We start from the raw sequence: 115,343 nt of genomic DNA, 5'->3' as shown, positions 1-115,343 counted from the left end.
ATATTGTTAGTTTGGTTCAAGTACTAAATTCATTTGAAAGCGTTCTGACGATTGGAAGTTGTGGTGGACATAATAACCCAACGGACGGTCAGTGGGAAAAAGGAACATGGTATGTAAAGTTTGAAATCGACGAATCACCAGTGGGTTGGCGTACAATTGAGTTTATAGCCTGGGCCATTAACCATGAATATGATGATGATTTAACAGTTTTCTTTATGCCGAAGTCAAATCCACCTTGGCTTAATAAACCTCATAAGGCACTTTGCTGGACAATCGAAGGATATAATGATCAAGATCCGAATGCATTGGCCGATTTTCTTGCAATGGCCAAGAGTGATTTTTTTTCATTCAATTAACGGGTAACGATATTTACATTACTATCAAGTCGAGGGGTGCCGGGAAAACCGGCAGCCTTTTCTCAACTAAAGGGCAGTTATCTTCAATAAAATACCTCATATTGAAGAAGTCATAGGTACAATATTAATATAATGGTACAATATTCCATGCTAATAATATTTACCATGGGATGTGATATGAGATGGAAAAGATACGACTTCGTGCTTGTGCATTAATTATTGAAAGAGGTTCTATTTTACTTGTTGAGTTCAAAAACGATAATGATGATGGCGTACATTACAACCTTCCAGCAGGAGGACTTGAGCCAGGTGAAACACTGACTGAAGCTGTAGTACGGGAAGCAAAAGAAGAAGCATGTGTCGAAGTAGAAGTCGGTCCAGTTGCATTTGTGTACGAATATCAACCCATGAAAAGTAATTACATCTACGGTGACACTCACTCTGTAGGAGTTACATTTGAATGTAAACTCAAAACAGGTTCATGCCCCAAAATACCTGATAATCCTGATCCTCAGCAAATTGGTGTAAAGTGGATTCCTATTTCAGAATTATGTTCTATTCAACTATATCCAGAAATTAATGAGGACATTATTAATTATTACAACGGCGATAAGTACCGAAATTACGTTGAAGAACAGGAAATTCAACAGAGTAAGTCGTTAATCTAACGAAGAACGAGAGTTGAGGGGCTTGCTTCGCGGCGGCTCCTCTTTTGCTTATTGAAGTAAAGGGCAGGATTCTTCAATCGTTTCTCGAATATTTTCTGAGTTGGATAATTTCCTGAACTTTGTGATCGGTTTCCGGTATCCGGATCGAACCATAAAGGCATTCATTAATGCGCCAGTGTTAAACAGAGAATTCCCAGTCTTTAGGTAGTCAGGATTAAAAGTCACACTTAGATTGCTTCCTGGGCCCCCATTAGCTGCAATAATGCGGTAGTCCATTCCGGATTTCGGTCGGGCAAATTTGATTTTTGGTACGCTCGTTTTCCCGAAACCGTTCTCTACAAATTTCTCTGTTAAAACGTTCAAAAGGACTTCGACGGCGGCGCTACCATTTGACAATCTTTCATCAAACCCGATAGGCTCTAAATCTCGAACGGCTGCATCACCAACTCTCTTTTGGAAAAAATTTGGGACAACTCCATTATTGTTTTCTTCATGGCTGTTACTCCAAATACCTACAATTGTAGATATCAATTGTTTGATAAGGTTCACTTGCTCTTGAGTAAACCTAGTATCAACATCAAAGACCAGGTATTCAGGTATCGCTCCCAAATAGTTGAGTTTCGGTAAAGAAGAGCGTATCTGTTGATACGAAGCCATACTGTATCACCCCTGTAATTCTAATATGGAAATGTATTCCAGTTGCACAGGATCTGTTACATTTCTATTCGTAAGTGGACATAACTACCCTGCTGCTCGAACGTACGTGCGATATGATGATTTTGCATATTTATCCATCATAGAGTTGGGATTACATTGAGTGAGCCTTATTTGGGGAGGTCGTCGGCATGGACAAGAATTCTGTTTATGGGAAAGCATAGGCGGTAGTGAGGTTGGTGTCATCTCGGTCGATGACATGGATACGAGTGTTATTCATGAAACAAACAGCTTATTTTGGGATACAAAAGGAAATGATGTTTTAGGAGCAATCGCACTTCCTCTTTATGGAGCATTTGTCTCAGAAGAAAAATGCCAGCTTTTTGGCGATGTCTCAGGAAAAAAGATACTGGAAATAGGCTGTGGAAGCGGTCAATCTTTGCAATATCTGGGGGAACGCAAAGCATCTGAACTATGGAGTATGGATATATCAGAAAACCAACTCGAAAAGACAAAGCAACATCTGACGGAGTTCGGTCTTTCAGCAAAATTATTCTTTTCTCCCATGGAAGAAGAATGTGGCATACCAGAGAATTATTTTGACTTTGCTTATTCGGTTTATGCAATAGGCTGGACAACTGACCTTGAGGGTACTTTTCGCCGGATTGCTTCTTACCTAAAAAAAGACGGCGTATTTATTTTCAGCTGGTCTCACCCTATACACAAATGTGTTGCTGCAGAAGATAATATGCTTGGTTTCAAAAAAACTTATTTCGATGAATCTTGGTATTCGTTATCTCTTGACGGAAGTACGCTAACATTATCGGACCGTAAACTATCAACCTATGTGAATGCGTTGGCAAAAGCGGGATTTATCATTAAGCAAATGATTGAGGAATCTGATGATGAAATTATGCAATCGGGGGCTAACAGCGCTTTTGCAAAAAAAGCGGAGATGCTTCCAGTAACTTTTGTATTCAAGGCAAGAAAACTATAGAAAGACTATAGTTGAGGAGTTTGCTTCGCGGCAGCTCCTCTTTTCTTTATTAAAGTAACGGGCAGAATTGTTGAATAAGTTAGTATTTCTGAAGGAATAATACTGGGAAAACATGGGCGGTCTTTAGGGTTATGTGAATAGATTTTTTTCATGAGACAATGATACTAAAGGAGAGATACCACATTGAAACGAGTAGTTTTCTTTTTAGCGGTACTTGCCATTGTCCTAACAGGGTGTTTTGATAATAAAATCAGCGAAGGTGAAGCTATTAAGATTGTCAAACAGAAAGATCCATCGGTTACATATGAAAGAAAATTTGATGCTACATATATTAAGAATTTCAACGAAGGGCATCGTCCTAGAGAGATTCAAGCACGATGCGATAAAAAGGAACTACTTTGCGATATGCACGGAGCAGTTTGGATTGTGACAGAGTTTCTTCCTGATCACAAACGTCACTATTACCTAGAAGCTAAAACAGGTAAGATGTTTTACGAGTACGATGAATTAAATGAAGGTGTAGTTCCTGGGAAGGATTAAATAAATTGGACGCCGCGACGGCATCTTTTTTAGTTGATTCTCCTGTCGCCTAATCGCCCCCCACTGAATACATCTGAAGTATATGATGATTCAGGAGAGGATGTTGGCCGTGCAAGCTGTTCCTCATGATCCCGTTCAAGGATGGATCGCCTACACGTCGGACCGTTGCGGAACGTTCGACATTTGGCTGTACCGACCGCAGGACGGTCTTGATTTTCAACTTACAAAGGGGCTTGGTGCGGAACTTTCCGTTCCCTATTGGTCTCCGGACAGCAGGAGAATCGCTTTCATCGGCATTGACAAAGTGGTCCACCTTCTGGACACCGTCACGCTCGCCGTCGCCAGGATCGACCAAATTGAACCCAACACGCTGCTGGACTGGTCCCCGGACAGCCGGTTTCTCGCGTATGTCAAAAACGGGCTAATCGTCATCTATGATACTTTCTCACATAACAGCTATGCCATCCCGGAGGCGGGCGCCAGCGATGTCCAGTGGTTCCCTTCGGGTACGGAGCTTCTGTTCGCGGCTCCGGATTCCACCGGCATCACCCAACTCTTTCGCATCCAGACCGATGGCACAGACCGCAGTCAAATCACGCAAAATACGGACGGACCTCTCCATGACGTTCGGCTTTCCCCGAACGGAACTTTTGTGCTTTATACGTTCCCCGGTGTCAGCATCTCCATCATTTCGACCGTGGATCTGGCCACCGGCACCATCTACACGCTGGAAGGCGGACCGCTCGCCAAAAACTATTTTCCGGCATGGTCCCCGGACTCCAGGAGCATCGCCTACAGCGCAACCGCCTATAAGGAGCCGAATTATTATTCTCTCATTCAAATCGACAGCCGTACGGGTCAGAATCAAAGGACGTTGGCGGCCTCCGACTGTTTCGCCACTCATGTCGGCTGGTCGCCGGACGGAGGAAAAGTCGCGTATTTATCGGGATGCGCAGGTGTAGAAAGCGCAAGTCAGATCTGGATTGTCGATATCAGGGAGCCGATGCCGGTGAACGTCCTCAGCGGCGGCAGGATTACCGCCCTGCAGTGGTCTCCTCCCGTCAGAAGGGTTCCGGAAAACATCTACACAAGCTTCGTGTACCGAGTATCCTTTCCGTATCCCGTAAACTGGCTACGAGTTAGCGAAGAGAGGTATGATGGGCCCAGCGGTTTTTTCCAGGTATCAGCGATTTCAGCGGGCGACCGGGTTGTCGATGTATGCGGCTCCGAAGCTTTTCATCCATTGATGCCTTACGGTTCTTCTCCTCGGATTGTCATGATGACGATACAAAACCGAGAGGCTTGCTTCATTTTTCCGTCGGCCGACCAACCAGCGGAGATGAACAAACAGGCCGCCCTTATCGTGAGATACCCCCGTCCTGTCCAAATTGGGGAAACGTTCTACAATTATTTTATCTTGTGGGCCGACGACAACCACATCCGCCAAATTGGCGGGCGGCTGTCGTTCCTTTAGCCAATCATGAGCAGACCTTCGTGTCTAATCAAACGAATTGGGAGAGAATTATTGATTTTGAGCAAGAAAAATTCTTTATGCCGATTGACACTATGTTATGTTTCAGGTTCATCAAAAACGTATCGAACTTTCACCCAAACAGTTACAATCATATGAACAGTTCGCACGCTATTTGTTGTGGTATGGACCTGACTGGGGAATCGAAGCAACTCAAATTTTGAAATGCGTCGAAATTAAAGATTTTAATCAAGCTCAACACATCTCCAAAGGCATTACTTATTAGACTAACGAGGAACTATAGCGAAATAAACGATAGCACAATAATAGAACAGGCTGCCGGCAATTCGGCAGCCTGTTCAAGTAACGGGCAGGATAGTTGAGCAATACTAACGAAATAATTAAGTAATAAAGAGTTAGGAGAAGTTCAGCTTTTAATCACGTAAAAGGAGGTTTACGGCGGTATGACGATAATGATTGGCTTCGTTCAAAATCTAAACGATAAGAAATGGCTCCGTGCAAAGTCTAAACTATGAACAACGGCGGTTGTTTGTATGGAGCTGGAAATAATTTGCCGCCATAGTGAAATGATTCTCATTTGTTTATAGTATAGACTTTGCCCCTTAAAACCAAAATTTTTAAGGAGCAGAGCTAAAATGAAATATGCGAATGCAGTTACCGTCTTTCCAGAAGAATTACTAAAGGAAATACAGAAGTATGTAAAAGGTGGAATAATATATATCCCCTCCCCCGAGGAAACGCATAAGAAGTGGGGGCAAAATTCAGGGAGCAGAAAATACTTGGATGATCGAAATGAAGAAATCCGCGAAGGGTATTTAAACGGTTCTTCCATTGATGAATTATCAGATACATTCTGTCTTTCTTGCCATAGTATAAGAAAAATCATTTACTCTAAAAAATAATGGATACTAGAAGTCGCATCGGATACGGGTGCGACTTTTTGTGTAAAATTTATTTTCTAGTTGATTATTAAACATTCAAAAAGATCCGACCTTGCTATAATCTTATTAACAAATTATTGAAGGTGGGTACCTAAATGGATAATGTAAAAGGAATATGGAATGAATGGTCCGAAACATGGTATCAAAGGTATAGAACAGATAAGGCGATAGCAAAAATCATACAAACCCCTGAATCGGCATTTCATCGTACAACATATTCAATGATTAATAAGGCCTTGCCGAATTTGGATGGAAAGAAAGTATGCGTTCCTTCAAGTGGAGATAACCATGCAGTCTTCGCTTTTCATTTAATGGGGGCAAGGGTTACATCGTGCGACATATCGGAAAGACAAATAGAAAACAACTCGAACTTGGCTCGAAAAAATGGATGGGACATTGAATTTATATGCGATGATACAATGCAACTAAGTAACATTAAAAGTGATGAATATGATTTTGTGTATACATCGAATGGAGTCCATGTATGGATTAATGATTTAAACTCCATGTACAACAATATAAGAAGAATTCTTAAAAGCAATGGTGCGTATATCATGTTTGATATTCACCCATTTAGTCGCCCTTTTGCTATAGAAAAAGAGAAAATAACTGTAGTAAAGCCATATGACTCAATTGGACCTTTTCTTATAGATGAGGTTCCAAGACTTCATTGGCGTATGCAGGATATAGCGAATGCTATTATTTCATCAGGTCTATGTGTTAAGCAAATCGAAGAAATGTATGCAGAGGATGGCTCATTTTGGATCGATGAGTCAAAAGATGAAGGGAAATCGCTCTCAAAACAAGAACTAGATGACTTGTGTAACTGGAAATTAAATCCCATGGCAGCCCTTCCTCAATGGTTTTCGATACATGCAGTTAAGTAAACCGGTTCAGGTAACTCATTAACCTAACGAAGAACGAGAGCATAAAAATAGGCTGCCAGCTTAATTGGCAGCCTGTTGAACTAATGGGCAGTTTAGTTCCAATATGTGTTAACATATGAGAGAAGTATTATCATTTTAGGGGGATATGTTGAAATGAGCATTAAAGGTGATTTTATTGAATTTATGGTTAAATCAAATGTTCTCATATTCGGTGACTTTGTAGCCAAGAGCGGTAGAAAGACACCATACATGATAAACACAGGGAACTTTCAAACTGCGAAGCAAATCGCTACTTTAGGCGAATACTATGCTGATTGTATACAATCTCAATTGGATCTATCAGTAAATGTTCTGTTTGGTCCTGCCTACAAGGGGATTCCTTTGGCAGTAGCTTCTGCTGCTGCTCTATATAATAAATACAATAGAGATATTTCAGTAACATTTAACCGAAAAGAGAAAAAAGATCATGGTGAAGGAGGGCAGTTCATTGGGTATATACCTCAAAATAACGATCGTATTGCAATCATTGAAGATGTAATAACCGCGGGTACAGCTGTAAGAGAAAGTATAACATTACTTAACAACACAGCGGACGTAAAGATCACAAATTTAATCGTTTCAGTCGATCGATTGGAGAGAGGTTTGGGCAATAAATCAACGATTCATGAATTAAATGATGATTATGGTATACACACCAGTGCCATTGTAACCATAGAGGATGTCCTCACATATCTACATAATCGCGAAATTGATGGAAAAATTGTAATTGATGGATTAATGAAAAATAAAATGGAAGATTATCTTAATCTTTATGGAGTTAGATAGCTTACACACGTTCTCAGTTTCAATTTCACTAACGGAAACGATAGATGGAGAAGAACGATTTAAAATAGTATTTTTTGTACTACACATCGAGAGGAGTTAACGAATGGCACCTAGGGCAATTCTTTTTGACCTTGATGAAACCTTGACAGATAGAAGCCAATCTCTCATGAAGTATAGTTATGCATTTATGGAGAGTTTTCGCAATTATTTAAGCAACATATCTCCTGAAGAGGTCTATCAATTATTGAAAACTGCGGACGGAAATGGATATCGCTCAAGGGAAGAGGTTTTTGCTCTCCTAACAAAGGAACTACCTTGGGCACAAAAACCTCCTGAATCTTTCCGAATTAGTGAGCATTGGGCTTCAACATTTCCTCATTGTAGTGTAGCAACGGCAGGCATGTACGAAGTGTTGGAGAACCTAAAATTACATGGCATAATACTTGGAATTATAACGAACGGTGGCTCATTCTCACAGAACAAAAAAATAGATACATTAGGTATTCGTGAGTATCTAAGTACCATTATTATTTCTGAATCAGTGAACGTAAAGAAGCCAGATAAGAAAATTTATGCTATTGCACTTGAAGAAATAAATATAAGTGCTTCTGACACTTGGTACATCGGTGACCATCCTGTAAATGATATCCTTGGTTCATCTTCTGCTGGATTAACTCCAGTCTGGATACGTGGCATCCATCCGTGGACTGAAGGACATGATGAACCATCGTACCAAATAGATTCAATAAATCAATTGTTATCATTATTGTAAGTCTGACTAATCATGAATCAAGGCAAGTATACAACAACGATTACTAGAATCGTGCCTTGTTCATTGAACTAACTGGGAACGATAGCGCAATAACCAAAGAGCAGCTCGCCACTCGGCAGCTGCTCCTTGGTTTCTGTGAAGTAACGGGAAGGAATATTGAATGTTAGTTTTTGAATTAATTATTAAATGAAATAGTTCAGGGGGATTTCAATTTGAATTTAATAAAATGGTTGGAAGATTGGTATTTATCACAGTGTGATGGAGATTGGGAACATGGTTATGGAATTAAAATCGTTACGCTTGATAATCCCGGTTGGAGTGTCAGCATTAATTTGCAAGAAACTACATTAGAAAATAAACCATTTGAAAGTTGGGTCAAAGAAAGAACCGAACATGATTGGATACATTGTAGGTTGAAAGAAGGGTACTTTGAAGCGCGTTGTGGTCCTCAAAACTTAGGAGAAATTCTTTTAATCTTCAAAGATTGGGTAGAGCATGGTGAACTTTAGTTCAAAAACGGGAGCAGATCGCAGTGGACGGCATCTGTTCCCGTTTTCATTGAAGTATAGGGCAGTTTAGCGCAACATATTCTCGCCGTTTTCGTAAAAGAATGTAAATAAAACTTTGAAGGAGGTAAAAATATTAAATCCAAAAAAACTTTAATTATAACTCAGACATTCATAATTATTGCTTTGATTGTCTTCATTTTTGTGTTTGTAAATCAATCAAATAAAGTGAACGATACTGCTACCAACTCAGTTATTTTTCATCTTGACAGAGCTGACCTTGAACGAGTTGATAAAATGGTAACAAGATTTAATGAGGGCCAAGGAGACAATCTAATGATTATAGAACCAGGAATGGATAGCGGGCCAGCCATTCATGACGTAATTTCAAATGGTAAAGAAATAAATTGGATAGTTGATAACTCACGAGATGCATGGAGTACATACAAAGGCAAGACGGAATATGTCTGTAAATTAATTCGAATACACGAAAGAGATAGTGATTTTATAGATGTTGAATTATCAAAATGTAAAAATTACAAGGATGATGACCAACTTAGAATTCTGTCTTTTAGAAAAGAAAAGTTGTAACTGGAAATGGATTAAACTAACGAAAAACTATAGTTTATTATCGAAGGGGCTGCCGCGTTGCAGCCCTTTTCCCAACTAACGAGCAGATTTGCCCAATAATTGGGCAGGATAATTTACCCAATTTATTAAACACTTCAAAAATAGTTATTTTGTGATGTTCTTAAATTATGAAATCCCTGCCTATAAAAATCGAGGTGTTTTTGTGAGCGACCTGATAAATCCACATTTCGGTACTCAAACAGAGTCACAATTAAAGGTGTTAAACGAAATCAGTGCAATATGTGCATCGATCGAATGTAAGTTCTGGTTGCGTGGCGGATGGGCAATCGATTTTTTACTTGGCAAGGTCACCCGTCCACATGACGATATAGACTTGATAACATGGATACAGAACCGAGAGCAGTTAGAACAGGCTCTTACCGAAGCTGGCTTTGAACAAACACCTGTGCATGAGCAGTTTCGTGGTAGGCAGTCCGATTTCCGTAAGGATGTTGTAGACATTACTTTTGGCTATATAACCAGTACCAATGATGGAAGTCTTATTATGAATGGCTTACCCGAGTGGGTATGGCGGTCTGATTCCTTGTTACTACAAAGTCTTATGTTGAACATAACGGCTCTTGTATTAAACCCAAGACAACTTTTAGAAGAAAAAAAGGTCTACGAACAAATTGGTAGGAAGCCTAGACCAAAAGACGAAGATAGCAAAAAGATATTGCATCGAATAATAGCGGAGTTAAATTGATAGTTGTAATAAGAGATTCAGTGTGTTGACAATGATGATAGGTCAGGTCATCACGCTCCCTCTGAATGATTTGATTTCCTCACGCAAGCTCGTCTATTCGCAGGATCTCATTCTTTAGATATTGATGATGAACGAAAGAAAGCGAGATATTTTAGGATTTGTCGTTAAAAAGGCATGCGGGAACAGAGGTGGAGTTGATTCACCCAATTCATTCCAAATGCTGCACGTATTCTCCACGGTGCCCTTAGCGATTTTCACTCCCATGTCTCAACGGGTCATAAGCCCTCTCATTCCTTCGTCACATCTATCTAAGGGGTGGAGGTCGGTCTTTCTAACGGAACGGGTCAGAGCCCTTTTGCGTAATGTATCCCGATACTCCGTGCTTTCTTTGTCTCCTGCGAATACGCCAACTTACGTGAGATAAGGTATATTTTAAGCTGCTACTGCAAAGATTTTATCGGGGTTGTAGGCTTCATCACTACGGGCCATTCCTACTAAGAGTCGAGCTAGCTTTCCACATAACTTCATAATAGATTTCATCTTTTTAAGCTTCTTTACTTCAACATTATGGCGATGTAAGGCTTTAAATTCTTGGTTACTCATGACCATACACATCGTAATTAAATAGAGAAAGTGACGCAGTCGTGGACGACCTCGTTTGCTGAGCTTCAGTTGTCCCTTCCATTTCCCAGAGCTTGCTTCGGTTATATTAAGCCCTGCGTGACGGAGCAGAGCGTTCCCGTGCGCATAACCTCTAAGATCTCCAGACTCTCCTAGAATACCAGCTAGTGCAATTGCACTTATTCCAGTAATGGCAAGGATTTTGCCTGAATAGGGGATTCGTTTAACAACGTCTTTAGCTTCTTTTTCAATCCTCTGCAGTTGTTTAGTAGCTAAGTCATGCTCCTCTAGGAGCTGTTCTAGATGGAGTTTGTAAGCATGTGATGCCTGCTTGGAACCAACAGTTTGTTTGGCAAGATCGATGAGTAGATGAGCTCTACGCACACCAGAATGCCTCTTCATTGATTTCTGCCATCCTTTAATTACATCGTCAGGACTTAGTTTACATAGCTCAGCCGGGAGCGGAAAAAGCCGAAGGTTTAGCAATGCCCCCTTACAAGTTAAGATCTTGAAGACTTGTCTGAGTTCAGGAAAAACAATGTCGACCCAGCGGTGGATCTGGTTGACGGTACTTACGAGTCTTTTAACGACTGTTTCGCGGTTAGCCATAAGTATTCGCAGCTCTTCATACTCAGACGAGTGGAAACGGACAGGGGAGTAGTAGCCGTTTTTCACCATGTCGGCAATAACTAATGCATCTTTTTTGTCACTTTTAGAACGTGTATTGTCGCGGTTTTCTTTGTTCTTTTTGACTAGGTGAGGATTAACAAGTACGGCTTCAATGGTTTTGTTTTTGAGCCATCCGGCAAGATTTAGCCAGTAATGACCAGTCGGTTCCATACCAACGATAACTTCGGTTAGTTTAAATGAAACTAACAAGTCGCGAATCCAACGGTCGAGGGATTTGAAACCATCTTCGTCATTACTGAACTCTAAAGGATTACCGAGAGCGACACCACGGAAGTTAACGGCTCTAGCTACATGAGCCTCCTGAGCAATGTCTACACCTACAACAATATGATTAACGGTAATGTTTTCAATGAGTTGATTTTGCTTATCTTGTGATTTAAACTTCATAGTAGAGCGTCCTCCTGGATGATGGAATTAAAGGGCTTTTGACCCGTAGCGTACTTCCATCGTACAGAGGCGCTCCTTTTTTTACAAAGCTGGAATTTATCCATCTACAGGAATCTAACGGATAACGATAGTTCCATAAATAAGATCAAGCAGGCTGCCGATTATAATCTCGGTGGCCTGCTGTGCTAACGGGCAGTATAGTGGGAAAATTCCCCTCATAAGTAGAAGGAAGTGGTAAAATTAAGACTGATTAATTGGCTGATTAATTTATCTTGAAGGGGATATCCGAATGAGCGAATACTATTGGGATAGTAAAATCGATTATTTAAGTAAGACCAGGTGGTTATATTACAATGATGATTATTTTGAATTCCTAGTAAAGAATGTTTGGAAAATTACATCTCCTGTTCGAGTCATCGATTTTGGGTGTGGTTATGGATATATGGGAACCAAGCTCTTACCATTGCTTCCAGAAGAATCAACGTACACGGGGGGCGATGTTGGTAACAAATTAATTGATCATGCAAAGGATATTTATAAGGAGGCTCCATATAAAACCCAATTTGTCCTCGGTGATATTCAGAAGGTAGATTTTGAACAAGAGTATGATATAGCAGTTTGTCATGCGTTTTTACTGCATGTGGAAAATCAGAAGGAAATTCTTCAAAAAATGATAGGCTGTTTGGTGGATCGAGGCAGAATTATATGTTTCGAGCCTCACTGGATCTCAGGCATGTCAAGCTATTACCTTGATGGGCACAATTCATCGGATGTTGTACAGTTGGGATTTCTGCAGAAGTTATATGAAAGAGACGCGCAACGCAGTGGCAAAGATGGTAATGTTGGTATAAAGATACCTGTTTATCTGAGCCAACTAGGGGTTAGGCAAATAGAGTGCAGGGTCAGCGATAAAGTGAATTTTTTAGATCCCAATTCGGAGGCTTGGAAAACGGAAGCTCTTTACAGCTCGTTAAAGGAAGATGGATTTGGAGCTGATCCTGGAGAAGAAGAACCGTTTATTGCAAACTTAGTTAACCGTGGTGCTACATATGAAGAGGCGCAGAATGAGTACAAACTGGAATCATTTTTGTCGAAAATGTTTAAGAACGACGCATTTCTGACCTATTCTGCAAATATGAAGATTACCACTGGGGTTATCGAGCGATAATACCAATCTAAACAAGTGGAATCCTCATTAAGCTATCGGCACAGTTTAATCCACTTCGCGAATACCTTAATATTGGAAAGTTTGCAAGGGGGATATTAGATGGTTTTTACAGTGTTTTTGGGCATTGTTGGAGCAGTTTATTCGGTACTTTATGTTGCTGGATTCCCAACTGCTAATTGATATTTTCTCTAAAGACTGGACAGGAAGAAAGTAATTGATAAAAATTAGATTTTTCAATAAGGCGAAAATTACATAAGAAACATAATAAACTCAAGATTTTTTGGGAAAGGATTTTGATTAATGAGACCTTGTATAAACTGTGGTGGAACTAATTTTGGTGAAGGTGAAACAAGAGGCGAAGGTAATGTTCATCCTAAAAATAAGCTCTTTAGCCTAGGTGTTCCGCTTCTTCTTACCATTTGCTTAGATTGCGGAGAGGTAAATTCAATGAAGGTTAAAAACCCAGAAAAATTCAAGAAGTGATTACGCTAACATGAGACGATAGTTCAATCCCAAACATCGAGGCTGCTGCGTGCAGCCTATTGTGTCTAACTGGCAGGATACTGGGATTAGATTCTAGAATAATAAAGGGGTGGTATAATCTCTGTGCGGGGTGTTTTTATTGAACGAAAATGAAAAATGGCATCGGCATTTAGGTGCGTACGGGATTTGCATGATTGAAGAAAAGCTATTAGTCATTCAAAAAGGGAATGGTCCATACATTAGGCGATATGACCTTCCTGGAGGAACAGTTGAAGCAAATGAATCGTTAGTTGAAGCTGTGAAAAGAGAATTTATTGAGGAATCAGGAATCAACATCAACATTAAAAGTAACATAGGTGTCTGTGACTTTTTGATCCCTTATGAACTTCCCAAACGAGGTACTACGCACATTCATCATATAGCTGTATTTTATTCTGTTCAATACATATCTGGAATGCTGAAAAAGAATCCAGAAAAATTTGAAGGGCAAGATTCTTTAGGGGCTTTTTTGGTACCTATTAAAGAAATCAATTCTGCTAATTCCTCACCACTTGTTCTTCAAGCAAAAGAATGGATTGGGACTGATAAATTTCCATTTGAATCTCAGCGATTGGATGATTGGGTCGTACTCGGGAAATAACGCATTCATCTAACTGGGAATGATAATTCAAGCACAACACAACGGCAGCCCGTATACGATCGGCTGCCGTTGTCCGTTAAAGTAACGGGCAGTAATGTAGAGTAAACCGTTTTACAAAAAAAGGTAATATTCTGTTTTTGGCGAATAGTTTATTTAACGATTAATTTAGTATTGTGTAAGTTCGTTACTTAGACAAGTCAAGGTGGGACAAGTATGAGTAATAAAATACAAAAACAATTTACAAAAGAAATGAAAAAAATCTCAAGACAAGAGTCACGAAGAAAGAATAGATTTTATAGTTTTTTGGAAAGAGATATTATTAATGGATATTACGCTATTAAGAAGAGGGAAACCAATAAGTTTGTTTTGTTTTTCATTAAGATAATGCAATTAATTATGAGTGCAATTATTCTTGTTTTCGGCATGTTGTTGGCATTTGCGATAACAAAACTTGAAATAACAGCGGCATTCTTTTTAACATCTTTAATATCATTAACATTATTAATTTTTGGATTTATTCAACCTAATACTATTTGGGCTGCTCACAGGAGAATTCCCAGAAAAAAGGTATTAAAATTATTTGGCTTAACAACAATATCTAGTTTATTTGTTGGTATAGTATTAACAGTTATAACTTAATAAAGTGCTTTATAACACTATCACTGAAAGAAAGCATAACGAGAACAGAACATCAACGAATTTCTAAGAGGTCATTCAACTAACGGATAACGTTAACGCGGCGATGGAACCGATCCATCGCTTGTTTTCGTTTCTAGCGCTCCACTCAACTATCGGGCAGATATGTTAAATATTGAATAGTAGTTGCTTCAACAGGGGATGTTGTTATTGTATAACAGACCCATTTTTGGCTGGAGGAACAGTATGAGAAAAACTGGATTTTGTGTTACGGTATTGGTTTGTCTAACATTGTTAAATCCATTTCCACCGCAGTTAAGAGCGAAAATGTCCGTATTCTCTCCACAAGATATGATCCGTATCTCTGATTATATTGAAGTTGGAGAAATTAAAAAGGACGTTACTTCAAAAAAACGAAATGCTGAATATACAGCTACACGCAAGGAGGTAACGATTTCAATTGAGTCCGTTCTAAAGGGCGATTTGGCTCAAAAGGAAATTGTATTAAAGCGAGATATTCGAACAGATATCATGCGTACAAATGGTGTTGACTTTAATTTCCCCAAAAAAGGTAAGAAAGTTATGCTGTTGTTACGGAATTATGAAAGTAGTGGAATATCACTAACGTATGCAAATAGTATTTGTGTAATTAAAAAAGGCAAAGTTCAACTATATGATGGTATGGGATTTGGCAGCAATGATGTAAACTTTGACCCAAATGATTATGAAAAAGCTTACCAAACCTTTTACGACAAACGGAAACGAGAGATTAGCGGCGAGACATTTCAGCCTCTTTCAGTGAATCCAGAATATATAATTATAATTAAAAAGCAAACTCCAAATAAGGTTCTTGGAAGTATAGTTCTTCAAGGAGATCAAGTTAATCCGATTGTAAATGATATCAACACATCTCATAAATTGATTGAAACAAAAAGTTGTGATCCTTCAAATGATTCGTTTGATGTGGTTGTTCATTATAAAAAGGGATTTAAAGACCGTGCTTTTACTGATTTTGACTGCCCAGGAACGATAGACCAAACAAGTGGGATAATGATTGAACCAGGAATATCAATTCAAAACTTTGACGCACTATTTAAACATTAATGAATCGCATAACTAACTATCGGCGAACTTTAGTGGAAGAGGAGCTGCTACTTTGAAGCGGCTTCTTTTTGGTGTTCATTCAAGTAACTGGCAGGTTACTGGGAATATCTTCTAGAATAATAGAGAGGTGGTATAATCTCTGTGCGGGGTGTTTTTATTGAACGAAAATGAAAAATGGCATCGGCATTTAGGTGCGTATGGGATTTGCATGATTGAAGAAAAGCTATTAGTCATTCATAAGGGGAATGGTCCATACATTGGGAGATATGACCTTCCTGGAGGAACAGTTGAAGCAAATGAATCGTTAGTTGAAGCTGTGAAAAGAGAATTTATTGAGGAATCAGGAATCAACATTAACATTAAAAGGAACTTAGGTGTCTGTGACTTTTTAATCCCTTATGAACTTCCCAAACGAGGTACTACGCACATTCATCATGTAGCTGTAATTTATTTTGTTCAATACATAACTGGAATGCTGAAAAAGAATCCAGAAAAATTTGAAGGGCAAGATTCTTTAGGGGCTTTTTTGGTACCTATTAAAGAAATCAATTCTGCTAATTCCTCACCACTTGTTCTTCAAGCAAAAGATTGGATAGGGACTGAGAAATTTCCATTTGAATCTCAGCGATTGGATGATTGGGTCGTACTCGAGAAATAACGCATTCATCTAACGGCAAACGATAGCTCAATCGACGCTTGAAGATAGCTGTCCTAAAGAAGGTAGTAGAGGAGTAATTACATGGATATTAATGAAAACGTTATTACCGCAGGGGTTTATGTTAATATAACTGGTTTATTTCCTTTTCAAGTTGGTCCCACAAAATCTGGAACAACATTAGGTGTTGTTAGATTGGGTGGTCACAAAGAAATCGGTGAGACAGGTTGGGAGTGTGCTTCACGAGAAGCATATGAGGAGGCAACACTTCGTTTAACCCCGATTAAACCCCCAGCTACATACTGGTATGATGCTTCTGATAATCCCAAATTGATTCCTGGAGGCTGGCAAGAAGGTGACATTGAACCGATACTGGTTGGGAAACGAATGGATAACGATCAAATAACTCCAATATATTTAGCCATTTCACAAGATGTCCCTGTACCTGCTGCTGAAACGAAGGGTATCTTGTTACTTAATCAATCCGATATTGTCAAAATTGTAGCGAATCAAATAACACTCGGACAATATCTTGAATCGGGCGGAAAAGCTGTGTTCAATGAAACCCTCCCGCTGCATTTTTTCTTGGAACCATTTCCTCACCTCCGACTACTCAAAACGTTAATTAGTAAACATCCAGAAATAGTATAAAGTGTGACCACTTAACTAACGGATAACGATAGCATCATGGAGATTGATTCAGGTAAATGGAGGTTCTCAATGGACGATCGTGGTTTTGGGGAAATTCAGAAGGATATCATCAATCCAAATAATTCGGGATTTCATTGGCGTAGTCATGGTCGTGGTGTAAACATATACTTCGTGGAAGGTCAGTCTATTGTAGTTATTTACGGTGAGATACCAGCAGTAAAAGAATATGATGTTCTCGTTTTTGGAGAAACAGAACACATCAACAAGCGTTACTTTCTTAGTGAGCGTAGGAGCGAAATCATTCCTTTAGATGAACGATTTAGGATTCAGAAGTTATTAGTCGAATGGTTGGCAAGCAGGGGGATGCGTCATGACATTAGCGTGGGCAAGTAATTTGGGATTGAACTAACGGAGAACTATAGTTAAACAGTGAAGGGGCAGAATTGTTTAATAAATCCTATCCCTTGAATCCAAAACATCAATTAACTATCATTGGCATAATGGAACTTATAGCTAACATGGGAGGTTTTTAAAATGGAAAGAAAAAATACTTTTGATGAAATTGCAGGAGAATACGATAAGTATAGACCAAGTTATCCAGCACAGTTATTTACTGACATATTGGAACTTGCTGCTATAAATGAGAGCGATTCAATCCTTGAGATTGGATGTGGAACAGGTCAGGCAACGAAAGGTTTTGTTGATTTTGGGTTTGATAATTTGACTTGCATTGAATTAGGTCAAAACCTAGCAGATTTTACTCGTGAAAAATTAAGAAACAGCCCAAATGTTAACATAATCAATTCCCCATTTGAAACTTGGAAAGGTGAAAAAAGCAGCTTTGACTTGGCTATATCAGGTACAGCCTTTCACTTTATTCAGCCACAAGAAGATGGCTATCGCAAGGTCTTCGACTTGCTCAGTGATAAAGGTTCCATTGCTTTTTTTTGGACCATCCATATTCCGTCTTTTGATGATGTCTCTAATCGAATTAGAGAAAGTTATAAGCGAAATGCACCTCAATTAGATGATTCCCAAAATCCAACCATTGAAAAAATTATTGATGAAAGGTCAGTTTTAACTCTAAAGGATGGGTTGTTTAAGGAATTGAAAGTTAAGCAATACATTTGTAACCACAGCTATACTGCAAATGAATATATCTCGTTATTAAACACCAATTCTAGACATAGATTAATTCCCGAAGATGTGCGATTTGAACTATTCGGTGAAATCATAACAGCGATTGAAGAACATGGTGGAACACTTATTAAACCTCAAGCAGTTGTTTTGTTCCATGCAAAGAAAAATATTAAGTGAAACAAAATCAACAAGGTGGATTCAAAAGGAATGAATTAATTCTATTTGAAAATGACCAATTACTTCACGAAGGTCAATCATATAGAAAAGAGACACAGCACGTTGAAAAACATAGCAACCAGGATGGAGTTCCGCTCCGCTTCATCATGCCAGACTGAGTTAAGAGGAGCGAAATGCAAATCTCTCCCAAAGGGTACGCAAGATTGAGGCGTCCGTACACTCACGTACGGATCCCAACGAGCAAGAAATCGTAGTTCTGCTTCCAGAACTTGATGACAGTGTTGAATAATGAAAAAAACCACTGGATTCTGGATTCCAGTGGTCATTTTGAAGAGATCTGTCCCTTAATTAGGCTATTATGCTGTAATAAAGACTATTATTTAAGCGGAAAAACAAACTGAATCCGATGTCGGCTTCAAATTCCGGAGAAGGCTGCTCGCGGGTAATCTCGACACGAACGAGCTGCGGTGCTGTTACTGTTTCGCGGACTGCCTTCGAGAGAACTGCCGCATTATTCATGTTGATCGCCCGGACAAGCCTTGCTGCGTAGACGCGATCTAAAGAGATTCTTCGATACAACGGGATTACTGCTTGAGCGATGATTCTAAGCTGTCCCGCATTGGGAGCCGGTGTTCTGATCGCAAATGAAAACGCTCCGAAACAATTGGTCGGACTCGGCGACGCAAAGCAGACAAAGAATCCGCCAAGTCCTGTTACAACAATCCGCCTGGCATACAAGGTTTGGATCAGCTTTTCCACTTCGATGGGTGAAACTTTGAGCAGCGCTGCCAATCGTGCAGTGAAAGCCCGGTCCGTTGCGATTCTCCGATATAGACGCAAAGCCCTGATGGATGTGATCCTGAGAGAGTTCACATTTGCAAGGGGCAGCGTCTGACCCGGCCTTACTCTCCTACATTTCCTATTCCGATGAAAAAAACTCATCAAGCACCTCCTCTGATTACTTAAAATCTCCACAATACGAGTTGTGGTAACGGATTATTTGTATGCATCGGAGGCAACAGGTGCTTGGACGACGTTTTCGTTAGCCATCACATTAATTATTATGCGATGGTTGTTTTATCATCGAGATCTCAGTCTGGCATGAGGAAGGGCCTTCGCACATCTCACACTTGTAAAAAAATGGTGCTAAGAAGATATAGCTTATGCCGATTATTTGGACAAGAACATATAACTATTACCGTAAATATAGTCAAGAACTTATACCTATAACTGAATTTTTGGACAAGAACAAAGTACATTGCCACTATACAAAATGAATCAACAAGAAGCAATTGTTAAAAATGTTATCTGAGTTGGTTGATGGCAAGTTGGTAGCCTATTGAGCTAACGGGCAGGATAGTTCAGTTAAAGTAGAGAATAATCATTTAGGTTTTTGTCTTCATGAGGGGGAACCAACATATCATGAATATGAGCGAATCAATTGTGCTATATGGAAAAATAGATACAAGTCCAAGTTCTCTAATCAGACTATACAGTTTCGGAAAGGACATATTTCATGCAAGTGGACTTGAATTAACCCACCTTGGAATAGTGGGCGGCTCTTTTAATGGTGGTAAAATAACCACTTATAAAAGAACGGAGAAAAGACTTGTTGAATCTATAAAGAATCAAGAAATCATTTCAGCAATTATGCTTTATTCATTACCTGATAATTTTAATCAGGCTGCTTTTGACTACGAAATGACTTTTTCCATAAATACGCGAAAAGACGAACATTTCATTCATCTGTGCTTTTTATCAAGAGTTTCTGAAAAGGTTAATAGGAGCGAGGTTATCTCCAAACTCAAAGAATTTATCGAAATTACTTCGGGGGTAGTATTTCAAATGGGCGTAACAGATGCTCCATATTTTTATGCTGCAAAGGTGAATCCGCCATCTTCATTCCCTTCATTAAAGATTATTCAAAAGTTGGAGCATTAAGCTCCCTCGGAATGATTTGATTTCCTCACGCAAGCTCGTCTATTCGCAGGATTTCATCTCTTAGATGTTAATAATGAATGAAAGAGAGCGGGAAATATTAGGACGTGTCGTTAAAAAGGCATGCGGGAACAGAGGTGAAGCTAACTCACCCAATTCATTCCAAATGCTGCACGTATTCTCCACGATGCCCTTAGTGATTTTCACTCCCATGTCTCGACGGGTCAATAGCCCTCTCATTCCTTCGTCACATCTATCTAAGGGGTGGAGGTCGGTCTTTCTAACGGAACGGGTCAGAGCCCTTTTGCGTAATGTATCCCGATACTCCGTGCTTTCTTTGTCTCCTGCGAATGCGAATACGCCAACTTACGTGAGATAAGGTATATTTTAAGCTGCTACTGCAAAGATTTTATCAGGGTTGTAGGCTTCATCACTACGGGCCATTCCTACTAAGAGTCGAGCTAGCTTTCCACATAATTTCATAATAGATTTCATCTTTTTGAGTTTTTTTACTTGAACATTATGGTGATGTAAGGCTTTAAATTCTTGGTTACTCATGACCATGCACATCGTAATTAAATAGAGAAAGTGACGCAGGCGTGGACGGCCTCGTTTACTGAGCTTCAGTTGACCCTTCCATTTACCTGAGCTTGCTTCGGTCACATTGAGGCCTGCGTGACGGAGTAGAGCATTCCCGTGCGCATAACCTCTAAGATCTCCAGACTCTCCTAAAATACCAGCTAGAGCAATTGCACTTATTCCAGTAATGGCAAGGATTTTGCCTGAATAGGGGATACGTTCAACAACGTCTTTGGCTTCTTTTTCGATTCTCTGCAGTTGTTTAGTGGCTAAGTCATGCTCCTCAAGGAGCTGCTCTAGATGGAGTTTGTAAGCATGTGTTGCCTGCCTAGATCCAACAGTTTTCTTGGCAAGATCGATGAGTAGATGAGCTCTACGCACACCTGAATGCCGTTTCATTGATTTCTGCCATCCTTTAATTACATCGTCAGGACTTAGTTTACATAGCTCAGCCGGGAGCGGAAATAGCCGAAGGGTTAACAGTGCACCTTTACAAGTTAAGATCTTAAAGACTTGTTTCAGTTCAGGGAAGACAATGTCGACCCAGCGGTGGATCTGGTTAACGGCACTTACGAGTCGTTTAACGACCGTTTCTCGGTTAGCCATGAGCACGCGCAACTCTTCGTACTCAGAGGAGTGGAAACGGACAGGGGAGTAGTAGCCGTTTTTCACCATGTCTGCAATAACTAATGCATCTTTTTTGTCGCTTTTAGAGCGTGTATTGTCGCGGTTTTCTTTATTCTTTTTAACTAAATGCGGATTAACAAGTACGGCTTCAATGGCTTTGTTTTGGAGCCACCCGGCAAGGCTTAGCCAGTAATGGCCAGTCGGTTCCATACCAACGATAACTTGAGATAATTTAAATGAAGCTAACAAGTCGCGAATCCAACGGTCGAGGGACTTGAAACCATCCTCGTCATTACTAAACACTAAAGGATTACCGAGAGCGACACCTCGAAAGTTAACCGCTCTGGCAACATGTGACTCCTGAGCAATGTCTACACCAACAACAATATGATTAAAGGTAATGTTTTCAATGAGTTGATTTTGCTTATCTTGTGATTTAAACTTCATAGTAGAGCGTCCTCCTGGATGATGGAATTAAAGGGCTTTTGACCCGTAGCGTACTTCCATCGTACAGAGGCGCTCCTTTTTTTACAAAGCTGAAATTTATCCATCTACAGGAATCTAACGGAGAACGAGAGTTCAATAACAAGATGAGAAGGCGGTAGACCCAATTGGATCTGCTGCCTTTTCTCAAACCGGCAGCCTTTTCTCGACGAAAGGGAGCGTAGTAGTGGTCTGATTTTGTTGTGGTAAAATAAGTAAATATTTATAGTGATGGGGGAGAAGCCTTGGTAGATAACGAAATTTATAAGAAAAATATGTCTCTAGGACAGGTGATAAACTTTGATGACAGTCAAAAAAATGCCCTGTATCACTTCTTTTTTGAGAAGGAACGTTTATGAAAGTGGCCTGCACGGTGTGGCGGAGGGGAACAGGTAGCGATAATATCGAAGCCTTACCTATTCCTATCTTATGATTTAGTAAATTCAGTTAGAGGGAACGCCGGATGCCGGGGTAAGCCCAATTGGGAGGGTGTGTATGATGTGGAAGATTTGGCTACAGCATTGATCAAAATGGAAGATGGCAGCACTTTATCGCTCGATGTGAGTTGGGCCGCACATTTGGAGACGGATAACGAGCCATTCATTCATCTAATGGATACAGAAGGTGGAGCAAGCTACAGAGAACCACATGGAATGTTGTTTACAGAGAAGTTTAACCGATCAATCGATTTGGACCTAAATACACCAGATAACGATGAAGGTGATCGGATTCGGATGTGCCATCACTTCTTGTCATGCATAAGGGGAAGAAAAAGAGCCAATTACTTTTGCACTGAGTGGTTTTACGAATAACTTGGTACTGGATGCGATCTATGAATCTTCCAATACAGGACATGAAGTCAAGCTTAATTGGAGTTAAGGTAGATCCTCCGATCATTCTGGGAGATGAACCTACGGGCGCACTAGATTCGAATATGGGTGTGGAGATCATAGATATTTTCAGGCAGTTGTATTAAAACTGATTTGTGCCTTACGATAAATCGTAGGGCTTTTTTAATTGCCTGAGATTGGTGTTGAGGGAACTAAAGTTTACTAGTTGAAAATAGAGTTCGTTAGTAAATGTGTACATGACACCTCTGGCGTATGGATAGCCTGAAAAAGTCAAAAAAAATAGAATGAAATGTCATATATTTAGAACCATCGTGAAAGAAAAATAACTATAATATAATTAACCCTTAGAAAGCGCTTTCTTTTGCGACATCCGGAGACAAGTGGGAGCCTGCCAACCGAGCTGGGGGCTGCGAGGCTCTGTAGACACGAATGGGCACGGGCATCCGACTTCTTCACTGGATGCCATATTCGCATTAGTGGATTCGGGAAATTACCGTGCAGTCCGAGTGGACGGGCAACGATGGAACTCATGCTGATCGATCGCGTGAACGGTCGAAACGGTTGTTGTCACGAAGCAATCAAGCTTACGGATTATATTGTAGGGTACTGCTACACGCAATTACCGACGGCCAGCAAGAGGTGAACAGGCCCTTGACTGAGGAGCGCAAGCCGAAGGTGCCGCTTGACAAAATTAGGGAGATCAATCTTTCCTAATGAGGGGGATCGCTCCACGGTACATCGTTCGTTCACGAGCGTCTAGCGGCGGATTATTAAACTATGAATAGGAGCTGATAGTAAATGAAAAAATGGTTGACGGGACTGCTCGCTTTTGTCTTGATCATGTCTTTTCCAGCATCAGGACTCGCTTACAGCAATCCGCAAATTGTACCGGACTCATGGCGTTGGGATACTGGGGTTTTTTATGGGGAAGGCGATCCGTTCATCTTGAAATTTAACGGAGTCTACTACCTGTACACCAGTACGGTGGACGATAAGCCAGGTGTGAAGGTTTGGTCGTCGGAAGACCTAGTGCATTGGGAATATCGCGGTTTGTGCGCTACGGAACCAGTTACGAAAGGAGCCTATGCTCCGGAAGTTGTTTACTGGAATGGTGATTTTTACATGTATACGGCTCTGCTTCGGGATGAACCTGGCACCACGCAGCGCGGCCATCGCGTTCTGAAGAGCTCCAGTCCTACAGGTCCTTTCACGGCCCAAACGGGCAATAAAGTAAATGGCATTGACGGAGACGTATTTATTGGCGATGACGGACAATGGTACTTCTACAGCACGGGCAACGGCAATATCGACGTTCGTCTGATGTCTGATCCTTATACGTTCGGAGAGAAATTGAATACCGGAGCGGTAATGAATGGTTGGACCGAGGGTCCGACGGTAATCAAACGCAATGGTAAGTACTATATGACGTATACCGGAAACCACGTGTGGAGCGATGCTTATAGGGTGGATTACGCGAGCAGCTCGAGTCCAGTTACTGGTTATGTGCCTGCTACTTCCCAGAACTCGATTCTTCTCGACGCGGAAGGAGATCATGTCGGGCTTGGGCATAACTCCATCGTTCGTGGTCCCGATTTGGATTCCGATTATATGGTATACCACAGCCATGCTAAACCGGGGCGAAATCTGAACTTGGACCGGATCGTATGGAATGGGGACAAGATGCTCGTGCTGGGTCCTACGACATCCGAGCAGCCCGACCCGGCAATGCCTGAGTTCAGCGACCGGTTCCAAAGGAATGGATTAGGTGATGATTGGAAGGCTGTCGGCGGAGGGAATTGGGGAATCCAGGACGGCAGCACGTTGTATCAAGATGCCATGGGTGGACCGGAACAATCTCATATGCTCCTTTCCCAGAGAGCGACGGATGACAATTTCACGGCGGAGTTCAACCTGAAGCAAGTTGAGCAGGGGACCAGCGCTAATCCGTTGATGGGTGCAGTATTCTCCTTCAAGAATGAGAAAAATTACGGAGTTGCCGTACTTAACCGCAATCAAAATCGTTTGGAAACCGTTTTCCGCGTAGACGGCAAGGATACAGAACGGGTAACGACCCCTCTACCGGTTGGTTACGATTATACGAAATGGCATCAGATCCGTGTTGAGAATGAAGGCTCCGACTATCGCATTTATGTAGATGGCATGTTGAAGCAATCCCGTTCTGTCGAACGTCTTGGCAAGGGCAAGATCGGTTACACGACAACGGATTCGCATGCAGATTTCGGATATGTCGCGTTTAGCAACAAGGTGGGCGGTAACAGCGGTAATGCTGCTTACAAACCGATTCCCGGCGAGATCCAGGCAGTCCATTTCAACCCAAAAGGTAATGACAAGTCAGAAGGCAATGCCGATCATATCACTATCTCCGAAGCTACATATGGCGATTATTACGTCTCATCGTTCAAAAAGGGGAATTTGACATATAACGTAAATGTATCCGAAGCGGGAACCTATGATGTGTTGATCAGGTATGCTGCAGCAACCGATGCACGAGTAAAGCTTGAACTCGATGATTCGACCGAACTGACGGACAACGTGCGGCTCCCTTCGACAGGTGGCGCGGATCAATGGAATAATTACCGGAGGCTGGAATAACTGGCAGACAACGGTCTCCCAAAACGTTTATTTGCCTGGAGGCCTGCATACGATTACCTTCGAAACGCTTAAAGGCGAGTATGACTTCGCGAGGTTGAAGTTCGTATCGTTCGACGTTCCCAAATCACTCCCGGGCATTGTTGAAGCCGTTCATTATAACACGGGTGGCGACGGTGTCGGTTACCATGACAATACGCCCGCGAATATTGGCGGCCTATATCGCAATGATAGGGTTGACATTCGCGTCAATCCGCAAGGAGGCTGGAACGTCGGTTGGGGCCAGACTGGAGAGTGGTTGAAGTATAACGTCAACGTTACCAAGCCAGCTGTCTATAACGCCAGTGTCAGGGTCGCAACAGCGCTTAACGGAGGGAAAATCCGTTTGTGGCTTGATGATACGACCGATTTGACCGGTGTCGTGGATATCCCCAATACCGGGGGCTGGAATAGCTGGAAAAATGTCAAGGTTGGTGACTTAACACTGCCGGAAGGTGATCATACAATCAAGGTCGAAATCGTCCAAGGCGAATATGATTTTACAAGCCTTTCGTTCAATACATCTAATGAAGCAGCAATGCTTCCCGGGACCGTTCATGCCGTGGATTACATGAATGGAGGGGAAGGTATCGCGTATCATGACAACACGCCGGGTAACATCCGTGGTCTATACCGTACCGATGACGTCGATATCCGTTTGCTCCCGGAAGGATACACGACGGGTTGGAACCAGACCGGCGAATGGTTGAAATACAATGTGAATGTTGCCGAAGCCGGTACATACAAACTGGATTTCAAACTGGCTACGGGCTTGGATAGCAGTCAAATCAGATTTTGGCTTGATGATACTACCGACCTTACCGGTATCATCAATGTTCCAAACACTGGCGGTTTCCACGAGTGGATGACGGTAACGAAAGAAGGGTTGGTTACCCTTCCCGCGGGCAATCACACCATCAAAGTGGAAATTGTAACCGGCGAATTCGACTTTTACAGCTTCCGTTTCCATAATGACCCGATCGTTCCCAAACAAGGCGTATATAAATCTCAACCGAAAGGGTATCCGAAATCGGTCATCGGCGACAGCAACTGGTCAGACTATACCGTTGAGACGGATATCAAGTTGGGCGCAAATACGCAAGCTGGAGGTAACACAGGTATCATTTTCCGAGTAAACAATCCAGCTGACGGAACGTTATTAGGGCAAAACAGAAACGATTTCCTTCAGGGGTACATGGCCTACCTGGCCGCAGACGGCGTACATCTGGGTAAATTCAATTATAATTTCAAGGAGCTGACTAGCACAGCGCTAACCGACATGGTTGGCAATTGGCAACATATGAAGGTAGTTGCAAGCGGCACTAGGATCAAGGTTTATGTTGGGGACATGGAAAACCCCCTTATTGATTACACAGATCAGAGCGATACTGCTTTCATGCATGGTAAAATTGGAGTTAGAAGCTTCAACAGCGAAAGCTCTATCGATAACTTTACAGTGATGCCGAATCCAGTGGAATAAACGACAAAATCACCCTCTTCTTTTTTGCAAAGGAGAAGGTGATTTTTCTCATTTTAGGGGTAGCTCAGTGGTGATAACCAGTCTACGTGGACAAGCTTCTTGTGTTGATTTAAATGAGAAGTCCGCTCTATGCACATATGCATGTGAGTGATTCGAACAGTTGAATGATACACGCGGTGCCACGAGGAAGGGGATAAAGCCCTCAAAGCTGTCGCCTCTATCCATCCAACAGCCAGGGCGGGCAGGGGAGATTGAACTAACGGTTAGCGTGGCGGATGTCCAAAGAAAATAAAGTGTTGGACTGAAAAATAAAGTATTAGACTCGGAAAATAAGTATTAGACTGGCAACGCTCTATTCAGCGGGCAAGATAGTTAGGGATGTCTCGATGGTTTTGTGTGTTACCTGTAATGGTAGGAGTATAGATTTCGTTGCACCCTTATCAGCAGTTTTACTATTCTTGGATTTTGCAATCAAGTACAGAAAAAGGACAAGGGGAACCCACCCTGCCCTTTCTTAATAGTGAGGGATAGCGGAATAACAGACAGTCAATGACTTTAATTACTACGGTCTTTGACTGTCTTTTTTTGAGTGAATTTTGGTATATCACCTTCAGGTAGAAATGACGGATTCTTCTGTGTTTTATAAATACAACTTTTTCCATATATGTGCGTATATAGATACAAAAATCTATGGAGGTTGTCACATGAAAAAATTTATTATGGGTGTAGTTGTAGGGGGAATTCTTTCACTAACTTCAGTTGTTGCAGCTTCTGAGTCAATACAGGCATATTTATTTCCAGCATTTTTCACAATCAATGGTCAAAATGCCCCCTTAGACAAAGAATATGCTGTTCTTAATTATCAAGGGCACGCTTATGTCCCTGTCCGATTTTTGGCTGAGCAGCTAGGAGCTTTTGTTGATTATTCAGATGAAGGGATGTACAAGAACATTGCCATTAATCATTTTCCTTCAAATGCAGCTATAATTACAGATGAAAAATATTCCAATATTCACTTTGGTTTGCTCGATTTGTACTTAGACGGCGGATATACGGGCATAAGAGGATTATTAGCTTTAGATCATGAGATGGATTCGAAAATTAAAACCGAACATGCCATTGAGTTTAAACTGCATTTTTATGATGCGAACGATAATCTGATTGGGACTGCATCAGGCACGTCAAAATCTGGTGGCTCTAACCAAAAACAAACCATAAGCACGGGCGAAATTAAGTATGTTATGGCGGGCGAAGTCGGTGATTTCTCTAAATATGAAAGAGTGGGTTTTGAAGTCACAGCCTACAAATAATCCGCCTTGTCATTGAACTAATTGGCAGTATAGCACCGATATAGGTTAAACTGGTAAGGAAACTGTTAACAAAAACCTATAACGCTATTTTTGAAGATACATGATTTAAACTGTATAAATTGTGAGATCGATCCTTTGAGATAATTATTCGCTTTACAAATAAAATGCAAATAAATTCCTTTATTGGGTGTGGTTAAATGGCTTTGCAAAACAATAAGATAAAAATACTTGGAGACTTTATAAAATCCCGTCGTGAACGGATTAAGCCGGATCATATCGAGATTGCTAGTCGCTACGGAAGAAGAAGAACGCCAGGATTGCGCAGAGAAGAGGTTGCCCAGCTTGCGGGTGTTAGTATCACCTGGTATACCTGGCTGGAACAGGGCAGAGTTGGTTCCGTTTCAAGGGAAGTCCTTGAAAGTGTCGCCCGAGCATTACAATTATCTTCGGATGAACAGGTTCATTTGCTTCGACTGGCCGATTACGGAGGGGAGAGGAATTCTAGTCCGAGTACTGGGGAGGCATATCCCGAACTTCAGACCATTATCGACCAAGTGAACTACCCAGCCATTATAGCAAATCATCGTACGGAGGTGCTGGCTTACAATCGGATGGCAACCGAAATTATTACGGATTTCCATGCAATTCCCGCTGATGAACGCGTCATGACACGTTTAATATTTACAGAACCAAATCTGCGAAAGCAGTTGGTAAACTGGAATGAATTTGCTAATTATACGATGGGTGTATTTCGGATTTATTATGACCAAAAGGCCGGCGATCATTGGTTCGAGTCCTTTGTTCAGCAAATGTTCCTCGAATGCGGGGAGTTTAAGAGGTTATGGCAATTGCACAATATTCAGCAAAAGAAAGCCATCCTTTACACGTTTGATCATTGTGTTGCCGGGCGATTGTTTTTTCAATTGAATACTTTTTCTAATATTAACGGCGATGAAGACCTTCACTGCTGTATATTTACTCCTATCGTAAGTACCGGTACGGAGGAAAAATTAGCCGACTTGCGACAATTATCCTATTAGTCGGGATACCTGTATAAAGGCAAACTGGTTGCCTCCTTGAATGCGAAATATAATGAGTTCATTCCCAATCAAGGAGGTCATTCAAAATGAAAGCCATAGTAATCGATCAACCAGGAGGACCGGCAAGCTTAAAATGGTGCGAAAAGCCAGATCTGCAGCCGACCCCTGGCAGGCTTACCATAGATGTTGCATATGCCGGAGTTGGTTATTTTGAAGTGCTGCTGAGCCGTGGCGAATTTATGTCCGATTTTCCGTTCCCGCTTACTCCCGGTTTAGAAGTGTCAGGATACGTACGTGCCATTGGAGAAGGCGTAGAGGGATTCTACGTCGGTCAGCCAGTAGCCTCTATGACGCTGCTTGATTTTAACGGGTTTGCATCTATGGCGAACGTGCGGCCGGATTTAACGGTTCCGCTGGATCAATTAGGGGCAAATCTTGACTTGGCGACTGCGGCAGCTTCTATAGTAAATTTGACGACGGCTTACCTGGCCATTAAAGATGTGTATAGAATGAGTACAGGCGACAACGTACTTATTCATGCAGCCGTAGGCGGTTTGGGCGGATTTCTTGGACAAGTTGCTAAACGTTTGGGCGCTGGCAAAGTATTGGGGACTGTTGGGAGCTTAGAGAAAGCTAAGCTAGCCGCATCCTTCGGATATGACGAGTTATTTGTCCGATCTGATTTTGTTGAGAAGACCCTGAAGGCCACAGGACAGAAAGGCGTTCACGCTGTCTTTGACCCGGTCGGGGGAAGCATGCGCAAACAAAGCTTAGAGGTGCTTCGCCCATTGGGCCAATTGGTTGTAGTCGGAAACGCCAGCGGTGAGCAGGATATCTCGAATTCTTTTAACCAAATATGGTTTTCCAACAAACAGTTCGCTGGTTTTACATTAGGCGGTTACGCCGAAAGTAATCCTACTGAGACCGGGAAAGCGGCACGGGAAGCATTAGGCATGCTGGCAAGAAAAGAGATCCGAGCCGAGATTCACGGCGTGTATCCTCTGGAGAAGGCGGCAGAAGCTCTTGCGCTTTTAGAACAAAAAAACACTGTCGGCAAACTGGTTTTACAAGTATAAAACTCGTAGAAAAAGAAAGAGTTTATTAAACAAACGAGGAACGATAGTTGAGGGGCTTGCTTCGCGGCAACTCCTCTTTTGTTTATAATAGAAATAGGCAGGTTTGGGTGGCACATATGAAAAAGTACAATATTATTCGTCCGATCATGCTGATTGTGGTTGCTTTAGACTGGAAGCGCTTGAAGAACATGGAATCCGATTTTGTACGCTACGTGTCCAATGACACAAAAGTGCCTACATAAACCAATTCGAAAAAGCTTGAGAAATCAAGCTTTTATTTTTTTATGTAGGCAAATTTGTGTCAGTAAAAAATGCACAAATCTCCCTACATTGTAGTCTTGTGACACAAAACTACCTACATTGTAGGATTCCGAATCATCGGAGACCTGATTAAAATGGCATTGCAGCACCTGAAAATCATTAAGAAGTCTGTTGTTGACAAGAGATTATCTCAGTCATTTCAGTCATAGAAAATAAAGTTTTAGACTCACGCGGCAGCGTTGAACTAACGGGCAGGATAGTTAAATAGAAGCCCTGAATATTTATGATAATAGGCTTCCCCTGCATAGAAAAAGGCGCCCTCGGTGGCGTCAAAAAATTTTATTGCCTTGATTCTAGTTAGTCGAATAAAATGTAACCATGGTTACATTTTATTCGAGGGGGTTAGTTTATGTATAAACCGCACATTGAAAAAACTCAAACTAAACCGGAGGTTGCTCCCTATACGCTCTGGCAATTGGTACTTTATTTTCTTAAACTCGGTACCATTGGTTTCGGGGGGCCGGTTGCTCTAGTTGGGTATATGTTTCGTGACTTGGTTGAAACAAGGAAGTGGATATCCGATGAAGACTACAAAGACGGTCTCGCTTTATCCCAGCTCGCTCCCGGACCACTGGCGGCACAGCTCGGTTTTTATTTAGGCTATGTCCATTATGGTGTATTGGGGTCTACCTTGGTCGGAATCGCGTTCGTAATCCCGTCATTTCTAATGGTTGTTGCATTAGGCTGGGCTTATCAGCAATTTGGTGGTTTGTCTTGGATGCAGGCTGTATTCTATGCCGTTGGGTCCAGCGTAATCGGTATTATCACTTTTAGTGCCTATAAGCTCACGATCAAGACTATTGGAAAAGATAAAGTACTATGGGTTATATTTGGTATTGTAGCTCTCTATACCGCCTGGTCAGAGACTGAAGAAATTCTTTTGATCTTAGGAGCAGGTGTGATCTATTGGCTGGTCAAATCTCCTCCCAAATGGCCAAGCAGAACTAATGCATCCATATTCAGTCTAACTGGTGAGTCCCTCACACATGCAGCCAGCAGCGCCGTGTCCGGGGGGAGCTCGGAAACACTCTGGGAGATCCTGATTTTCTTTGCTAAGGCAGGCGCATTCGTATTTGGCAGTGGGATCGCCATTGTTCCGTTCTTGTTCTCTGGCGTGGTGAAAGAACACCAATGGTTGACGGACAATCAGTTTCTCGATGCCGTAGCCGTAGCCATGATCACCCCTGGGCCTGTCGTGATTACAACCGGGTTCATTGGATACCTCGTCGCTGGTTTTTCCGGTGCTTCGATTGCTGCATTGGCTACGTTTCTGCCTGCCTACCTGCTGACAATTATTCCTGCCCCTTTTTTTAAAAAATACGGCAGACGGCCTGGGATTGTTCATTTTGTAACCGGTGTTACCGCAGCTGCATCGGGAGCGATTGCCGGGGCAGTATTCGTCCTTGGTAAACGATCCATCGTAGATATCCCTACACTGATATTTGCTCTGGTTACGCTGTTCCTACTGTGGAAGGTGAAGAAAGCATCGGAACCGGTCATTGTGCTGGGGGCTGCGATTATGGGATTGATCGTTTATCCACTAATTCACTAAAGGGGGGATCCGATGCAACAATGGATACTGTTCGTATATAAAGTTCCACCTAAACCTACCTCCAGCCGGGTATATGTTTGGCGTAAACTGAAAAAGCTTGGGGCTCTCCTGTGGCACGATGCGGTATGGATCCTACCAGCAAACGCAAAAACTAAAGAACATTTCCAGTGGCTTGCTGCTGAGATTCTGGAATTGGGCGGGGAGGTCCAGGTATGGCAGGCGGACTCCCTATTGCCGCGGCAAACGGAATCACTAGTTCAGCTGTTCCAAGCTCAGGCGGATGATGCCTATCAGGCTATTCTCGAGCAACTCAAATTAGCGGAAGCAGATCATTCACTGTTATCACATGCTTATCTTCAAGCGCAGCAGCATGATTACTTTAACTCCATCGCGGGAGAACGAGTGAGAGAGCTGCTACTGAGTGCTAGGAAAGGGGGAAGTGAACAATGAAGTGGGTAACGTGGGAACATATCGGAGTGGACCGAATGGGTTGCTCATGGCTCATCCTTCGCTTTATTGACCAGGACGCAGAATTTCTTTTTATCCCAGCCGGGTCCATTGACGTTCCAGAAGGGGCCGAGGGATTTGATATCCCAGGTGTTAGATATACGCATTATCGGGGGCATTGCAGTTTCCATACTATAGTTCAAGCATTCCAATTGACGGATCCGGTGCTGCAGCGTATGGCAAGGATCGTGGATGAGGCGGACACCATTCAGGAGATCTCATTGGAACCCATAGCCGCCGGTTTAGATGCAATCTGTCATGGTTTGCGTCTAACTAGTGAAGATGATTATGAAGCTATTCAAAAGGGATGCCAAGTTTATGACTCACTGTATAAATTTCTAAGCCAAAGTAAGCGATAAGATAAAGTTAACTTGAGATGTTCTCGGTTGATGTGATTGAGAGTATCCTCTATTTGATGAACTGATGATTAGCTAACGGGTAACTTTAGTTCAATAATGGAATTGACGGCAGCCGGCACACGATTGGCTGCCGTTGTCCGTTGGAGTAACGGGAGTTAAGTTCATACAAAGTGCCTTGCCATGGTCAAGATATACAATCACTTGTAAATTTTTTTAGATGATTGTAATGATTCAAAGAATTGAGGCGTTTAAAGTAAAAGAAAACACCGTCAGGGAAATTCGAGAAACTGATTATCATGATATTTATTTGCTAAATCAAGACTTTAACCCGAATCTACGTGTATTTACCGAAGAGAGAGTAAGAGCGAAGATTGAAATCATTACGAAGAAAACTAAAGATATCATCTTTGTTTACGAACAAGACACCGAGGTAATAGGATATATTCATGGAAGTCCGTATGAGTTACTTTTTTCCGACTCTTTAGTAAATGTTCTGGGATTTGTTGTTAAAGAAAGCTACAGGAATCAGGGTATAGGTAGTATCTTGATTGATCGCCTGGAACAGTGGGGAAAGGACAGTGGATATTCTGGAATAAAACTGTTATCCCACCCAAGTCGAATTCATGCTCACAGGTTCTATGAGAGACGAGGCTATATGTTTACAAAGGATCAAAATAATTATATAAAAAAACTCGAAGACTAAACTAACGGGTAACGTTAGTTTAATAACGAATGGCTACTTCGACCCAGACCTTCGCTCCACAAGGAGTTTATCAGATTATCTATTCTTGTATGACCTTAATAGCTCTTATTTGTTTCTCGGGGTTTTGATTTGTAAAGGTAATCGTGTAATGCTTATACGGCGGATTATGAGCTCCAGAAAATGTCGTTACTTTCAATGTTGTCTCCCAATAGTATTGACCCCACGACAATCTATTGATCTTCAGCATTTTATCAGCCATGAATTGCCTCTCATCTTTATACTGCGAAAGCACGTTGCCTATAGATCCAAACAAAGTCCCAACAAATGCATCTTTCAATACATCACATGGCATTTCATCGTTGTTCGGATTAATTGGGTTTGCTTGAATAGGTGTTGCAATTGCGAATAGCGTAATAAGGGCAACTAAAATAATTTTAGTTTTCATTGGAAATCCCCTTTATGTATTTTTTTGTTATATTCTTACATTTGTAAAGGATAAATATTCAAACACTCGATTAAACTAAAGAAAAACGTTTGTTCAATACAAAACTGCTGCAGCCGGCCAAAACTGATCGGCTGCTTTTTTTGTTGAACCAAAGAGGGATAGTTCATCTGATAGAGGTTTATTGATTTTAAATGGGAATACTACCTTCTCATGGAGGTTGATATTATGACAACATTAAATCGTACATTAATCCTTGTGGTTGCATTTAGTCTCCTTTTTGCTCAAATAGTCGGGGCATCTGATGGTGCAGAAGTGTTTGATATTAAAAAAGGTGAGATAATTCAAACAATTGAAAATTCAAATTCGTTGCAGAACCAGGTTAAAGAATGGTTATCTACTGCTAATCGCAACGTTGGTTCTTTAAGAGTTGAACCAAATGATGGCATAGCTATTAAAATAACGCTTATGCCTCCTTACAAGGTAAATAACGATAGGATTATTGGAACAGTTACAGAAGTAGTTTTGTTTATTAGTCCATCAAATACATATTTTCCAACCTTACTCGTATTTACGAAAGAAAATGGTCTTTTTGCTGTTCATGTTAAAACCCACAGTTTAAAGACATTTCTAAAGGAAAATAAATTATACAAGCCAGAGTTAAATTTATCAAAACCTTTATTGAGCTCTAACGGGTAACTATAGTTGAGAAGGCTTGCTTCGCGGCAGCTACTTTTTATTTATTCAACGGACAGGTAGTTCAATAGAAATTGTACAGGAACCAAGAAACTCCCCTCGAATATATACAGGAGATATAAATTAAATCTTCAAATAATTATTACCCCACTAACGGTAGAATTTTAGTTCAATATAAAAATGAGAAGGCTGCCGATAATCATTGATTAGGAAGCCTTCTCAACTATCGGGCAGGTTAATACCTAAAGCAGGATTTGCACATTATTTGAGGAATACTTTCTAAATACATAAATGTTTGGAAAGTTGATGATTGAAATAAATGGGAATGCTCCGAGAAAAATACATATTATTTATAAAGGGGAGTAAAAATGCCTTTTTTCATAGGAATCGTTCCACCTGAAGATTATAAAGATCAAATTTTGGTATTTCGTAATAAATGGGCTAAGACATTTCGAAATCGATGGGATAATAACGGATTTATGGCTCCTGTGGAGCCTCATATTACTGTTAAACTCTCAAATGGACTAACGGAGGATATGAATTGGCTTGAAAAGGTAAGAGAAACTTGTTCTTCATTTCCAATCTTCCAGTTAACTTTGTCTGAACCAGGAACATTTGAAACAGCGGTTACATTCCTTAGTGTTGAATCGAAAGAGATATATAATCTACACAAGAATTTGCTAGATGCGGTTTCCCCACCGCCAGAACTTATTGACAGTAAAATAGAGTTAGATAACTTCTTTCCACATTTGACTTTGGGTCAAACAAAATGGGGCATGAATGAAGCAGAAATTATAGAAATGAAATTGGCTGCGAGAGAAGTATTACCTCCTTTTCCAAGCTTCGATGTAACATTCGTGCGGGTATTTGATATCAAAACAAACGTACCTTTAGAAGATATCAAACTTGCCAAGTTGTTCTAATCAGATCATTGAACTAACGAGAAACGAGAGTTGAGTAAATGTTACACGATTGAAATCTTATTTTCATCTGGTATTAATCATTAAAGGTTATAATAAAACCGACCCCCTTTAAAATATAAACTTAGACCCACAGCCCGTTGCTGTGGGTCTCTTTTTGTTATTAAACTAAAGGGCAGTAGAGCGTGGTGGATACGCCACAAATAACGCAAATTATTGGGTCCTAATCTTTGCCGAAAAATAGTTTTATGAACGAGACCTTCCAAATCAAGAATGAATATTATATTACAGTCTTAAAAGAAGGAGGATGAACTTCAATCATGATGCATCCGGATACAGAACTCCGCTATATCAACGATGTGATAGGTGTCGGCATTGTTGCCACAAAATTAATCCCAAAAGGAACCATTGTTTGGATTTCGGATGATTTAGATATGACATTAAAGAAGGATTTTGTTGAATCGCTTGATGAAACTCGGCGGAGAGTGGTTGATAAATATTCTTATTTGAGTGACGACGGTGATTATTATATTTTACATTGGGACCATGCAAGATACTTGAATCATAGCTTCCATCCGACCTGTATCGATACGGTATTTGAATTTAATTTAGCTGCAAGAGATATATACCCTGGGGAACAACTGACATGTGATTATGGAATTGTTGGAGTGGATGAAGATTTTGAATGCGTGCCTGAGGAAGGAACATCTCGGACAAGAGTGAGAGCGGATGATTATTTGTATTTTTCTCAGGAATGGGATGAAATGGCGAAGGAAGCGTTTAAGTATTTCAAAAGCGTCAAACAACCGCTGAAATATTTAATCAAAGAGGAATATGCTGAAGAAGTAAAAGCAGTAGCCGAGGGACTTCTACCATTACCATCCATTCTTACTCTTTTCGTAGACGAGTCGGAAGATGATGATGATGAAGATGAAGACCAGGCATAACAGAGCGGTAGCGGTGCTGCCCATGAGTTTTCCAGCTGTCGGGTGACAAGAACTTGAACTCATTAATTGCCGCGTGTTTTATGGGCTAAAGTTCTTGTCAAAATGTCGGGTGACAAGAACATAGTCCCATTAATTGCCGCGTAAAACGCGGTCTTTTTATTTTATGGGATCAAGTTCTTGTCACGAGCCAATGACAAGAACTTGATCCCATTCCCGATTTTGACAAGAACTTGATCTCATTCCCGACGGCTCAGGTCGGAGACTTTTTTTGGCCAGTGGATCGACTGCCTTTTCTCAACTAAAGGGCAATTTAGTGGAGTGATAGTATAATTTTTATTTAAAAAAGTAAGCGGTCTAGCTATATTGATGGAGTAGGTAATAACTGGAAACAGGAGTGATAGCGATGCGTATTGAAAATGACAGACAAACGCTGACCATCGTGAATGCGGACATTAGTGGTTCTAGCATCAACAATGTTGGGGCGGAGGGGGTAAGCTTCCAATGCTGTAACTTGGCTGGCGCTACGTTCAACGACATCAACTTGACCGGAATGGCGATCTCGGACGCCAATCTGACCGGAATGTCAATCGACGGCGCGCAATGGGGTGGCGCACATTTTAAGCATATCGGCTACGGGGACAAGGATCGGCTGGGGACGGGCATACTGCGGCGAAACCGCCAGTACGAATAACTTCATGCAACTTAGAAGACGCGGTCGTGCGCGAAACTAATTTACGAGGGGTCAGTATCGAAGGTTGCGATATCGAAGGGTTCACGATAGACGGCGTCGACATAGCAACATTGTTGCGGCAGCACAAGGAGGCCCTCGGTTGACATTCGAGCTATTGCGCTAACGAGGAGAACGTTACTTAAATAGGGATCGTCGGCTGCAGCGCAGTCTGTACGGTCCCTATTTTATTGAATTAAAGGGCAGAATTGCGTGATGGTAGTTTACGATGATTCAGCTACCCTTGATAAGAAATTGATGGAAATAAAGTACCTATTACAAATGCTTTCTCATGAGAAGGAATCTATAAAATCTCATATTACAAGCTGCGCTAGGTAGGGAATTTGGTAATGATGTCGAATAAAACTTACTGGAATATTGATTAAAGGAAACCCGTTGCCTTTTCTTTATTTTTGATCTTTACAATTTAAATAAAGGAGAAATTATGTAGATGAAAAACTATATTATTTTACTGAGCACGTTACTCATATTTAGCCTTGTAGGTCCATGTTATGTACTTGCAGAATCAAGTGCGTATTTGCCTATAGAGGAAGGAATAGAATTAAACTGGACATATACCGAGACACCACCAAAGCGCCCTCAGCCGAAAATTCTAAACCCAGCAAATTATGAAGCGAAGTGGAAAATAGATAACACATTGTTGTTCGACCTTGTGCAGGATCAACAGGGAGTGATGTACACATCCGACTCTAAAGACGTAGTACATGCAATATATCCTAATGGAAGAGAAAAATGGAGTATTCATTTGGATATGGGTATGGGAAGTTCCGTTATTAACTTGGTCATTGGACAGGATGGGACGTTATATGCCCACAGTTCGGACATAATGTCGGAAAAAGGACTTACGACGCTTTATGTCTTATCCCCCGAAGGAAAAATAAAAAGGAAGTTACAATCGCAAGATATTTATAGTGATTTTAATAGCCAGTTTGCTGGTGATACGAAAGGTAATTTAGTGTATTTCACTAATGAAGGTTTGATCTCAAGTAATGTTAAAGGTGAAGTCAATTGGATAAATAAATTCGTTACTTCTTCTGCGCACAAAGATTATTCGAAGAACTCACATATGGCAAGCGTCTACGCGGATCATAGAGGAAACCTATATGTAGATTCTGTACTTGGAGAAGTGATCTCCCTTGACACCACAGGTGTAGAAAGATGGCGTACTAAGCCACTAAGCTATGTAAATAAATTTTCTGGTTTTCAACCGTATTTTTCAGATAATGGTCTAATGTATTTCTTAACAGAACAAGGCTTACATGCCCTACATACTAGTGATGGAAGCATCGTGAATCCAACCGACTTAGATTTGAAAAATATTCAATTCTCTGGTGTTCCAACGGATGGCCTTGGTGGATATTACATTAACGAACGGGGAAAGTTTTTAAAAATCAACCGTGATGGAGAGACAATCTGGGAGTATAAGCCACGAGAGACAGAAAAAAATGGGATAGGATATTTGAAAGATATCTTAACAGACAAAGAAGGAAATGCCTACTTTACTACGGGAGTCGGTAATATTATTGCTCTTAACAGCAGCGGTGAAGAAATTTTCGTGTTTCTTAGGAATGCCTTTTGGTCTAAATTGGTTAGTCTCAATCTCGGTAAAAATGGTAATATCTATTCAACGAATAACGATATTGGACTTGTCTCTTTTGGTAAGAAGCAAATTCAAGTATATATTGATAACCTTAGCCTTCCACTAACCGTTGCTCCAATAAATAACGAAGGTACAGTTTTAGTACCTTTCAGATCCTTATTCGAAAGTTTTGGTCTCAAGGTCGAGTGGGAACCTGTCTCGCGAACCATCACTGGTTCAAAAGATGGTTTATCGATCAAGTTAACTATTGGGGGAAAAATAGCCTTAGTAAACGGACAACCACAGCAATTGGCGGAAGCTCCTATGATCGAGGATAGTTCAACATTCGTTCCGCTCCGTTTCGTCGGGGAGGCGTTGGGTAGGAAAGTTAGCTGGGATAGTGATAGCTCGTCAATTAATATTGATAGATAAAGATATGACCGTGCCACGGATAACTATAGTTGAGAAAATTTGAAGGGTTGCCGCGCGTGGCAGCCCTTCACTACGCTAACGGGCAGCTTAGTTACAATATATGGTACTATTGGGATAGTCAAAAATGGGTAAATAGAGCATTCATTGAGGGGGAGAGGGATGCCAACCACAGTTGGGCTTATCCGGCACGGTGTCACCGAATGGAATAGTCTTGGTAAGGCTCAAGGTATATCCGATATACCTTTAAGCGAAGAAGGAACAAAGCAAGCAGTTGCGTTGGCTAATAGGCTTTCCAAAGAAGAATGGGACATTATTTTCTCCAGTAATCTGATGAGAGCTAAGCAAACGGCTGAAATAATACGGAAATCTTTGAGAGTAGTCGAAGTATTCATTGATGAGCGTATTAGAGAAATTAATTGTGGGCTAATTGAGGGTACTACCGAGGAAGAACGCATTGCTCGTTGGGGTGTTAATTGGCGTGTGCAAAATCTTGGTATGGAAGATTTCAAAATGGTCGCTAAGCGTGGTCTAAGTTTTCTCAACGAACAGATTGCATTTATTGGATTGTCATTGCAACATCTTTTACCGCAACAGTTCAAAAAAACGTATATAGATAATACCTCTTTAACCATTCTTACGTATTCTAACAACGATTGGGCATGTCAATTATACAACTGTGCCAAACATCTTTAGCAAGTGTGGATTAAGCGGAGAACGAGAGTTCAAATGAAAGCAAGGTATTTTAACGATGGAGCCAAGTTGGAAAGGAATTATTCTTGCAATTATGAGCAGTAAGAAACCAGATCTGTGCCCTGTGAGTGTAGAAAATCGGGAATAAAACATAAATTTGTTGGAGACTAAATAACACTAGCTTGCTTTTTAGCAATATGGTGTGAGTAATGTAATCAAGGTAAATTACACTAGGGAGTAACGTATAGTGTTTATTGTAAAATAATGTGTTTTCTTAAATAGGGGGACTCGTGCAGAATGTACGAAATAGTGTTTTTTGATGTTGATGGTACGTTATACAGTGAAGTGGATAGAGTAATCCCTGAAAGTACAAAAGTGGCGATTAAGAGACTTTATGAAGAAGGCATTAAGGTCGTAGTTGCAACAGGGAGACCGCATAATTTATGTGAAGAATTAGTTTCACTTGGTATTGATACATTAATCTCATCTAATGGCGCTCTTGTGAAAAACCAAAGCGAAGTTATTTATAAGTCCGTAATATCTCAAAGGACTGTTCATGAACTGTCGAGTTTTGCCGAGTTACATGGACACGGTATTTCCTACTTTACAGATTCAATTTCAATGAACGGCATCGGAGTAGAAGAGAAACGTGTTAGAAATGCTCTAGCAGAGACCCTTGGTCTTGTAGATTATCCTAGCAAATTAAATACACTTCCAGAGGAGATTTACTGTATATGTTTGTATGCTGATGAGAGTGAAGCTGAAAAATTTATAGATAACTTTCCGCAACTTCAGTTTGTACGTTTCCACGGATATGTAATGAACGTCCTTGAAACTCAAATTGTATCTAAATCGCAAGCAATCAAAAGAGTGCTGGATTATTACAAAATTGACGTTTGCAATTCAATAGCATTTGGAGATGGTGGAAACGATTTGGATATGTTAGAGTTTGTTGGTTTGGGGATTGCTATGGGAAACGGTGATGAAAAGCTTAAGCAAAAAGCAGATTTCGTTACCAAAAAAGCAAGCGAAGATGGTATACATTATGCTCTGACCCAGTTTAGAATAATATAATTTAGCTATCCATCATTAAGCTAACGCAGAACGTTTGCTCAATATGCAACATTTTTAAAGGCTGCCGGCATAATCGGCAGCCTTTGCTCACCTAACGGGCTGTAGAGAGTGGAAATTAAACCCATAAAAATTGTGATAGTATGATAGTATTTAATTGGGCATTAAATTACGAGTATATCCGAGGTGTGCTGAATGGACAATTGGGTTTCTTTATCAAATGAACTTTATCGGCTAGTATGGGATAAATTTTATGAACACTTTAATTTTAAACCCAGTGTTCATAGTAGAGAATGGCCTACATTTAGTTTACCTTCGCCTTATATTACATATAAACTAACTAGTTACACGGATGATGACATAGATGATTTAGAGAGGAAATGTATTGCATGCCTTAAAGCAGTGACTGAACCAAATGAATATCTGTATGCCTTAGACTGGCAACACGACTCGTTTCAATATAATCCTCACTTGGGTCCACCGAGTACTATTTCCTTTTACCCAGACGGAGATTATTATTTCTTTATAAATAAAGATTTCACATGGGGATATTTAGGGCATCCATGGGAACAAACAATTAGTATCTTTGGCGGAGATCTAATTCAGCAGTTTGAAATTAATATTCCAAAATTGTTTGGGGAAGTAGTACGAAGTAGTGAATAGGTGATAAAGCTACGAGAGTAGTTAGTTACATGCAGAACCAAGATGTGGCTGCCAGCATGATCGGCAGCCTTGATTTCCCTTCAAGTGTCGGCGCTTACTGCATTATTTCTTACAAGACGAAAGCAATGAATGAATAAGCTGTTACTTGACGCGTGAAAGATCGGTAGCCTTTTCCCCGCTAACGGGCAGGATAATGGAAATGTCTGGAGAAGAGATTATGGGATATAAAAGTGAAAAATATACGTTTTGGGATATGTCCATATTCCAATGATGATTATAATCGGAGGCTAGAATTTATGCAAAGTAGATTAGAACAAGACATTATTTCAACGGCAGAAAGCTTCACAAATAATTTTTCTGATAAAGGGAATTTTGATTTTAGTGTACAAAGCCTACATAGAGAACAACCTGTTTTAGTTACTGGTGAACCAGATTTTTCAATTTCGCCTGAATAGGGGATTCGTTCAACAACGTCTTTAGCTTCTTTTTCAATCCTCTGCAGTTGTTTAGTAGCTAAGTCATGCTCCTCTAGGAGCTGTTCTAGATGGAGTTTGTAAGCATGTGATGCCTGCTTGGAACCAACAGTTTGTTTGGCAAGATCGATGAGTAGATGAGCTCTACGCACACCAGAATGCCTCTTCATTGATTTCTGCCATCCTTTAATTACATCGTCAGGACTTAGTTTACATAGCTCAGCCGGGAGCGGAAAAAGCCGAAGGGTTAGCAATGCACCCTTACAAGTTAAGATCTTGAAGACTTGTCTGAGTTCAGGAAAAACAATGTCGACCCAGCGGTGGATCTGGTTGACGGTACTTACGAGTCTTTTAACGACTGTTTCGCGGTTAGCCATAAGTATTCGCAGCGCTTCATACTCAGACGAGTGGAAACGGACAGGGGAGTAGTAGCCGTTTTTCACCATGTCGGCAATAACTAATGCATCTTTTTTGTCACTTTTAGAACGTGTATTGTCGCGGTTTTCTTTGTTCTTTTTGACTAGGTGAGGATTAACAAGTACGGCTTCAATGGTTTTGTTTTTGAGCCATCCGGCAAGATTTAGCCAGTAATGACCAGTCGATTCCATACCAACGATAACTTCGGTTAGTTTAAATGAAACTAACAAGTCGCGAATCCAACGGTCGAGGGATTTGAATCCATCTTCGTTATTACTAAACACTAAAGGATTACCGAGAGCGATACCACGGAAGTTAACGGCTCTTGCAACATGAGCCTCCTGAGCAATGTCTACACCTACAACAATATGATTAACGGTAATGTTTTCAATGAGTTGATTTTGCTTATCTTGTGATTTAAACTTCATAGTAGAGCGTCCTCCTGGATGATGGAATTAAAGGGCTTTTGACCCGTAGCGTACTTCCATCGTACAGAGGCGCTCCTTTTTTTACAAAGCTGGAATTTATCCATCTACAGGAATCTAACGGATAACTATAGCGTGGCGATGGAACAGATCTATCGCCTGTTTTCGTTTCTGTGCGATCCGCTCAACTTTCGGGCAGTTTACTAACATACTAGGAAAATGGTTAGAATAACCAAGAAATTAAAACTATCTTTGTTAAGTGGAGCGTTGTTGTTGAAACAGAGAGTTATTTATGGTCTTGTCGGTGTTTTGTGCATTTCGGTTATAGCAAGTGTTGTAATGATGAAAGAGACAGATAAACCAATCCTACCTATCCATCATGTAGAAAGCTTTGGTAGTCTAGGATATGAAATTAAACTAGATAAAAACCAATTTGGTTCAGATGAAGTAATCGAGGTAGACGCTAAGTTGACAAATGAAGGGAAGGAGACGTTCACATATAAATCTGGAAGTTCTAGCTGTCCTACACATATCGACATTCGAATTGTTAATAAAAATAAGAAGACTGAGCTGGTGATGAGGTCAGAGAAGAGGAGCTGTACCTTTGACGAAAGTATTACGCAATTAGCTCCTGCTCAAACCGTTGAAAACAAGTATCTTTCAATTCCAGGGAACACCAGTGATCTTATTTTTAAACCTGTGTCCGCTGGTACTTATTATGTGGAGGTTTATTTGTCCCCAGAGGGGGGATTTGGAAAAGAGAGAAAATGGAAGCTTGTAAGTAAAATACCGATTACTTTGCAACAAAATTGACGCTATCGGATTTTTGTATCGCTCCGCTAACGCAGAACGATACTTCAATAAACTACAAAATGAGGCTGCCGCCGTGAAAACGAGTGGCAGCCTCATTAAGCTATCGGGCAGTATAACGCAATCATTGCATGAGTTGTCGCACCATCATTTCTAGTGAAATGGTCCCTTTATGTTTTAAAATAGACAGAAAATAGTAGATCGAGTAGCAGTAAATGCTATAATAATCAAGAAAGACTCATACAAGCTCTGAAAGACCTTCCAGGTTGCTTCTCAGATGCGTTAGCTTAAGATATTAAGACTTTTGAAGTTGCTATTAAATTGAGGAGAATCATATGAATAAATGGATCGTAAATTCCCGCCAAAGGTGTTTAGAACGGGGGATGGACCCCTCGAAAATACCTACTCCGGGGTTTAAGTTATCAGCAATACAACTTCATGAAGAGAAGGACAAATATAGGGATATCCTTGTTGTCACCAAATATTTTTCAGAAAAAATATTAGCATTCTTGTCGGGGACGCCTCATCTAATAGTTGTAAGCAATGACACTGGCTACCTTTTAGATAATTATGGAGACAAAACGATGAAGTCGATGATAAATCAATTAGGCATCAAAGGTGGCATTAAGTGCGATGAAGAATTTATGGGGACAAACGTAGTAGCTCTGGCACTTCAAGAACAAAAGCCTATTCAAATTATAGGTGCGGAACACTACCATACGATGTTGGAGAATGCTGCTTGTTACTGCGTCCCATTCCATTTCACAAATTACCACAACCTCTCAGGTTCTATTTCAATCATGACTTCTGTCGAGCATCATAATCATACTTATTTAGCTCTGCTTGCAAATATGGTGGACTCTATTGAACGAGAATTGTCACTACGCCTCACAAATCATAATCAAAACCTCATACAGCAGCTTGTAGTCGATAATATGCGAAATGGTATCATCATGACAGATGAGAGAGGAATCATTACAGAATTTAATGCTTACGCAGAAAAGATAACGGGAAGAAATCGATTGAGCGTTACAGGCACACCGGTTTTTCCATTTGAACATTTTGGTAGCTATTTCTATCAAGCTCTCAAATATCGTAAGCAGTGTGAAAATATCGAGCTCACTTTTCGTTATTCATTAGATCAAGAAAATGTGTGTCTCTTTGATGTGCTGCCAATCTTAAATGAACGTGGTGAATTGCTTGGTGCATTCGCTCAGTTTCGTGACATCACAGAACGAGTAATCTTGGAGAAGCAAATCATTAACTCGGAAAAATTTTCAGCAATTGGGAAAATGGCAGCTGGATTAGCTCATGAGATTCGGAATCCATTAACCTCAATTATTGGTTTTTTCCAGCTCTTACAGCGGTCTAATGATCAACAAAAATTTCAGAAATACGTTGGTTTAATTAATATCGAGCTTCAAAGTATGAAACAATTGGTCTCGGATTTTGTAGTCATGGCGAAGCCTAGTACTCCAGAGAGAAGAGCAATTGATATGAAAGAATTATTGAAGGACACCATACGCTTTATGAATAGTCAAGCCATTTTGAAAAACACATCAATTACAGCTATCTACGATGATGAATTAACGATAGCGATGATTGACCCTTCTCAGATTAAACAAGTATTAGTTAACCTTCTTCAGAACGCAATTAAATCCATTGAAAAGAATGGATTTATTCAACTATGTACTGAGTTAGATACTGACAATCAAGAATTTAAGATCATCATTGAAGATAACGGGGTGGGAATGACGAATGAAGAACTTGATCAGATATTGAATCCATTTTTTACAACAAAAGAAAATGGTGTAGGCCTTGGATTATCAATTTGTTATCGTATTATTGAAAATCACAAGGGATATATGACAGCTACCTCTCGAAAAGGATATGGAACAAGGTTCGAGGTTACTTTACCGCTTGTATAGTATAGGATCCACGAATTAGTTTTAAAGTTTAAAATTAAGTGATTGAGGAGGGAATAAATGTTCGAGAATTTCTGCCAGTTTTCTAATGTACCTGAGCGAAAAGTATTTTACAATTCGATAATACCCAATAAAATTCAGTCATGTACAAAGGTTTTTTCGAACTTTTAAGTATATACAATGGTGATTCCTTTGGTGAAGGTCTTTATCGAATGCACGATATTTCAGAGATCGACCCCTTGCAAATAGTTTCGCGAAGGACAATCATATTTATTTTGTAACCAAACATTTGAAGGAAGAGAATTGGAATACCTTTGTGCCTGTTTACGGCGACATTCTAATTGCCAATGAAGAAGCAAGAAAAGAACTAATTGCGAAATACACAACAGCTTATAAAATGAAATCCCATATAATATGAGCAAGTCATTAAACTAACGATGAACTTTTGCTGAATAACACTTCCTTAAAGGCTGCCGGTTATTGGCAGCCTTTATTCACCTAACGGGCAGAAGAGCGAAACAACTTTAATTGAAACAAGGGTATTTGAACGGCATACAGAATACTTTAAAGAATTGAATAGTATTGGGATGAAAAGTATGATTGTCTTTGATATTTAAATCTTTAAGGAAGGTGAATTCGTGGATTATGATAAAATCAAAGAGCTATTAAAAAATAGATTTGTAAATTGGGAGATATATTATGAAAAATCAGGAGTTTCTTTTTGGATAAGTTTGAATGATGGTAAGTTAAATTATTTTGAAATACAAATTGTACCTGGCATAGGAGTAGGTTTAACCAACAGAAAAAATATTCTCCCTTTCGATATTTCTAGCAATGGTCACGATATTGCGTTTGACACTATTGAAGAAGCTGTAGATTATCTTGATATGCTTATCCACAACTAATTGTTGCTCAACTAACGAGGAACGATAGCATAATGACAGCAGGATGCTGAGAATTGGGAGTCACACAAATTGGACAATCTCAATGATTTATTGGATTTGTTAACTGAACTAAGTAATTTGATCGACTCTCCAAATACTGATGTCACATGGTCAAGTTTCGAAACTGTTGAGGATGTTCTAATGACCATAGACACACTCAGACAACAGCTTAAAATTGGAGATAGAGCAATATCTGAACTGGAAATTTTATTTGGTCCAACTGGATCATTCCAAGAAATATCAATTGATAGTGGTTGGGGTGAAAAATTTCTCAAGCTAGCTGCTCGGTTTGACGATATTGTTGGTTCTAAATGATTAAGTTAACGGGAGACGCTTGTTCAATACACAGTAACGAGAGGCTGCCGGCACGATCGGCAGCCTTTCGCTCACCTAACTGGCAGGATAATTGAATCATCTCACGAATACCTTAATCAAAATGTAGAATTTGAGAAGCATAAAAAGGCGATTAAATTAAATAGCCTAAAATAATGATATGGAGCTAAATCAAGGGTGAAATTTCATTTTAAGAAGACAATCATAATTACATTGGTTGTATATCCAATATTCCTTTTTATATTTTACTTAATGGCGGGCTTTGTTATTGAGGCATTTGTTTTGTTTTCAGTTATATTTTTATTTTTTGTGATTTTCCTATTCGGATATTACTGGGTAATTGAAGGAGAGAAGATTAGTAAATACATATTTTTTATGAAGCATATCGAAATTGAAATATCTGAAATAAAACTAATTGAAGCATATAAAGTGGAGGAAATAGGGACTATTCACTTTTATTTAGGTAAGGGACCACATGAAGGTGAATATCAATTCATTTTAAAGGATGGAATAATAATTAAGAGTTACGCACATTGCTATAATTCGAATGGCATAACTATAGGACGTTATTTGAATAACGAGAAGCGAATAACGCTAATAGAAAAAACTAGATATAAAATCAATAATTCATAGGGACTTGGTTTTCTTCGAGGAAAGGGCTCCTTCTGATAACACCGTATATAGCGAGGTCTAGTGCGCTCGGTCTGCCCGGAGATTTCTCGGAGAAGCGAATCGGTAGGCAAACCTGCACCACCTAAACCACATCGCATCACTAAGCAAGCTAACGGGGAGACGCGTTTGTTTCTGAAACGATGATTCGACACATCGATAATTCGACACATCATCCGACAAGAATAAAATTATACACCCCACTCTAACATATTATAGTACATATGTATAAAATACGGATTTTGTGAAGTAGTATTGGTCTGATATTAAGTCATAATACAAAACATATCTCAAGTTTTCCTTTCATAACACTCATTGTGTCATTGTGTGTAAATCTTTTATTTACAACCCCCACGTAAACAACCACTCAATTCAAAATGCAATACTATCCCTCATTTCAAATTAGTGATAATTAATTAATTTTTCCATAAATAGGAAATAAGTAGACCAATTTCCTTGTACTACGCGTAAAACTGTTTTACATTTCCGATTAATCCCAAATCTTTGCAATAACCGCTTTTCATGTCTGTTGAAAGTAAACCACCGACAAACGTCCCTTTTTCCGTAGGAACTTTTATCGAATCCCCGCAGGCTGCATCAGCTCGGTTGTATTTTCCCATTCCCCATATAATGGTCCGTCGATTTCGTTCCTCTTATAGAAGATATATTTATATGTGTGTATCTGAAGCGGTTAGCGTCAGGGCAACTTTGTCCAATTGAGAACTTGGTAAATCCATTAAAGTTTGAACAAGAGTAATTATTTTACCGTCAGGGGTCTTTACTTCAGGAATTGTTTCTGTGACCGATTTTGTTTTGACAGGATTTTGTACAGGTGCCTGAACTGAACATAATATGAACTGTTGAAGCTATCTGCCAGTTAACGAAACAGGCCGCCGAGTTAATCACCGGCAGCCTGCTATGAAACTATCGTTCCCCATAGTAGTTCAATGGTTTATCTATCCGTTGAGGGGGTTGTCATCAATTCAAGCTCTCACAAAGGGGATTTTCAATCCTGTTATTCCTTCACTGCTCCCAGCATTATTCCGGATACGAAATATTTTTGCAAAAATGGATACACGATAAGCATCGGCACCATGGCAATAAAGACCTTGGCGGCATTGAGCGTCCTGTTGGATAACTCAGACAGCTTTTTATATTGTTCAGGCGTAAGGTTTGTGCCGACCGGGATGTTAACAACCAACTGCTGGATATAGGTTTGTAGCGGATATTTATCAGAAGTGTTCATCAGCACCAGGCCATTAAAGAACTCGTTCCAGTGATACACACTGATAAACAGCGCCACTGCCGCTAGTACAGGGATAGAACAAGGAATATAGATCCGAAACAATGTTGACCAAGGTCCGGCACCGTCTACAATTGCTGCTTCACTGAGGTCCTTAGGAAGATTCCGAAAAAAATTCATTATCAAAATAACATTAAAGATCGGGACACCTCCGCCAAGCACCAGCGCCCAGATGGAGTTGATCAAACCATAATGTTGGATCGTGAGATACCATGGAATCAGACCGCCATTAAAGACCATGCAAAAAACAAGGATCCACATAAACGTATTGCGCGCTGTAAAATCTTTCTTAGGTCTTGCCAGAGGATAGGCCATTAAAACACTAATCAGCATAGAGAATGCTGTACCTAGCACGGTTCGTTGGATTGAAATCCAGAATGAATTCAAGAAAAGACTATCATTTATGATCTCTTTGTATGAGGCTAATGAAAAACCAATCGGGTAGAGAGTAACCAGGCCTGCGTTTGCAGCTGATTTATCAGAGATGGACACACAGAAGGTATACCATAGTGGATATATGCAGCTAATCAGCAACAAGCCAAGGAGAATCACATTGACAATTTCGAAAGTACGTGAGCCTAACGTCGTATTTCTTACCATTGCAACCTCCCCCTTTAGAATACCGTATAATCGGCATATCTGTACGCCAGACGGTATGATATAACAATGAGCACGAAGCTGATGACAGACTTGAACAATCCTGCCGTTGTGGCTAGTGAGAATTGCAGATTCTGCAAGCCCAGCCGATAAACCCAAGTGTCTAAAATATCGCCCGTTGAGTATACAAGCGGATTATAGAGATTGTATACCTGATCGAAACCAGCATTGAGCACGTTGCCGAGGCTTAGAACTCCCAGCAGCACGACCGTTGTCGTTAAAGCCGGAAGTGTTATATTCCTTATCATTTGCGAACGATTGGCTCCATCGATTGCCGCCGCTTCATACAGATTCATGTTGACACCTGTCAGTGCTGCGAGATAAATAATGGCATTGTAACCGAACTCTTTCCACACATCGGTGCCGATAACCAACTGACGAAATATACTTGCATCCGCCATAAAAAGCTTGGGATCTCCCCCAAACATTTGAATGACCGTGTTCACTACGCCGTAATAGCCGAAAATGCCGATAACAATCGTCGCCATAATGACCCATGATAAAAAGTGCGGTAAATAGACGACCGTCTGAACAAACTTTTTGTAGCGCAAGTTGGTAAGCTCATTCAGTAATATTGCAAATATTAATGGGATTAACAAATTGAACACAATTTTGCCCACGGCGATAATTACTGTGTTCATGATAACCGATTTGCTATCATTCAGTTGAAACATATATTTAAAATTTTCCAACCCTACCCACTCGGAACCGAAAATACCCATTCCGGGATTATAATTTTGAAATGCCATCACGATGCCGAACATCGGCACAATACTAAACATAATAAGCCAAATCATGCCTGGAAGCAGCATGAAATAATAATGTTTTTGGAAGCCCATTTTCCTCATAACGGTTGTCCCCCATCTCAACAGCCATATTGAAAATTTGCAAAAGACGTTGAGTCCACCAACGCCTTTTGCAAGTGTATACATATTATTTTTTTAGGAGATCCGCTACTTCCGCTGCGATCTGATCCCCGCCCTGAGCTTTCCAATCTTTAACAAACTTATCAAAAGAATCGATTTGGGCTTGGCCAAGGATGATTTTTAGTACAGTTTCATCCTCCATTTTTTTCAAGTTTGCCCATTTGGTCTCCATCGTCGGTGTTTGGTTATAGGTTACGCTGAACACTTTTTTATTGATCGGGATTGTTGAGAATGAACGGTCGCCAATCATGAGCGAATATAGACGCTGGAAATCACCGAAATTTGTTTTGTCGAAGTTGCTGACATTTAAGTTGTCGTATGGCGGTTTAATAACGTTTTGTACTTTCTTCGCATCCGCATACATCAACTTATACAAGCTATTAGGTACATTGTAATCTTCCGGCTTCTTCTGCCCGTTAAGTACTTTGAGAAGCTCGGTATACTCATACTCAGTTTCATTAGCAGCCGCCATCACGTTGCGAAGCGGATACCAGGCCACATTGACGGATAAATTGAAAGTAGCCTCATCGCGAACAAGCGCGTTATTCATAATGAGAATAGCTTTGACAACATCCGGTTTCGCGTTTTTACTGATGAGTGTATACGTACTGCCTGTAGTCTTCATATGAGTGTTCCATTTTCCATCATCCGTATATACAGGATAGGCTTGCCAATTGGCATTCGGGTCGTTTTTGAAGGAATCGCCATTTCCGTATCCGCCATTCCACCACGGACCAAAGAAAATACCTGCCTTGTTCGCATTGATCGGATCCCCTACGTTGTCACGGGTACCAACCTCAGGATCAATGAGTCCCTTCTTATACCAATCAGCCAGTAAAGAAAGTGTCTTCTTCGTATTGTCCGTAGTCGTTCCATAGGTGACCGAGCCATTACCATTATCTAGCCAATAACCCGGATATGCATCTAAAGCGCCGAATAACGGATCGAATCCACCCATGTTATTGGAAGAAACGAGGAAAGTTGCGTAAGGGAACGTATTCTTTGATGGACCTGCAATGCCGATTGTTTTGTCCCCGCCCAACTTGTTATCGATAAACGCTTTAGCTGTTTTCTCGATGTCTCCTACCGTCTTAGGCACCGGCATATTCAGTTTATCGAGCCAATCTTTGCGAATCCACATGATATGAACGCCATCGGTATCCACTGTGATATTAGGGAGAGATGTCATTTTGCCTTTGAAGCTTGCGTTTTCCAACGCACGTCCTTGTGTGCTGGCCATTATTTCTTTTACTTGAGAAGAGGCATACTTGTTGAACGAATCGGTGATATCGTACAGCAATCCCGAACTAGCGGCTTTCGTCATAAAGGACCGGTCGTCAACGACCATACCGTCCGGAAGCTTGCCGGATGCAATAGATAGGCTAACCTTCTGCTTATAGTCATTGCCAGTTGCTGCCGTCCAATCAACAATTATGTTGATATTGTACTTCTCCTTCAGATAGCGGGTATATTGGTTATTGCCTACACTGTCACCTTGCGGCAACGTTTTGTCTGTCGGATCCACAACCATGCCGATATGAACATCGACCGGAGACGGAAATTTGGAAAAGGCTACATCATCACCCGTTGTTTGTGCTGTACTTGTAGTTGAAGGCGCTTTCACATCTGGTGTTGAGGAAGCTTTTACATCAGATGTTGATGGCGTCTTCGTTTCCTTTGTTTCATTTGGAGAAGTACAAGCAGCCATGCTTGAAACAAGAAATGTCGTCAGGAGTACGCTTACAAGTTTTCTTTTCAACCTAATCCCTCCCTTGTATCTTTTCATCCCTATTATACATTGAAGGTTTAGATTAGAAGTCTGAAGGATGTATCGTGTTTAAAATGAACTCATGCATGCAGGGTAGGTATTTGTTCGATTTTCAGTGATCAATTCTCCCTATGGCATTGTGCTCGAAATTCGGATGGAAGCATCCGCGTCTGCTCTTGAAAAATCTGCGAAAAGTACTTGGAGTCGCCATACCCGACAGCATTGGCAATCCATGTCACTGGCCGATTTGTTTCGCATAAGAGCCGCTCAGCGGCGCGGATCCGCTCTTGCCTGAGATAATCGTTGAATGTCGACCCTGTTAACTTTTTAAAGCATTGGCAAAAATAGCTCCGGCTCATATTCACATGTTCGGCAACATCTTCTGCATGCAGCGTTTCAGCTGTATGCTGGTGAATGAATAGAACCGCTTTTAGCATGCAAATCATCGTTTTCGTTAAATCTGTTGACTTTGTTACCTGCGAATAGATTAAAATCCGGTAGCGGCGAATCCATTCCACCGCCGTCCGGATGTCATCGATTTCAGTCCAGAACCCCGTATCGAGCTGTGCGGCAATCTCAACTTGCGAGATCACACGCATGAATAACCCCTCTAGACGGCGAACTGAACGATTCGACTCTATCGTTTGGGTGCATAAATGCTGGAAAATAGCATCATTATACAGCCAGTAAAGCGAGCGCCAATCTTGTTCTAGCTTGCGCCATTGCTCATCATCTCGGAAACCGTTCTCATCGCCAGAAATACCATTTTGAACAGGCACCGTGGACTCGGTTTTTGGAATGTGCTGAGGAAATTCGTCAACCAGTTTATGCCGGATTCGTTTGAGAATTTGCTCGTCATCCTCCAACTCTAGACGCACTTTGGAAATATAATCGAGAACTCCCAATCGGTAAGCTGTTTGCACATTTTCAAAATCTTCATGAAACGTAAGCATCACGGAGCGCAAACTCGGGTGCTTTATTCGTGCCGCCTGTATTAGTTCTATTCCTGACATCACAGGCATGGAGATGTCAACAAACATGAGATCCACGGTATGCTGCTCTAGAAATTCCAATGCTTTTGCGCCATTAGCAGCTTCTCCAGCTACCTTCATGCCATGCTCGGACCATGGCATGATTGAAATCAGTCCTTTTCGCGCGAGTTTATCGTCATCGACAATTAAAACACTGATCATATCTGTTTCTCCTTTCAATAGGGGAGATACATGATAACCGTTGTACCTTGATTCTGAATGCTGTCAATATGCAGACTGGCTCTATCACCGTAAAACGCTTCCAACATAGACCGCACATATCGCAGACCGATCCCCCGGCCTCCCTGCTGTTGATCAGGTGATTCACGCTGCAGCAGCGCAAGCGTCTCCTCGCTAAGTCCTTTGCCATCATCGCGAATCATGATTTTGATGATACCAGCTATTTCGTCAGGCGAAATGCGCACCTCCAGCTTGCCATGTTCATCAAGGCCATGACAGACAGCATTCTCTACAACAGGTTGAAGGATAAACCGAGCAACAGGACTATCGAGATAGCTACCCTCTGGAATATCCAAATTCACTTGAAAATCGTATCGCTTTTGCTGCAGATCAAGGTAGGCGCGCATAACCTTTGTTTCTGTTCGGAGCGTTGCCGTTTCCTGATTTTTCCCTAAGTTGTAGCTAAGCAAAAAAATCAACGTGGATACGAACTTATCGATTTCAGGTTGACGATGCATGACTGCCAGCCAACGTACCGAATTAAGCGTATTCATTAAAAAATGAGGATTTATTTGATAAGCGAGTTTCTCTATTTCCAACTGGTGCCGCCGTTTCTCCTTGTGTTCAACATCAATAATCAATTGCTGAATTTGTTGCTTCATTTTATTAAATTGATCAAATAGCTTATCAAATTCGGAAATGCCTGTACGATATTGCATCGCATCCATGTGCCCTCTTCCGAGTGCTACCATTTCCGATTCGAACACGCGCAATGGTCTGTTGATCAGTCGCAGCAGCAGCAAAGCGATGGATAAAAGAATGATAAGAGCGATTCCCAGTATTAACAACATATGATTTTTCCAAGTGTAAAATTCGTGGTTATAGCTCTCTACGGGCAGCATAAGTGCGATATGATAACCGTAATCGCTCACTAACTGATCCCATATGTAACCTTCGCTTATACCCGAATTCCCGCCCAGAATCAAGTTATGGCCGACTGAAAAAACACTAGGATTGCTGCTGTACTTAACCTGCTCTTCTTGATCGCTCAAAATCAGCACATACGGCAAATTTAAACTGGATGAAAGTTTACTAATGTCCGTCGCGATATCGGACTTGGCTTCGACATAAATTACTTGCTTCGTTCCGTCGGAAAAAGTGATTTCTCGCGTCACCGAAACGACCTGATCATCGCTGAACCTGCAAAGCGACAAATGTGGCGATTGATATTTGATGCTCTCGTTTCCAGCCACATTAGGCAAGGATTGCATTGTAAAATCTTCACGCAATGGCAGATTTGAATAAAGGGGGTGCTTGTCCTCGGGGTTATAGTACATCACCAGCTCCATAGCCGGGTTAGAAAATGAAATCAGTCCGATATTATTTGATACACTTAGCGAAAGTTGAAGTCTATTATATAGATCGTCTGTGGAGAAATATGTATCCATGAGGTTGCCGACATTGCCTTGAGGTGTCATTTGCTGTGTTACCTGGAGCAGATTATAATAAACTTGCGTGAGCTTCATAGATTGCTGGTACAAATCGAAGGCCATGTTCGTTTTAATTTTGTTTTGCTGCATCGTGTTAATCGCATTGTACGAGACAGCTGCCATTAAAATGGAACACCCCAAGAAGCTCAATATCAGAGTTACGACAATTCGTTTCCTAAGCGATGAAGTACCGAAAGGGTTACGCAATAATCTAACAAGAGCTGTCATTATACGAATCGCTTTCACGGTCAAAGGATTAATCAATCTATTGCTGCGCACGTTCACCACCCCATAGTTGAAATACCTTTAGTAAATTAAATCTGCAAATACTTCCTTATACTTCATCCTTATACTTCATCGTTATGAATATTCGATACAGATTGTATATCTCCTTCTGATCCAGTGTGAAACATGTACACAAGCTGAAACAGTGAAACATAGAAGAACCTTGCCATTCTCGTTGTGGATGCGGCAACAGAAGAACGTTTGTACCATTCGAATGGAGCGTAGTCTCCCAATTTTGAATGCTTATTTAGCATGGCTACGTCAGCAGCGATACCGCACGTTGCCGAAGAACTGCCGCAACTTCCTGATCCGGGAGCAGTTTGCTACTGCAGCTGGTACAAGCACATCAAATACGCTAACAACTTGGATACAGTTTGGCGATTATTCGAAAATTTTTAAAGCGTGCTATCCCGAAGACAGCAATGCAAGCAAAAGTAGAAGACATTTTAAAATGACTCTAATGCAGTTTGTTTTGAAGTTCGATCGCTCAGCCAAGATGTGTTATTACATTCTTGTACCGAAAGCAACGGGAAAAAGTAAAAGCCCTGAGGGGTAAAGAATCCCCAAGGGCTTTTTTTGCTTTTGTATTTACTTACCCTTTTTTCTACTTTTACCATGATTCGGTTTATTATCATCTTGATCTTTAGCGTGATTTTCTCGTTGTTTATCGTGTGTTGTCATTGACATTAGCCCACCCATCTGAGTAATTGAAAACATAAATATTGTACTCATCTAAGGGGTTTTTTACGCATCCACTTTGTACCAATTATAGCAACAATATGCTTCCATCTGCTTCCTTCATCCAAAATTGAAAGGATTAAACGCATCCCGTCCTAATAAAGTTCTGCAAAAGTGTAAGGATCATTAAAAGCCAAATTGTTTTTACTCTGTATTGGAGAAGCATAGGAGGAATAAACATTTTCATCATCACCCATAATAATCGTACACATTAGTGATATCTATGACTAATGGAACTTGAAGAAAGTAAGGAGTCTTGCAAAATGAAGAAATTTATAATCCCCAGTTCAATTGTTTGTTTGAGCATTGCAACTGCAATATCATTTCCAGTTTTCTATTCACTTAAAGGAAGATGATTCCCTAAGGTGAATATAGTCGGGCTGACTTGGATTAGGCTAATTTTATTTAGGATCCAAGTTTTTCCGATTTAAATGGTTAAACCTTTTCCATCATGATAGAGGTTTCTTAATATGTCCTTGAGGAACTCCCTAAATCAATCTCTTCATCCCCCGCAACCACTCATAAAAACCATCATCGAAGAAGAGATCAGGGATGTAAGTCTGAGTGTAATTGCAATTAGGGCAAAGAAGAACCAACCCTTGTTCAAGAACCTTTGGGTATAATTTCTCATGTTTACTATTGAGTCCGCAAATAAGAGGGTGCACTCCATCTGCCTGCTGGTAATCTTTAATACGTTGTTTGACATCCTCTTGGTTCATTGTTATCCCCTTTATTTGTTCAGTTCAGAATTATTCCAAGATATCTTACGTTTCAACTCTACCAATCTTGAAAATTTTCAAAATGGTATCTTAGCGTCATTACGCTAATTATTATACAAGATATACTCATCTTCAACACCAAAAATATCTAAGCGCCCATTATATTCTACCAGTAACTTCCACGTTTATGTATTTTTAAAATGCTCAGATAAAGATTATGTAAATATGGATTAGTTAAATAAAAAAGGAACAGCTGCCGCAGCAGAACTGTTCCTTTTAAGTTGAACTAAATCATGGATGGTTGATTTATTTTTTCCATGGAGTTTCAGTTTTATGCTCGATGATTTGTACTACTTTTGGTTCAATATCTTTTAACATTTGCTCCATTGAGCGATTGTTTTTTGGAACGTCGCCTTTATTTTCACCTTGTATTTGTACATCAATCTGTCTTTTTGCAATGACATCAATCAATTGTTGTTTAGAAACATTTTTAGACACTGCAATTTCAACAACAGATTTTCCTGTTGCTAATTCTTGTTTTAATTCTTGTGCGTTAATTGATAATAACGAAAATAATTTATCATCGTTTAAAAAATAGTCCGCTGTATAATCAGGCTTACCATTTGTAGAAAATAAACCATCTACTTTAATGGTTGAAGGCGTAGTTTCACCTTTTAATACTGATTGAATTTCTTTAGAAGTCGGAACTATCTCTGATGTATTTACTACCGCATTCTTTTCTTTTTCTTTAGTAGTTGGAGCAACTTCTGTTGCTTTTACTACCTCATTTTTTTCTTTTTGAGTGGCGTATGCACTACCAGCTCCTACTAATAATACTGTTGAAATACCAAGTGCAGTGAAAAATTTTGTTTTGTATTTTACCATTTTGAAAACCTCTTTCATTGTTTTATTGGATATTACATATACAACTATAATGAGTACATATCAAGATAAAGTGAAGATAATATAAAGTTGAAATATAGTTTTTATTACTTTAATAAAACGCCTGTTAACACAAAAAGGCTGCACGCGGCAGCCTTTTAAAATTGATTATTAAACTAACGTTTCCCATATAATTCAATGACAAGGGGTGAATAGCTTTAAAATCAATCATGTTAATTGCGTTCCATTCTGGATGTAGTAAGTGATATTGTGTTCCCCATTACAGTTGCTCCCGAACTATGTTTGTATCAAAACCTCTCTTTGCGAATCTTACTTCGAACACGTTACTTCTATCCACTTTGCTACAACTGTTGCAAGTTTCTCTTTCTTAGAATCCACATCATTCATATTAGTTAATTTTATTATAGCTCTATCAGTTGTAACCCAATCTAATAAGCCTGTGGTGTCTTCAAACAGATTCCCATTCTCAGCATGATCTTTTACCTTTGCTCCGCAATGAAGGATAAGCCGAAAAAAACCTTTTCCTTGCAAATTAAAGGTCACTCTATCTTCATTATTAAAACAAAAACTCGGCGCATTCCATTTTATATGTTCAGTAATAGATTCATTAGAGCTTAAAATGATTTTCCGAACTTCCTCAATTTCCTTCTTGAGAGGATGTTCAAGATTGTTTAAAAATTCAACTACTTGTTGAGGAATAGACAACTTTATTGGTTTCTTACCAGTTGTTTCTGCTGATTTCTTATTTATTGTCATCCTTCTCACTCCTACCATTTATTGGGATATTATTAAAAAATTACTTTTCATTAGTCCTCTACTATCCAATTATTTGCTCATTATGTAAAAAAGGCGTAACCATCTTTTTTACCTAATTCAATGAAATGCTTCCCCTCCTCCACAAAGAGAGATGAGTAAGACACTTCTTCGTTAGCCGCATACACGTAATGAAATCGGAAAGCTTGCTTGAAGCGATCATCGTATTTCTTATTCTCACTTCCTGCCAGGACCATCAGGTTAAGATTCAAACCAGTCTTTTTGGACAGACGAAACCTTCAATTCCACCTGCGGAATTGAAGGTTTTTAACTGGTCTCGAACGCTTCCGGTACTGGTTTTCTATGAAATGCTTTGATATCTTGAAGCGGAGGGAGCCCGAAGAGCCTGCGGTATTCCCGGCTGAATTGAGCCGGGCTCTCGTATCCGACTTCCAGAGCGGCAGCCGTCACGTTCACGGAGCCGTTCAGCATGAGGCGTCTGGCTTCCTGAAGGCGGAGCTGCTTCTGATATTGCAGAGGAGCCATCGTCGTGACTGCTTTGAATTTGTGATGAAGTCCTGAGACACTCATTTTGGACGATTTCGCCACCTCTTCGATTGAGAAGGTTCTGTTGTAATTCTCCTTTATCCATTCAATGGCTCTACTAATCCCCTCATTCTGCTGGTCCATGAAGGCCCGTTGGACAAACAAATGCCCATAATCTCCCGTAAGTAAGCGGAAAATCATCTCGCGCTTAATCAGCGAGGACAGAAAAAGGATTTCTGCCTCTGGCTTGCCCCGCAGTTCCAACAGCCGGATGAATAAGAGCTGCAAGTGCTCATCAGATTTGCCTACGTAGGCTCCAGGACCCAACTTTCCGTCGAGCGGCTTCACGATGATACCGGTATCCGTCATGACAGAAGCAATTTCTTCCGCCGTTATATCGATTCGCAAGCCGATATACGGTGATTGCCGCGTAGCGCCGACGACTTGACCAGAGGCCGGTATATCAATTAACGAAACCAAATAGTCACCCGCGCTATAATAGACTGTGTCCTGACCAAGATGAAGCTTCTTAGCCCCTTGTAGAATTAGGCAAAAAGATGGTGTGAGTACACCGGGGATAATTGCCGTCGGCCGGTTACGCCGGATCAGTGAAAAGAAAGGTACGGACGTCTCCGTACGACCCTCAGTAAGATTTAGAGCATCAATAATATTCAATAATTGTTCCAATTCTGTCTGCATAAGAACGTCCCTCCATTCCTTTTTCCCACTCCTATTATACCTCCTTCCTGTAATAGCGCCAACCTGTTTAACGAACTACAAAAATTTCACTTTGCAGTATTGTGCAATTTTTTAGCAGAAACGAGCTACTTCTCGATCGGGATTGGCGTCATAATAACGCTATAACATGAATGGGAGGTATTCTTCTTGAATGAACATTCGAAAAAAATTATTTTGGCGATGATCGTCGCCTGTCAACTGATGATGGTACTCGACGCTTCTGTCTTGGTTACTGCGTTACCCGAAATCGGTCGCACACTCCATCTGTCGACGGCCGCTTTGACTTGGGTGCAGAACGCTTATATTTTAGCCTTCGGAGGATTCCTGCTGTTAGGAGCTCGAGCGGGAGACATCCTTGGAAGGAGGAAAACATTCAGCGCAGGGATCGCCTTATTTTCGCTGGCTTCTATACTGGCTGGCTTGGCGCCGTCCGCTTCGATTCTGCTCGCGGCTCGCGCTATGCAAGGATTGGCTGCAGCGTTGGCGACGCCGTCTGCTCTCGCCTTATTGTCAGTCAGCTTCTCGGCAGCAAGGGAACGGTCGAAAGCGATCGCCGTCTACAGCGCTGTATCGGGAGCTGGTGGCAGCGTCGGTCTAATCGTTGGCGGATTATTGACGGATCTGATCTCTTGGCGCGCCGGGATGTTCCTCAACGTGCCGATCGGTATCGTTCTGCTTCTTATGGTACCTCGTTATATGCAGGAGACGGAGTCGAAAGCGGGCAGATTAGATATCATGGGAGCCTTGACATCGGTGATCGGCATGACAGCACTAGCATTCGGCTTTGTTCAAGCCGCGTCTGGCGGATGGGAAACGCCGGAGGTATGGGGCTCGCTTGCTCTCGGAGGTGGCTCACTAGCGGCTTTCCTCCGGATCGAAGCACGTGCGAAAGAGCCGATTACACCTCTTCGCCTATTCGCAAGCCGCACGCGATCCGGAGCCTATTTAGGTAGGTTGTTGCTCTTGTGTGGGAATTATCCGATCTTTTTCTTCGTTCCGCAATTTCTACAGAACGTCCTGCATTTCAATTCTTTGAAGGCCGGACTCGCGATCATGCCGTTCACGGTCGTTCAGTTTGGGATGATGTATGCAATGCCTTCGCTAGTAGCCCGTTTCGGAAACGCTAAAGTACTGATCGCCGGATTAATAATTGCGATTACCGGAACAAGCTGGCTGAGCAACCTTTCAGCTGATTCTAGCTACCTCTCTCATGTGTTTTTCCCTTTAATCGTCATGGGGGGAGGTGCCGGGATGATCTTCCAACCCTTTACGACGCTGGGGTTGTCCGGCGTGGAGGCCAAGGATGCAGGAGCAGCGTCGGGGCTCGTCAACGTCGCTCATCAGACCGGCGCGTCGCTCGGACTCGCGGTTCTGATCGCCGTCTTCGAGGCGGTAAACCGGCAGGCAGTTCCTTCGGTTACGTCATTTACCCATGCGATCTCCGTCTCGCTCGTGGGTTCGGCCGTTTTCCTGACGGCTTCTCTCCTGGTGGTCTTGATCTTGCTGCTGCCAGCAGACAGAGCGCAGCGCGCCGTCGCGGCTGAAATGCGGAACGCTTCCTGAAGCTTTATTATTCTTTTATTCTTCCATCTGCCAAATGATAGATGAGTTAATGTAGTTTCGCCAATCCAAGCTGGATTCATGGATATTTGAAAGTGGATGTCGATCTTTCTATTCATTGCGACGGGCATAATGCTGTTTCCTTGGAGTTTGGAAAAGCCGTAATGCTGCTTGAACAGCTTAACGAAATAGCTTTTGTTGTCGTAGCCGAGCAGCTCCGCAACCCGCTCGACGGTGTTTTCGGAATGGTCGATCAGCGACTCCGCCTTCTCCATCTTCATTCAAGTTACGAAATTGATGAAGTTCTGTTTTCCCCAGTCTCTTGCAGCACGGTCTAGCAGGTTAGGAGTTGGATCATTCGCCTGGTCAACGGTGCAGAGCGATTCGCCGCGGGTCGTGGAGGTTGAGATTTATTCTAGCCATCAAGCACAATTGAAGAATGCTGTCCGTTAGATAAGCAAAGGGCTGCCTCGCGGCAGCCCTTTTGATATTGAACTATTGTTCTTCGTTAGTTAAAAGATCACTTACCTTTTAATTCCCTAAATGCCTCTAGTATTAGTTTCATACCAATGGTAATAACAACTACGAGTCCAATCGTCTTAACAATAGTTTGAATAATATTCTCTAATGAACCACCACCAGTAAGTTCATAAGAAAATCGCCCTAAAATGAAAAGAACTGGCGTAGGCAAAAGCATAAATACCAATCCAACAACGAAACCAATCAACAAATTAATTTTACGTTCCATTGATTTCCCCTCCGGTTAGGACGTTTGGTGAATTTGTTTTATAACCACAAGTAAATTATACAATATGTGGTAAATATTCAATGTGAAACGTTATGCTTATTTTTATTATGTAAAACTGTCCGTTATTATTCGGACAACGGTGGCTGGCTGCCGTCATGTTGTGTTGAGCTATCGTTATCCGTTAGCGTAGCAATCTAATCGTGTGTTCTTATCCTGAAATACGTTCAATGAAATGTACCAGTTATATTGTTCTGATTATCATTTAATAACTTAGAAAGAGTAACAATTTGCCCTGTATGGTAACTATAATGTTCACAAACTTGAATCAGAATTGTATTGATTGATTTAGAAAAATAAGATTCTGCTTCAAAGCTGGGACGCACCACCATGCTGTTCCAATCTTCGCTTGAATAATAAATGCTGATAACTTTTTCAAGATTCGTTTCCGCAATTTGTTCAAGAACATTAGATGATTTTCTCCTAACATCATTGAGCTGTTTTACCAATTCAATTCGCGATATTCCATTGTTTTTTGTAAATTCATTCGTTCTTGTGCGAATGAATGGCATACCACCAATTCCACTCACAAAATGCTGATATTCATTTCCTGCCAAATGAAGACATAAGTTACCGATGCTATTCATAATTGGTTTAAATCTATTCCAAATCTATTCCAAATCTGTTCTTCAGATAGTACATTTAAACATGTTTCTATTCTTTTTAATTGTTTGTTCATTTCGTTTTGGATAATAGAGGGTAAGTTCATTCAATAACCTTCTTTCCAATAGACACATTGTTATATTGAATATTAATACATTATAATGAATATATATGCATAATTGAGGGATAGGAATATATTGTAAATACCAAACTAATCTGCCCGATACTTCAACGAGGCTGCCGATTCATTCTGGCAGCCTCGTCCTGATTTCCTATTGAAAAAACGTTCACCGTTTGCTTAATCGACTTTCTGGTTCTTTTTAAATAAGTACCGAATCCCTTTACCCGCCATTGATTCGTAAAAAGTTTTATTGTTTACTGAGTAATTCTGCCCATTCATTGAGCTAATAAGGGCTACCACGCTGCAACCCTTTCGGTAGTCGTGTTTTTTTGAGTACGAATACTACAGGAAATATTAACAAATCCTATAATAAACAAAAAAAGAAGGAGAAATAAATGAAAGAAGTTTTTCTCGCCTTTCTGGCAGGAGCGATAGTTGGTGTTATCTTCAAGTTGTTTCGCCTTCCGTTGCCAGCACCACCAGTATTTTCTGCTGTTATGGGTGTAATGGGGGTTTATGCAGGAGGTAAACTCGTGGAATGGATAATCCGGCATTATACATAGGGCAACCGAAATCAGACGGCTGACCTCTTAGAAAATGCCTCTAATGCACATTGTTCCAGCAAAGTAGCCATTTTACGGTATAATGCGCCCCCTAAACTCAGTCGCTTGACTCCTAATTTCTGCAGCTTTTCATAATTAGCAAGGCCAGGAAGTGACATTACATTTAGTGGTACAGATGTACAGGATGCAATAGTTTTGATTTCTTCTTCATGCTTTAGCCCAGGTACGAAGATCCCCGAGGCACCGCTCTCCACATAATTTTTAGACCGAGTCTGCGTTTCGTTGAGTGGATCTAGATTTTGAAGATAGGCATCGATCCTAGCGTTGATATAAAAGTCTCTGAATCCGTAATTGTCTAAAGCACCTCTTATTTTTGTGAGAAGATGACATTGATCGGAGAGTTGCTTTAGCCCCATTGCACCTTTCATCGAATCTTCGATGTTGATTCCGGCTGCCCCTAGATTTGCAACCTACAATACGTTACTGATAATCGTATCATGGTTATGTCCATAACCCGACTCTATGTCAGCTGTAACGGGAATCTGCACATGATCAACAATTCGTTTAATTACGGTAAGCTGCATTTCGAAATCAATCGCTTCCCTGTCCGCAAACCCCAGGCTGTTGGCTATCCCCCAACTCGTTGTACCGATCGCTTTAAAGCCCGCCTTTTCGAGAACGCGTGCAGAGGGTAAATCCCATGCGTTTCCAAGCACTAACAGTTCGTCTGATTCGTGCAGCTTTTGAAATAGTTCAATTTTGCTCACATTCTTCCCTCCCTGCTGTATATCGTTTGAGAACGCTCAACACTATTAAAGGATAATACCACATTTTGGAACTAACTGCCCCATTTATAGATGTTCGATGAAAATAAACGATTAGATTCAAGCGTCAGCGCTCATACGCCGCTGTTCGTCTCCGTTTACTTACCGTCCTTGCCAACAAATAACACAAGAAACCAAAGGGTCCAAACATCAATATCACGAACAATAAGATGGATTGCACTGGCATAGGAACGTAGCGTTGTGTCATATTGTCTTGATAGACGAAGTGTCCCACGGCCTGATCGAAGCAAAGGATATGAATCCATGCCAGCAGTGCAAAGCTCGGATTAGATAATAATTGGATCACGCCTTCAGCTGAGTTGAAGTCGCTTACGAAGCCAAAGCCTTGAGCAATGATTACGGAGATAATACCAATGGAATAAAGAAGCATCAGGTAAATTGGGAAAACAGCTGCCTTTGCAAACATTCGGGTAACTTTCCATGAAGGCAGCAGTATGAGTAGCAGCCAAGCAAGCATTGCAATGCCGGTAAAGGAATACAACATCTCTATCATGATTCCAGCCTCTTTTCTTTCCGGAAATGAAATAACGATAAACCTTGGTCTGACCGTAGCATTCCAAGCACAACAGTCACAACTATACCAAGCCAACCAAGCAGCGCTATCCCTGCCAGAATCGGCAGCAAAGTCCATTCAAGTACGCTGCGACCGAGCATCGTTTGAACAATAATCAGCAGAATCGATACCGACCAAGCAATGCCGGCTACGTGCATCCATTTTCGTGAGTATTTTTCTGAGCGGGGTAGCTGATCATATATCCAACCCAACAGCGGCAATGTTTGCAGCGCATGAAAGCCGAGTCCGTGAAAGACAATTATATTGCCTGCTCCGCCAGAATATCGGTTCTGTAGGGCAATCATCCAGCCCCCCCCGGCAAAGGCCAGCATTGTCGATAAGAAGGCATAGCGTATACTCAACACAAGCAATGGGCGATTATGGGCATTACGGTTGCGAAAAAAAGGAATGGCGACGATAACCGTGGCAGCGATAATCATGAGAGAATCCAGACCGAATAATGCCCCGAATATCGTATCGTACAGCGAACCTATGCGAGTGAAACGAGGGTTAATCCCGCGAAAATGTTGAATCGTTTCTACTAAGTAAGCGAAAAGTGATTCGACAAAAAACAACCATCGGACAACCTTTCTTTTGCGCGGAGTAAACCCGGCTAATGGCAGGAACGCAGCAATAGAGAAAATGAAAATCCCGAACGCAATATCGAATGAAAATGCGCTTTCCAAATTCCCTTCGACACCTCTGGCGGAACCATGCATTCCGATGTACACGGCAAGAATAGCTGCCAACACAAAGCCGAACACTCCTAACATAACCAGCAGACGCTCACCAGCAAAAAGGCCTGCGTTTCGTTCCTTGATAGATCCACGTTTTGTTTCTTCCATGAGTCATCCATCCTTTCTAATTTGGCATTCGCTGAAAAGGCATCAAATGTGTTATTTATTTATTAATAAATAAATAACAAGGCTAATTGAAAGGCAGCATCCCTGCCGCCTTTTAACAAACCAAATGGTTCGATTCTTAAGATTCTGATTCCAAGCAAAGATACTGGGCAAGATCCAACACTTCCGAAACGGTAATGAGATACCCGGTAGCCATAAATCGGCTTGTCGCCCACTCTACATTTGGTATATTCGCCTTCAAGAACTTTGATCGTATAGCTCCATGAACCGATTTGAACAACTCCCTGACATGATTTCGAATGGCGGGCTCTGAGATGCTGTGGGACTGCATAACCAGAAGAACCTCATCCCGATGCACCTGCATCTCTGCAAGGAAAGCTTTACCCATCTTTTCTTCCAACTCGGAAGCAGGTGCGTCCACTTTCTCGAAAGCTTCTTTGATACGACTCATCGCCCGATCCAGTACCGCTTTATACAATTCCTCTTTGTTCGTGAAGAAATGAAACACATATGGCTGCGTTACGCCTGCCGCCTTAGCTACAGAAGCTGTTGTCGCTTTATAATAACCAAGTTCCGCGAATATCCCTACGGCCTTATCAATGATCAGTTCTTTCTTGTCTTCGCGGGCTGTCAAATGTAGACCCCTTTCACATTTTATTTATTGATAAATAAATAATTCCATTTTCTGCTCCATCTGTCAAGAAGGGAATTCGCCCGCATCAGATAAACGGTCATAAAGCGCCGCGCTGGATGCTCGAATCCTCTTCTAGTATTTACCAAGTCCTTTTCCACGAAAATTAGGATCAATAATGACAAATGTTGACAAGGATGTTAACTGGTTTTAGTTCGATTGCTTTTTTTCTGTTGCATAATAAATCATCGCAATTGTCGGTAAAGCTATTCCGATTAACAATGTTGCTTTCCAGCCGCCCATGGCGTATGCCCATCCTCCTGTCGCTGAGCCTATAGCACCGCCAGCAAAAAAGATTGCCATAAATAATCCATTAAGCCGACTACGAAACTCTGCTCCTAATGAGAAAATAGCACGTTGCCCAAGGACCAAATTTGCCGAAACTCCCATGTCTAAAAGAATGGCAGCAACTACAAGAGATACCAATGCGAATGTCGAACCGTTTTGGGTCATAAGGGGCAAACATACAGAAACAATAACTAAAGCCAGGGCGAATCCTGTGGCAGGACGAATCATGCCTCTATCAGCAAGACGGCCTGCCATAGGCGCAGCTGCCGCTCCGGATACCCCAACCAATGCAAACAGTGCAACTTCTTTTTGGGAAAAATGAAAAGTCGAACTGGTCAATAACAAAGGAACAGTTGTCCAGAACAAACTAAAAGTCCCGAACACACAGGCATGATAGATCGCTCTACGCCGCAAGATTGGGGTCGTTCTAAGTAAATGAAACATAGAAGCCAGAAGTCTTGGATATTGTAAGGTTGTCAACGGCTGCCTTGCAGGAAGCACCTTAGCTAATACAAGAGCCAGGATAAAGATCGTTACACCGGATAAGACAAAAACGGCGCGCCACCCCATAAACTCTGCCACAATACTTGAAATGGGACGTGCTAGCATGATACCCAATAACAAACCGCTCATGACATTACCCACATTGCGGCCACGTGTGGCATCTGGCGAAAGATGAGCTGCGTAAGGTACTAGTACCTGAGCTGCGACTGATCCCAGTCCGATAAACAGTGAAGCGGTGAGAAACAGGGAAGCAGTTTTAACAACTGCAGCAATCGTCAAAACTATTGCTGTGAAGAGCAAAGACGTAACAACAAGCTTTCGGTTTTCAAATATATCTCCCAAAGGTACGATAAATAACAATCCGATTCCGTAACCAATTTGAGTCAGTGTGACGATCAGGCCAGCTGCGCCAGAAGATAATCCAAGCGCTGAACTAATCGGTCCAACTAAAGGCTGCGCATAATAGAGATTAGCGGCGATTACTCCGCAAGCGGCAGCCAAAATGAGTATGATCCACGCCGAAATAGGTTTTTCAATTCTTTGATTTTCGATTGAACTCATAGTAAGCGCTCCTTTACTTGTCGAGAAAGTTATTATTGGAACGTTCGTTCCGGAAATAGTATAAAAAGTTTATAACATTTCAATTACTGTGTTCATCATGTTATTAATCATTTTTTTATCGCGTTTCACCTTGGATACTACATTAATACTATGATTAAGGTTAAGCAATAGGTGTGCAAAAACCTGTATGTCTTTCTTGGGGTCGATTTCTCCCGTCTGCTGTCCCTTACTTAGAAGTTCAAAAAAAGACTGTTCCAATCCTTCAAAACCATCCCGTATCAATTGATGAAGTTGTTCATCAGGCGAATCTAACCCCAATGTTGCGTTTGTAATCAAGCATCCTTTAGGCAAATCGTCATCATCAAACGCGGAAGATATATGATGATCAAAATATTGCCGGATTCCAACTTTCACAGAAGTTGCATTTTTCAAGAGATTTCGTTTACTTTGCCTAATTTTTTTGTAATGTTGTATGGCCTCAACATAAAGCGTCTGTTTGTCCACAAATGTTTCGTACAAACTTGATCTGCTTAATCCCATTGCTTCCAATAGTTCGGGTATGCTTGTCGCTTCGTATCCTTTTTCCCAAAAAACTAACATTGCCTTATGAAGTACGCGCTCCTTGTCAAACTCTTTAGAACGTCCCATGTTAATCCCACCCTTCCCCATTGCCAACAGTATAAAGTTTCTGGAACGAATAGTCCAGTATTTATTTTCATTATGTGATCACTAACACAAATTAACCAACATTTTAAATGATAGTAACTAATTTATCGGTAGACGCAACCTTTTCATAAACACTGTCGTTTATCTTTCTGAAACACAAAAAACGATATGAGGTGAATTAGTATGAAAAAAACAATCAAAACCATCACGCTTACAGCAGCTACTGCTTTGCTATCACTTACTTTAGTTGGCCAAAGTTTTGCAGCTTCTAGTACCTTCACTGACCTAGATAACATTGCATCAAAAGATAAAATTATTTCCTTACAACAAAGCGGTATTGTCGGTGGAATTACATCTACGTTATTTGCTCCACAAGAAAAAATTACAGCGGTACAATCCGTTCAACTACTGGTGAATGCGCTTGGACTTAATTTAGATTTGGTAAAATTCGTGAAAGAGCCGAAGGCAACGGATTATTTTGCGAATGCCACAAATGAAGCTTGGTACGCACAGGCGCTTATCATTGCGGCAGTCAATAATGTTAATCTTCCCAAAGATCTAAACCCTAATAAAAAATTAACACGTGAAGAGTTCACACATCAGCTCGTTCAAGCTATCGAAGTTAGTAAGAACCTCCCCTTGATTAACCCGGTTGTCGTTGATATTAAAGATGCTAATCAAATAACTATCGAATATTCTGGATCGATCCAACGTGGACTGAAATACGGAATTATTAAACTGAATAGCGAGGGTAATTTCAATCCAAAAGATGAAATTACGCGTGCTGAGGCTGCCGAGGAAGTTTATAATGCCCTAGATTATCTGAAAACTCATCAAACGCCAGTCACAAGCTATGACCCTATCTCAGCAACGCAAGGTGTTCAGCTTATCACGGATGCACTTGGCAAATTGGGTACGGATATCAAAATTAAGATAGATCCAGATGCCAAAGTGACACGTGAATCGTTCACCTATCTTCTCGTTCACACGTTGCAAACCAGTGAGAAATTACCAATGATTAAATTAAATCCAGTCGATATTAAAGATAATGACAAGATCGACTTATCGAATGTTGGTGCCATCCAAACCGCGCTTGCATTTGATATTGTCGAGCTAAAAGCAGACGGTACTTTCCATCCGCAAGATGTCCTTACCCTTGCAGAGGCAACAGAAATCGCTAATCAAGCGGTTAAAGCTGCTGAGGGGTTAAAGAAGTAAATTAAAAAAGCAGAACCATTCTCGAATGGTTCTGCTTTTATCTCTTGTTTATCCATGATTAGCAGCTTGCCGTTTATACAAATCTTCCAATACTAAGCACGCCATCGCTTCTACCACAGGAACGATTCTCGGACAAATACACGGATCATGACGGCCTATTGTTCGAATTTCTTGTTCCTCACCCTTCACGTTTAACGTTTTCTGTGGAACAGAAATCGATGAAGTCGGCTTAACACTAATTCGGAATATAATTTCTTGTCCCGTACTAATTCCGCCTAGAATTCCACCAGAATGGTTACTGAGAAATCCATCACTGTTCATTTCATCATTATGCTCACTGCCCAGCATTGAAGCAGCTGAGAACCCCGCACCAAACTCGATCCCCTTAACAGCTCCGATAGAGAGCATCGCTTTCGCCAATTCCGCATCCAATTTATCGAAAACGGGCTCTCCAAGCCCTGGCATAACCCCACGAATACGGCATTCTACAATACCTCCACAACTATCGCCAATCGCAGCTAATTGCTCAATTTTTTCAATCATTTTAGCACCGGCAAACGGATCACAGGCACGAACCGCATTGCGTTCAATAGTATCCTCTTCAAAGATCTGACATCGAATTCCTCCGATTTCAAGGGTATAGGCCAACACTTGTACACCTCTATGTTCAAGCAGCTTACGAGCGACTGCCCCTCCTGCTACTCTGCCCGCTGTTTCTCTACCCGAAGCTCGCCCACTCCCCCGATGATCACGGATTCCGTATTTCTGCAGATACGTGAAATCGGCATGGCCTGGTCGAAAAGAGTTCTGAATATCATTGTAAGCCTCTGGCTTCATATCTTGATTATAGAGACTGACAAATAATGGCGTACCTGTCGTCTTCCTTTCGAAAACACCTGATAAGATATGAATGATATCATACTCTTTGCGTGGTGAGGTCACTGAGGATTGTCCAGGCTTTCTTCTATCCATCTGTTTCTGAATGTACGCTTCATCGATCTCGATGCCTGGCGTTACACCATCCACAATAACGCCTACCGCGGCCCCATGTGATTCTCCGAAAGTTGTAATTTTGAAAATGTCACCGAATGTATTTCCTGCCATATGATTGTGTGCCTCCAATTTAGTAAGTAATTTCAACGCCTAATGCAGATAATTGTTCAAAATAGCCTGGACACGTCTTAGATACACAGCCTGGATCGGTAATACGGATGTTCTCGACCCTTAGGCCGATCAAAGATAATGCCATAGCCATGCGATGATCGTCATGCGAATCTACCAAAGCAGGCAGCGGTTGCCCAGGATAAATCGTTAAACCATCCTGATGTTCCTCAACTAGAATGCCAAGCTTGCCGAGTTCACTACACATTGCAGCGATTCGATCGCATTCATGATGTCGAATATGAGCCGCATCGGTCAGCGTAATGGGTCCATCCGCAAAAGGAGCCAGTGCAGCTATCGTTAAGGTTTGATCTGACCATTTCTTCATATTTAGCGTGAAGCCACCCTTGAGGTGTTTAGTACCCTGCACTTCAACAAAGTTCTCGCCGCGTCGAACGGTGCAGCCCATACGCTCCAATACATTTAAAATTTCGATATCAGGCTGTCTCGTGCTCATTGCGTTAATGCCTTCGATCCGCACACAACCTGATGTTAATGCAGCCAAGGCCCAGAAATAACAACAGGTAGACACATCCGGTTCAAGTTGAAAAGTCCTCCCGTGATACTTACCTTGAGGAACTGAGATCAATTGCCCATCCTCGGATACTTGCGGTGTGATACCAAAAGCACTCATCGTTTCGATGGTCATTTGTACATAATCCCGTTGCACAATTTCACCCTCGATCTGAATGGTTAGTGGGGCTTGTGCATAGGGTGCCGCTAATAATACTCCACTAATAAACTGGCTGGATGTTGATCCAGGCAGCTTCACCCTTCCGCCTTTTAGGCCAGAAGCATCAAGTTCGTAAGGCAATCGATGTTCCGCATCGAAATAATTAAACGCAGCTCCTAGTGTTGAAAGCGCCGAAAGTAAAGGGGCAAGTGGCCGCTCACTTAATCGTTTGCTCCCTTTTATTGTCCATTTCCCACTTCCGATCGCCAAAGCTGCCGGCAAGAAACGTGCAACCGTTCCTGCTGCCCCCATGTATAGCTCTCCAGATGCATGTGGCCAATCTCCTCCGCAGCCGTCCACATAAGCGGTATCTCCCTCAATAACGACAGACACGCCTAGTTTGGTTAGAGCTTCTATACACCAGAACGAATCATCGCTTTTTAAAATGCCACTTAACTGTGATCTTCCCTCAGCTAGCGCGGCAATCAGTAACGCTCGGTTCGTCAGACTTTTACTTCCAGGCACTCGGATGGTTCCTGCTACGATCGATTTAGGAGGACTAATTCGCACTTCCCTAATACCCTTATTCGACGACCACGGGGAACGAGCTTCCCAATCAGGTTGATGCATCGCCATATTCGTTTCGCCACCTTTTTTGTCTTTTTGCTATATGCCAATTATAATAAGTGTTATGAAATAAATGAAATCGGAATATAAGCAACTTGCCATAGAGGTGATCTATATCAAATGATAAACTTAGAATGGTATCGTATTTTTCTACATACGGCCAAATGCCGGAATTTAACGAAAGCTGCGCAAGAACTTCATATCACGCAACCATCCGTGAGTTATGCCATTAAGCAGATAGAAGAAGCAGTTGGGCTAAAATTGTTTCATCGATTATCGAAAGGTGTTGAGCTCACAGAAGAAGGGCGAACGCTCTTTGACTATGTGGAACAATCCTTTGCTATGCTGGATTCTGGGCAGAAGCATCTTCTTAATCTAAAACAATTGCATCAAGGTGAGATTCGCATCGGGGCCAGTGATTCACTGATTAAGCACCTTCTGCTTCCTCAGTTGAATGCGTATCATTTGAAATACCCAGGAATCCGGATTCGACTTTCTCATGGGAAAACGGCTGAGATCACGAAGCGGTTAAAAGAAGGTAATATTGACTGTGCTATTGTTCATCTGCCAATCGAAGATTCCGAGTTGACGATTCAAACTTTAGCGGTGTTAGAGGATTGTTTCGTGGTTGGGGAAGATTTCCGAGAATGGACGAACCGTTCCATCTCTACGAAGGAGCTCGCGGAGCTGCCTCTTATCTTCTTATCGCCTGGGAGTAGTACTAGAGTGGCTATAGAAAAATGGTTTACTGTGCAAGGATTCGTGGTGAATCCAGATATTGAATTAGGGAATATTGATCTCTTAGCGGAGTTCGCGAGGTTAGGCTATGGGGTTGCCTTCATAAGTCGGTCATTTGTACAGGATGAGCTTCAATCAGGCACTCTTTTTGAGCTCAAATTGGAGGAACCACTTCCACCGCGCAGTATAGGGTTAGCTGTTCGTCGAGATATGAAATTATCCGTTGCCGCTGAAGGTTTTGTCCAGATTCTCCAAGCGTAGGTTAACGTAAATGAACGAAACTCCATGTTCCAGCGTCTTAATTAATAGTTAGAATTTAAATATTTAAGGAGTATACGAATGAAAAATTTTCTCACATCACGACTGAAGTGGCATACGATTAGCGATCAACTGGAGTCTTATTGGGAAGCAAACGTATTGAAATGGAAGAAGCGGTTAAACCCTTTGACGAATAAAATCGGTTTTGGCATCTACTTTTATAAAAATATGACCTTAAACCTCAATCGGTTGAACAAAGAAATCTTACAAATTGCTGAGGATCATATTAACCTTTCACATCTCAAGAAATCCGAGTTCCCTAGTTTTATCTCCGTTGTTGATGGTATTCATGCGTCCTCGATGGTTATGAAACTACCCAACCATATCACGAAGCAAATCACTTCTATGGTCAGAGCACTCCCAGGATTCAAATCATTACAAGCCATTGCTTGTGAGTATGGGTACAAATGTGAGCTGCATTACAATCAAGGGAAAGCATTTTTCGGTTCGTTGCAGATTCATTTTATCAAAATAAACACATTTCCAACTATGCTGGCTTGAAGCATACCTACCTCCTATTCCGCGTCAAAATAAAAAAATCTCCAACCATGGAGATTTTTTCTTTATCTCAGTCTATTCACTCGAGTATCGAATAAAGGCTAGCAATGCTAATATGCCTGCTGCAATGGAGATGACATAAAAAGAAGTAAGCCTTACCCACTTCGTTCCTGTTTTCTGAAAATAGGACTGATCCCCTTCACGATTTTTACGAGAAAAACCGATGATAAATGTCGACAATAAGCCAAATAATAAAATAACGGAGAATATCACGAAATATATGGATGTATTCATAAGAAAACCAACAACCCTTCTTCTTTGGTCTAGTCAAATTATCTCCTACTTAATTATATAGGAGCTTGTAAGATAAATCATATACATCCGCTTCTATGTTCATACAAATTTCAAAAAATAACTGTTTTTATGACGCGGAAATGTCACTCACACGAATTGTTTTAACTTAACTAATATTATGTAAACATATTATATTTCTAATCATTTCCATTTCGGAAACATTGGTTATAACCATATTTTCAATTGCTCAAGGTTCCCTTCTCCCGTTATGCTACTCGTAAATACTTAATCTATTGGAGGCCATAACGATGTTAAAAATTGGTATTATTCTCGGCAGTACTCGCCCAGGACGCAGAGGTGAGGTCGTCGCACAGTGGGTACACGAAGTAGCAAGTAAACGGACGGATGCGTTATTCGAGATCGTCGATCTGGCAGATTTTAATTTGCCACTTTATGATGAACCTCATCCACCTATGATGATGAAATATACGAAAGAACATACAATTGCTTGGTCGAATGCAATCCAGGCTTACGATGGTTACATTTTCGTGACACCGGAGTATAATCATGCCGTACCTGCAGTTCTGAAGAATGCGCTCGACTTCCTGTTCAATGAATGGAAAGACAAAGCCGCTGGGATCGTCAGTTATGGTGGAGGTACTGGTGGAGCGCGTGCGGCAGAGAATCTCAGGCTTATCTTGAGTGAATTACATGTAGCTAGTGTACGTGCTCAAGTGACGTTATCCCTCTTCACAGATTTTGAAAACTTCACCACGCTCAAGCCCAATCCGCGTCAGGAAACCGCTGCGAACACGATGTTTGATCAAGTCATCGCTTGGAGCGGGGCTTTGAAGACATTGCGTTAATACCTTCTTTTATCTAAATGAAAGAAAAAGCTGATTTAGGGTTCTCCTACTTCAGCTTTTTTGGTTTATTTCATCAAATCGTAAGGTGAATATAATCGCCCATTCGATCCTGCTTAGCGCTTCAGGTGAGAAATCAGACGTACGGATTTCATTTTATAATTTATGTATATATATTCCATAAAAAGTTACAAATTCCTTTAAATCCCGCATTTGTTTACATAAATAATGTTATGTATATTAATTACACCTCTTGCATTTGTCGGCCTCTAATAAGACTAACGAGTAGAAAGAAAACAGGAAAACCGACGATGAAAATCGGGAAAATAAATGTAGTCCAGACAAGGTTTGCATAATCCAATATCCCAAAGAGATTTGCTGGTATTAATGAGATAACGAAAATGACGGGTGCCGTAAATCCGATCATCCCCCGCCATTTCTTGATACCAAACACTTGTGCTGTTCCATAACTGTTGATGAACAAGTAAATGGACAACTTTACTAATACACTGAAAATCCAGATGAACACAATCCAGACATCCATATTTTGAATAAAATCTAGATAATTAATAAATCGAACCATAGCAAAATACGGAAAATACATGCTCGATCCGATATTGGTCCCGAATGTTGAAATAACCATCATTGTCGCAACAATTGCTAGCAAGGATGGTACGCAAATTGACAATAGAATCGGCTTAAGCAGCTTTTCCGGCTTAGCAATAAAAGGCGTTAACATCATAATCATCATGGATTCCCCAAGGAAAGATGCATTCACCAAAGCCCCCTTTAATATGGGTATGACACCAGAATCCGCATATATCGGCAGAAGTAGCGCTGTGTGCAAATTGGGTATATTTAATGCAAATGTAATCAGAATGCCAGCAAGAATCAATGGTCCAGCCAATTCACTGAAACGTGCAATCGCTTCGACACTGCCAGCGATGGTTATGTAAACCATTGCCGCCATCATCAGAGCTGAGATACACCATACTGGCGTATCGTGGAATAGAATCTGCTTAATAAATAATGAAAATATGCGTAATATATCGGCACATACGGAATACCATACCAAAATATACAGCACACTAATTAGCTTTCCACCCCACTTCCCAAAAAGCTTTTGAGTAAACTCAACTAGCGTTTGTGTAGAATGTCGTTGACTGACTCGGACTAAAATCGTCGTTACAGCCAGACCAATAAAACCCGCCACCGCAAGTGAGATCCACGCGTCTTGTTTAGCGATTTCAATCGTTGGGGAAATGGTTAGCCATATCGACATCGAGATCTCTAACGTTGTGAACATCCAAAACAACTGCCAAGTTGAAATTTTCATTCTTTTTCTCCTTTATCTCCTTTTCTAACGATTCGCTTACGGATATCTCCCGTACTCTGAATATTCAACTTAACTTCGACCGCCACTTCAACCGTCGGAAAGATGTCATCCCATCTATTCCGAAGTTCTTTCCATTGATATGGATGTTCTCTGTGAAATTCTTCGCCGATTCCGAACACGTCCTGCCCAAACTGAGTCTGCAACTTCTTAATTGTTTCTTCTACTCTCTTTGCTTTAATTGTGTTTAGCTTATTTTCTATATGATTGCGTTCTGTGGATACAGAAAGATCAATGTCCGTATTGTTATCAAGTACCCTTCCGGTTCCCACTAGTTTTACATAGGCTTTCAGCTTATTACCATCAAATCTAGTTCGGATCGTTTGTTTTAAATTGGATTCATATAAAGATATGCTTCCTTCCTCGATCTCTTCGGTCACGAATTGGTTTTTCAATACACCTTTGACCCAAAATAATTCTAGAGATTCCCTCCCACTCACTTCCCCGACCATCTGCAAATGTTTATTAAAGATGGCAACAGATCTGACATCAAATATTTTGCCTTTCTCTTGCGGATTCATCGGTGAAATCTCGACCATCGGCATGGATGGACGAATACCATCCCGCCCTACATCGATTAAGACATCTCGTAAGGCCGTGTCTCCTAAGCGACAATATCGGTCTTGATCAACAGCCACGATCGAAGAAAATTGATTGAAAGGACTGTTAATATGCAATACTTCTTTTCCTTCTCCGTTATTCACAACGAAAATATCCGTCCGCAAACGAGTATCCGTATTTCGTGTAAATTGATCCATAACATCGATTAGGCCTTTTCGTGCCAGCTTTTCTCCGATAAAAATGGATCTACGATGTCCAAGGAACACTTTTCGGGGCAGTTTGTCTTGAATTTGTTGCGTCAAATCTCCAATTGTCGATCCGGTCGCCGTTAATACAATGTTTGCCCTTTGATTGTTTCCCCCACCGCCCCTGATACTCTTGAAATCCGCAGGAACCGCGATTTGAGCGCTTTTTTGAAGCTTGCCGTTGTCCGATAAATCTAAAGCAGTTCCAATCCAGAATGCGTAATCGTTAATTTCATTTCTGTCCCAGCATCCAGAGAGCATCAGTGTCTGTACCAAAAGAAAGATTAAACAACCGATTTTCTTCACTGTTTTCCTTGTGCTGATACATATCGTTTATTCATACGTATTAGCGTATCCTTCCAGAAATTTGAACCAATTGGAGCTACCGGTTTTAAATAAGGCATACCGAATGACTTAAGTGTCACGAGATGAATCATAATGAATATAATACCAATCGCAACACCATACAGACCAAAGACACCGCCTGAAATCAAAAGCGGAAACCGCAGAATTCGAAATGGTAATGCCAAACTATAGCTTGGAAAAGCGAACGATGCAATCCCTGTACCAGCAACAATCATCACGATGGGTGCAGAGATAAATCCAGCTTGGACGGCTGCTTCCCCAATGACAAGTGCACCTACGATGCTCACAGCTGAACCGATGGCTTTAGGCAAACGAAGACCAGCTTCCCTTAAACCTTCGAACATAAGCTCCATTAATAAAGTTTCAATGACCGTTGGAAACGGAATTCCTTCTCTAGATGCTGAAATACTAAGCATCAGCGAAAGTGGGATCATCTGGGGATGGAACGTCGTGAGCGCGACATAAATGGAAGGAAGCAGGCAAGACATAATGGCGAGTAGGAACCGTAAAAGTCTGACTGCTGAGACGTATAAGAAGCGTTCATAGTGGTCTTCTGCTGCTTGAAAACCAGCCCAGAATGTCATTGGCAAAATTAGTGCATTGGGGGAGCCGTCAACGATAATGGCCACTCTTCCTGCCAGTAGACTTGCTGAGACGGTATCTGGACGCTCTGTATTTTGGATTTGAGGGAAAAGGGATAAGGATTTATCTTCAATAAATTCTTCAATGTAACCTGAATCCAGTAATTGATTTGTGTGGAAAGCTTGAAGTCTTAACCTAACTTCTTGTAGCAATTCTGGTTTAACTTTATCTTCGACGTACGCAACGACAAACGAAGTATTAGTCAACTCTCCTGCTTGATGATTTTCGAACTTAAGTTTCGAATTACTTATTTTTCTGCGAATCATGCTTAAATTTGTTTTCAGATCTTCGGTGAATCCCTCACGCGGGCCGCGTATAGATGCCTCATTTGAAGGTTCATTGATCGCGCGTTGTTTGAAAGCAGTTAGATCTGCTAAATAAGCAAAAGGCTTACCATCTACAAAGATGGCAGTACTTCCTTTAAGGACTTTTGCAACGATTTCCGAAAAGTTAATTACAATTTTATACGATGTCAGACGGTCTATATCATGACTTAACATACAGGTCGAAATAATCTGTTCCAATTTATTAGAATCCGTTAATTCTTCAATATAGACAAGGAGAATGTTCGAGTGGTCAGCTAGTTTTAGCGGTCTAAATACCACATCGGCACAATTATAAAAAATGTCATGCATCGTGTCATGATTGATTTTAATGCTCTCGCTCACATCCACAGGCATGGTAGGCTCCACATTGTTCCCCCCTTTCCATAAATTTCATTGAATATTATGTGCGGATATTGGTTGCCTTATTCGAGCAAATAAGAAGAGAAGCACTGCTCGCAGCAGTGCCCTTTGGATTTAATCATATATGTTCGCAAGCGTCGGCCATGCCTGCCATCCTATGTTCTGAAACCTCAGTTGTGTTAAACTGTTGAAAAATAGGGATAGAGGTGATTCATATGCGAAAAATCGCAGTCATTACGGGCGGAGGTCATGGCATAGGACGAGCTATTGCTCTTGCTTTTGCTCAAGAAGGTTATGGCATTTCCATAGCGGATATTCATCATGACAAAGGACTGGAGACAATTGAGCTCCTGCGTCCCTTTACAGACGATGCAATCTTCATGCAGGTCGACGTGTCCAGGAAAGATGAGGTCGAGCTATGGATGGAACGTACGTCTTCCGTTTTGGGCAGTATCGATGTCTTGGTGAATAATGCAGGGATTATGCATAATACCGATGTATTAGAACTTAGTGCTGAGCAATTTCAGCGGGTCATTTCCGTAAACCTGGGAGGTACATTTCTCTGCTCGCAGGCAGCAGCCCGCATCATGAAAGCGCAAGAGCGCGGCGGTGCCATCATTAATATCTCTTCGACCAGGGCTGTAATGTCGGAGCCTAATACCGAAGCATATTCGGCCTCAAAAGGAGGTGTCTCTGCGTTGACCCATGCAATGGCCGTTAGTTTAGGCGGTTATGGAATTCGCGTAAACGCGATATCTCCAGGTTGGATTGAAGTACGCGACGATGGCAGCTATTCCCACACGAATGCAGATAAAAGCCAGCACCCGGTAGGCAGAGTAGGCAAAACAGAAGATGTTGCCATGGCTTGTCTTTATTTAGCTAGTGAGAAGGCAGGATTCATTACTGGTCAGAACCTGACAATTGATGGCGGTATGACAGTTAAAATGATGTATGTCGAGGAATAACTGTCAAAGTCAATCAATGAAAGCACTCATTTTGTATCGCCGGACAACGGCTACTTCACAAGTTCGGCGAAACAATATTTGATACAATTCCTACAAATGTTCAATTTGTTTACATAACATTTATTATGTCATTTAATATCCAATCAAAAAAGCCGAATCAGGTTTCCCCAATCCAGCATTTTCATTACTTCTCTCGCACTCACCATTTAAACTCGATTACTTCGTTCTTCGCAATATTCTTACGCCATAAGGTTCAAGCCGCACGCTCGCTGTTTCCATTGTTTCTTGCAAAAGCATGTCCCAATACGTGTCCCCATCTAACTCGACCGTCTGCACCTTCTGGCCAAAATTCATCAGGAAAACATACGCATACTCGCCATCCGTCCGAACTTGTGCTGTTACTTCAGAAGGTAACCCCGTTTGCAACACGGCTTTGACCCCTGCCTGCTCAACAACTTGCTTATAAAATGGTTTCAAAAACTCCGTATCTGTTCGCGTAGCGATATAATAGGCTTTACCTTGGCCAAATGAGTTCACCGTCAATGCAGGACGACCTGCATAGAAATCATCCCCGTAGACGGCAAGTGTCTCCGCGCCCTCCGTATGAATTAACTCACACAGTTCACACGACTCGTACTCACCTGCTAAATCGAGTGCATTCCCCTCCGATAAGATCAAACGATTCTTCTCATGATCATAGAGGGCATCGATCTCCTCGGACCATATTCCTAGCGTTTTGCGAAGAGGTCCTGGGAAGCCACCCTGGAAGCACAGATCATTCTCATCAACGATACCCGACCAATAGGTCGTAACGAACGTTCCGCCACTAGCAACAAATTGCTCGATGCGCTCCCCGACACCTGGTCGAACTAAATACAGCATCGGCGCCACGATTAGCTTGTACTTACTGAAATCAACATCCATATCGATGACATCGACGGGAACACCGCTATCCCAGAAAGCACGGTAGTGACTGAGAACTGTTTGTTCATATTTGATTCCCATATTACGAGGACCTTGTGAATTCTTCACAGCCCAGCGATTTTCCCAATCGAAAATAACAGCTGTCTCCGCTGGAACCGTCGTACCTATCACATCTGAAAGCTTCTCTAATGCACCGCCAAGCTCAGCTACATCACGAAATACACGTGTATGCTCATGTCCAACATGATCAATAACGGCACCATGCAGCTTTTCACTAGCACCGCGACTCTTTCGCCATTGGAAGTATTGAACGGAATCGGAGCCATGCGCAACGGCTTGTAAGGAGGATAGCAAGTGCATACCTGGCTTCTTCAACTTAGATACAGCCTGCCAATTCGTTAAGCTCGGTGTGCTTTCCATTAATAGAAATGGTTGTCCACCCTTCAACGAACGGAATAGATCATGATTGAGAGCGAACCAAGCTGCCAAGTTGCGTTGATCTAGTGCTTCGTGCCACGTTGGATACGCATCCCATGAAATAACATCAAGCACATCGGAGAATTTCCAGTAGTTAAGACCTTCGAACGCATCCATCAGATTCGTTGTAACAGGCAATTGCGCGTTCGCAGCTTTCAATGGGGCGATTTCATGTCGGCAGAAATCAACCGTTTGATCTGTCACAAAACGTTTCCAGTCCAAGTTCATGCCATGAACTAAGTTTTCACCATGTGGTGCTGGGGATTCAATTTGAGTCCAGCTCGTATACGTATGACTCCAAAATGACGTCCACCACGCCATATTTAATGCATCCAGCGTGCCGTATTTCTTTTGCAACCAGCCGCGGAAAGCTTCCTGACAATACGAGCAGTGACATTCCCCGCCATATTCATTGGAAATATGCCACCCAACTACAGCCGGATGCTGCGCGTAGCGCTCTGCCAGCCGACTGTTCATCATTGTTACCTTCTCCCTGTACACAGGGGATGTGAAGCAATGATTATGACGCGCGCCGAATAAATTGCGCACGCGGTTCGCACCAACCCGCAGTACCTCCGAGTATTGCTCGGCCATCCAAGCGGGCCTTGCGCCACTCGGCGTCGCAAGCCAAGCATAGATCCCGTTTGCGGCGAAAGTGTCGAGCACGCGATCTAACCACTCGAAGGTATACGTGCCTTCGACAGGTTCAAGTGCGGACCATGCGAAGATGCCGATGGCCATCACATTGCATTTAGCCAGCTTCATCATGCGGATGTCTTCTTCTAAGACTTGCGGATCGTGCTGCCATTGATCAGGATTATAATCAGCGCCGTGCATGAAAACCGGCAATTTCGGGCTAATAGGTGGAAATGTTGAAGACAAACGGATCACCTCATGGATTCATTTTATGAAGAAATATGACCCCATTCTATCAGCTTCTTGTCCCTTTTTATACCCTTTAATTTATCGATTGCCTGTCATTTTTCAAGTAGCGGGTTGAATCATTTGTTCAGCGATGAACAGGACATCGGCGAGATCGACTTTGCCATCATTATTAAGATCAGCCTTTTTCGCCCTTTCCCAATCTACTGACCCCGCAGTTGCCTGCATATCGTAGTAAGCCAAAGCCAAGTCTGCGACATTCACGAGCCCGTCTGCGTTAAGATCGGCCGGCTTCATCCTGACTGTAATCGTAGCGAGAACGGTTGAATCCGAACCCTGAATCGCGCCAGTTAGTTGATACATGCCAAGATGATCATAATTCGTTGTAGGATTCGTCTCCCATTGAACAGGTACTTGCAAATACGAATGATCATCGTTATAAACTGCTCTTACCACCGATGGTAGCTCCGGCGCAGCATGTAACCACGAGGTGGCTAGCACCGGTTGAACGGTCATGGAAACAGGAGCCGTTTCTACGTCACCGATACGCGTGAATGTAATATCGTCAACGGATCCCCAATTGTCAGCCTTCCCATCCACTTCAAAACCAATCGTACAGCTACCGTTCGTTACCACGACGTTGATATGGGTAAGCTGCGGATTTTTCCAAGCTGCATAGCCCGTATTAATAAAGTCGGTTTGAATGGGGTTATCACCGTCAACCGTTGCGAAAATTCGGGAAGACACTTCCCCACCGCCGCCCTGTGTATAAGCAGACAGCAGATATCTCCCATCTTCCAAGCCTACGATTCGTTGTGATACCTTGAAATGAAAGGCCGAAGCTGACCAGTAGGCAGCAGAATGCGTCCCTCCAGTCGTATGATTATCTTGACTTTTGATACCGACAGCCGAAGCTTGTTCACCTTCAATTAACCATGGTGATGAATCCGTGCCTTCGAAATCTCCGTCCAAAGCTAGATTCACGGGAGTAGTTGGAACTATGGCTACTGCCTGAGCGGGTCCAACAAAAGGTAGACACCCGATCAATAACGCAGCCGCTAGCACGCCCGATTGAACTACTTGTTTCATATTCATCATAGAAAACCTCCTCCTACTTTAAGTTAATAATGAAACAACCGATAAAGAATAACTGCCGCTTCTGCTCGAGTTGTGTATGCTTTAGGAACAATTCCCTGTCCATTGCCTTGAACGAGTCCGGTTTTGAGCAACGTTGCAATAGCTGCCTTCGCATAGCTCGACACGTCCATGTTGTCCGAGAACGTATCCAAGGTGCTAGTCTCATTACTCATATCCAATCGATGCGCTTGCTGAAGCGCTCTTGCCGTAATAACCATCAGATCTTCTCTCGTTATAGGTGCTTTAGGGTTAAAATGCTGCGCATCACTGCCCTCGATAATACCGAGTGCTTTGGCAATACCTACCGCTTCAGAATAATAATCAGCAGTCGTCACATCTTGAAAACTATCACCTGCATTCGCCGTGAGTCCTAAGGCTTTCACCAACATCACGATATAATCCGCACGAGATACTTCTTGCTCCGGACTAAATGTATCCGATGATGTACCTGTAGTAACACCTTTGGAAGCTAGTGCTTCCACTGCTTTCTGTGCCCAAGCGAAGCCAGCCATATCGCCGAACGTACGATTTACGTAAGCCACAGCATACGTGCTGAAATGTGTCGTGGTAAATATAACGCTATGTGTTGCAGCATCGTACTTCGCATTGGGTACAGCTACCGCTTGACCGTTCCCATCGACATACCAAATGACGATATGATCAGGGTTTTTCAGTTCTTCCCCTGTTGGTTCATAAGGAATCATAACCGTCACTGGGGCAGCCGGATTGTTCCAATGGAGCACTTCATCTCCTGCTCTCAATTTCAAATCAATAACTGGCTTGGTGCCGATTTTCGCTTTCAATACATCAGGCATTTGAGATGGATCTACGGAACCAATTGTCAAACTTATGGGATCCGACTCCTTACCACTCGTTGAGCTAAGCATGTTACTTGGCAAAGATACCGTTCCTTGTGGGGTGATGACCTCCACTAGCTGATTCTCTGCAGATCCTTGTAAAGCAGCTCTAGGCAGTAGTTGCTCATAGGAGTTAGCGCCATCAACCTTCGGCAAAATTACCGATAACTTCTTATTTCCGTTAGCACCCGTTTTCGCTAACTCAACCATTTGCTTCCACACCTCAAGTGAGACGGATGCAACGGCCGTATGGCTGTCATTCAAAGCAGGCGTTTGTTTTAGGCTGGCAGCACCTTCTAAACTAAGTTCGAATGCAGGTCCAGGATTTGGTGGAGCTGCTCCTGTACTTGGCATATTCGTTGGTTCAGATGGAGCCTGTTCAATGTCTTCCGTAACCAACTTAACTTTCACCGAACCTAACGAAGCTGGCGTAATAATTCCACCTGCTGGTGCCGTTCCCCATCCCGCAGAAGCTACCTCAACGATTCCTTCTGACGCATTGGTTTCACCCTTCGCACGCAACGTAAGCGCAACAGAATTCGAATTCAATGACTTTCCGCCCAAATGTCCAAGAATGAGCCTTACAACACCAGGTGTATGCGCATCCGTGGTTAGCAGCTGCACCGCTTGTGAAGCGCTTTGTGCCGATACAAACTCAAACGCATCCGAATCATAGTGGATGACGAGATCCTCTGCAAAAATCGTATCAACTAATCCTCCGTTTCCAACGTTCACGCTAAAGGTCGATCCCTTCGTAACTCGACTTGGCGCTGACAGCGTTTCAGCTGTGCGATCTGTATAGAACTCGAAATCATCCAAATTACCCCAGTTACCCGATTTACCTTCGGCCTTTATCCCAATAGTCGCTGTACCATTCGGCTCTTTACCATGATCTGCTGTATTATTAGAAACCTCAATATTCATCAGAATCGGATGCTTCCATGCCAACCAGCCTGTATTCACAATGCTCTCAGACATTTCGGCACCGCCGTAGTCCTTGGCAAACAACTGCATGCTGCTTTCTCCTCCGCCGCCGTGAGACCAAGCTTTCAGGGTGTATTTCCCGTTAGCTAATCCAGTAATCGTTTGCGTAGCCGAAAATGGCATATCCTGCGGTAAGGAGTAATGGAGTGCATAGGTACTGCCATCATGCGCATTTGCACTATCTGATACCACTTTAATTGCGTTACTCCCCCCTGTGATCGTCCAATTCGCGTTGTTACCACTTTCAAATCCAGGATTGCTCACCAAGTTGGTAGAGCCCTGAACAGTAATTGTGCCAGTGGCTCTTAACGGAACACCCGTCACAGTGCCCTGAAGCTGAATCGTACCTGGATGCTGCAAAGCATCCTCTTCAAAGACATCCCAAGTCACGGGTAAATCACGAACGGAATCATCCGTAAATTCAACCTGCACTTTGCTTGGAAGCACCGGAGTACTGCCAACCGTTACTTTTATTTGTTCCGGGTGTATCGCTGTTGCCTCCGCAACAAAGAGCTCGCCGCTCGGGCTAGCCGAAACACGATTAAAGACATCTAACGATGGCAGGGCATGACCGTTAAAATCAAACATCGCTTGATTTTCCCAACCGTTACCCTCCCCAGCCTTCGAGCTCCACTCCGCACCTTTCACCGGAATCCAATCTGGTTCCCAGTAAAACACCCCAAGCCCCTTCTGATTGGGAACTTGTGCTACAGCGTTCATCACATCATGTACCTCTTGTGCTTGACCTTGAACGGTGGCTTTATAGCCGCCTAATTGTTCTTGACTAGGCCCGAAATTGTTCGAAAAATTGTCGCCATCATTCAACGTGTACGCATAGGCATTCTCAGCTACGAGCACCTCTTTGCCATATCGCTTGGAAATGTCAACCATATTGGCTTGGAGGTCCTCCAGCGGCCCATGCCAATAGGGATAGTACGAAAAGCCAATCACATCATAATCCACCTGACGCGAGGTCAATTGATCAAAATTCCGGCGAAACAGATCGTTGTTCCCACCGTCGGCAAGATGAATCATAATTTTTGTCCGTAGCGCATTCGCATTGTTCGGATCATGGTCACGGACAGCCTGGACACCTTGTTTGATCAAATTCGCCCATCCCTCATAGCCGCCGCTTCCTGTAGTCTGTCCTTCTGGCCACACCATGCCAGTATTCGTCTCATTCCCGATCTGTACCATTTCCGGCATTACGCCTTCATCTGTTAAGCCTTGAATCACATCCGCGGTGTACGTGTACAACGCTTGTTGAAGCTGAACAGAGTTAAGCCCTTCCCAAGCCGCAGGCTTCGTTTGTTTAGAAGGATCTGCCCAGAAATCGCTATAATGGAAATCGAGCAGCACCTTAAGCCCGAGCTCATGGGCTCTTTTGGCAATTTCAATCGTTCTCGCCTTATCGTTATTTCCACCGCCAAGCCCAACTCCATTCGCATCAACTGGATTATTCCAAACGCGTAGTCTGACCCAATTCACCCCATGGTCCTTTAGTATTTGGAGAGCCTCTTTCTCAATACCCTCATCATAAAATTTGCCCCCGCTGACTTCAATTTGCTTCAACATGGACACATCAGCGCCCTTAATGAAATCCGCAGACAGACCAGGGATTGGGTTAATGTGGATGTCACTCGAAGTCGTTGCAGCCAGCGAATCTGCCAGTACGGTTGGTATTGCCGTAGGCAGTATCCCTGAAGTTAACATCGCAGCCATAGCGATTACTAAGCTTTTCTTCATCGTCTCAAATCCTCTCTCTCGCTCTAATGTGAACGCTTTCTTTTCTCACTGCTACATCTTACCAACATCGGAATAGCAGCATAACCCGCTAAAATATCGATTACCTGTTCAATTTATAGACGCACAAAAAAACCGCCTCCTACTTATAGGAAGCGGTCTATTTAACCCTATTTTTTAGCTATTACAGGATCAGCTTGGCTTTGCATTTCAGCCACAACTTTATCAATCCCTGCTTGCTTCAACTTGTCTTTGAAAATTTGCAAACCATGCGCAGCATCGCTTGGATCAACTAAGCCATAGAATAATGGCTTGCCGTACGTTTCCATCACATTGCTGACAGCTGCAACTTCATTCTTCACTTTGGTATCATCGAACGTAAATGTCTCCAAAGGATGGTTAACCGTTACTGTTTTTTTCCAATTCTCTGTGAATTTAATCGTCTCTTCAGCTACAGTCGAATCTAGACGCTCATTCAAAGAGTTCCAGCCCCATGGATCTGTACCGGATGGCGGGAAATCAGCCGAAGCAGGAAGCGGCTTGAACTGATCCTTGCCTACGGGCTCATAGTGCTTGCCTTTGATGCCGTAGTTCGTCAAATCATGAATTTCTGGGTCATAACGAAGAAGGTCAATCGCCATCAGCGCGCGCTCATAGTTCTTGGAGCCTGCGTGAATGGACATCCCATTGTTGATGAACGGATTGGAAAGACGTTTCTTGTCTGCACTTAAGTCGTATAGCTCCACTTTCCAATCCGGATGCGTCGTTTGCATTTCGGATTTCGTACGAAGCAGCGTTCCAAGGTTCCACTCGACAGAAGCTAATTTACCGTCTTTGAAAGCTTGCGTTTTATCCACTTTGTTGGCAATTGCATCACGGGACCATGCGCCTGATTTTTGCGTATCGAACATTTTCTTGGAGAATGTCGCGAATTCTGGCGTATCTACATAATTAAATAGTTTACCTGTCGCTTCTGTTACTTTATAAACGATAGGCAGCTGCGGCACGACAAAGTTCCACTCGTTCGGCTGTATCAACTCTACCGAGTTAAACTCACTTACCCCAATACTTGGTTTGAAATCCTTCTCTTTCTCCGAGATCACTTTCAAGTAATTCACATAATCATCATACGTTTTCAGCTCAGGCAAATTATACTTCTGACGCAGATCACCACGAATACCGATCATATGATAGCTGTATTCAAAATTGTTTTGCGGAATCATATAAATTTTCCCATTGATTTTCGCTTGCTCCCAAGCGACCTTCGGCTCTTCTGCCCAAGTTTTTGGCGCGAATTTCTTAATCAAATCCTCGGTCAATGGCATGAAACCATTCTTTGTAGCTTGCTGCGCATAATAGGACCATGTCGCTGAGAACACCAGATCGAAATCCTCATTCGCTGCAAACATCAAAGGATATTTCTGTTGATATTCGCCCCAATCAAGGAAGCTAATGTCTAACGTTGCATTAATCTTTTGCTTCATCAATTTATTGACTTCCCCATATACCTCATCAAAAGCCTTCGGCTTGGAGCCTAACAGAACCGTTTTCAACTTAACTTCCTTACTTGTATCAATGCCCGTATTAGCAGCTGCTGTTGCGGAAGCGCTTGCTTGTGGAACTGATGACGATGATGCACTTGGTGAAGGCGATGCTTCTTTGGTGCTGCAAGCTGACAGTACCGTTCCCATTGCAAATAAGGATGCCAGACTGAGTGTGGCTAATTTCTTCGTGTTTGCCATGTTATTCTCCCCTTATAAATGATAGATAAGTTATGATAAACCGGGAATTGGAATTCCCGGGGCTACCCTTTTTAACCTTTTACAGCACCAACTGTTAAGCCTTGAACAAAATATCGTTGTACGAACGGATACAAGAAAATGATCGGTCCTGTGACAAGAATGGCTAAGGCCATCTTCAAGCTCTCGCCAGGTAAGTCTGTCACCTGCATTCCGGTAATCGCCATGACCTTGCGAATCCCTTCGAGATTTCCTAACATTTTATATAGTAAATATTGCAGGGTGTACAGTTTCTCATTCTGCACAAACAGCAACGAGTTAAACCAATCGTTCCAATAATTCAGTGCCGTGAACAGTCCAATCGTCGCCAGACCGGGCTTAGCCAAAGGGATAATCAATCGAACGAAGATCGTGAAATCCCCTGCGCCATCGATTTTTGCAGATTCAGTAATCGCATCCGGGATGCTGCGCAGGAATGTTCGTAAGATAATAATATAGAACACATTTAACAATGGCGGGACAAGCAGCGCCCAGAAGGTATTCTTCATGTGTAAATAGTTAACCATTAAGATATACCATGGAACAAGTCCACCGTTAAACAGGGTTGTAAAGTAGAAGAAGAATGAAAATCCGCTGCGCCACTCAAAATCCTGACGCTGCAGCACATACGCTGCCATCGCAGAAATGAACAATCCAACAACTGTTCCTGTTACCGTCAATGCAATAGTAAGCAGATAGGAGCTCACAAATTGCTCAGGATGCTTGAGCGCAAACGTGTAGGCATCCCACGAAAATTCCTTCGGCCATAATCGAAACCCATCACTCGTGATCGACGATTCACTTGTTAATGATCCGCTAATGATGAGCAAGAACGGAATCAAGCAAGCCAAACATATCACTGCTATAAAGACATAGCCAACCGTATCCAAGATTCGCTGATCGATTTGACTCTTTTTCACACTGGTTGTACTCATAGGTCCACCTCGCAAGTTGCTGTAAGTTTAGAATAACGCATTATCTTTATCCGATTTACGTACTAAGAAATTCGTCACCATGATCGTTACAAAACACAGAATCGATTGATAGAAGCCAATCGCAGACGACATCCCGATTTCATTGTTTACGAGTAAGGAGCGATACACATAGGTGTCAATGACATCCGTCGTTTCATACAGCAGGCCATTATTTCCCACCAGCTGATAAAACAGTCCGAAATCGCCACGGAAAATGCCGCCAATCGCTAGCAGTACAAGAATCGTAATCGTTGGTCGAAGTGATGGTAACGTGATATATCGAATGCGCTGGAACACGTTAGCTCCATCGATTTCCGCTGCTTCATAGGTCTCACGGTCAATGCTCAGAATGGAGGCCATATAGAATACAGCGCCGTAACCGACGGCTTTCCAAGCTGAGAAGAAAACTAAGATATATTTCCAATATTCCGTTGTCGTATAGATATCTAGTTCAGGAATGTGCAGGGCACGCAGCAACGTATTGACCGTACCATGTTCATAGTTAAACAAATTGTAAGCAACAGCCCCTACGACTACCCAGGATAAGAAGTAGGGTAAAAACATGACCGTTTGCGCTGTTTTACGAAACAGCTTGGACCCGATCTCCGCCATAAAGATAGCGACAATAATTTGCAGACCGTTATTAATCAGTATGAATGCCGCATTGTAGAGCAGCGTGTTCCTGGTTACTCGGAAGGCATCTCCTGTCAGGAAGAAGAACTTGAAGTTGTCCAAACCTACCCAAGGCGACCCCATAATTCCTAAATCATAGCGATACTGTTTGAACGCCAGCACAATACCCGCCATCGGTACATAGCTGAAAAGCAAGAAGTAAATCACTGCCGGCGCGATCATGAATAACAGCGCTTTCTTGGATCTCATGCGATACAGGAGTCCTGTTCTCATCTCTATCCTTTCCCCCATCCGTTTCTTGTTGTCTCTCTCCTGTATCTAAATTAACAGGTTACTCGAAACGTGATAACCCGACAAAATATCGATTCCCTGTAACTTTTGCAGATGGCCCCGCTAAGTAGTGGTATTGCATGTAAATATGAGATAATCTATAGCTACATCTAAGGGGGGGTTGCCCAATATGAAACTTCTATTTGCAGAAGATGAGAAATTCACGCGAGAAGGCGTACTCAAATCCGTCAGTTGGCAGCGTCTTGGCATCACCGAACTCATTGAAGCTGTAGATGGTCTGGATGCTGTTGCTATTGCGGAACAGTTCAAACCGGACATCGTGCTCACCGATATTCGCATGCCGCGGATGGATGGCATCGAGCTTGCCTTTCATCTTCGCCGCAAATACCCGCAGTGCAAAATCGTCTTTATGAGCGGCTATGCCGATAAAGAATATTTGAAAGCCGCGATAACCTTGAAAGCGGTTAGTTATGTAGAGAAACCAATTGATGTAGAAGAATTAGAAGATGCCCTGCGGGGGGCGATTGATATCGTGCTGGAAGAACAGCGACATGTTGCCAATGATACGGTAGCCAAAGAAAACAAGAGCTACATGAAGCAAGAAGCCGCTTTGCAGCTAATTCGCGGCGGTTATGATGAGGACATGCTGCATAGTCGCTTATTGGCCGCTGATTTCACTGCTGTCATGCATGCACCTGCAGCAACGGCTGTCATCAAACTGATATCACCTGGATCGCAGAAAGAAACGCTGGGACATTTGATTAATGAAGCGCTCTCTGGCAGTGAGAAGCCCTATTTGTACGCTTGGAAAGATGATCATCACGCGATTGTTCATTTCTTTTCGCAGCAGCATGACAGTGTCGAGATCAGCCATGTTCAACATCTGTGCTACGAGCTGTCCACCGCCTTGAAGCGGGAATATGGCTTATTTTCCATCGCTGCGGGCAAAATCGTCCCTTCCGCCTATAAGCTGCAGGAGTCTTATACGAGTGCTGTGCTCCGCTTACAGGAGTCGTTTTTTCACAAGCCGTGCTCGCTCATACTGCATGATAATACGGGAAGTGATACTCATTCGCTGCATTATGTGGCCCAGCCCGAACAGGTAGTCCGCTTCTCGGAAGCGTTGACTGAAGAGCATTTCGCTGACGCCAATCAGCTGATCGCGACGATAACAGCCGATATTCGCCAACATCCAGGCACGCTGATTGTAAGTGTGAAAGAACTCTACTACCGCTTCATTCTGGAAATGGATAAATTTGCGCAAAGCCGGAACGTCACCCTCTTCGACACCTCGGAGGAAAATGATGTGGCTTGGAAGCTGATTCTGGAATGCCACTATTTGGATGACATCCACCGTGTTACAGCCATGAAACTAGAAGAATTGAGAAAAGCCATTCAAGAGCGCTCGAGTGGTGGCATGTCTTCCACAAGCTCCCGAATCGTGCGTTTCATTCATCTGCATTACGCCGATGACGATCTTTCCGTGCAGGATGTCAGTGATCATATGCAGATGACGGCTTCGCATCTTATTTCGATTTTCAAAGAAGCGACCGGGAAAACGATTAAACAATATGTGACCGAATATCGGATGGAAAAAGCGAAGGAGCTGCTGCGCAACAACCGACTGAAGGTTCTCGATGTGGCTTCGCAAGTGGGCTTTAAGGACGGGGAGCATTTCGCCAAAATCTTCCGTAAATCAACGGGCATGACGCCCTCCGAGTATCGGGAGCGGTGCCAATCATGATCTTCACTTTCATTCAAATGATGCGCAAATGGCTGTATAACACGAAGCTGCGTCATAAAATTATGTCCACCTATTTGCTGCTGATCATGCTGCCTCTCGGCTTCTACCAGTTCATTGCATCCGAGAAAATGTCCGATATCATCATCAATCATGTCACCTATTCGGCTAAGCAAGGCTTTGATCAGACGTATTCCTTTCTTAATTATCGCGTGCAGCGGATTGCAGAGACGACGAATATTCTCGTTTCCAACTCCGCCATTTCGGACATTCTGATGGATAACAACGTAACAAGTGATATTAATCGGGAGCTGCAGGAATACGCCAATCTCAAAAAACTGCTCCGCTCCATGCAGGATAGTCTCGATATTTCACGGGTTATCCTATATGTGCCGAGTGTGTTTATTTTCGCGAATGAGACTGAGAATTTCTTGCCATTGGCTGAAACCAAAGACAGTCCTTGCTTTGATCGATTAAATGATTTGCATGCCAAATATTTATGGTGCTCTGCGCCTGAGCTAGGTAAGAAAGCTTCCCATGACAGTTCATCGCTTTATGTTGTTCGCAGTATTTTAGATCCTAACAATTACGCTAACCCGATCGGTCAACTGCGCGTGGATGTTCAAGCGGAAACGATTCGTTCTATGCTGAGCAAAGCAAATGTGGTCAGAAACAGCACGACTTTCTTGGTGGATCAGAATCAACAAATCGTCTTATCTTCGGATCCGTCAGTAACCACGCTAGTCAATCTGCCTGATACGTTGGATGATGCCGTATCCACCACTTGGCAAACGAATAACAATTACTATTTGTTCAGGCAGCTTCCCTCCAATTGGGGGATGGTCACTGTCATTCCACTCCATGAAGTTGTCCAGCAAAGTCATCAATTGCGCAATGATTTGTTGGTCATTTTGCTCATCGTGACCGTGATCGCCTACTTATTAGCCTACCTCTTCTCCTTCTCCGTCACTCGGCGCATCACCCAATTAACCAGCCGTCTGCGGGATGTACAGAAAGGAAATCTGATAGCACTAGCTCAAACGCAGGGTCGAGATGAAATTGGTGAGCTGATCCAAACGTATAATTACATGATCGAGCAAATAAGCTCTATGAATAAGGAGCATTACCGTCTGGGGCAAGAGGTCAAAAATGCCGAATTAAAAGCACTTCAATCTCAGATAAATCCGCATTTTCTCTACAATACGTTGGATTTGATTAACTGGATGGCGGACAGCGGGTTGAACACGGACATTAAGAAAGTCGTCAAGGCACTCGCTCGTTTCTACAAAGTCAGCCTCAGCAGCGGCAAAGATATTATCACACTCCGCGAGGAGCTGCAGCATGTCTCGTTCTATGTGCAGATTCAGAATATACGATTTGAAAATAAGATTGATTTTCAGATTGACGTACCTGAAGATCTGCTCAGTCATCCTATCCCGAAAATCACTCTGCAGCCGCTTGTCGAGAATGCTATTCTTCATGGTATTTTAGGACGAACGCAGCGTGAAGGCAGCATCTCGATTCGGGCTTATCTGGAAGATCAAACGATGCATCTCCTCATCAAAGATGATGGTGTGGGCATGAGTCCCAACCTCATCGAGGATATGATGGCAGGCATTAGCCGCAGTCGGATCGGCGGGAGCAGCTTCGGCGTCAAGAACGTAGGCGAACGTATTCGCCACTATTTCGGGGATCCTGCGAAACTTACTTATCGAAGTGTCCCAGGAGTGGGGACCGAGGTTGAGATTACATTTCCTTTTTCAGTAGAGGAAGAATGAGATGACTGCAGATGCGGAGGGTGATAGGTGAGATGAAACGACTTTTAGTTATTTTGTGCGTTCTCTTCGTTATAGCTGGCTGCTCTTCAATGACGAGTAACAAAACTGGTAGTTATCCAAGCACCGTTGCTTGGCATAACATCCTGTATGGACTATCAGCTACCGAAGTAACTGCTCAAGATATTGGCAAGCAAATAGGTCAAATTGAGCGACGAGTTGCGCCAATGCCTAAGAAAAACGGGGACGCAAATGATAAGCCTGTTGGCAGCCTGTTGTTTGAGATCAAAGGGATAGATGTGAGTGACGTCATCGCGGTAAAGGTAAATGACACGTATTTCAGGGCTTCGAAGATGGGACCCTTGCAATAGAGGAATAGACACGGAACCTAGTTCCGTGTCTGCACCCCCGAATCTATAGTGAAAAAGCCAGCGAATACCCGCTGGCTTTTCCTCTTATTGATTAAATTTCACTAATCGTTGAATGATGACTGCTGCTTGCGCACGAGTTGCCTGCGCCAGTGGCATGAACTTGCCATCGCTGCCTTCAATAATGCCTGCGTTTTGCATCAATACGATCGCTTCTGCCGCGTAAGCTGCAATATCCGAAGAATCAGCAAATGTCGTTCCTTGTTGACCTGTCTTCAGATTCAGCTTCAGTGCCTGCAAGCTGCGGAAGACCATGACTCCCATATCTTGTCTGGATATTTCGCTATCCGCACCAAAGCTTCCATCCTCCCTACCACTGATAATGCCTAACTTCTCAGCAGCAGCTACCGATCCAAAATACCAATCCGCTTGGTCAATATCGGTGAAATAGGATTTTGCTTGGTCTTCAGCTAAGCCTGCAGCCCGCATTAACATCGTTAAGAACTCAGCGCGTGTTACCGGATTGCCAGGCATAAACTTGTTATCGCCTACCCCGTTTACCACTTCCCTAGCTGCCAATGCTTCAATGCTGGATTGTGCCCAATCCGATCCTTCCAGATCACCAAAGGTTATATTGGAATAACTAATGCTGTACGTTCCGAGCTCACTCGTACTGAATTCCATCTTACCTGTAGCAGGATTAAAGGTGCCATTGATGATAACTTCGTGCTTACCTGCTGCATCTAGATGGTGAACAACCACATTCGCTGGCTTCTCACCCGGCTTCAATTGATAAGTAATACCAACCTTGACGGTTTCGCTATCGAGTCTTGTAACTGGCTTCCCATCAATCTCGATTCCTAATTGATACACTGTACCGCTCCCCGAAGATTTCTCTTCAAAAGTCCACTGAAAATCCTTAGCTCCCGCTTCAGATTCACCTTTCAGTGCTTGAACAGGAAGTTTCACTTCAAAGCTATTCGTCTTGAATGCCAATTGCGTAATACCGCTTGCGATGGCTTTATCTAGAAGTGCCACTGGAATAACCGCACCAAGTAGCTTATCCCTTTGCTCGTTAGGTAAATCAAAGCTCATTTTGTTGTCCTTGGCATTGTCAAACGCTTTGCTGAAATCCTCTTGACTAATCGTTGTAATATTGCTGCTTTCACCTTTAGGATCAGGCGTTACAGAACCTGGGTTAGATGTTGGGTTTGTCCCTGGATCTGTTCCCGGGTCTGTCCCTGGATCCGATCCCCTTGTCACCGTTACATGTGCAATAGCTTTCAAAGCCGTCTCACTTACCGTACCCTGTACGTCAAATGTCCCTGCTTGCGCATAACTAGCTGCATTCACGGCATCCCATGTAACGCCAAGCTGAGCAGACGTCTCATCTGTATAGATAGCCGTTATTGTTGCTGGCAATACTGGCGCTACGCCAGCCACCGTCGACACATTCACTGCTGTAATGGAAGTGATGACATTCTCCCGAGATACAACTACATCATAATAGTTGAACACATTCGCATTGACTGTACTCATGGCTTTCAATCGAGCTGTACCGGGATTCACGCCTGTCACTTGTAGATCTAATCCATTCGCGACAATGGTAACTACTTTATTGCTGCCATTTGTTGCGTTTTGACTCGCTACGAACCATTTGACATAATCGCCTGTCGCATACAAAGCATGCAAACCTGATATTGATGCGTGTAAAGTCACAGCTTGATCAACTTCAAGCGATGCTTCACCTGTGATCACCATGCCTGGGGTTTGACCCGGCAATTCCGAAACAGGCGTCAAAATAAATCGATCAGTATTAATCACTTTGTTCGATCCACCTTGGAACTCAAACCGGAATATTTTCTCTCCAGCCGTTGCAAAGGTAACATCGCCTATCGTATGAAAACCGATTTTCTCAGCGGCAAGAACTTGCCCATTTTCCATTTTTTGGTCCCAAACAGGACCTGTTTTTACACCATCCACAAACCACTGCCCAATACCTCTGTTTGCATTCACTTTCGCTGCGACTTGAATCCGATAGACGCCTGCCTTTGTCACATTCAGCTTAAAATCAATGTAACTGCCTGCTGTTGTTGCTGTAGATGCGAAATTCAAGCCCTGCGCGGACGCATTCGGTGTACTTCCACTACTTACTACCGTTTGTGTTCCACCACTTACCGTCGTTTTCCCAGCTATGCTCAAATCCGCAGCCACATAAGTTGTTGCCGAAGAAAGTGTCGGAATAAACACATCCTCCGTAGCTTCGAATTGGTCAATGTGCAGGGTGCCCGAACCATTTGCTCCGAAGCTTACATCTACCAACATCACGGCTTGCTCATTGTGGCCATAGATCACAACTTTGCCTGACGTATTCGCTTTCCCTGTACCGGTAATCACGATTTGATTGTCTACAATCGCCAATTGTGCGCTATCCACATTTTCGTCGGCATACAGAATTTGATAATCTGTACCTGTATACTCCTGAATCCAATAGGCTCGGCCTTTCGACGAATTCTCGGTAAGATCAATCGTAAAGCTCTTCAATTGCTCACCAGCGAGCAGCCCTTTGAATCTGTACGTAAAGATGCCTGTATCATCAAGCGAAATATCTTCGATTAGATACTGTTTCGTTGGATCCAACCATCTGAGATTCACATCCACACTGGACGCTCCTGCTTTGCCGCCGCCTGTAGCAATCATCAAGGCATGGTCCTTGTTCGGCGAAACCTGCATCATCACGTAAGGACCTGCTTTTTGATCAACCCAGGAAGCCGCACTATTACTATCCCAACCTACACCGTTATACACGGGGCGAATGATAGAATCCGTCATCTCCTTAATACGACCGGAGTTTCTCCAAGCATTCAATTTAGCCATCAGATCAATATTCTTCTGACTCCAACCTTCTGGTGAACTGCCATGCTTAATATTTCTTGCAAATAAATATTTGTAATACGTCGACATATCACCCGTTGTCAGATTCCCGATATTGAAGTAAACCGAGTTCAACGGCAAATGTCCGAACAAGCCTGCAAAAATTGGAATATCCAAGTCTTCACCATATTCTGTCGTCGCTGTTGTCCAGCCATTATCTACGACATGAAGCAATTCATTCGTACGATCACCCTGCGTCGGCCAAATATCAACCTCTGTCGTATATTTCACCATATAGTCCGGATTTTCATCGACAACTTCATTCAATACATGATTCGTTAGGACATTTTTGCGATACACATTATCCGTTGGATGTGAATATGTAGTTACATCTTGATTCGGCCAGAATTCAGTTAAATCGACCATTTGGTGTGATAAATGATACTCATCGATTAAATAGTAGATTTTCTCTTTCTTAGCTGCAATCACAGCTGGATCGGCCAAATCGTTTCCGCGATTATGATAACCACCGGTCATGGAATACCACATACCTAGCAGCAATCCTTTATTTTGAAAATAATTCGCAAGCCCCTTCATGTCGTTCGTAATCGATGGAAGTGCTTCAACACCATCTCTTGATGTGCCCGTGTCATTGGCATTATTCCAGCCATCGTCAAACATAAACATATCGAAGCCCACAGCATTGATTTTCGGTACGGCTACCGTTTTGTAGAACTCTTCATTACGTTTGCTTTCTCCCCACTGCCAATCGTTCGTATTGAGGATCGTTGATGTGTGATTGTACTTAAATCTCGCTCGCAAATGTTCTTCAACAGCCATCTTCCCATCGACGATATCGCCTTGGAAGACGCTCAAATTAACAGCGATATACTCAAATTTCTCACCTGGGAACAATACAAGCTGCAGAGCTTCTGGGTTCGTAGCGACATTCACCATATGACCTTTGAAGGCACTGATACCAGCAAAAGCACGAACCATATATGGAGCCCCTGTATCCGGTGAACCGGGATCTCTTTTCAGAATCTCCGTTTTCGAGTTCACCTCGGGTCCTACATAAAAGCCATCTCCCGTATTGTAACGGTTAATGATAACCTTAATATCCTCGCTTGCTTTCTTCGTGTCGGTTTGATCAACACCACCTGTTGTACTGTTCCATTTGGATAAGTACACATAGTGTAAATTCCTTGCTTCGTCTGGAAAATCCAACGTAATCACATCCGAAGATGTAATTTGCAAGCGTTTGTCAGCACTATTATTCGTAATGTAGGCTTGGTATTTCAAGCCTGCTTTACCATCAAAGAGCTCGAAGGAAAGCGTAACGGTAATACCATTTTTCGTAACAGGAATCTCCAATCGCTTTCCAACCTTAGATATAACACCATCGGTTGCTGTCATCGAAATGTCCGTAGTAGACGCCGTACCAAGCAAGAATCCAGTGTCATTGGCATCCAAGCTTAGTGTAGAACCGATCGCTTCTTTCCCTGTTTCTCCATTATTCAGTAAGCGATAGTTGTAATGGAATAAGGTGGAATTGTTATCAGCTTCAATTTGAGGCAAATATTCTCTACCTGCTGCTTTATTATAGAAGCTTCCGATCTTGATACTTCCATCATCCGTAAATTGGATTTTGGTTCGAAACGCATCATTCTCGAGTGTCCATGTGTTCGCATAATCAGAGATCGGTGTTGCGCTCCGCTCATTCGATGCAGATACACTCGCTCCTGCCTGATTGAAGGCAGATACGACGAAGTAATAAGGCACTTCACTCGTTAACCCAGTAATCGTTATGCTACTAACGGGACCTACCGTGACAGTCTCTGAATAATTGCCGCTTGCCGTCCCGTATTTAATCGTGTAACCGGTAGCTGAATTCACGGGCTCCCAGTTAAGTACGACAGTGTTGTGTCCAGCAACTGCGCTTGTCAGGTTGGGAGCTGCTGGTACCTCATTGGAGCCGGCAATATTAAATTTGGCGTGGAACGTTTTCCCCATAGAACCATTCGTTTGAACGGTTAATTTAACCGTAGGAAGCAGCTGCGTTACCGTGATTCCCGGTTCTGTTGAGATTGTCGCATTCGCAGGCAAATGAATCTCGATAGCGATACTGCCCGTATTCTCGTGCGTCGGATCGGAAATGGATACATCTAACACATCGGCAGATTTATGTGTCATGACCGATGCTTTCTTATTACTCGTAATCCAATTACTTCCGTTATCTTGGATCGATTTCGTCGTATCGTTCCAGAAATTAGCACCAACAATACCGAGCGATTTCTCTTTCACCGCTTGTGCGTCTGTCGAGTTCTCCAAAATCTCGACATCCGGATGGCTGGCATAACTGCCTGTTTCCGCTGAAGAATAATTCGGAAGCGTGACATACTGATACGTTCCATTCATAGGATTCACACCATGATCGAACCATAATGACATATAATTGCTTGTAAAAGGCGTCGTTAATGCCCCTGTACGGCCATCAATTTGGTTCCAAGACCCTGTTCTCGCTTCGCGGAGGCCTTTGACCGTTGCAGCTGTTGGGAAATAATAGCCGATATCGGTATTCGGCGTTTTGCCTGCCAGATGCGCCCATTGGACGTTATTCATCGTCTCATTCCAGCCGAGCGCGGCTGATTTCCCCGCATTATTTACAGTAAATGCATTATCGCCTGCGCTATCGATTTTGCGGTTATCAACAATCGTCTCAATCGTACGGTTCTCCGTACTCGTGATGCCTGATCCAAGTGCTACAATTTCATTATCAAACATGAACCAGGACTTCTTCGCTGTAAGATTGCTGTATAGCGCATCCAACTCCATGCCCGAGACACCGTATTCGCCAAGGATTTCCGTGCCGCCAGTCCAGCTGTTCGCGCTCGTGTTATTTCCGCCTGACGTTCGTGTTTGACGATCAACGGTCGTGCCCGGAAGACGATAAGGATCAACTGTTTGCCAGTAGTCATCCGTAAATTGCCCCAGATCATTATTGTACAAGTAGGTCATGCCATCGCCAGTAAACCAACCTTTCAAATTCTCACTGTTACCGGACTCATAGTTAGCTATACGATTCGAATGCATTCGGATGGCAAAAGTAAATGCAGATCGCCGCTGAATCGCTTGATCCATACTGGCGAATTGCTTAAACGCGACCTGCTCGCCACGTGGCGTCACGCCGGCATCTTGCACGATATTTTTCGCTAGCACGATATAATCAATCGAGTTTCCAAGGTAGAAATTCAAGTACGTATCCGCTTGGATCCAGTATTTGATCATACTTTTGAAAAGAGTTGTATGCGCAGGTGGCGCAAGTTGGGATAAACGAATGACGGCTCTCGTAATGCGCTGAGCTGTTATATGGTCCGTTGCGTAGGAACGTGAGATTTCCCGCCCTCTGGACATATCCATAACCAACCCTTTATACATGAAGGGTTCGAAGTTATCGTAAATCCACTGATACACATTACTTACTTTAGGGTCGGTGACTGTCCAAGTTGTGCCGTTTAAGGCATAAAGCATATCAGCCAAATTCGCTAGCATCGTCGCTCCATATCCACCATTGTATGGCGTAACGTCATGCTGGATAAAGGAACCATCCTTATAAAATCCGTCACCAGAAGTGACATATACGAATACGGGGCTCAGGCCATCACGGGCCATGGCAATCTTGGCGGCATTTTTCACAATGATACCGCGATAGGCAACCACTTGGCTTTTCCAAACCCGATTCGCTGCCGTCATATCAACGATCGGTGTAAAATGTTCTACGGCATTCATGTAATTAGCAATTTGTGTGGAGGATAAGTCATCGTACAGGAGGATGACTGTATCGTTGAGTGCGAGTGGCGCTCCCATCCACCAATCCCACCAATTATCATAGAGCACCTTGTTTTCGTTGAAGCGGTTCGTGTACATCCAATCGAGCGCTGACTGGAGATCCGCAAGCAAAGCCCCATTATTCTGTAGGGCAGAACCTGTTGTTGCATAAGCAATCGCCATTTCCTTCAAACGCGTGTAGGTCGAAGTTATTTGAGCCGAATTTGACGTGCTAGCCAAATCGCTCCAGAGTGCAGCACGATCCACTGTTTTCAACATGGAATCCCAATTTGCTTGCGCTTTGGCCGTTAATGCTATGATTTGATTAGCAATATCAGGGTCTTGTTGATTATAGTAAGCGCCGCCAGTCAACATGACTTTCAACTTATTTCGAAGCGTATCAAATTCGTCCGCTGGTGCAGCAGTAACTGTAATGTGTGCTACAGCACGAATAGACGTTCCTGTTACTGTACCGTTGACATCAAAGCTACCTGCTTTGGCATACAGCGTATCTGCATATGTGTCCCATTGAACAGCTCGCTGTACTGTGGACTGATCCGAATAAACAGCCGTAACAACTGTTGGCAGTACGGGCTTTGTTTTCGCTTGCGTTGTAACTTGAACTGGCTGTATGGCAGTAACGGCTAATTGCGGAGTCGTTACCGTGATGGTTGCGATCGCTGGTATCGCTGTCCCAACAACAGCACCATTCACTGTAAACGAGCCCAATTGCGCGTATTGGGAAGCTTGGATATTCTCCCAAACGACAGGAGAGAATTTGATAGACTCATCTGTATATACAGCTGAAACAACAGATGGCATAACAGGAGGAGTTCCCGTAGACGTCGTGATGGCGACTGGGGAAACCGATGAGATGGTTCCTGTGAATGGGAGAATCTCTCCTGTTCCCAGTCTCACTTGATCCACGGTTAAATTCGCAAATGACGCCGAATCCCCACCAATTTTGATTAAATAAGACCCACCTGTTCCATTTGGTGCACCACTCCACGCTAATGTACCATCTACGTAAAGGTCATAGGTATAGTTCGAATGAACGACCACACGATAGGCATGATAGACCGTCGTATCGAGGGTATACGATTTGGTCGAATTGGAGGCTTTATTTTGCACCACACCACTTGTCCCATAGGTTAAATAAAAGCTAATTAAATAAGAAGCACCCCGCACCGTAAACTCATTGAGTGTTCCTGCAGCATTCACCTTGGCTATGGCTTCAAATGTGAACGCACCTGAAGCAGGGGCAACGGTTGTCGCTGGTGCGACTGGCTGCTTTAACAGGTACGTAGATTTATCAGACGCATCCACAATCGTTACATTCCCCGTATTTTGCGTGACCGATCCAGTGAAACCCGTTGTTTTCTGCTCTGTCCAGCCAGTACTCGTGAAATTACTCAAATTATCATTGAGCAAATCCCATGGGCCGCTAGCGGCATACGACGGTTGAGGCAAGCCCCCTACAAGTAGGCTAAACAACATCATCACGCAGATTACACTAGATATACTTCTTTTTATCAATGCCTACACACTCCTTACATCTTTTATTAAGCGCTTTCTTAGCCTAAATAGAACATATCATCCCTGCCTTCACCTAGATAGAACGCTAACTTGATAAAACCTATCTTGAATTAACCACTTTCTAGCGGCAGTCAATTATTGATAGGAATACGAACGAGTCGTTGATATTTAGGTAGGTTGTAACTGGAATTCATGTTAAATGAAGGTATTGTTGAACAAAAAAAACAAGCACCGATGTTCGATCGGTACTTGCTCACATTTACACGATTACTCGAGTATAAAACTTCTTCTAATTTTACTTATTTGGTCCGTCATTGAAATAAATTCGGCAGTGAGCTTTTCATCATGAGGATTATACTCGACATCTCCTGGGGGAAATAAGAGAAACACATGGTCCGCATCTTCTCCTAATTTGTAAAGTTGACCAATGCCCTTCGTGGTAGAACCATTTGCAAGCCAATCTTCCTTTGTCCATACGGAAATGCTAAATAGGACACCACCAAACGCTTTATTTGCCTTATTGATAAACAGAAAGTTCAAACGTTCAGATTCTTCATCTTTCCGCTCTTCGACCTCATATTTCCCCTCCCAGCTAGATGGGATATTCAGCGTAAACTGATATTTCAAATTTTTATATAGCATACTAGGAGCTTCACTAATAATCCGATGATTGACAGCACCGATATGAAGGTAAACCGTATCGTAATTCTTGAAATCCCCCTCTCCCTCGGTTACAAACGTTTGGGCATCTACTCCGAAATTATTTCCCGAAATGACGGCTTCACCTATTTTCTCATTATCCTCGTTGTAAAAGGACAAGCCCGCTCCGATCATATTTTGACTGTTGCCAACGCCTTTAAATTTCAATTGACCTGTAACTTTGGTTGTATTCCCTGCTTTTGTTAAAATTAAATTTCCCACTGAGATATTGGCGTAATCTGGATCTTTGATGTCTAACGGTTTATTTTTAACGACAATTCTTTCTGTATCCGAATCGTAATCTATCGTTGCTCCCAAATTTTCAGACACAAAGCGAACGGGTACATAGGCATGTCCATCCACATTTAGAATCTGATACTCATTATTCATCTCAACTTGGCTGCCATTAATCTCAAAACTTGCCGGAAACAATAACGCTTGAATCGTGTTAGAAGCGAAAGCTACAGACGATCCTGCAAGTAGTAGACCACAACTCAGACCTAAAATAAATTTCTTCATAGTTGGCTCCTCCCAAACATATCCATCCCATATTTTAACAATTCCATCTCATTAGACGCATCATCTTCGAAATTGTTTCAAAATGAAAAAAGCCGAGCATCGTTCGCTCGACTTTATCTCGTTTATTCAAGTTGATTGATTACAGCCGTCCACTTATCACTTTCCCAAGCCACCTGCGCGCCAAGCGCCTCGGTAGCAAATCGTAGGGGTACATACGTAGAGCCTTCAGCGGAAATAAAAGGAGCATTCGAAAGTGCCTGCCATGTTCCGTTAACTTGCGCTTGTTTCTTCCCAATGGACAAAACAATCGTTTTGGAGCCTTTCACAATCGTAACCTCTTGACGTGTTCCCTCCCAACTCACTTTGGCTCCCATCGCTTCAAATACACCACGAAGCGGGATGAACGTACTTTCACCAATGATTTTGGCCTTTGGAGAAACGTCAATGTAGGTCCCATTGATACGAATACCAACATCGTTATGCGTAAATTTCTTAGGCGGGTCCGTTTTGACCGGATTTCCTTTCTGTTCCGTAGACGGCTCAGCTGGGTTTTCAACAGTTGTGAAAGACCATGCTTTATTTTCCACAGTTACCTTATACGTTTCTCCATAAGCAAGCTCATGTTTCGGAATGATATGCCAAGCGTTCGTATCTCCAAGCTCTTGCTTTAATTTGTAAATCTCGATTGGTTCATCTTGACTATTCATCAGCGAGGCGGTCACGTCCGTCTTATTTTGAGCTACCCCCGCATACGTAATGAAGTAACCCGACTTCTCCAAATTAAATTGTTCCAGAGGATTAGGTATCTCGAACCCATAAAATCCAATCGGTACCCCTGTCTGTCCATCGTAGGGATAAACGCCTGTTCCTGTGTGGGTAAACCACCTCTTAGCTGGGTTTAGGACAAGCGCATGCTTGTTATACCCAACGCCTAATAGTGACATGTCCGGAAGAATCAAACTCGCGCGATGAAGTGGCGCATCCAGCAAAGACTGAACGCCAACTTCTGGCGAATCGGTAGTAAACGAAACATCCTCAAACACACCGAATTGTTCTGTATCAAAACCTGTCGCGGCTGCCCGATCCCAGGGAAGTTTTCCAGAGAATCCTTGCTTATTTGGTGTTTCTGTATGGCCGTTCTCTTGATTGAGGAGGAGATAATTCGCATGATTGCCGGCTGCTGTTGTAAGTGAAGGATCTAATTGCATCGTTGGAATACCCATATGTATCCTGACGTCATTCAAATAGTCTAGTGCAGCGCTTTGATCATCGATGCCTGCTGCTTGTGCACTGAGATTCCCGATTAGCATGGATACCCCAGCAAGAACAGCTGCTAACTTGACACTCATTTTCAAACCATTTTTCATTGTACCTCCGTAACACTTTGTTAGATTTCCACGAATCATTCCTTTTCGACAAAATCCCTCCCAATTCCTGCAAAAGAAGATGAAAAAGGCCACCGAGATCCGACTCGGCAGCCTTTGAATTTTACACAATTGTCCCATGAAATAGAATTTATTTGCCTTTATACTACTCTCAGTCCAATCTAACCGCTTTATCAGGATCTCTCAAATAATCAAACATGCTTTTCACCTGAGCATAAGTGTTCCGTTCTGCTGATAATTCCGGCAGCTCACTTTCACCGAAAAAGCGCACATCACTCGTTTCCACGCCGACCACTGCTTCTCCGCCAATTATGCTGCAAAGAATAAACATCTTATAGATGTGATAAGGCTCTGGTGGATGGTCATGGAACTTTTTATCCAAAACAGCGAGTAATCTCACAGGCACCACATCAAAGCCAGCCTCTTCCCTGATCTCTTTCACAGCAACTTCTGAAGGCGAGTAGCCATTATCAGCCCATCCTCCAGGGAGCGCCCAAGCGCCATCTGCTTTTTCCTTTACGAGTAGTATTTTATCATCTTCAAAAACCACACCTCGAATATCAACCTTCGGTGTTGCGTACCCGGTTTCATTGGCAAAGCTAAGGTTAATTGTATCCTTGCCCACCAATGTGTACGTATCCAGAATATCCACACTTATTTCCCGAAGCGCCTGGAATCGTTCCAGATCATAAACATCCTTCGAATAGGTTAAGCCGATCTGTGCAATCGATTGAATTTGTTTGGCCCAGTCTAACCATTTAAGGCTTTGTTTATAATTATTTCTTAGCAGTTTTTGAAACTCTTCAATTCTTGTGAAAATGAAATCAGGCTCAATTTCAAAATGAATGCTTTGATAAGTAGAAAGCCATTGAACACCATAGGTTCTTAAGCCAGCTGCTTTTCCTGCCTTGATATCTGCATTACTGTCGCCAACAAAAACAGCTTCCTCTTGCGAAACGCCTAGAAAATCAAGTGCTGTTATAATCCCTTCGGGATGCGGCTTTGGCTGTTGTACGTCATCCCCCGTTATCACAATATCAAAGAAATTCGACAAGTTCAGAGTTTCCGAAGAAATCTGATACGCTTTTCTGCTTTTCCCTGTGATAATCCCCATTTTCATCCCATTCGATTTCAAATAAGTGAGAAGCTGAAGCATGTCATCAGAAATAGGCACTTCTGCTACATGATGTTTCGCATAAATTGAGTAATAGTCAGAAATAGCTTCTATTACATTTTCCTTATTTCTAAGATTTCCAGCAATGATTTCATCCTCCGTTGGACCAAACATGGCAATCAGTTCATCTGTGGAAACATCCCGGTCATCGTACTTTTTAAACACATACTTAAACGCACTGAAAGATAATGGCAATGTATCCGCCAGCGTCCCATCAAAATCAAATAAAACAGCCTTTATCGTCATTGCTTCACTCACCTACTTTTCTCCCTATATATAACAAATGCGAGGAAATTCCTAACACGGATGGATCACGGGCTAACCGGATGAGGAGCTCAATCAACTCGTCATTTTCTCCTCGATCAGTCCAATATTGCTTCTGTTCCTGCGATAATAATGCACCAAGATTGGAAGATCCAATCAGATCTAACGTCTCAAATCCATGGCTTTCCATAAAAGGTTTGATGTCTTCCACGTTATAATAATAAGCACCCGTGAATCGACCTGCATCTGTATGATTAAAAATGCCTTCGTCTATAAAATGCTCAATAGCAGCCATATTGTCATTCGGTTTCCAAGCATTTGGAAAGAGCAACGAGGTTAGAAGCATCCGCATCCGACTTTGAAAAGCGACAAATACGATACCATTGTTCTTGGTTACCCGATACAATTCCCTTACAGCAGCGACGCGATCTTCTTCTACCTGCAAGTGATAAAGAGGTCCCAACATCAACGAAGCATCGAAAGTATCATCTGATATTCCCTCTAAATTCGTGGCGTTCAGCACATGAAAACCACGAAAGCTATCTGCTAAACTCAACTCATTTGCTTTATCTTTCGCCAGCTCAACGAGATTAGGTGTAAGATCAGAAAGGGTCACATTATAACCGATTTTCGCTAATTCCATTGCGTATTTGCCTGGTCCAGCCCCGTTATCCAGGACATGGCCTTCACGTGGGAGATACTTCTTCATGTAGTGCCAATTTACCGTAAACTCTATTGGCTCGCGATCCAGTCTTCCCCATTCATCAAACTTGGCATAGTAATCGATCACATTCTTCATTCGTTTTCCCTCCCATTTTGAAATGCCAAAAAACCCATCGCCTACAAAGAGGCGACAGGTCTAACCTTCGCGGTACCACTCTTCTTGATTCGTAACAGGAATAGTTACAAATCCTCGAGACCCGATCACGGAGGTTAACCGTTAAGATCTACAAGACACTTCGATCTTACCGCTCAAGGGTGAGTTGGGGAAGCTATTGGCTGTCTTCCACCGAAGCGACAGCTCTCTGGACAATAGGGGTTCCTTACTAGTCCCAATCATTGCGTTTTCATATGCATGAAGCTGGTTGTTATGTAAGTGTATATTCCCAAATAATTCCTGTCAACGGATTCTTTTTTCGATGTAATGACCACTTGAAATTATTGGATTTTGGCATTATAATGACCTTAGTCATATATTGACCGTGGTCAATAATTAGCGAGGTGATATCTATGCTCAGAGAAGTCCGCAAGCAAGAGCTCAAGCAGCAACTATTTTTGAAGGCAATTGAGCTGTTCCAAGAGAAGGGTTACGACAATGTGACCGTAGAAGAAATTGCATCATCCTGCGGCATCGCCAAGGGAACCTTTTTCAATTATTTCCCCAAAAAAGAGCATGTACTCCTTCATCTCGGTCAATCACAAGTTCAATTCATGAGCGAAATCGTCCAGAAACATCAAGTGCCGAATCTCAGAGAACGTCTTCGACTGATTTTCAATGATCTGCTTTCCACCTATGCAGAACATTCAGATTTGTTAAAGCTTACATTATCCGAAACGATGAAGTCCGCCTTGCTCATGAAAGAAGAATCACCTAACATCGTTATCTTCCAACAGACTCTGTGTCAGATCATTAATGAGGCTAAAGACTTGCATGCCTTCCAAACACGGTGGGAATCGTCCATTATCGCTTCCGTTTTAGTCGGTATTTACTTTAATACACTCCTCTCTTGGGCGATGATTCAATCTCAAGGTGAAGATCTCACCGTTATGTTTCACAAACAAATGGATGTAATCTGGGAGGGAATTGAACAATGAGCACACTTCTCGTTTATGTATCAGCCACGTTCCTAGTGTTAATCAGCTTGATCCATGTGTATTGGGCATTTGGTGGACGATGGGGCAGCCGTGCGGCACTGCCGCAGACCAAAGATGGCACTGCTGTATTTCGACCTCGTATGCCAGAGACACTGGCAGTTGCCGTATTGATGTTAGGCGTGTGTGCCGTGTTGGTTGCCCAGTCTGAAACGTTGTCTTTCCTGCAAGCAAACTCGTTCACCAAGTGGTCATGTATCCTTTGTGGGAGTGTTTTCTTCCTAAGAGCAATCGGGGATTTCAATTATTTAGGTTTTTTCAAAAGAGTTAAGCACACAGCCTTCTCCTACTATGACACGCGATACTATAGTCCTCTCTGTCTGTTACTGGCTCTGTCATTTGTGTTAACCGTTGTGTAAATGAATTTAAAGCCACCCGTCATCCGATAGATGATTGGTGGCTTAAGTTGTGTACAGATGCATCTGTTGACTCTACAGATGTTCTTTCAATTGACCGATGATTTCTGCATATTCTTGCTCAGTCAATTGTTTGTTGTCAGCGGGATTCATTTCGAACATTTTACCCCACGTGTATCCATCTTTATATTTCGGAACAATATGGAAATGGACATGTGGCATCGTATCGCCAAAGGCGCCATAATTAATTTTGTCCGGAGAAAAAGCGCGCTCAACAGCAGCGGCAGCCTGCGCCACATCACGCATGTACGCATCCTGATTCTCTTGAGACAAGTGAAAGAATTCGGTATGATGCTCATTCAAAGCAACAATACAGCGCCCCTTATACGTCTGTTCTCTAAATAAGTACAACGTGGATACACGCAATTGTCCAATTTCAATCATCAAGTTCGCTAATGCCTCGTTCTTGCTGCAATAATTACACACTGGGGTCATTGTGGAATTCTCCTATTCTAGCGATTAGTTAAAGGATATTATTACTAGTATCATAGCATAATTTACACAAGAGCAGATACAACTCCTAGCAGACGTCATGCGGTACTAGACATTAAGCAGCGTTATCCTATTAAACAATACGGCTCCGCCAGCTTCCTAACGCGATCAATACCGTCCCACATGTCACCAGGACCATCATAAACAAGTGTAAGCGGCCCTTCATAACCAGCCTGCTTGGCGATATTCAAACAGCGTATAAACTCAGCCTCATCTGGATCTCCCTCGGCATTCGTTTGCGCTTTGGCATGGATGGATTCACTAAGTGGAATCGTTTGGACAAGCTCGTCGAATTTCTGTTCGCCTTTGAAATTCCCGAAATCCGATGTAAAACCAATGACTTCTCCACATCCTTCCATAATCGCAAGACAATTGTCGCCTGTAGAAGATAGAGATTTGAAATTTTCTGTCACAACGCGTACGCCACGATCCTTACCATATTGTCCTAGCTCACGGAGTGCTTCGATCGAACGTGCCAACGCGTCTATGTCCGATGGATCTGCTTCCCCTGCAATAATACGCACTCTTTCCGCTCCTGCTAGGGCCGCGACATCTATCCAACCTTTGATCCATGCGATATCGGATTGTCTTCGAAACTCATCTGGACTAGAGATATCTCCATATTCAAGCAGTAGAGTATAAAAACGAAGCCCCGCATCCGCAAATGCCTGTTTCAACGCAAGCAGATAAGCTTCATTCGTCTCTGGAAAATGAAAATGACAAACTTCCAGAGAGCTAAACCCCTTCTCTGCTAATATAGCTGGTAATTCGAGCAAAGAAAGCAGCTCTGGTTGATCATGTGCTTCCGTGAATTGCGTTCGCGTGGTGTCATGCCAGCGAGTCCAACGCAAAGGGCCTAAATTTCGATGTAAACTCCAACTCGTTAGTGATAAAAATGGCATAGCTACCATCCTTTCAATCCTCTATTTTGAAATATCTTATCAAAGTCGTTCTGGAATCGCCATATTCGAAAACGCAACAAGATGTCTTATTGTGCTATTTTCTTAGCAAAAAAAACAGGCCGCCTCAGCGCCTGCTCTCCTCCCTACTACTTTATGCGATCCAAAAGCTCAGCTAACCGCTCATACGAATCCTGCATCCCTTGCTCCATGCCAGAATGCAGCATCCCGTCTCGATCAGCGACGGATTGGAAGACAGATTCCATCACTAGCTTCGTCTGACCGCTTTCTAGCGCTTCGAATCGAGCCGTTTCAAGAATAACATGTCCCTTCTCTGGTAGTCCTTCAAACTCGAACGTTTGAATGATCCGTTCAGGCGCAGCAACTTCATGGTACACCCCGCGGAACGCATACTCATTTCCATGGCTATCCTGATGAATATACCGCCAGTTACCTCCGCTTCTTGGCTCAAAGGTCGTAAGTTGCATCGTGAGCGCACGAGGTCCAAGCCATTCCACGATTAGCGCCGCATCCGTAAACGCTTTAAACACTAACTCTCGTGGAGCATTGAACACGCGTGTCATACAAATTTGCTGACCTCCAGGCTCATAAGTAAGAATTGCTTCATTGTCGATCATAACCTTCCACCTTCCTTCCATCAAATAATACTATTCCGCATTATATCCCTAGTTCATTTTGCTTTCTTCGTGTAAATAGAACGACGCCAATCACCATGACACATGCCATAGATAGCCAGGAGCTATAGAGGAAAACTTGTCTCATCCCATAGGCTGCGCTCATGAAGCCACCTATAAAGCTGCCGATAATGCGAGCGGCCCCAAGGCTAAGTAAGCCATTGAGGGTTTGCCCGCTTGCCTTCCACTCAGCTGGAACTTCACGGTTAATAATCGTGGCAATCGTAACGGATAGTACGATAAAGATGACGCCATGCAATACTTGCACAGGTAATATCCAGTGCGCCACTTCAATCTGGGAGAATAAGAACCACCGTAAGGATGATGCCAGGGCTGCAACGAGTAAAATGATCGAGATGGGAATTCTCTTTAAAATTTTTGCTGAAAATAACAGAAAGGGCAGCTCACTCAAGGACGAAATGGTCATCGACCAACCTAACAATACACTATCCCCGCCCATTTCCTTGAAATAAATCGGGAAAAATGCGTAATAATAGCCCAGTGTAATTTGTATAACAAAATTCATGCTGATATAGAACATGAGTTTACCATTTTTGAACAGCTCACGGAATTTCCGCCCCATCACATTGGCTGGTCGCCCAGCGGCAGCTGGAAACCGCCATAAACAAAGCAAAGCGGCAACCATCGTACATGCATAAACCGGGAACATCGAATCAATGTAGGACTTGGCAATAAACCCGAAGAGGAGTGACATCATGGCGAAACCTACAGTTCCTCCCAGCCGAATCAAGCCAAAGCTCCAATTGGGTCTCCGATCTAATTCCTCTAAGGTAATGGCATCACTAAGAGCAAATATGGATGTCTGGAAAAAGGTAAAAATGCAAATGAAAACAAGCATATAAAGAAATTGATGCGAGATCGGGAAGAATAGGATTGAAATACCGCTGCCGATGATTAATAGTCGCAGGATCTGATTCTTCGATTTGGCACGGTCCCCTAACGCCCCCCAAACGGGTTGACCAATCATGGCAACTAAGGGTCCGAGACTCAGAAGGAGCCCGATCTGCTCCTGTGAAAACTTCGCGTTGTTGAGATACACCGGCATGAAAGTTCCATAAACCGCGTTGCCCATGTAAATGACGACATAAAATAATACAAAAGCATTCAATTTCGTAGTTGTCCCCTTCTTTCCTCTGTGAGAGCTAAATAATGCCTACCCGCATGCGGTATCCAAATAAGATCGAGCGTTCTTCACCAGCGAATGCCTTCTCCACAAATTGGCGAAATGCTGCTGCCTCAGCCTCAAGCTCTTTCCCACCTAACTTTATCGCGGATTGTAAGCTGCCCTGACTTAACGCGAGGTTAGCATAGCGAGTTGCATCGCATAACTCCCAATTATGAAACACAATTTCTCTTGCATAACGGAATAAGCCTGATGATTGGATTTGCTTCAAATGCTCGTCTTTATTCCATTTGTGTGCTTTTTCATGTTTCGGTGCCAGCTCAACAGCCCGCTTATCACCGAGGGACGTAAGCTTCATATATTGCTGCTCGATTTCCCAATCAATGACAGGCGGCCAATCACAATCATAAGCTGCGAATACCCCACCAGGGCGAAGGATACGAGCGAATTCACGCAGTGTGCTTTGCGGCTCCATCCAGTGAAACGATTGTGAACATGTCACAATGTCTGCCGAATCAAAAGGCAGCTCTAGTTCATGAGACAATCCGTTCATGAATTGAATAGCCTCAGGTTTGTTCATAGACTCCCATTTGGCTATAGCTACTGCGCGCATGTCATCACTCGGCTCAACACCGATGATCCGCTCTGCGTCATTCAACCATAGAAACGAAGATAACCCTGTGCCGCAGCCTACATCCACAACGGTTTGTGGTTTCCTACCCAGATAAGCAGTCAAAATCTTGATCAGTTCCAGCGGCGCAGTTGGCCGGCTTTCATCATACAAAGCACCGAACCCGGCAAATCGCTGTACATTACTCGTGCGAATATGTTCTAACATAGGTTTTCCTCCTCTGTCTGGTCACAAAAAAAGCTCAACCAAAGGATGAGCTTCTACGCTACTTATTTAACGAACATGAACATGTAATCGTCCCTCTAGATGAAGAATGCCTTTATCCTGGGCGGCTTCCTTCGCAATCACATTGATTCGCTTCAGCCACTCTTCTGGCTTACAATTGATAGTTGTCGCTTGGACTAATCTCTCTGCATGATCATAACAGGTGTCATAGCCACCTAATTTACGAATGACCTCAACATATTCGACAACAAGCTTTCGAGCACCTTGCGAGGTGTAACCGAAACTCTGAACAAGAGCATCAACGATTCCGCGTTCATACAGATTCAGCCGAACTTGTGTTTTCATAGTAGATCCACCTGCCTCCCGTAAAAATGTTATAACCAACAAACCGAAGGGATGCTTCCCACTTCTCTGTGGAAAAAACCACTTGATTGCCAAGACGTAACGCATCCAATTTTCGACCGCGTGTGGTGCGTAAAATTTGATCATAAAACCAATGTACATCTTTATTTAATTGTACTGCTTCTTCAATAATTCGTCCAGTATCACCATCCGCCATTGGACCTATAATGATATCCGGATGCTTGTGACAAGGGTCCGGTTCTCCCTTTTGCATGACACTGCGATGCGACATCACAAATTCTGCCCATGCTAAGGAATCACTTAGAAAAATGAGAGGCTCCATCTTCGCAGGAATCGAGATCAGCTCAATTTCAAGCACACATGCAAGCTCTTGCCCCATAATCGATCGAGCCGCAGCTTTACGTGCCCAATTTCGCGCTTGCGCTGCTGAGATTGTTGTATAGAAACCTTCGCCGAAATCACGGCCAGGTCGCCAATACCTGCTATCCAATAATTTATCTTGGAAAAGGTTGACGAGATTATCCGTTGTTCCATGATATAAACGTTGTGGTGTTATTATATCCATTTCGCTTCTCTCTGAAACCCCTTTCCCTTCTAATTAGGCTAGTAAGCACCACGAATATGCTCGTGTACTTGAGTCTCATAGAAGCTCTGCAGACGCGCTTGCTCTTCTGAAGTAAAAGCCGGAACTTCTAGGGTAGCTAGATTATCTTCAATCTGCTTGACGTTCTTGAAGCCAGGGATAATACAAGTAATGTGCGGATTCTCCAAAATCCAACGCATCGCCGCACGAGCCATGTTGCCACGACCTTCACCAATCCAAGACAGCTCCTGCGCGAGGTCTACGCCTTTCGCAAACGGCAGTCCTGCAAACGTCTCACCCACGTTAAATTGGTCGCCATTCGCATTGAAATTCCGGTGATCGTCAGCTGCAAATGTGCTAGATGTCGTGAATTTCCCTGTAAGTAAGCCGCTGGCCAGCGGAAGACGAACCAGGATTCCTACCCCAGCAGCGTTCGCTTGCGGGAAGAGGATATCAGCAGGCTTTTGACGGAACAAATTAAAAATCACTTGCAGGGCTTTGACACCAGGAACAGAGAGACAGAACAAACCTTCCTCCACCGTCTCAACGCTCACGCCATAGTGTCGAATTTTACCCTCGGCTTTCAATTTCTCAAGCACTTCGAAGACCGAACCATCCTTCAAGATCGCTAGCGGTGGACAGTGAATTTGATAAAGATCAATTCGTTCACGGTTCAACCGTTTTAAACTATTTTCAGCAAATTGGCGAACGGCAGCTTCCGAATAGGTTGCTAGGTCATGAATATCACCCGAACGGCAAAACTTCGTGGCAATATGTATCTCATCTTCTTTCCCCTTCGTCGCTTTCGCTAACAGCTCTTCCGCATGTCCCGAACCATACACATCCGCCGTATCAAAAAAGTTCACACCAGCCTCCATGGCACGATGTAACCCTCGAATAGATTCATCATCATTCGCCTCGCCCCAGCCTCCACCAATAGCCCAAGTACCGAAGCTAACCTCACTAATTTGAAGCTCTGTATCGCCAAGTTGACGGTATTTCATAATTACCACTCCTTCTATGTAAGTGTCATCAAGCTGCTTTCAAGAATTTCAATCTATCACCATTTCGCCATAGGATAAGAGGAAACCTCCCTAATTATGCAAAAAAAGGAGTCCGCTTATGTCGGAACCCCCTCTTTAGTAAATGGAGCATAACGAAAGACTAGCGCTTCCGTTTATTATAGCCTTTCTCATCATACGGCTCTAGCTTCTCTAACCATAGTTCGAGCAAAGCATCGACTTCGGCTCGATAGCTTTTCAGATCAGCGGTATCTAACATGATTTC

111 protein-coding genes, 4 pseudogenes and 1 other annotated feature (2 of these 116 running past the window's edge) are annotated in these 115,343 nt (G+C 42.4%); of the genes and pseudogenes, 61 read left to right on the top strand and 54 right to left on the bottom strand.

What is annotated here, in order from left to right:
• Together ACSQ8P_RS17260 and ACSQ8P_RS17255 are read left to right on the top strand one after the other, a co-directional pair.
• Window positions 1-356: the 3' portion of a hypothetical protein gene (locus tag ACSQ8P_RS17260; protein ID WP_436236280.1), read on the top strand. The gene continues 19 nt to the left of window position 1, outside the view; the window shows 356 of its 375 coding nt (coding positions 20-375); its start codon lies beyond the left edge, outside the window; the stop codon is at window positions 354-356.
• A 182-nt stretch (window positions 357-538) separates the two neighbouring features.
• Complete coding sequence (locus ACSQ8P_RS17255) at window positions 539-1,024, top strand: NUDIX domain-containing protein (RefSeq protein ID WP_436236279.1); 486 nt, start codon at window positions 539-541, stop codon at window positions 1,022-1,024.
• Between the two features lie 48 nt (window positions 1,025-1,072).
• Here the strand turns inward: ACSQ8P_RS17255 and ACSQ8P_RS17250 are convergent, their stop codons facing one another.
• On the bottom strand, window positions 1,073-1,681 hold the full coding sequence (locus ACSQ8P_RS17250) for a hypothetical protein (RefSeq protein ID WP_436236278.1): 609 nt from the start codon (window positions 1,679-1,681) through the stop codon (window positions 1,073-1,075).
• Between the two features lie 256 nt (window positions 1,682-1,937).
• On the opposite strand from ACSQ8P_RS17250, the gene ACSQ8P_RS17245 reads away from it, so the two are divergent.
• The 10 genes from ACSQ8P_RS17245 to ACSQ8P_RS17200 all read left to right on the top strand — a co-directional run bounded on the left by ACSQ8P_RS17245 (window position 1,938) and on the right by ACSQ8P_RS17200 (window position 9,974).
• On the top strand, window positions 1,938-2,675 hold the full coding sequence (locus ACSQ8P_RS17245; RefSeq protein ID WP_436239541.1) for a class I SAM-dependent methyltransferase: 738 nt from the start codon (window positions 1,938-1,940) through the stop codon (window positions 2,673-2,675).
• Between the two features lie 183 nt (window positions 2,676-2,858).
• Complete coding sequence (locus ACSQ8P_RS17240; protein ID WP_436236277.1) at window positions 2,859-3,215, top strand: hypothetical protein; 357 nt, start codon at window positions 2,859-2,861, stop codon at window positions 3,213-3,215.
• A gap of 100 nt (window positions 3,216-3,315) precedes the next feature.
• Window positions 3,316-4,689 (top strand): hypothetical protein, encoded by a 1,374-nt coding sequence (locus ACSQ8P_RS17235; RefSeq protein ID WP_436236276.1) that lies wholly within the window; start codon window positions 3,316-3,318, stop codon window positions 4,687-4,689.
• A gap of 653 nt (window positions 4,690-5,342) precedes the next feature.
• A complete protein-coding gene (locus tag ACSQ8P_RS17230; protein ID WP_436236275.1) occupies window positions 5,343-5,609 on the top strand; it encodes a CD3324 family protein in 267 nt (88 codons plus the stop codon).
• 134 nt (window positions 5,610-5,743) lie between these two features.
• Window positions 5,744-6,535 carry a class I SAM-dependent methyltransferase gene (locus ACSQ8P_RS17225; RefSeq protein WP_436236274.1) on the top strand — a complete coding sequence of 264 codons (792 nt, stop codon included), beginning with the start codon at window positions 5,744-5,746 and terminating at the stop codon, window positions 6,533-6,535.
• Between the two features lie 153 nt (window positions 6,536-6,688).
• Window positions 6,689-7,360 (top strand): orotate phosphoribosyltransferase, encoded by a 672-nt coding sequence (gene pyrE / locus ACSQ8P_RS17220; protein ID WP_436236273.1) that lies wholly within the window; start codon window positions 6,689-6,691, stop codon window positions 7,358-7,360.
• Window positions 7,361-7,463: 103 nt separating this feature from the next.
• On the top strand, window positions 7,464-8,132 hold the full coding sequence (locus ACSQ8P_RS17215) for an HAD family hydrolase (RefSeq protein ID WP_436236272.1): 669 nt from the start codon (window positions 7,464-7,466) through the stop codon (window positions 8,130-8,132).
• A 212-nt stretch (window positions 8,133-8,344) separates the two neighbouring features.
• The gene (locus ACSQ8P_RS17210) at window positions 8,345-8,641 is read left to right on the top strand and encodes an immunity 53 family protein (RefSeq protein WP_436236271.1); all 297 of its coding nucleotides are present in this window, start codon (window positions 8,345-8,347) and stop codon (window positions 8,639-8,641) included.
• A 201-nt stretch (window positions 8,642-8,842) separates the two neighbouring features.
• A complete protein-coding gene (locus ACSQ8P_RS17205) occupies window positions 8,843-9,229 on the top strand; it encodes a DUF4362 domain-containing protein (RefSeq protein ID WP_436236270.1) in 387 nt (128 codons plus the stop codon).
• A 154-nt stretch (window positions 9,230-9,383) separates the two neighbouring features.
• On the top strand, window positions 9,384-9,974 hold the full coding sequence (locus ACSQ8P_RS17200; protein WP_436236269.1) for a nucleotidyltransferase domain-containing protein: 591 nt from the start codon (window positions 9,384-9,386) through the stop codon (window positions 9,972-9,974).
• A gap of 114 nt (window positions 9,975-10,088) precedes the next feature.
• On the opposite strand, the gene ACSQ8P_RS17195 is transcribed toward ACSQ8P_RS17200, so the two are convergent.
• On the bottom strand, window positions 10,089-10,238 hold the full coding sequence (locus ACSQ8P_RS17195; protein ID WP_436236268.1) for a hypothetical protein: 150 nt from the start codon (window positions 10,236-10,238) through the stop codon (window positions 10,089-10,091).
• 168 nt (window positions 10,239-10,406) lie between these two features.
• Entirely contained in the window at window positions 10,407-11,672 is a 1,266-nt protein-coding gene (locus ACSQ8P_RS17190) for an IS110 family transposase (protein WP_436236267.1), read from the bottom strand.
• 289 nt (window positions 11,673-11,961) lie between these two features.
• On the opposite strand from ACSQ8P_RS17190, the gene ACSQ8P_RS17185 reads away from it, so the two are divergent.
• The 8 genes from ACSQ8P_RS17185 (at window position 11,962) to ACSQ8P_RS17150 (ending at window position 18,326) form a co-directional block, all read left to right on the top strand.
• On the top strand, window positions 11,962-12,840 hold the full coding sequence (locus tag ACSQ8P_RS17185; RefSeq protein WP_436236266.1) for a methyltransferase domain-containing protein: 879 nt from the start codon (window positions 11,962-11,964) through the stop codon (window positions 12,838-12,840).
• Window positions 12,841-13,462: 622 nt separating this feature from the next.
• Window positions 13,463-13,963, top strand: coding sequence for an NUDIX hydrolase (locus ACSQ8P_RS17180; protein WP_436236265.1), 501 nt, complete (start codon window positions 13,463-13,465; stop codon window positions 13,961-13,963).
• 213 nt (window positions 13,964-14,176) lie between these two features.
• Window positions 14,177-14,602 carry a hypothetical protein gene (locus ACSQ8P_RS17175; protein ID WP_436236264.1) on the top strand — a complete coding sequence of 142 codons (426 nt, stop codon included), beginning with the start codon at window positions 14,177-14,179 and terminating at the stop codon, window positions 14,600-14,602.
• Between the two features lie 243 nt (window positions 14,603-14,845).
• Complete coding sequence (locus ACSQ8P_RS17170; protein WP_436236263.1) at window positions 14,846-15,703, top strand: hypothetical protein; 858 nt, start codon at window positions 14,846-14,848, stop codon at window positions 15,701-15,703.
• A gap of 157 nt (window positions 15,704-15,860) precedes the next feature.
• Entirely contained in the window at window positions 15,861-16,361 is a 501-nt protein-coding gene (locus ACSQ8P_RS17165) for an NUDIX hydrolase (RefSeq protein WP_436236262.1), read from the top strand.
• An 81-nt stretch (window positions 16,362-16,442) separates the two neighbouring features.
• Entirely contained in the window at window positions 16,443-17,009 is a 567-nt protein-coding gene (locus tag ACSQ8P_RS17160) for an NUDIX hydrolase (RefSeq protein WP_436236261.1), read from the top strand.
• Window positions 17,010-17,078: 69 nt separating this feature from the next.
• Window positions 17,079-17,402, top strand: a complete 324-nt coding sequence (locus ACSQ8P_RS17155; protein WP_436236260.1) for a hypothetical protein — start codon at window positions 17,079-17,081, stop codon at window positions 17,400-17,402.
• Between the two features lie 141 nt (window positions 17,403-17,543).
• On the top strand, window positions 17,544-18,326 hold the full coding sequence (locus tag ACSQ8P_RS17150; protein WP_436236259.1) for a class I SAM-dependent methyltransferase: 783 nt from the start codon (window positions 17,544-17,546) through the stop codon (window positions 18,324-18,326).
• 348 nt (window positions 18,327-18,674) lie between these two features.
• Here the strand turns inward: ACSQ8P_RS17150 and ACSQ8P_RS17145 are convergent, their stop codons facing one another.
• Window positions 18,675-19,268 carry a hypothetical protein gene (locus ACSQ8P_RS17145; RefSeq protein ID WP_436236258.1) on the bottom strand — a complete coding sequence of 198 codons (594 nt, stop codon included), beginning with the start codon at window positions 19,266-19,268 and terminating at the stop codon, window positions 18,675-18,677.
• Window positions 19,269-19,748: 480 nt separating this feature from the next.
• On the opposite strand from ACSQ8P_RS17145, the gene ACSQ8P_RS17140 reads away from it, so the two are divergent.
• Window positions 19,749-20,267, top strand: coding sequence for a hypothetical protein (locus ACSQ8P_RS17140; RefSeq protein ID WP_436236257.1), 519 nt, complete (start codon window positions 19,749-19,751; stop codon window positions 20,265-20,267).
• Window positions 20,268-20,327: 60 nt separating this feature from the next.
• On the opposite strand, the gene ACSQ8P_RS17135 is transcribed toward ACSQ8P_RS17140, so the two are convergent.
• Together ACSQ8P_RS17135 and ACSQ8P_RS17130 are read right to left on the bottom strand one after the other, a co-directional pair.
• Window positions 20,328-20,471: a hypothetical protein gene (locus tag ACSQ8P_RS17135; RefSeq protein ID WP_436236256.1), complete on the bottom strand. Its 144-nt coding sequence runs from the start codon at window positions 20,469-20,471 to the stop codon at window positions 20,328-20,330.
• Between the two features lie 180 nt (window positions 20,472-20,651).
• Window positions 20,652-21,917 carry an IS110 family transposase gene (locus tag ACSQ8P_RS17130; RefSeq protein WP_436236255.1) on the bottom strand — a complete coding sequence of 422 codons (1,266 nt, stop codon included), beginning with the start codon at window positions 21,915-21,917 and terminating at the stop codon, window positions 20,652-20,654.
• A 527-nt stretch (window positions 21,918-22,444) separates the two neighbouring features.
• Between ACSQ8P_RS17130 and ACSQ8P_RS17125 the strand changes: the two genes are divergently transcribed.
• From ACSQ8P_RS17125 to ACSQ8P_RS17065, 13 genes are all read left to right on the top strand, one after another.
• On the top strand, window positions 22,445-22,765 hold the full coding sequence (locus tag ACSQ8P_RS17125; protein WP_436236254.1) for a hypothetical protein: 321 nt from the start codon (window positions 22,445-22,447) through the stop codon (window positions 22,763-22,765).
• A 20-nt stretch (window positions 22,766-22,785) separates the two neighbouring features.
• Window positions 22,786-22,929, top strand: a complete 144-nt coding sequence (locus tag ACSQ8P_RS17120) for a hypothetical protein (RefSeq protein WP_436236253.1) — start codon at window positions 22,786-22,788, stop codon at window positions 22,927-22,929.
• Window positions 22,930-23,165: 236 nt separating this feature from the next.
• A complete protein-coding gene (locus tag ACSQ8P_RS17115) occupies window positions 23,166-23,447 on the top strand; it encodes a hypothetical protein (RefSeq protein WP_436236252.1) in 282 nt (93 codons plus the stop codon).
• 155 nt (window positions 23,448-23,602) lie between these two features.
• Window positions 23,603-25,417, top strand: a complete 1,815-nt coding sequence (locus ACSQ8P_RS17110) for a family 43 glycosylhydrolase (protein ID WP_436236251.1) — start codon at window positions 23,603-23,605, stop codon at window positions 25,415-25,417.
• Window positions 25,377-26,933 carry a carbohydrate-binding protein gene (locus ACSQ8P_RS17105; RefSeq protein WP_436236250.1) on the top strand — a complete coding sequence of 519 codons (1,557 nt, stop codon included), beginning with the start codon at window positions 25,377-25,379 and terminating at the stop codon, window positions 26,931-26,933. The genes ACSQ8P_RS17110 and ACSQ8P_RS17105 overlap by 41 nt, the downstream gene beginning before the upstream one ends.
• Window positions 26,934-27,637: 704 nt before the next feature.
• Window positions 27,638-28,243, top strand: a complete 606-nt coding sequence (locus tag ACSQ8P_RS17100) for a stalk domain-containing protein (protein ID WP_436236249.1) — start codon at window positions 27,638-27,640, stop codon at window positions 28,241-28,243.
• A 197-nt stretch (window positions 28,244-28,440) separates the two neighbouring features.
• Entirely contained in the window at window positions 28,441-29,283 is an 843-nt protein-coding gene (locus ACSQ8P_RS17095) for a helix-turn-helix transcriptional regulator (RefSeq protein ID WP_436236248.1), read from the top strand.
• An 86-nt stretch (window positions 29,284-29,369) separates the two neighbouring features.
• Window positions 29,370-30,359 carry a quinone oxidoreductase family protein gene (locus ACSQ8P_RS17090; protein ID WP_436236247.1) on the top strand — a complete coding sequence of 330 codons (990 nt, stop codon included), beginning with the start codon at window positions 29,370-29,372 and terminating at the stop codon, window positions 30,357-30,359.
• Window positions 30,360-30,475: 116 nt separating this feature from the next.
• Window positions 30,476-30,601, top strand: a complete 126-nt coding sequence (locus tag ACSQ8P_RS17085; RefSeq protein ID WP_436236246.1) for a hypothetical protein — start codon at window positions 30,476-30,478, stop codon at window positions 30,599-30,601.
• A 428-nt stretch (window positions 30,602-31,029) separates the two neighbouring features.
• Complete coding sequence (locus ACSQ8P_RS17080; protein WP_436236245.1) at window positions 31,030-32,232, top strand: chromate transporter; 1,203 nt, start codon at window positions 31,030-31,032, stop codon at window positions 32,230-32,232.
• Between the two features lie 12 nt (window positions 32,233-32,244).
• Window positions 32,245-32,682: a Chromate resistance protein ChrB gene (locus ACSQ8P_RS17075; RefSeq protein WP_436236244.1), complete on the top strand. Its 438-nt coding sequence runs from the start codon at window positions 32,245-32,247 to the stop codon at window positions 32,680-32,682.
• The gene (locus ACSQ8P_RS17070; protein ID WP_436236243.1) at window positions 32,679-33,098 is read left to right on the top strand and encodes a chromate resistance protein ChrB domain-containing protein; all 420 of its coding nucleotides are present in this window, start codon (window positions 32,679-32,681) and stop codon (window positions 33,096-33,098) included. The genes ACSQ8P_RS17075 and ACSQ8P_RS17070 overlap by 4 nt, the downstream gene beginning before the upstream one ends.
• A gap of 226 nt (window positions 33,099-33,324) precedes the next feature.
• A complete protein-coding gene (locus ACSQ8P_RS17065; protein WP_436236242.1) occupies window positions 33,325-33,801 on the top strand; it encodes a GNAT family N-acetyltransferase in 477 nt (158 codons plus the stop codon).
• Window positions 33,802-33,880: 79 nt separating this feature from the next.
• Here the strand turns inward: ACSQ8P_RS17065 and ACSQ8P_RS17060 are convergent, their stop codons facing one another.
• The gene (locus ACSQ8P_RS17060) at window positions 33,881-34,246 is read right to left on the bottom strand and encodes a DUF3888 domain-containing protein (protein WP_436236241.1); all 366 of its coding nucleotides are present in this window, start codon (window positions 34,244-34,246) and stop codon (window positions 33,881-33,883) included.
• Window positions 34,247-34,471: 225 nt separating this feature from the next.
• On the opposite strand from ACSQ8P_RS17060, the gene ACSQ8P_RS17055 reads away from it, so the two are divergent.
• The 8 genes from ACSQ8P_RS17055 to ACSQ8P_RS17020 all read left to right on the top strand — a co-directional run bounded on the left by ACSQ8P_RS17055 (window position 34,472) and on the right by ACSQ8P_RS17020 (window position 41,989).
• On the top strand, window positions 34,472-34,942 hold the full coding sequence (locus ACSQ8P_RS17055; RefSeq protein WP_436236240.1) for a hypothetical protein: 471 nt from the start codon (window positions 34,472-34,474) through the stop codon (window positions 34,940-34,942).
• A gap of 365 nt (window positions 34,943-35,307) precedes the next feature.
• The gene (locus tag ACSQ8P_RS17050; RefSeq protein ID WP_436236239.1) at window positions 35,308-35,862 is read left to right on the top strand and encodes a 2'-5' RNA ligase family protein; all 555 of its coding nucleotides are present in this window, start codon (window positions 35,308-35,310) and stop codon (window positions 35,860-35,862) included.
• 317 nt (window positions 35,863-36,179) lie between these two features.
• Entirely contained in the window at window positions 36,180-36,806 is a 627-nt protein-coding gene (locus ACSQ8P_RS17045) for an SET domain-containing protein (RefSeq protein ID WP_436236238.1), read from the top strand.
• Between the two features lie 403 nt (window positions 36,807-37,209).
• Window positions 37,210-37,497 carry a pentapeptide repeat-containing protein gene (locus ACSQ8P_RS17040; RefSeq protein WP_436236237.1) on the top strand — a complete coding sequence of 96 codons (288 nt, stop codon included), beginning with the start codon at window positions 37,210-37,212 and terminating at the stop codon, window positions 37,495-37,497.
• A 487-nt stretch (window positions 37,498-37,984) separates the two neighbouring features.
• Window positions 37,985-39,565 (top strand): stalk domain-containing protein, encoded by a 1,581-nt coding sequence (locus ACSQ8P_RS17035; RefSeq protein ID WP_436236236.1) that lies wholly within the window; start codon window positions 37,985-37,987, stop codon window positions 39,563-39,565.
• Between the two features lie 159 nt (window positions 39,566-39,724).
• The gene (locus ACSQ8P_RS17030) at window positions 39,725-40,258 is read left to right on the top strand and encodes a histidine phosphatase family protein (protein ID WP_436236235.1); all 534 of its coding nucleotides are present in this window, start codon (window positions 39,725-39,727) and stop codon (window positions 40,256-40,258) included.
• A 294-nt stretch (window positions 40,259-40,552) separates the two neighbouring features.
• On the top strand, window positions 40,553-41,329 hold the full coding sequence (locus ACSQ8P_RS17025; RefSeq protein WP_436236234.1) for a Cof-type HAD-IIB family hydrolase: 777 nt from the start codon (window positions 40,553-40,555) through the stop codon (window positions 41,327-41,329).
• A gap of 192 nt (window positions 41,330-41,521) precedes the next feature.
• Window positions 41,522-41,989, top strand: a complete 468-nt coding sequence (locus tag ACSQ8P_RS17020; protein ID WP_436236233.1) for a DUF2716 domain-containing protein — start codon at window positions 41,522-41,524, stop codon at window positions 41,987-41,989.
• Window positions 41,990-42,437: 448 nt separating this feature from the next.
• Here ACSQ8P_RS17020 and ACSQ8P_RS17015 read toward each other — a convergent pair.
• A pseudogene (locus ACSQ8P_RS17015) lies at window positions 42,438-43,307 on the bottom strand (IS110 family transposase); the annotation flags it as partial.
• A 270-nt stretch (window positions 43,308-43,577) separates the two neighbouring features.
• Here ACSQ8P_RS17015 and ACSQ8P_RS17010 point away from each other — a divergent pair.
• The 5 genes from ACSQ8P_RS17010 to ACSQ8P_RS16990 all read left to right on the top strand — a co-directional run bounded on the left by ACSQ8P_RS17010 (window position 43,578) and on the right by ACSQ8P_RS16990 (window position 47,949).
• On the top strand, window positions 43,578-44,117 hold the full coding sequence (locus ACSQ8P_RS17010) for a hypothetical protein (RefSeq protein ID WP_436236232.1): 540 nt from the start codon (window positions 43,578-43,580) through the stop codon (window positions 44,115-44,117).
• Between the two features lie 332 nt (window positions 44,118-44,449).
• A complete protein-coding gene (locus tag ACSQ8P_RS17005) occupies window positions 44,450-46,042 on the top strand; it encodes an ATP-binding protein (protein ID WP_436236231.1) in 1,593 nt (530 codons plus the stop codon).
• 635 nt (window positions 46,043-46,677) lie between these two features.
• Window positions 46,678-46,944: a hypothetical protein gene (locus tag ACSQ8P_RS17000; RefSeq protein WP_436236230.1), complete on the top strand. Its 267-nt coding sequence runs from the start codon at window positions 46,678-46,680 to the stop codon at window positions 46,942-46,944.
• 69 nt (window positions 46,945-47,013) lie between these two features.
• Complete coding sequence (locus tag ACSQ8P_RS16995; RefSeq protein ID WP_436236229.1) at window positions 47,014-47,298, top strand: hypothetical protein; 285 nt, start codon at window positions 47,014-47,016, stop codon at window positions 47,296-47,298.
• Between the two features lie 393 nt (window positions 47,299-47,691).
• A complete protein-coding gene (locus ACSQ8P_RS16990) occupies window positions 47,692-47,949 on the top strand; it encodes a hypothetical protein (protein ID WP_436236228.1) in 258 nt (85 codons plus the stop codon).
• A 497-nt stretch (window positions 47,950-48,446) separates the two neighbouring features.
• Here ACSQ8P_RS16990 and ACSQ8P_RS16985 read toward each other — a convergent pair whose 3' ends face one another.
• From ACSQ8P_RS16985 to ACSQ8P_RS16960, 6 genes are all read right to left on the bottom strand, one after another.
• Window positions 48,447-48,605 carry a hypothetical protein gene (locus ACSQ8P_RS16985; RefSeq protein ID WP_436236227.1) on the bottom strand — a complete coding sequence of 53 codons (159 nt, stop codon included), beginning with the start codon at window positions 48,603-48,605 and terminating at the stop codon, window positions 48,447-48,449.
• A 395-nt stretch (window positions 48,606-49,000) separates the two neighbouring features.
• Window positions 49,001-49,888: a carbohydrate ABC transporter permease gene (locus ACSQ8P_RS16980; RefSeq protein ID WP_436236226.1), complete on the bottom strand. Its 888-nt coding sequence runs from the start codon at window positions 49,886-49,888 to the stop codon at window positions 49,001-49,003.
• A gap of 14 nt (window positions 49,889-49,902) precedes the next feature.
• The gene (locus ACSQ8P_RS16975) at window positions 49,903-50,793 is read right to left on the bottom strand and encodes an ABC transporter permease (protein ID WP_436236225.1); all 891 of its coding nucleotides are present in this window, start codon (window positions 50,791-50,793) and stop codon (window positions 49,903-49,905) included.
• Window positions 50,794-50,878: 85 nt separating this feature from the next.
• Window positions 50,879-52,630: an extracellular solute-binding protein gene (locus ACSQ8P_RS16970; RefSeq protein ID WP_436236224.1), complete on the bottom strand. Its 1,752-nt coding sequence runs from the start codon at window positions 52,628-52,630 to the stop codon at window positions 50,879-50,881.
• Between the two features lie 128 nt (window positions 52,631-52,758).
• Window positions 52,759-53,832, bottom strand: a complete 1,074-nt coding sequence (locus ACSQ8P_RS16965; RefSeq protein WP_436236223.1) for a response regulator transcription factor — start codon at window positions 53,830-53,832, stop codon at window positions 52,759-52,761.
• 14 nt (window positions 53,833-53,846) lie between these two features.
• A complete protein-coding gene (locus tag ACSQ8P_RS16960) occupies window positions 53,847-55,463 on the bottom strand; it encodes a sensor histidine kinase (RefSeq protein WP_436236222.1) in 1,617 nt (538 codons plus the stop codon).
• Window positions 55,464-55,467: 4 nt separating this feature from the next.
• Here ACSQ8P_RS16960 and ACSQ8P_RS16955 point away from each other — a divergent pair, with 4 nt between their 5' ends.
• Together ACSQ8P_RS16955 and ACSQ8P_RS16950 are read left to right on the top strand one after the other, a co-directional pair.
• Window positions 55,468-55,635, top strand: a complete 168-nt coding sequence (locus ACSQ8P_RS16955; RefSeq protein ID WP_436236221.1) for a hypothetical protein — start codon at window positions 55,468-55,470, stop codon at window positions 55,633-55,635.
• A 204-nt stretch (window positions 55,636-55,839) separates the two neighbouring features.
• A complete protein-coding gene (locus tag ACSQ8P_RS16950; RefSeq protein WP_436236220.1) occupies window positions 55,840-56,181 on the top strand; it encodes a hypothetical protein in 342 nt (113 codons plus the stop codon).
• A gap of 670 nt (window positions 56,182-56,851) precedes the next feature.
• On the opposite strand, the gene ACSQ8P_RS16945 is transcribed toward ACSQ8P_RS16950, so the two are convergent.
• From ACSQ8P_RS16945 to ACSQ8P_RS16925, 5 genes and pseudogenes are all read right to left on the bottom strand, one after another.
• On the bottom strand, window positions 56,852-57,082 hold the full coding sequence (locus tag ACSQ8P_RS16945) for a hypothetical protein (RefSeq protein WP_436236219.1): 231 nt from the start codon (window positions 57,080-57,082) through the stop codon (window positions 56,852-56,854).
• A gap of 306 nt (window positions 57,083-57,388) precedes the next feature.
• Window positions 57,389-57,745: pseudogene (locus ACSQ8P_RS16940) on the bottom strand (hypothetical protein); the annotation flags it as partial.
• 549 nt (window positions 57,746-58,294) lie between these two features.
• Complete coding sequence (locus ACSQ8P_RS16935; protein WP_436236218.1) at window positions 58,295-58,741, bottom strand: DUF1801 domain-containing protein; 447 nt, start codon at window positions 58,739-58,741, stop codon at window positions 58,295-58,297.
• An 80-nt stretch (window positions 58,742-58,821) separates the two neighbouring features.
• Window positions 58,822-59,010 (bottom strand): hypothetical protein, encoded by a 189-nt coding sequence (locus tag ACSQ8P_RS16930; RefSeq protein ID WP_436236217.1) that lies wholly within the window; start codon window positions 59,008-59,010, stop codon window positions 58,822-58,824.
• Between the two features lie 55 nt (window positions 59,011-59,065).
• A complete protein-coding gene (locus ACSQ8P_RS16925) occupies window positions 59,066-59,983 on the bottom strand; it encodes an AraC family transcriptional regulator N-terminal domain-containing protein (protein ID WP_436236216.1) in 918 nt (305 codons plus the stop codon).
• Window positions 59,984-60,202: 219 nt separating this feature from the next.
• Between ACSQ8P_RS16925 and ACSQ8P_RS16920 the strand changes: the two genes are divergently transcribed.
• A complete protein-coding gene (locus ACSQ8P_RS16920; protein WP_436236215.1) occupies window positions 60,203-61,585 on the top strand; it encodes an MFS transporter in 1,383 nt (460 codons plus the stop codon).
• A gap of 194 nt (window positions 61,586-61,779) precedes the next feature.
• Here the strand turns inward: ACSQ8P_RS16920 and ACSQ8P_RS16915 are convergent.
• The 3 genes and pseudogenes from ACSQ8P_RS16915 to ACSQ8P_RS16905 all read right to left on the bottom strand — a co-directional run.
• Window positions 61,780-61,857: pseudogene (locus ACSQ8P_RS16915) on the bottom strand (hypothetical protein); the annotation flags it as partial.
• Between the two features lie 245 nt (window positions 61,858-62,102).
• Window positions 62,103-62,330: a hypothetical protein gene (locus ACSQ8P_RS16910; RefSeq protein ID WP_436236214.1), complete on the bottom strand. Its 228-nt coding sequence runs from the start codon at window positions 62,328-62,330 to the stop codon at window positions 62,103-62,105.
• Between the two features lie 224 nt (window positions 62,331-62,554).
• Window positions 62,555-62,974 (bottom strand): DinB family protein, encoded by a 420-nt coding sequence (locus tag ACSQ8P_RS16905; RefSeq protein ID WP_436236213.1) that lies wholly within the window; start codon window positions 62,972-62,974, stop codon window positions 62,555-62,557.
• 532 nt (window positions 62,975-63,506) lie between these two features.
• Between ACSQ8P_RS16905 and ACSQ8P_RS16900 the strand changes: the two genes are divergently transcribed.
• Entirely contained in the window at window positions 63,507-63,674 is a 168-nt protein-coding gene (locus ACSQ8P_RS16900) for a XapX domain-containing protein (RefSeq protein WP_436236212.1), read from the top strand.
• An 11-nt stretch (window positions 63,675-63,685) separates the two neighbouring features.
• Here the strand turns inward: ACSQ8P_RS16900 and ACSQ8P_RS16895 are convergent.
• From ACSQ8P_RS16895 to ACSQ8P_RS16870, 6 genes and pseudogenes are all read right to left on the bottom strand, one after another.
• Window positions 63,686-64,441, bottom strand: a pseudogene (locus ACSQ8P_RS16895) (isocitrate lyase/PEP mutase family protein).
• 124 nt (window positions 64,442-64,565) lie between these two features.
• The gene (locus ACSQ8P_RS16890; protein ID WP_436236211.1) at window positions 64,566-65,012 is read right to left on the bottom strand and encodes an ABA4-like family protein; all 447 of its coding nucleotides are present in this window, start codon (window positions 65,010-65,012) and stop codon (window positions 64,566-64,568) included.
• Complete coding sequence (locus ACSQ8P_RS16885; RefSeq protein WP_436236210.1) at window positions 65,009-65,917, bottom strand: hypothetical protein; 909 nt, start codon at window positions 65,915-65,917, stop codon at window positions 65,009-65,011. Before ACSQ8P_RS16885 ends, ACSQ8P_RS16890 begins: the two co-directional genes overlap by 4 nt.
• 136 nt (window positions 65,918-66,053) lie before the next feature.
• Complete coding sequence (locus tag ACSQ8P_RS16880; protein WP_436236209.1) at window positions 66,054-66,569, bottom strand: TetR/AcrR family transcriptional regulator; 516 nt, start codon at window positions 66,567-66,569, stop codon at window positions 66,054-66,056.
• Window positions 66,570-66,776: 207 nt separating this feature from the next.
• Window positions 66,777-67,979 carry an MFS transporter gene (locus tag ACSQ8P_RS16875; protein WP_436236208.1) on the bottom strand — a complete coding sequence of 401 codons (1,203 nt, stop codon included), beginning with the start codon at window positions 67,977-67,979 and terminating at the stop codon, window positions 66,777-66,779.
• Between the two features lie 69 nt (window positions 67,980-68,048).
• On the bottom strand, window positions 68,049-68,627 hold the full coding sequence (locus tag ACSQ8P_RS16870) for a TetR/AcrR family transcriptional regulator (protein ID WP_436236207.1): 579 nt from the start codon (window positions 68,625-68,627) through the stop codon (window positions 68,049-68,051).
• Window positions 68,628-68,828: 201 nt separating this feature from the next.
• On the opposite strand from ACSQ8P_RS16870, the gene ACSQ8P_RS16865 reads away from it, so the two are divergent.
• A complete protein-coding gene (locus ACSQ8P_RS16865; protein ID WP_436236206.1) occupies window positions 68,829-69,863 on the top strand; it encodes an S-layer homology domain-containing protein in 1,035 nt (344 codons plus the stop codon).
• A gap of 48 nt (window positions 69,864-69,911) precedes the next feature.
• On the opposite strand, the gene aroC is transcribed toward ACSQ8P_RS16865, so the two are convergent.
• Both aroC and aroA read right to left on the bottom strand, forming a co-directional pair.
• Entirely contained in the window at window positions 69,912-70,967 is a 1,056-nt protein-coding gene (gene aroC, locus ACSQ8P_RS16860; protein WP_436236205.1) for a chorismate synthase, read from the bottom strand.
• 19 nt (window positions 70,968-70,986) lie between these two features.
• Entirely contained in the window at window positions 70,987-72,333 is a 1,347-nt protein-coding gene (gene aroA, locus ACSQ8P_RS16855) for a 3-phosphoshikimate 1-carboxyvinyltransferase (protein WP_436236204.1), read from the bottom strand.
• Between the two features lie 111 nt (window positions 72,334-72,444).
• On the opposite strand from aroA, the gene ACSQ8P_RS16850 reads away from it, so the two are divergent.
• Together ACSQ8P_RS16850 and ACSQ8P_RS16845 are read left to right on the top strand one after the other, a co-directional pair.
• On the top strand, window positions 72,445-73,323 hold the full coding sequence (locus tag ACSQ8P_RS16850; protein ID WP_436236203.1) for a LysR family transcriptional regulator: 879 nt from the start codon (window positions 72,445-72,447) through the stop codon (window positions 73,321-73,323).
• A gap of 78 nt (window positions 73,324-73,401) precedes the next feature.
• Entirely contained in the window at window positions 73,402-73,881 is a 480-nt protein-coding gene (locus ACSQ8P_RS16845; RefSeq protein ID WP_436236202.1) for a hypothetical protein, read from the top strand.
• A gap of 72 nt (window positions 73,882-73,953) precedes the next feature.
• Here the strand turns inward: ACSQ8P_RS16845 and ACSQ8P_RS16840 are convergent, their stop codons facing one another.
• Complete coding sequence (locus tag ACSQ8P_RS16840) at window positions 73,954-74,172, bottom strand: hypothetical protein (RefSeq protein ID WP_436236201.1); 219 nt, start codon at window positions 74,170-74,172, stop codon at window positions 73,954-73,956.
• 308 nt (window positions 74,173-74,480) lie between these two features.
• On the opposite strand from ACSQ8P_RS16840, the gene ACSQ8P_RS16835 reads away from it, so the two are divergent.
• A complete protein-coding gene (locus ACSQ8P_RS16835) occupies window positions 74,481-75,038 on the top strand; it encodes an NADPH-dependent FMN reductase (RefSeq protein WP_436236200.1) in 558 nt (185 codons plus the stop codon).
• 241 nt (window positions 75,039-75,279) lie between these two features.
• Here ACSQ8P_RS16835 and ACSQ8P_RS16830 read toward each other — a convergent pair whose 3' ends face one another.
• The 3 genes from ACSQ8P_RS16830 to ACSQ8P_RS16820 are packed head-to-tail and all read right to left on the bottom strand — an operon-like array spanning window position 75,280 to window position 78,934.
• The gene (locus ACSQ8P_RS16830; protein ID WP_436236199.1) at window positions 75,280-76,371 is read right to left on the bottom strand and encodes a GerAB/ArcD/ProY family transporter; all 1,092 of its coding nucleotides are present in this window, start codon (window positions 76,369-76,371) and stop codon (window positions 75,280-75,282) included.
• Entirely contained in the window at window positions 76,368-77,510 is a 1,143-nt protein-coding gene (locus tag ACSQ8P_RS16825; RefSeq protein WP_436236198.1) for a Ger(x)C family spore germination protein, read from the bottom strand. The genes ACSQ8P_RS16830 and ACSQ8P_RS16825 overlap by 4 nt, the downstream gene beginning before the upstream one ends.
• Before the next feature lie 26 nt (window positions 77,511-77,536).
• Window positions 77,537-78,934, bottom strand: a complete 1,398-nt coding sequence (locus tag ACSQ8P_RS16820; protein ID WP_436236197.1) for a spore germination protein — start codon at window positions 78,932-78,934, stop codon at window positions 77,537-77,539.
• Window positions 78,935-79,143: 209 nt separating this feature from the next.
• Here ACSQ8P_RS16820 and ACSQ8P_RS16815 point away from each other — a divergent pair, with 209 nt between their 5' ends.
• The gene (locus ACSQ8P_RS16815) at window positions 79,144-79,893 is read left to right on the top strand and encodes an SDR family NAD(P)-dependent oxidoreductase (protein ID WP_436236196.1); all 750 of its coding nucleotides are present in this window, start codon (window positions 79,144-79,146) and stop codon (window positions 79,891-79,893) included.
• A gap of 216 nt (window positions 79,894-80,109) precedes the next feature.
• On the opposite strand, the gene ACSQ8P_RS16810 is transcribed toward ACSQ8P_RS16815, so the two are convergent.
• The 6 genes from ACSQ8P_RS16810 to ACSQ8P_RS16785 all read right to left on the bottom strand — a co-directional run bounded on the left by ACSQ8P_RS16810 (window position 80,110) and on the right by ACSQ8P_RS16785 (window position 90,555).
• Window positions 80,110-82,131 (bottom strand): beta-galactosidase, encoded by a 2,022-nt coding sequence (locus ACSQ8P_RS16810; RefSeq protein ID WP_436239540.1) that lies wholly within the window; start codon window positions 82,129-82,131, stop codon window positions 80,110-80,112.
• 147 nt (window positions 82,132-82,278) lie between these two features.
• Window positions 82,279-83,274: an Ig-like domain-containing protein gene (locus ACSQ8P_RS16805; protein ID WP_436236195.1), complete on the bottom strand. Its 996-nt coding sequence runs from the start codon at window positions 83,272-83,274 to the stop codon at window positions 82,279-82,281.
• Window positions 83,275-83,297: 23 nt separating this feature from the next.
• Window positions 83,298-86,900, bottom strand: coding sequence for a glycosyl hydrolase 53 family protein (locus tag ACSQ8P_RS16800; protein WP_436236194.1), 3,603 nt, complete (start codon window positions 86,898-86,900; stop codon window positions 83,298-83,300).
• A gap of 167 nt (window positions 86,901-87,067) precedes the next feature.
• On the bottom strand, window positions 87,068-88,639 hold the full coding sequence (locus ACSQ8P_RS16795; RefSeq protein WP_436236193.1) for an ABC transporter substrate-binding protein: 1,572 nt from the start codon (window positions 88,637-88,639) through the stop codon (window positions 87,068-87,070).
• A 71-nt stretch (window positions 88,640-88,710) separates the two neighbouring features.
• Complete coding sequence (locus ACSQ8P_RS16790) at window positions 88,711-89,610, bottom strand: carbohydrate ABC transporter permease (RefSeq protein WP_056625360.1); 900 nt, start codon at window positions 89,608-89,610, stop codon at window positions 88,711-88,713.
• Between the two features lie 27 nt (window positions 89,611-89,637).
• Window positions 89,638-90,555 (bottom strand): ABC transporter permease, encoded by a 918-nt coding sequence (locus ACSQ8P_RS16785; protein WP_056625357.1) that lies wholly within the window; start codon window positions 90,553-90,555, stop codon window positions 89,638-89,640.
• Window positions 90,556-90,742: 187 nt separating this feature from the next.
• On the opposite strand from ACSQ8P_RS16785, the gene ACSQ8P_RS16780 reads away from it, so the two are divergent.
• The 3 genes from ACSQ8P_RS16780 to ACSQ8P_RS16770 are packed head-to-tail and all read left to right on the top strand — an operon-like array spanning window position 90,743 to window position 94,460.
• Entirely contained in the window at window positions 90,743-92,317 is a 1,575-nt protein-coding gene (locus tag ACSQ8P_RS16780) for a response regulator transcription factor (protein WP_436236192.1), read from the top strand.
• On the top strand, window positions 92,314-94,092 hold the full coding sequence (locus ACSQ8P_RS16775) for a cache domain-containing sensor histidine kinase (protein ID WP_436236191.1): 1,779 nt from the start codon (window positions 92,314-92,316) through the stop codon (window positions 94,090-94,092). Before ACSQ8P_RS16780 ends, ACSQ8P_RS16775 begins: the two co-directional genes overlap by 4 nt.
• Window positions 94,093-94,124: 32 nt before the next feature.
• Window positions 94,125-94,460 carry a hypothetical protein gene (locus ACSQ8P_RS16770; RefSeq protein WP_436236190.1) on the top strand — a complete coding sequence of 112 codons (336 nt, stop codon included), beginning with the start codon at window positions 94,125-94,127 and terminating at the stop codon, window positions 94,458-94,460.
• 84 nt (window positions 94,461-94,544) lie between these two features.
• Here the strand turns inward: ACSQ8P_RS16770 and ACSQ8P_RS16765 are convergent, their stop codons facing one another.
• The 5 genes from ACSQ8P_RS16765 to ACSQ8P_RS16745 form a co-directional block, all read right to left on the bottom strand.
• Window positions 94,545-102,659: a polysaccharide lyase family 8 super-sandwich domain-containing protein gene (locus tag ACSQ8P_RS16765; RefSeq protein ID WP_436239539.1), complete on the bottom strand. Its 8,115-nt coding sequence runs from the start codon at window positions 102,657-102,659 to the stop codon at window positions 94,545-94,547.
• Window positions 102,660-102,962: 303 nt separating this feature from the next.
• The gene (locus ACSQ8P_RS16760) at window positions 102,963-103,913 is read right to left on the bottom strand and encodes a stalk domain-containing protein (RefSeq protein ID WP_436236189.1); all 951 of its coding nucleotides are present in this window, start codon (window positions 103,911-103,913) and stop codon (window positions 102,963-102,965) included.
• 122 nt (window positions 103,914-104,035) lie between these two features.
• A complete protein-coding gene (locus ACSQ8P_RS16755; RefSeq protein ID WP_436236188.1) occupies window positions 104,036-105,262 on the bottom strand; it encodes a stalk domain-containing protein in 1,227 nt (408 codons plus the stop codon).
• Between the two features lie 187 nt (window positions 105,263-105,449).
• Complete coding sequence (locus tag ACSQ8P_RS16750) at window positions 105,450-106,730, bottom strand: NUDIX hydrolase N-terminal domain-containing protein (RefSeq protein WP_436236187.1); 1,281 nt, start codon at window positions 106,728-106,730, stop codon at window positions 105,450-105,452.
• A complete protein-coding gene (locus tag ACSQ8P_RS16745) occupies window positions 106,723-107,535 on the bottom strand; it encodes a class I SAM-dependent methyltransferase (protein WP_436236186.1) in 813 nt (270 codons plus the stop codon). The genes ACSQ8P_RS16750 and ACSQ8P_RS16745 overlap by 8 nt, the downstream gene beginning before the upstream one ends.
• Before the next feature lie 44 nt (window positions 107,536-107,579).
• Window positions 107,580-107,805: a binding site (T-box leader), on the bottom strand.
• Between the two features lie 161 nt (window positions 107,806-107,966).
• On the opposite strand from ACSQ8P_RS16745, the gene ACSQ8P_RS16740 reads away from it, so the two are divergent.
• A complete protein-coding gene (locus tag ACSQ8P_RS16740) occupies window positions 107,967-108,551 on the top strand; it encodes a TetR/AcrR family transcriptional regulator (protein WP_436236185.1) in 585 nt (194 codons plus the stop codon).
• Window positions 108,548-108,967 carry a DUF3995 domain-containing protein gene (locus ACSQ8P_RS16735; protein WP_436236183.1) on the top strand — a complete coding sequence of 140 codons (420 nt, stop codon included), beginning with the start codon at window positions 108,548-108,550 and terminating at the stop codon, window positions 108,965-108,967. Before ACSQ8P_RS16740 ends, ACSQ8P_RS16735 begins: the two co-directional genes overlap by 4 nt.
• A gap of 72 nt (window positions 108,968-109,039) precedes the next feature.
• Here ACSQ8P_RS16735 and ACSQ8P_RS16730 read toward each other — a convergent pair whose 3' ends face one another.
• The 9 genes from ACSQ8P_RS16730 to ACSQ8P_RS16690 all read right to left on the bottom strand — a co-directional run.
• Window positions 109,040-109,459 (bottom strand): HIT family protein, encoded by a 420-nt coding sequence (locus ACSQ8P_RS16730; RefSeq protein WP_436236182.1) that lies wholly within the window; start codon window positions 109,457-109,459, stop codon window positions 109,040-109,042.
• Between the two features lie 122 nt (window positions 109,460-109,581).
• Window positions 109,582-110,418 (bottom strand): sugar phosphate isomerase/epimerase family protein, encoded by an 837-nt coding sequence (locus ACSQ8P_RS16725; protein ID WP_436236181.1) that lies wholly within the window; start codon window positions 110,416-110,418, stop codon window positions 109,582-109,584.
• A gap of 146 nt (window positions 110,419-110,564) precedes the next feature.
• A complete protein-coding gene (locus tag ACSQ8P_RS16720; protein WP_436236180.1) occupies window positions 110,565-111,053 on the bottom strand; it encodes an SRPBCC family protein in 489 nt (162 codons plus the stop codon).
• A 40-nt stretch (window positions 111,054-111,093) separates the two neighbouring features.
• The gene (locus ACSQ8P_RS16715; protein ID WP_436236179.1) at window positions 111,094-112,239 is read right to left on the bottom strand and encodes an MFS transporter; all 1,146 of its coding nucleotides are present in this window, start codon (window positions 112,237-112,239) and stop codon (window positions 111,094-111,096) included.
• 34 nt (window positions 112,240-112,273) lie between these two features.
• The gene (locus tag ACSQ8P_RS16710; protein WP_436236178.1) at window positions 112,274-113,092 is read right to left on the bottom strand and encodes a class I SAM-dependent methyltransferase; all 819 of its coding nucleotides are present in this window, start codon (window positions 113,090-113,092) and stop codon (window positions 112,274-112,276) included.
• 66 nt (window positions 113,093-113,158) lie between these two features.
• Window positions 113,159-113,455 (bottom strand): hypothetical protein, encoded by a 297-nt coding sequence (locus ACSQ8P_RS16705; RefSeq protein WP_436236177.1) that lies wholly within the window; start codon window positions 113,453-113,455, stop codon window positions 113,159-113,161.
• Window positions 113,424-114,038, bottom strand: a complete 615-nt coding sequence (locus tag ACSQ8P_RS16700) for a DUF3990 domain-containing protein (RefSeq protein WP_436236176.1) — start codon at window positions 114,036-114,038, stop codon at window positions 113,424-113,426. The genes ACSQ8P_RS16705 and ACSQ8P_RS16700 overlap by 32 nt, the downstream gene beginning before the upstream one ends.
• A gap of 38 nt (window positions 114,039-114,076) precedes the next feature.
• Window positions 114,077-115,060 carry an aldo/keto reductase gene (locus tag ACSQ8P_RS16695; protein ID WP_436236175.1) on the bottom strand — a complete coding sequence of 328 codons (984 nt, stop codon included), beginning with the start codon at window positions 115,058-115,060 and terminating at the stop codon, window positions 114,077-114,079.
• A 160-nt stretch (window positions 115,061-115,220) separates the two neighbouring features.
• Window positions 115,221-115,343: the 3' portion of a GIY-YIG nuclease family protein gene (locus tag ACSQ8P_RS16690; RefSeq protein ID WP_436236174.1), read on the bottom strand. 261 nt of this gene lie beyond the right edge of the window; 123 of the gene's 384 nt are visible here — the last part of the coding sequence; its start codon lies off the right edge, out of view — the gene reads right to left on this strand; its stop codon occupies window positions 115,221-115,223.

Origin of the sequence: Paenibacillus sp. LjRoot153, from assembly GCF_964253085.1 — a bacterium.
Taxonomy (GTDB): domain Bacteria; phylum Bacillota; class Bacilli; order Paenibacillales; family NBRC-103111; genus Paenibacillus_E.
The sequence above is the reverse complement of the archived record's forward strand: the minus strand, read 5'-3'. Positions and strand labels throughout refer to the sequence as shown.

Bases quoted from the DNA above. Each gene is read 5' to 3' on its own strand.
- ACSQ8P_RS17160 (WP_436236261.1), top strand. From the start codon at position 16,443: ATGGATATTAATGAAAACGTTATTACCGCAGGGGTTTATGTTAATATA.
- ACSQ8P_RS17040 (WP_436236237.1), top strand. From the start codon at position 37,210: ATGCGTATTGAAAATGACAGACAAACGCTGACCATCGTGAATGCGGAC.
- ACSQ8P_RS16955 (WP_436236221.1), top strand. From the start codon at position 55,468: ATGGAACACCCCAAGAAGCTCAATATCAGAGTTACGACAATTCGTTTC.
- ACSQ8P_RS16730 (WP_436236182.1), bottom strand. From the start codon at position 109,459: ATGACCCCAGTGTGTAATTATTGCAGCAAGAACGAGGCATTAGCGAAC.
- ACSQ8P_RS16920 (WP_436236215.1), top strand. From the start codon at position 60,203: ATGATCGTCGCCTGTCAACTGATGATGGTACTCGACGCTTCTGTCTTG.
- ACSQ8P_RS17005 (WP_436236231.1), top strand. From the start codon at position 44,450: ATGAATAAATGGATCGTAAATTCCCGCCAAAGGTGTTTAGAACGGGGG.
- ACSQ8P_RS16695 (WP_436236175.1), bottom strand. From the start codon at position 115,060: ATGAAATACCGTCAACTTGGCGATACAGAGCTTCAAATTAGTGAGGTT.
- ACSQ8P_RS16870 (WP_436236207.1), bottom strand. From the start codon at position 68,627: ATGGGACGTTCTAAAGAGTTTGACAAGGAGCGCGTACTTCATAAGGCA.
- ACSQ8P_RS17090 (WP_436236247.1), top strand. From the start codon at position 29,370: ATGAAAGCCATAGTAATCGATCAACCAGGAGGACCGGCAAGCTTAAAA.
- ACSQ8P_RS17195 (WP_436236268.1), bottom strand. From the start codon at position 10,238: ATGGGAGTGAAAATCGCTAAGGGCACCGTGGAGAATACGTGCAGCATT.
- ACSQ8P_RS17185 (WP_436236266.1), top strand. From the start codon at position 11,962: ATGAGCGAATACTATTGGGATAGTAAAATCGATTATTTAAGTAAGACC.
- ACSQ8P_RS16705 (WP_436236177.1), bottom strand. From the start codon at position 113,455: ATGAAAACACAAGTTCGGCTGAATCTGTATGAACGCGGAATCGTTGAT.
- ACSQ8P_RS16785 (WP_056625357.1), bottom strand. From the start codon at position 90,555: ATGAGAACAGGACTCCTGTATCGCATGAGATCCAAGAAAGCGCTGTTA.
- ACSQ8P_RS16960 (WP_436236222.1), bottom strand. From the start codon at position 55,463: ATGGCAGCTGTCTCGTACAATGCGATTAACACGATGCAGCAAAACAAA.
- ACSQ8P_RS16990 (WP_436236228.1), top strand. From the start codon at position 47,692: ATGAAGCATATCGAAATTGAAATATCTGAAATAAAACTAATTGAAGCA.
- ACSQ8P_RS17020 (WP_436236233.1), top strand. From the start codon at position 41,522: ATGGACAATTGGGTTTCTTTATCAAATGAACTTTATCGGCTAGTATGG.
- ACSQ8P_RS17100 (WP_436236249.1), top strand. From the start codon at position 27,638: ATGAAAAAATTTATTATGGGTGTAGTTGTAGGGGGAATTCTTTCACTA.
- aroC (WP_436236205.1), bottom strand. From the start codon at position 70,967: ATGGCAGGAAATACATTCGGTGACATTTTCAAAATTACAACTTTCGGA.
- ACSQ8P_RS16945 (WP_436236219.1), bottom strand. From the start codon at position 57,082: ATGAACCAAGAGGATGTCAAACAACGTATTAAAGATTACCAGCAGGCA.
- ACSQ8P_RS16800 (WP_436236194.1), bottom strand. From the start codon at position 86,900: ATGAAGAAAAGCTTAGTAATCGCTATGGCTGCGATGTTAACTTCAGGG.
- ACSQ8P_RS17075 (WP_436236244.1), top strand. From the start codon at position 32,245: ATGCAACAATGGATACTGTTCGTATATAAAGTTCCACCTAAACCTACC.
- ACSQ8P_RS16830 (WP_436236199.1), bottom strand. From the start codon at position 76,371: ATGAAAATTTCAACTTGGCAGTTGTTTTGGATGTTCACAACGTTAGAG.
- ACSQ8P_RS16815 (WP_436236196.1), top strand. From the start codon at position 79,144: ATGCGAAAAATCGCAGTCATTACGGGCGGAGGTCATGGCATAGGACGA.
- ACSQ8P_RS17190 (WP_436236267.1), bottom strand. From the start codon at position 11,672: ATGAAGTTTAAATCACAAGATAAGCAAAATCAACTCATTGAAAACATT.
- ACSQ8P_RS17215 (WP_436236272.1), top strand. From the start codon at position 7,464: ATGGCACCTAGGGCAATTCTTTTTGACCTTGATGAAACCTTGACAGAT.
- ACSQ8P_RS16980 (WP_436236226.1), bottom strand. From the start codon at position 49,888: ATGGTAAGAAATACGACGTTAGGCTCACGTACTTTCGAAATTGTCAAT.
- ACSQ8P_RS16925 (WP_436236216.1), bottom strand. From the start codon at position 59,983: ATGCAGACAGAATTGGAACAATTATTGAATATTATTGATGCTCTAAAT.
- ACSQ8P_RS17170 (WP_436236263.1), top strand. From the start codon at position 14,846: ATGAGAAAAACTGGATTTTGTGTTACGGTATTGGTTTGTCTAACATTG.
- ACSQ8P_RS17175 (WP_436236264.1), top strand. From the start codon at position 14,177: ATGAGTAATAAAATACAAAAACAATTTACAAAAGAAATGAAAAAAATC.
- ACSQ8P_RS16780 (WP_436236192.1), top strand. From the start codon at position 90,743: ATGAAACTTCTATTTGCAGAAGATGAGAAATTCACGCGAGAAGGCGTA.
- ACSQ8P_RS16810 (WP_436239540.1), bottom strand. From the start codon at position 82,131: ATGCACGGCGCTGATTATAATCCTGATCAATGGCAGCACGATCCGCAA.
- ACSQ8P_RS17045 (WP_436236238.1), top strand. From the start codon at position 36,180: ATGATGCATCCGGATACAGAACTCCGCTATATCAACGATGTGATAGGT.
- ACSQ8P_RS16775 (WP_436236191.1), top strand. From the start codon at position 92,314: ATGATCTTCACTTTCATTCAAATGATGCGCAAATGGCTGTATAACACG.
- ACSQ8P_RS16700 (WP_436236176.1), bottom strand. From the start codon at position 114,038: ATGGATATAATAACACCACAACGTTTATATCATGGAACAACGGATAAT.
- ACSQ8P_RS17140 (WP_436236257.1), top strand. From the start codon at position 19,749: ATGAATATGAGCGAATCAATTGTGCTATATGGAAAAATAGATACAAGT.
- ACSQ8P_RS17085 (WP_436236246.1), top strand. From the start codon at position 30,476: ATGAAAAAGTACAATATTATTCGTCCGATCATGCTGATTGTGGTTGCT.
- ACSQ8P_RS16765 (WP_436239539.1), bottom strand. From the start codon at position 102,659: ATGATGTTGTTTAGCCTACTTGTAGGGGGCTTGCCTCAACCGTCGTAT.
- ACSQ8P_RS16725 (WP_436236181.1), bottom strand. From the start codon at position 110,418: ATGCCATTTTTATCACTAACGAGTTGGAGTTTACATCGAAATTTAGGC.
- ACSQ8P_RS16835 (WP_436236200.1), top strand. From the start codon at position 74,481: ATGTTAAAAATTGGTATTATTCTCGGCAGTACTCGCCCAGGACGCAGA.
- ACSQ8P_RS17070 (WP_436236243.1), top strand. From the start codon at position 32,679: ATGAAGTGGGTAACGTGGGAACATATCGGAGTGGACCGAATGGGTTGC.
- ACSQ8P_RS16840 (WP_436236201.1), bottom strand. From the start codon at position 74,172: ATGAATACATCCATATATTTCGTGATATTCTCCGTTATTTTATTATTT.
- ACSQ8P_RS16910 (WP_436236214.1), bottom strand. From the start codon at position 62,330: ATGGAACGTAAAATTAATTTGTTGATTGGTTTCGTTGTTGGATTGGTA.
- ACSQ8P_RS17130 (WP_436236255.1), bottom strand. From the start codon at position 21,917: ATGAAGTTTAAATCACAAGATAAGCAAAATCAACTCATTGAAAACATT.
- ACSQ8P_RS16805 (WP_436236195.1), bottom strand. From the start codon at position 83,274: ATGATGAATATGAAACAAGTAGTTCAATCGGGCGTGCTAGCGGCTGCG.
- ACSQ8P_RS17030 (WP_436236235.1), top strand. From the start codon at position 39,725: ATGCCAACCACAGTTGGGCTTATCCGGCACGGTGTCACCGAATGGAAT.
- ACSQ8P_RS17035 (WP_436236236.1), top strand. From the start codon at position 37,985: ATGAAAAACTATATTATTTTACTGAGCACGTTACTCATATTTAGCCTT.
- ACSQ8P_RS17230 (WP_436236275.1), top strand. From the start codon at position 5,343: ATGAAATATGCGAATGCAGTTACCGTCTTTCCAGAAGAATTACTAAAG.
- ACSQ8P_RS16845 (WP_436236202.1), top strand. From the start codon at position 73,402: ATGAAAAATTTTCTCACATCACGACTGAAGTGGCATACGATTAGCGAT.
- ACSQ8P_RS16875 (WP_436236208.1), bottom strand. From the start codon at position 67,979: ATGAGTTCAATCGAAAATCAAAGAATTGAAAAACCTATTTCGGCGTGG.
- ACSQ8P_RS17120 (WP_436236253.1), top strand. From the start codon at position 22,786: ATGAATCTTCCAATACAGGACATGAAGTCAAGCTTAATTGGAGTTAAG.
- aroA (WP_436236204.1), bottom strand. From the start codon at position 72,333: ATGGCGATGCATCAACCTGATTGGGAAGCTCGTTCCCCGTGGTCGTCG.
- ACSQ8P_RS16790 (WP_056625360.1), bottom strand. From the start codon at position 89,610: ATGAGTACAACCAGTGTGAAAAAGAGTCAAATCGATCAGCGAATCTTG.
- ACSQ8P_RS16710 (WP_436236178.1), bottom strand. From the start codon at position 113,092: ATGTTAGAACATATTCGCACGAGTAATGTACAGCGATTTGCCGGGTTC.
- ACSQ8P_RS16740 (WP_436236185.1), top strand. From the start codon at position 107,967: ATGCTCAGAGAAGTCCGCAAGCAAGAGCTCAAGCAGCAACTATTTTTG.
- ACSQ8P_RS16745 (WP_436236186.1), bottom strand. From the start codon at position 107,535: ATGAAGAATGTGATCGATTACTATGCCAAGTTTGATGAATGGGGAAGA.
- ACSQ8P_RS16720 (WP_436236180.1), bottom strand. From the start codon at position 111,053: ATGATCGACAATGAAGCAATTCTTACTTATGAGCCTGGAGGTCAGCAA.
- ACSQ8P_RS16885 (WP_436236210.1), bottom strand. From the start codon at position 65,917: ATGGAAGAAACAAAACGTGGATCTATCAAGGAACGAAACGCAGGCCTT.
- ACSQ8P_RS16890 (WP_436236211.1), bottom strand. From the start codon at position 65,012: ATGATAGAGATGTTGTATTCCTTTACCGGCATTGCAATGCTTGCTTGG.
- ACSQ8P_RS16735 (WP_436236183.1), top strand. From the start codon at position 108,548: ATGAGCACACTTCTCGTTTATGTATCAGCCACGTTCCTAGTGTTAATC.
- ACSQ8P_RS17200 (WP_436236269.1), top strand. From the start codon at position 9,384: ATGTTCTTAAATTATGAAATCCCTGCCTATAAAAATCGAGGTGTTTTT.
- ACSQ8P_RS16755 (WP_436236188.1), bottom strand. From the start codon at position 105,262: ATGAGTGTCAAGTTAGCAGCTGTTCTTGCTGGGGTATCCATGCTAATC.
- ACSQ8P_RS16900 (WP_436236212.1), top strand. From the start codon at position 63,507: ATGAAAGAAGTTTTTCTCGCCTTTCTGGCAGGAGCGATAGTTGGTGTT.
- ACSQ8P_RS16935 (WP_436236218.1), bottom strand. From the start codon at position 58,741: ATGACAATAAATAAGAAATCAGCAGAAACAACTGGTAAGAAACCAATA.
- ACSQ8P_RS17155 (WP_436236260.1), top strand. From the start codon at position 17,079: ATGGACGATCGTGGTTTTGGGGAAATTCAGAAGGATATCATCAATCCA.
- ACSQ8P_RS17225 (WP_436236274.1), top strand. From the start codon at position 5,744: ATGGATAATGTAAAAGGAATATGGAATGAATGGTCCGAAACATGGTAT.
- ACSQ8P_RS17025 (WP_436236234.1), top strand. From the start codon at position 40,553: ATGTACGAAATAGTGTTTTTTGATGTTGATGGTACGTTATACAGTGAA.
- ACSQ8P_RS17060 (WP_436236241.1), bottom strand. From the start codon at position 34,246: ATGAAAACTAAAATTATTTTAGTTGCCCTTATTACGCTATTCGCAATT.
- ACSQ8P_RS16865 (WP_436236206.1), top strand. From the start codon at position 68,829: ATGAAAAAAACAATCAAAACCATCACGCTTACAGCAGCTACTGCTTTG.
- ACSQ8P_RS17250 (WP_436236278.1), bottom strand. From the start codon at position 1,681: ATGGCTTCGTATCAACAGATACGCTCTTCTTTACCGAAACTCAACTAT.
- ACSQ8P_RS16760 (WP_436236189.1), bottom strand. From the start codon at position 103,913: ATGAAGAAATTTATTTTAGGTCTGAGTTGTGGTCTACTACTTGCAGGA.
- ACSQ8P_RS17255 (WP_436236279.1), top strand. From the start codon at position 539: ATGGAAAAGATACGACTTCGTGCTTGTGCATTAATTATTGAAAGAGGT.
- ACSQ8P_RS16905 (WP_436236213.1), bottom strand. From the start codon at position 62,974: ATGAATAGCATCGGTAACTTATGTCTTCATTTGGCAGGAAATGAATAT.
- ACSQ8P_RS17235 (WP_436236276.1), top strand. From the start codon at position 3,316: ATGTTGGCCGTGCAAGCTGTTCCTCATGATCCCGTTCAAGGATGGATC.
- ACSQ8P_RS17150 (WP_436236259.1), top strand. From the start codon at position 17,544: ATGGAAAGAAAAAATACTTTTGATGAAATTGCAGGAGAATACGATAAG.
- pyrE (WP_436236273.1), top strand. From the start codon at position 6,689: ATGAGCATTAAAGGTGATTTTATTGAATTTATGGTTAAATCAAATGTT.
- ACSQ8P_RS16950 (WP_436236220.1), top strand. From the start codon at position 55,840: ATGGAGCGTAGTCTCCCAATTTTGAATGCTTATTTAGCATGGCTACGT.
- ACSQ8P_RS17055 (WP_436236240.1), top strand. From the start codon at position 34,472: ATGACAACATTAAATCGTACATTAATCCTTGTGGTTGCATTTAGTCTC.
- ACSQ8P_RS17145 (WP_436236258.1), bottom strand. From the start codon at position 19,268: ATGAGTTTTTTTCATCGGAATAGGAAATGTAGGAGAGTAAGGCCGGGT.
- ACSQ8P_RS16965 (WP_436236223.1), bottom strand. From the start codon at position 53,832: ATGATCAGTGTTTTAATTGTCGATGACGATAAACTCGCGCGAAAAGGA.
- ACSQ8P_RS17080 (WP_436236245.1), top strand. From the start codon at position 31,030: ATGTATAAACCGCACATTGAAAAAACTCAAACTAAACCGGAGGTTGCT.
- ACSQ8P_RS17245 (WP_436239541.1), top strand. From the start codon at position 1,938: ATGGATACGAGTGTTATTCATGAAACAAACAGCTTATTTTGGGATACA.
- ACSQ8P_RS16770 (WP_436236190.1), top strand. From the start codon at position 94,125: ATGAAACGACTTTTAGTTATTTTGTGCGTTCTCTTCGTTATAGCTGGC.
- ACSQ8P_RS17065 (WP_436236242.1), top strand. From the start codon at position 33,325: ATGATTCAAAGAATTGAGGCGTTTAAAGTAAAAGAAAACACCGTCAGG.
- ACSQ8P_RS16985 (WP_436236227.1), bottom strand. From the start codon at position 48,605: ATGGGAAAATACAACCGAGCTGATGCAGCCTGCGGGGATTCGATAAAA.
- ACSQ8P_RS17095 (WP_436236248.1), top strand. From the start codon at position 28,441: ATGGCTTTGCAAAACAATAAGATAAAAATACTTGGAGACTTTATAAAA.
- ACSQ8P_RS17050 (WP_436236239.1), top strand. From the start codon at position 35,308: ATGCCTTTTTTCATAGGAATCGTTCCACCTGAAGATTATAAAGATCAA.
- ACSQ8P_RS16850 (WP_436236203.1), top strand. From the start codon at position 72,445: ATGATAAACTTAGAATGGTATCGTATTTTTCTACATACGGCCAAATGC.
- ACSQ8P_RS16795 (WP_436236193.1), bottom strand. From the start codon at position 88,639: ATGGCAAACACGAAGAAATTAGCCACACTCAGTCTGGCATCCTTATTT.
- ACSQ8P_RS17110 (WP_436236251.1), top strand. From the start codon at position 23,603: ATGAAAAAATGGTTGACGGGACTGCTCGCTTTTGTCTTGATCATGTCT.
- ACSQ8P_RS16975 (WP_436236225.1), bottom strand. From the start codon at position 50,793: ATGAGGAAAATGGGCTTCCAAAAACATTATTATTTCATGCTGCTTCCA.